The sequence below is a fragment of the Sphingomonas sp. BK580 genome, from assembly GCF_014194975.1.
Lineage (GTDB): Bacteria > Pseudomonadota > Alphaproteobacteria > Sphingomonadales > Sphingomonadaceae > Sphingomonas.
The window spans coordinates 57235-170111 of the sequence record NZ_JACIAY010000001.1; the positions used below are offsets into that span (position 1 = coordinate 57235).

The 112877-nt window shown below is 70.0% G+C and carries 114 protein-coding genes, 1 tRNA gene and 1 other annotated feature (2 of these 116 only partly in view); of the genes, 53 read left to right on the top strand and 62 right to left on the bottom strand.

Annotated elements, in window-relative coordinates:
- The 20 genes from FHY05_RS00270 to FHY05_RS00355 all read right to left on the bottom strand — a co-directional run.
- Positions 1–2447 carry the 5' portion of a D-Ala-D-Ala carboxypeptidase family metallohydrolase gene (locus FHY05_RS00270; protein ID WP_183942434.1) on the bottom strand. 19 nt of this gene lie to the left of the window's left edge, so the window shows 2447 of its 2466 coding nt (coding positions 1–2447); it begins with the start codon at positions 2445–2447; its stop codon lies off the left edge, out of view.
- The gene (locus FHY05_RS22345; protein WP_260181067.1) at positions 2440–2574 is read right to left on the bottom strand and encodes a hypothetical protein; all 135 of its coding nucleotides are present in this window, start codon (positions 2572–2574) and stop codon (positions 2440–2442) included. Before FHY05_RS22345 ends, FHY05_RS00270 begins: the two co-directional genes overlap by 8 nt.
- 68 nt (positions 2575–2642) lie before the next feature.
- Positions 2643–3245, bottom strand: a complete 603-nt coding sequence (locus FHY05_RS00275) for a hypothetical protein (protein ID WP_183942435.1) — start codon at positions 3243–3245, stop codon at positions 2643–2645.
- A complete protein-coding gene (locus FHY05_RS00280) occupies positions 3245–4231 on the bottom strand; it encodes a phage tail tube protein (RefSeq protein WP_183942436.1) in 987 nt (328 codons plus the stop codon). The genes FHY05_RS00275 and FHY05_RS00280 overlap by 1 nt, the downstream gene beginning before the upstream one ends.
- Positions 4232–4251: 20 nt before the next feature.
- Positions 4252–4674: a hypothetical protein gene (locus FHY05_RS00285; protein ID WP_183942437.1), complete on the bottom strand. Its 423-nt coding sequence runs from the start codon at positions 4672–4674 to the stop codon at positions 4252–4254.
- A complete protein-coding gene (locus tag FHY05_RS00290) occupies positions 4671–5363 on the bottom strand; it encodes a DUF6441 family protein (protein ID WP_183942438.1) in 693 nt (230 codons plus the stop codon). The genes FHY05_RS00285 and FHY05_RS00290 overlap by 4 nt, the downstream gene beginning before the upstream one ends.
- Positions 5363–5680: a hypothetical protein gene (locus FHY05_RS00295; RefSeq protein ID WP_183942439.1), complete on the bottom strand. Its 318-nt coding sequence runs from the start codon at positions 5678–5680 to the stop codon at positions 5363–5365. The genes FHY05_RS00290 and FHY05_RS00295 overlap by 1 nt, the downstream gene beginning before the upstream one ends.
- Positions 5680–5931 carry a hypothetical protein gene (locus tag FHY05_RS00300; RefSeq protein ID WP_183942440.1) on the bottom strand — a complete coding sequence of 84 codons (252 nt, stop codon included), beginning with the start codon at positions 5929–5931 and terminating at the stop codon, positions 5680–5682. Before FHY05_RS00300 ends, FHY05_RS00295 begins: the two co-directional genes overlap by 1 nt.
- Before the next feature lie 62 nt (positions 5932–5993).
- Positions 5994–6320, bottom strand: a complete 327-nt coding sequence (locus FHY05_RS00305; RefSeq protein WP_183942441.1) for a DUF2190 family protein — start codon at positions 6318–6320, stop codon at positions 5994–5996.
- A gap of 75 nt (positions 6321–6395) precedes the next feature.
- On the bottom strand, positions 6396–8423 hold the full coding sequence (locus FHY05_RS00310) for a ClpP-like prohead protease/major capsid protein fusion protein (RefSeq protein ID WP_183942442.1): 2028 nt from the start codon (positions 8421–8423) through the stop codon (positions 6396–6398).
- A gap of 4 nt (positions 8424–8427) precedes the next feature.
- The gene (locus FHY05_RS00315) at positions 8428–9927 is read right to left on the bottom strand and encodes a phage portal protein (protein ID WP_260181068.1); all 1500 of its coding nucleotides are present in this window, start codon (positions 9925–9927) and stop codon (positions 8428–8430) included.
- Complete coding sequence (locus tag FHY05_RS00320; RefSeq protein WP_183942443.1) at positions 9909–10118, bottom strand: phage head-tail joining protein; 210 nt, start codon at positions 10116–10118, stop codon at positions 9909–9911. The genes FHY05_RS00315 and FHY05_RS00320 overlap by 19 nt, the downstream gene beginning before the upstream one ends.
- Positions 10118–11932, bottom strand: coding sequence for a phage terminase large subunit family protein (locus tag FHY05_RS00325; RefSeq protein ID WP_311732329.1), 1815 nt, complete (start codon positions 11930–11932; stop codon positions 10118–10120). Before FHY05_RS00325 ends, FHY05_RS00320 begins: the two co-directional genes overlap by 1 nt.
- A 16-nt stretch (positions 11933–11948) precedes the next feature.
- Complete coding sequence (locus FHY05_RS22350; RefSeq protein WP_260181069.1) at positions 11949–12581, bottom strand: hypothetical protein; 633 nt, start codon at positions 12579–12581, stop codon at positions 11949–11951.
- 275 nt (positions 12582–12856) lie between these two features.
- Positions 12857–13087 carry a hypothetical protein gene (locus tag FHY05_RS00330; protein WP_183942445.1) on the bottom strand — a complete coding sequence of 77 codons (231 nt, stop codon included), beginning with the start codon at positions 13085–13087 and terminating at the stop codon, positions 12857–12859.
- Positions 13084–13608, bottom strand: coding sequence for a host-nuclease inhibitor Gam family protein (locus FHY05_RS00335; RefSeq protein WP_183942446.1), 525 nt, complete (start codon positions 13606–13608; stop codon positions 13084–13086). Before FHY05_RS00335 ends, FHY05_RS00330 begins: the two co-directional genes overlap by 4 nt.
- Complete coding sequence (locus FHY05_RS00340) at positions 13605–13781, bottom strand: hypothetical protein (protein ID WP_221190927.1); 177 nt, start codon at positions 13779–13781, stop codon at positions 13605–13607. Before FHY05_RS00340 ends, FHY05_RS00335 begins: the two co-directional genes overlap by 4 nt.
- Complete coding sequence (locus FHY05_RS00345) at positions 13778–14071, bottom strand: hypothetical protein (protein ID WP_183942448.1); 294 nt, start codon at positions 14069–14071, stop codon at positions 13778–13780. Before FHY05_RS00345 ends, FHY05_RS00340 begins: the two co-directional genes overlap by 4 nt.
- Before the next feature lie 144 nt (positions 14072–14215).
- Positions 14216–14830 (bottom strand): hypothetical protein, encoded by a 615-nt coding sequence (locus tag FHY05_RS00350; protein ID WP_183942449.1) that lies wholly within the window; start codon positions 14828–14830, stop codon positions 14216–14218.
- Positions 14790–15227 (bottom strand): hypothetical protein, encoded by a 438-nt coding sequence (locus FHY05_RS00355; protein ID WP_221190928.1) that lies wholly within the window; start codon positions 15225–15227, stop codon positions 14790–14792. The genes FHY05_RS00350 and FHY05_RS00355 overlap by 41 nt, the downstream gene beginning before the upstream one ends.
- Positions 15228–15336: 109 nt before the next feature.
- On the opposite strand from FHY05_RS00355, the gene FHY05_RS00360 reads away from it, so the two are divergent.
- A complete protein-coding gene (locus tag FHY05_RS00360; RefSeq protein ID WP_183942451.1) occupies positions 15337–15702 on the top strand; it encodes a nucleotidyltransferase domain-containing protein in 366 nt (121 codons plus the stop codon).
- Positions 15703–15717: 15 nt separating this feature from the next.
- On the opposite strand, the gene FHY05_RS00365 is transcribed toward FHY05_RS00360, so the two are convergent.
- The 4 genes from FHY05_RS00365 to FHY05_RS00380 form a co-directional block, all read right to left on the bottom strand.
- Entirely contained in the window at positions 15718–17952 is a 2235-nt protein-coding gene (locus FHY05_RS00365; protein WP_183942452.1) for a P-loop NTPase fold protein, read from the bottom strand.
- Positions 17953–18353: 401 nt separating this feature from the next.
- Entirely contained in the window at positions 18354–18758 is a 405-nt protein-coding gene (locus tag FHY05_RS00370) for a hypothetical protein (protein ID WP_183942453.1), read from the bottom strand.
- Positions 18751–19125, bottom strand: a complete 375-nt coding sequence (locus FHY05_RS00375; protein WP_183942454.1) for a hypothetical protein — start codon at positions 19123–19125, stop codon at positions 18751–18753. The genes FHY05_RS00370 and FHY05_RS00375 overlap by 8 nt, the downstream gene beginning before the upstream one ends.
- A 121-nt stretch (positions 19126–19246) precedes the next feature.
- The gene (locus tag FHY05_RS00380) at positions 19247–19639 is read right to left on the bottom strand and encodes a helix-turn-helix domain-containing protein (RefSeq protein WP_183942455.1); all 393 of its coding nucleotides are present in this window, start codon (positions 19637–19639) and stop codon (positions 19247–19249) included.
- 95 nt (positions 19640–19734) lie between these two features.
- Here FHY05_RS00380 and FHY05_RS00385 point away from each other — a divergent pair, with 95 nt between their 5' ends.
- Positions 19735–20016, top strand: a complete 282-nt coding sequence (locus tag FHY05_RS00385; protein WP_183942456.1) for a YdaS family helix-turn-helix protein — start codon at positions 19735–19737, stop codon at positions 20014–20016.
- A 117-nt stretch (positions 20017–20133) separates the two neighbouring features.
- On the opposite strand, the gene FHY05_RS00390 is transcribed toward FHY05_RS00385, so the two are convergent.
- Positions 20134–20403: a hypothetical protein gene (locus tag FHY05_RS00390; protein WP_183942457.1), complete on the bottom strand. Its 270-nt coding sequence runs from the start codon at positions 20401–20403 to the stop codon at positions 20134–20136.
- A 422-nt stretch (positions 20404–20825) separates the two neighbouring features.
- Between FHY05_RS00390 and FHY05_RS00395 the strand changes: the two genes are divergently transcribed.
- The 15 genes from FHY05_RS00395 (at position 20826) to FHY05_RS00465 (ending at position 28605) form a co-directional block, all read left to right on the top strand.
- The gene (locus FHY05_RS00395) at positions 20826–21317 is read left to right on the top strand and encodes a hypothetical protein (protein WP_183942458.1); all 492 of its coding nucleotides are present in this window, start codon (positions 20826–20828) and stop codon (positions 21315–21317) included.
- Between the two features lie 127 nt (positions 21318–21444).
- Entirely contained in the window at positions 21445–21819 is a 375-nt protein-coding gene (locus FHY05_RS00400; protein WP_183942459.1) for a hypothetical protein, read from the top strand.
- Entirely contained in the window at positions 21816–21995 is a 180-nt protein-coding gene (locus FHY05_RS00405) for a hypothetical protein (protein WP_183942460.1), read from the top strand. The genes FHY05_RS00400 and FHY05_RS00405 overlap by 4 nt, the downstream gene beginning before the upstream one ends.
- Entirely contained in the window at positions 21995–22237 is a 243-nt protein-coding gene (locus FHY05_RS00410) for a hypothetical protein (protein ID WP_183942461.1), read from the top strand. The genes FHY05_RS00405 and FHY05_RS00410 overlap by 1 nt, the downstream gene beginning before the upstream one ends.
- Positions 22238–22314: 77 nt before the next feature.
- Entirely contained in the window at positions 22315–22533 is a 219-nt protein-coding gene (locus FHY05_RS00415) for a hypothetical protein (RefSeq protein ID WP_183942462.1), read from the top strand.
- On the top strand, positions 22533–22841 hold the full coding sequence (locus tag FHY05_RS00420; protein ID WP_183942463.1) for a hypothetical protein: 309 nt from the start codon (positions 22533–22535) through the stop codon (positions 22839–22841). Before FHY05_RS00415 ends, FHY05_RS00420 begins: the two co-directional genes overlap by 1 nt.
- On the top strand, positions 22838–23107 hold the full coding sequence (locus FHY05_RS00425) for a DUF2312 domain-containing protein (RefSeq protein ID WP_183942464.1): 270 nt from the start codon (positions 22838–22840) through the stop codon (positions 23105–23107). Before FHY05_RS00420 ends, FHY05_RS00425 begins: the two co-directional genes overlap by 4 nt.
- 86 nt (positions 23108–23193) lie before the next feature.
- The gene (locus FHY05_RS00430; protein WP_183942465.1) at positions 23194–23382 is read left to right on the top strand and encodes a hypothetical protein; all 189 of its coding nucleotides are present in this window, start codon (positions 23194–23196) and stop codon (positions 23380–23382) included.
- On the top strand, positions 23382–23801 hold the full coding sequence (locus tag FHY05_RS00435) for an ASCH domain-containing protein (RefSeq protein WP_183942466.1): 420 nt from the start codon (positions 23382–23384) through the stop codon (positions 23799–23801). Before FHY05_RS00430 ends, FHY05_RS00435 begins: the two co-directional genes overlap by 1 nt.
- Positions 23801–24166, top strand: coding sequence for a GcrA family cell cycle regulator (locus FHY05_RS00440; RefSeq protein ID WP_260181119.1), 366 nt, complete (start codon positions 23801–23803; stop codon positions 24164–24166). The genes FHY05_RS00435 and FHY05_RS00440 overlap by 1 nt, the downstream gene beginning before the upstream one ends.
- 157 nt (positions 24167–24323) lie before the next feature.
- On the top strand, positions 24324–26096 hold the full coding sequence (locus FHY05_RS00445; RefSeq protein ID WP_183942468.1) for a ParB/RepB/Spo0J family partition protein: 1773 nt from the start codon (positions 24324–24326) through the stop codon (positions 26094–26096).
- 92 nt (positions 26097–26188) lie between these two features.
- Positions 26189–26320, top strand: coding sequence for a hypothetical protein (locus tag FHY05_RS22355; RefSeq protein ID WP_260181070.1), 132 nt, complete (start codon positions 26189–26191; stop codon positions 26318–26320).
- 50 nt (positions 26321–26370) lie between these two features.
- Positions 26371–26865, top strand: a complete 495-nt coding sequence (locus FHY05_RS00455; RefSeq protein ID WP_183942470.1) for a hypothetical protein — start codon at positions 26371–26373, stop codon at positions 26863–26865.
- Positions 26862–27104, top strand: coding sequence for a hypothetical protein (locus FHY05_RS00460; protein WP_183942471.1), 243 nt, complete (start codon positions 26862–26864; stop codon positions 27102–27104). Before FHY05_RS00455 ends, FHY05_RS00460 begins: the two co-directional genes overlap by 4 nt.
- A 163-nt stretch (positions 27105–27267) precedes the next feature.
- Entirely contained in the window at positions 27268–28605 is a 1338-nt protein-coding gene (locus FHY05_RS00465; RefSeq protein ID WP_183942472.1) for a hypothetical protein, read from the top strand.
- Positions 28606–28618: 13 nt separating this feature from the next.
- Here the strand turns inward: FHY05_RS00465 and FHY05_RS00470 are convergent.
- Positions 28619–28694, bottom strand: a tRNA-Thr gene (locus FHY05_RS00470).
- 156 nt (positions 28695–28850) lie between these two features.
- Here FHY05_RS00470 and FHY05_RS00475 point away from each other — a divergent pair.
- Positions 28851–30095: a hypothetical protein gene (locus tag FHY05_RS00475; protein WP_183942473.1), complete on the top strand. Its 1245-nt coding sequence runs from the start codon at positions 28851–28853 to the stop codon at positions 30093–30095.
- Positions 30096–30340: 245 nt separating this feature from the next.
- Positions 30341–34969: an NAD-glutamate dehydrogenase domain-containing protein gene (locus FHY05_RS00480; protein WP_183942474.1), complete on the top strand. Its 4629-nt coding sequence runs from the start codon at positions 30341–30343 to the stop codon at positions 34967–34969.
- A gap of 165 nt (positions 34970–35134) precedes the next feature.
- Here FHY05_RS00480 and FHY05_RS00485 read toward each other — a convergent pair whose 3' ends face one another.
- The 7 genes from FHY05_RS00485 to FHY05_RS00515 all read right to left on the bottom strand — a co-directional run bounded on the left by FHY05_RS00485 (position 35135) and on the right by FHY05_RS00515 (position 41409).
- Positions 35135–36625 (bottom strand): SulP family inorganic anion transporter, encoded by a 1491-nt coding sequence (locus FHY05_RS00485; protein ID WP_183942475.1) that lies wholly within the window; start codon positions 36623–36625, stop codon positions 35135–35137.
- A gap of 59 nt (positions 36626–36684) precedes the next feature.
- Positions 36685–36740: a sequence feature (sul1 is cis-regulatory element that is thought to sense ions involved in sulfur or methionine metabolism; They are found in Alphaproteobacteria), on the bottom strand.
- Positions 36741–36881: 141 nt separating this feature from the next.
- Complete coding sequence (locus FHY05_RS00490) at positions 36882–37148, bottom strand: ribbon-helix-helix domain-containing protein (protein ID WP_183942476.1); 267 nt, start codon at positions 37146–37148, stop codon at positions 36882–36884.
- A complete protein-coding gene (gene cobT, locus FHY05_RS00495) occupies positions 37145–38971 on the bottom strand; it encodes a cobaltochelatase subunit CobT (protein WP_183942477.1) in 1827 nt (608 codons plus the stop codon). The genes FHY05_RS00490 and cobT overlap by 4 nt, the downstream gene beginning before the upstream one ends.
- Complete coding sequence (locus FHY05_RS22755) at positions 38971–39363, bottom strand: HepT-like ribonuclease domain-containing protein (RefSeq protein WP_311732330.1); 393 nt, start codon at positions 39361–39363, stop codon at positions 38971–38973. Before FHY05_RS22755 ends, cobT begins: the two co-directional genes overlap by 1 nt.
- On the bottom strand, positions 39347–39649 hold the full coding sequence (locus FHY05_RS00505) for a nucleotidyltransferase family protein (protein ID WP_183942479.1): 303 nt from the start codon (positions 39647–39649) through the stop codon (positions 39347–39349). Before FHY05_RS00505 ends, FHY05_RS22755 begins: the two co-directional genes overlap by 17 nt.
- A gap of 1 nt (position 39650) precedes the next feature.
- Positions 39651–40655, bottom strand: coding sequence for a cobaltochelatase subunit CobS (gene cobS, locus FHY05_RS00510; protein WP_183929698.1), 1005 nt, complete (start codon positions 40653–40655; stop codon positions 39651–39653).
- A gap of 58 nt (positions 40656–40713) precedes the next feature.
- Positions 40714–41409: a helix-turn-helix domain-containing protein gene (locus FHY05_RS00515; RefSeq protein WP_183942480.1), complete on the bottom strand. Its 696-nt coding sequence runs from the start codon at positions 41407–41409 to the stop codon at positions 40714–40716.
- Between the two features lie 62 nt (positions 41410–41471).
- Between FHY05_RS00515 and FHY05_RS00520 the strand changes: the two genes are divergently transcribed.
- The 15 genes from FHY05_RS00520 to FHY05_RS00590 all read left to right on the top strand — a co-directional run bounded on the left by FHY05_RS00520 (position 41472) and on the right by FHY05_RS00590 (position 55402).
- Positions 41472–41903, top strand: a complete 432-nt coding sequence (locus FHY05_RS00520) for a VOC family protein (protein WP_183942481.1) — start codon at positions 41472–41474, stop codon at positions 41901–41903.
- Positions 41904–41922: 19 nt separating this feature from the next.
- Positions 41923–42087, top strand: a complete 165-nt coding sequence (locus FHY05_RS00525) for a hypothetical protein (protein WP_183942482.1) — start codon at positions 41923–41925, stop codon at positions 42085–42087.
- 76 nt (positions 42088–42163) lie between these two features.
- Positions 42164–42865, top strand: coding sequence for a glutathione S-transferase family protein (locus FHY05_RS00530; RefSeq protein WP_183942483.1), 702 nt, complete (start codon positions 42164–42166; stop codon positions 42863–42865).
- Between the two features lie 40 nt (positions 42866–42905).
- Positions 42906–43685, top strand: coding sequence for a VOC family protein (locus tag FHY05_RS00535; protein ID WP_183942484.1), 780 nt, complete (start codon positions 42906–42908; stop codon positions 43683–43685).
- Positions 43685–44155 carry a VOC family protein gene (locus FHY05_RS00540; RefSeq protein ID WP_183942485.1) on the top strand — a complete coding sequence of 157 codons (471 nt, stop codon included), beginning with the start codon at positions 43685–43687 and terminating at the stop codon, positions 44153–44155. The genes FHY05_RS00535 and FHY05_RS00540 overlap by 1 nt, the downstream gene beginning before the upstream one ends.
- A gap of 132 nt (positions 44156–44287) precedes the next feature.
- Positions 44288–45070, top strand: a complete 783-nt coding sequence (locus tag FHY05_RS00545) for a succinate dehydrogenase iron-sulfur subunit (RefSeq protein ID WP_311732331.1) — start codon at positions 44288–44290, stop codon at positions 45068–45070.
- 269 nt (positions 45071–45339) lie between these two features.
- Positions 45340–46434, top strand: coding sequence for a cell division protein ZapE (gene zapE, locus FHY05_RS00550; RefSeq protein WP_183942486.1), 1095 nt, complete (start codon positions 45340–45342; stop codon positions 46432–46434).
- 126 nt (positions 46435–46560) lie between these two features.
- Positions 46561–47526: a malate dehydrogenase gene (gene mdh / locus FHY05_RS00555; protein ID WP_183942487.1), complete on the top strand. Its 966-nt coding sequence runs from the start codon at positions 46561–46563 to the stop codon at positions 47524–47526.
- A 52-nt stretch (positions 47527–47578) separates the two neighbouring features.
- Positions 47579–47875, top strand: coding sequence for a GIY-YIG nuclease family protein (locus FHY05_RS00560; protein WP_183942488.1), 297 nt, complete (start codon positions 47579–47581; stop codon positions 47873–47875).
- Between the two features lie 66 nt (positions 47876–47941).
- A complete protein-coding gene (sucD, locus tag FHY05_RS00565; protein ID WP_183942489.1) occupies positions 47942–48832 on the top strand; it encodes a succinate--CoA ligase subunit alpha in 891 nt (296 codons plus the stop codon).
- Between the two features lie 84 nt (positions 48833–48916).
- A complete protein-coding gene (locus tag FHY05_RS00570) occupies positions 48917–51889 on the top strand; it encodes a 2-oxoglutarate dehydrogenase E1 component (RefSeq protein ID WP_183942490.1) in 2973 nt (990 codons plus the stop codon).
- A gap of 77 nt (positions 51890–51966) precedes the next feature.
- Positions 51967–53214, top strand: coding sequence for a 2-oxoglutarate dehydrogenase complex dihydrolipoyllysine-residue succinyltransferase (gene odhB, locus FHY05_RS00575; RefSeq protein ID WP_183942491.1), 1248 nt, complete (start codon positions 51967–51969; stop codon positions 53212–53214).
- A gap of 124 nt (positions 53215–53338) precedes the next feature.
- A complete protein-coding gene (locus FHY05_RS00580) occupies positions 53339–53602 on the top strand; it encodes a GIY-YIG nuclease family protein (RefSeq protein ID WP_183942492.1) in 264 nt (87 codons plus the stop codon).
- A gap of 95 nt (positions 53603–53697) precedes the next feature.
- On the top strand, positions 53698–55098 hold the full coding sequence (lpdA, locus tag FHY05_RS00585; RefSeq protein ID WP_183942493.1) for a dihydrolipoyl dehydrogenase: 1401 nt from the start codon (positions 53698–53700) through the stop codon (positions 55096–55098).
- 10 nt (positions 55099–55108) lie between these two features.
- Positions 55109–55402 carry a GCN5-related N-acetyltransferase gene (locus FHY05_RS00590; protein WP_183942494.1) on the top strand — a complete coding sequence of 98 codons (294 nt, stop codon included), beginning with the start codon at positions 55109–55111 and terminating at the stop codon, positions 55400–55402.
- A 316-nt stretch (positions 55403–55718) separates the two neighbouring features.
- On the opposite strand, the gene FHY05_RS00595 is transcribed toward FHY05_RS00590, so the two are convergent.
- Complete coding sequence (locus tag FHY05_RS00595; protein ID WP_183942495.1) at positions 55719–55997, bottom strand: hypothetical protein; 279 nt, start codon at positions 55995–55997, stop codon at positions 55719–55721.
- A complete protein-coding gene (locus tag FHY05_RS00600; RefSeq protein ID WP_260181122.1) occupies positions 55997–56962 on the bottom strand; it encodes a glycerophosphodiester phosphodiesterase in 966 nt (321 codons plus the stop codon). The genes FHY05_RS00595 and FHY05_RS00600 overlap by 1 nt, the downstream gene beginning before the upstream one ends.
- A 121-nt stretch (positions 56963–57083) precedes the next feature.
- On the opposite strand from FHY05_RS00600, the gene FHY05_RS00605 reads away from it, so the two are divergent.
- The 6 genes from FHY05_RS00605 (at position 57084) to FHY05_RS00630 (ending at position 65051) form a co-directional block, all read left to right on the top strand.
- Complete coding sequence (locus FHY05_RS00605; protein ID WP_183942496.1) at positions 57084–57593, top strand: 2Fe-2S iron-sulfur cluster-binding protein; 510 nt, start codon at positions 57084–57086, stop codon at positions 57591–57593.
- Positions 57590–58555, top strand: coding sequence for a xanthine dehydrogenase family protein subunit M (locus tag FHY05_RS00610; RefSeq protein WP_183942497.1), 966 nt, complete (start codon positions 57590–57592; stop codon positions 58553–58555). The genes FHY05_RS00605 and FHY05_RS00610 overlap by 4 nt, the downstream gene beginning before the upstream one ends.
- The gene (locus FHY05_RS00615) at positions 58552–60795 is read left to right on the top strand and encodes a xanthine dehydrogenase family protein molybdopterin-binding subunit (protein WP_183942498.1); all 2244 of its coding nucleotides are present in this window, start codon (positions 58552–58554) and stop codon (positions 60793–60795) included. Before FHY05_RS00610 ends, FHY05_RS00615 begins: the two co-directional genes overlap by 4 nt.
- 165 nt (positions 60796–60960) lie before the next feature.
- A complete protein-coding gene (locus FHY05_RS00620; protein ID WP_183942499.1) occupies positions 60961–63165 on the top strand; it encodes a xanthine dehydrogenase family protein molybdopterin-binding subunit in 2205 nt (734 codons plus the stop codon).
- Positions 63166–63466: 301 nt separating this feature from the next.
- Positions 63467–64390 (top strand): XdhC family protein, encoded by a 924-nt coding sequence (locus FHY05_RS00625; RefSeq protein WP_183942500.1) that lies wholly within the window; start codon positions 63467–63469, stop codon positions 64388–64390.
- A complete protein-coding gene (locus FHY05_RS00630) occupies positions 64377–65051 on the top strand; it encodes a nucleotidyltransferase family protein (RefSeq protein ID WP_183942501.1) in 675 nt (224 codons plus the stop codon). The genes FHY05_RS00625 and FHY05_RS00630 overlap by 14 nt, the downstream gene beginning before the upstream one ends.
- A gap of 123 nt (positions 65052–65174) precedes the next feature.
- Here FHY05_RS00630 and FHY05_RS00635 read toward each other — a convergent pair whose 3' ends face one another.
- The 13 genes from FHY05_RS00635 to FHY05_RS00695 form a co-directional block, all read right to left on the bottom strand.
- On the bottom strand, positions 65175–66383 hold the full coding sequence (locus FHY05_RS00635; protein ID WP_183942502.1) for an ABC transporter permease: 1209 nt from the start codon (positions 66381–66383) through the stop codon (positions 65175–65177).
- Positions 66383–67117, bottom strand: a complete 735-nt coding sequence (locus tag FHY05_RS00640; RefSeq protein WP_183942503.1) for an ABC transporter ATP-binding protein — start codon at positions 67115–67117, stop codon at positions 66383–66385. Before FHY05_RS00640 ends, FHY05_RS00635 begins: the two co-directional genes overlap by 1 nt.
- Positions 67107–68501, bottom strand: a complete 1395-nt coding sequence (locus FHY05_RS00645; RefSeq protein ID WP_183942504.1) for an efflux RND transporter periplasmic adaptor subunit — start codon at positions 68499–68501, stop codon at positions 67107–67109. The genes FHY05_RS00640 and FHY05_RS00645 overlap by 11 nt, the downstream gene beginning before the upstream one ends.
- Positions 68501–70006, bottom strand: coding sequence for an efflux transporter outer membrane subunit (locus FHY05_RS00650; protein ID WP_183942505.1), 1506 nt, complete (start codon positions 70004–70006; stop codon positions 68501–68503). Before FHY05_RS00650 ends, FHY05_RS00645 begins: the two co-directional genes overlap by 1 nt.
- A 297-nt stretch (positions 70007–70303) precedes the next feature.
- Positions 70304–72421 (bottom strand): acetyl/propionyl/methylcrotonyl-CoA carboxylase subunit alpha, encoded by a 2118-nt coding sequence (locus tag FHY05_RS00655; protein WP_183942506.1) that lies wholly within the window; start codon positions 72419–72421, stop codon positions 70304–70306.
- Positions 72422–72495: 74 nt separating this feature from the next.
- Positions 72496–73503 (bottom strand): biotin synthase BioB, encoded by a 1008-nt coding sequence (gene bioB, locus FHY05_RS00660; protein ID WP_183942507.1) that lies wholly within the window; start codon positions 73501–73503, stop codon positions 72496–72498.
- A complete protein-coding gene (locus tag FHY05_RS00665) occupies positions 73491–73844 on the bottom strand; it encodes a lysozyme inhibitor LprI family protein (RefSeq protein WP_409321552.1) in 354 nt (117 codons plus the stop codon). The genes bioB and FHY05_RS00665 overlap by 13 nt, the downstream gene beginning before the upstream one ends.
- A gap of 146 nt (positions 73845–73990) precedes the next feature.
- Complete coding sequence (scpA, locus tag FHY05_RS00670) at positions 73991–76198, bottom strand: methylmalonyl-CoA mutase (protein ID WP_221190929.1); 2208 nt, start codon at positions 76196–76198, stop codon at positions 73991–73993.
- 1 nt (position 76199) lies between these two features.
- A complete protein-coding gene (locus tag FHY05_RS00675) occupies positions 76200–76985 on the bottom strand; it encodes an enoyl-CoA hydratase-related protein (RefSeq protein ID WP_183942508.1) in 786 nt (261 codons plus the stop codon).
- Complete coding sequence (gene mce / locus FHY05_RS00680; protein ID WP_311732332.1) at positions 76978–77409, bottom strand: methylmalonyl-CoA epimerase; 432 nt, start codon at positions 77407–77409, stop codon at positions 76978–76980. Before mce ends, FHY05_RS00675 begins: the two co-directional genes overlap by 8 nt.
- A gap of 2 nt (positions 77410–77411) precedes the next feature.
- Positions 77412–77534, bottom strand: a complete 123-nt coding sequence (locus tag FHY05_RS22360) for a hypothetical protein (RefSeq protein WP_260181071.1) — start codon at positions 77532–77534, stop codon at positions 77412–77414.
- 86 nt (positions 77535–77620) lie between these two features.
- The gene (locus FHY05_RS00690) at positions 77621–77908 is read right to left on the bottom strand and encodes a hypothetical protein (RefSeq protein ID WP_183942511.1); all 288 of its coding nucleotides are present in this window, start codon (positions 77906–77908) and stop codon (positions 77621–77623) included.
- A 44-nt stretch (positions 77909–77952) separates the two neighbouring features.
- Positions 77953–79479 (bottom strand): acyl-CoA carboxylase subunit beta, encoded by a 1527-nt coding sequence (locus tag FHY05_RS00695; protein ID WP_183942512.1) that lies wholly within the window; start codon positions 79477–79479, stop codon positions 77953–77955.
- Between the two features lie 106 nt (positions 79480–79585).
- On the opposite strand from FHY05_RS00695, the gene FHY05_RS00700 reads away from it, so the two are divergent.
- From FHY05_RS00700 to FHY05_RS00710, 3 genes are all read left to right on the top strand, one after another.
- On the top strand, positions 79586–80962 hold the full coding sequence (locus FHY05_RS00700; protein ID WP_183942513.1) for a short-chain fatty acyl-CoA regulator family protein: 1377 nt from the start codon (positions 79586–79588) through the stop codon (positions 80960–80962).
- Between the two features lie 260 nt (positions 80963–81222).
- Positions 81223–82629, top strand: coding sequence for a Na+/H+ antiporter NhaA (nhaA, locus tag FHY05_RS00705; protein ID WP_183942514.1), 1407 nt, complete (start codon positions 81223–81225; stop codon positions 82627–82629).
- 75 nt (positions 82630–82704) lie between these two features.
- Positions 82705–82890: a hypothetical protein gene (locus FHY05_RS00710; RefSeq protein WP_183942515.1), complete on the top strand. Its 186-nt coding sequence runs from the start codon at positions 82705–82707 to the stop codon at positions 82888–82890.
- A 184-nt stretch (positions 82891–83074) separates the two neighbouring features.
- On the opposite strand, the gene FHY05_RS00715 is transcribed toward FHY05_RS00710, so the two are convergent.
- Positions 83075–85819 carry a [protein-PII] uridylyltransferase gene (locus tag FHY05_RS00715; RefSeq protein ID WP_183942516.1) on the bottom strand — a complete coding sequence of 915 codons (2745 nt, stop codon included), beginning with the start codon at positions 85817–85819 and terminating at the stop codon, positions 83075–83077.
- Positions 85820–85962: 143 nt separating this feature from the next.
- Here FHY05_RS00715 and FHY05_RS00720 point away from each other — a divergent pair, with 143 nt between their 5' ends.
- Together FHY05_RS00720 and FHY05_RS00725 are read left to right on the top strand one after the other, a co-directional pair.
- Entirely contained in the window at positions 85963–87090 is a 1128-nt protein-coding gene (locus tag FHY05_RS00720) for an aspartyl/asparaginyl beta-hydroxylase domain-containing protein (RefSeq protein WP_183942517.1), read from the top strand.
- A gap of 134 nt (positions 87091–87224) precedes the next feature.
- A complete protein-coding gene (locus FHY05_RS00725) occupies positions 87225–90032 on the top strand; it encodes a DUF3857 domain-containing protein (RefSeq protein WP_183942518.1) in 2808 nt (935 codons plus the stop codon).
- A gap of 30 nt (positions 90033–90062) precedes the next feature.
- Here FHY05_RS00725 and mutS read toward each other — a convergent pair whose 3' ends face one another.
- The 3 genes from mutS to FHY05_RS00740 all read right to left on the bottom strand — a co-directional run bounded on the left by mutS (position 90063) and on the right by FHY05_RS00740 (position 93285).
- Positions 90063–92639, bottom strand: coding sequence for a DNA mismatch repair protein MutS (mutS, locus tag FHY05_RS00730; protein ID WP_183942935.1), 2577 nt, complete (start codon positions 92637–92639; stop codon positions 90063–90065).
- A 123-nt stretch (positions 92640–92762) separates the two neighbouring features.
- Positions 92763–93080 carry a type II toxin-antitoxin system RelE/ParE family toxin gene (locus FHY05_RS00735; RefSeq protein WP_260181072.1) on the bottom strand — a complete coding sequence of 106 codons (318 nt, stop codon included), beginning with the start codon at positions 93078–93080 and terminating at the stop codon, positions 92763–92765.
- A 16-nt stretch (positions 93081–93096) separates the two neighbouring features.
- Positions 93097–93285 (bottom strand): antitoxin, encoded by a 189-nt coding sequence (locus FHY05_RS00740; protein ID WP_183942520.1) that lies wholly within the window; start codon positions 93283–93285, stop codon positions 93097–93099.
- Between the two features lie 97 nt (positions 93286–93382).
- Here FHY05_RS00740 and FHY05_RS00745 point away from each other — a divergent pair, with 97 nt between their 5' ends.
- Together FHY05_RS00745 and FHY05_RS00750 are read left to right on the top strand one after the other, a co-directional pair.
- Entirely contained in the window at positions 93383–93859 is a 477-nt protein-coding gene (locus tag FHY05_RS00745) for a methylated-DNA--[protein]-cysteine S-methyltransferase (RefSeq protein ID WP_183942521.1), read from the top strand.
- Positions 93860–93900: 41 nt separating this feature from the next.
- Complete coding sequence (locus FHY05_RS00750) at positions 93901–96177, top strand: NADP-dependent malic enzyme (protein ID WP_183942522.1); 2277 nt, start codon at positions 93901–93903, stop codon at positions 96175–96177.
- Between the two features lie 601 nt (positions 96178–96778).
- Here the strand turns inward: FHY05_RS00750 and FHY05_RS00755 are convergent.
- From FHY05_RS00755 to FHY05_RS00785, 7 genes are all read right to left on the bottom strand, one after another.
- Positions 96779–97207 (bottom strand): hypothetical protein, encoded by a 429-nt coding sequence (locus FHY05_RS00755; RefSeq protein ID WP_183942523.1) that lies wholly within the window; start codon positions 97205–97207, stop codon positions 96779–96781.
- A 125-nt stretch (positions 97208–97332) separates the two neighbouring features.
- Complete coding sequence (gene queA / locus FHY05_RS00760; RefSeq protein ID WP_183942524.1) at positions 97333–98358, bottom strand: tRNA preQ1(34) S-adenosylmethionine ribosyltransferase-isomerase QueA; 1026 nt, start codon at positions 98356–98358, stop codon at positions 97333–97335.
- 19 nt (positions 98359–98377) lie between these two features.
- The gene (locus FHY05_RS00765) at positions 98378–99079 is read right to left on the bottom strand and encodes a peptidylprolyl isomerase (protein ID WP_183942525.1); all 702 of its coding nucleotides are present in this window, start codon (positions 99077–99079) and stop codon (positions 98378–98380) included.
- Positions 99080–99214: 135 nt separating this feature from the next.
- Positions 99215–99721 carry a pantetheine-phosphate adenylyltransferase gene (coaD, locus tag FHY05_RS00770; RefSeq protein ID WP_132907715.1) on the bottom strand — a complete coding sequence of 169 codons (507 nt, stop codon included), beginning with the start codon at positions 99719–99721 and terminating at the stop codon, positions 99215–99217.
- 5 nt (positions 99722–99726) lie between these two features.
- Positions 99727–100635: a polyprenyl synthetase family protein gene (locus tag FHY05_RS00775; RefSeq protein WP_183942526.1), complete on the bottom strand. Its 909-nt coding sequence runs from the start codon at positions 100633–100635 to the stop codon at positions 99727–99729.
- Positions 100632–100871 carry an exodeoxyribonuclease VII small subunit gene (locus tag FHY05_RS00780; RefSeq protein ID WP_183942527.1) on the bottom strand — a complete coding sequence of 80 codons (240 nt, stop codon included), beginning with the start codon at positions 100869–100871 and terminating at the stop codon, positions 100632–100634. The genes FHY05_RS00775 and FHY05_RS00780 overlap by 4 nt, the downstream gene beginning before the upstream one ends.
- Before the next feature lie 452 nt (positions 100872–101323).
- Positions 101324–101872 carry a hypothetical protein gene (locus FHY05_RS00785; protein WP_183942528.1) on the bottom strand — a complete coding sequence of 183 codons (549 nt, stop codon included), beginning with the start codon at positions 101870–101872 and terminating at the stop codon, positions 101324–101326.
- A gap of 190 nt (positions 101873–102062) precedes the next feature.
- Between FHY05_RS00785 and acnA the strand changes: the two genes are divergently transcribed.
- The 3 genes from acnA (at position 102063) to FHY05_RS00800 (ending at position 106888) form a co-directional block, all read left to right on the top strand.
- Positions 102063–104750, top strand: coding sequence for an aconitate hydratase AcnA (gene acnA, locus FHY05_RS00790; RefSeq protein ID WP_183942529.1), 2688 nt, complete (start codon positions 102063–102065; stop codon positions 104748–104750).
- A gap of 242 nt (positions 104751–104992) precedes the next feature.
- On the top strand, positions 104993–106261 hold the full coding sequence (locus tag FHY05_RS00795) for an MFS transporter (protein ID WP_183942530.1): 1269 nt from the start codon (positions 104993–104995) through the stop codon (positions 106259–106261).
- A 78-nt stretch (positions 106262–106339) separates the two neighbouring features.
- Positions 106340–106888: a DUF4142 domain-containing protein gene (locus tag FHY05_RS00800; RefSeq protein WP_260181073.1), complete on the top strand. Its 549-nt coding sequence runs from the start codon at positions 106340–106342 to the stop codon at positions 106886–106888.
- A 197-nt stretch (positions 106889–107085) separates the two neighbouring features.
- Here the strand turns inward: FHY05_RS00800 and FHY05_RS00805 are convergent, their stop codons facing one another.
- The 3 genes from FHY05_RS00805 to FHY05_RS00815 form a co-directional block, all read right to left on the bottom strand.
- Positions 107086–108486, bottom strand: a complete 1401-nt coding sequence (locus FHY05_RS00805; protein ID WP_183942531.1) for an amino acid permease — start codon at positions 108484–108486, stop codon at positions 107086–107088.
- 283 nt (positions 108487–108769) lie between these two features.
- Positions 108770–109216, bottom strand: a complete 447-nt coding sequence (locus FHY05_RS00810) for a CoA-binding protein (protein WP_183942532.1) — start codon at positions 109214–109216, stop codon at positions 108770–108772.
- Between the two features lie 167 nt (positions 109217–109383).
- Positions 109384–110334 (bottom strand): Mrp/NBP35 family ATP-binding protein, encoded by a 951-nt coding sequence (locus FHY05_RS00815; protein ID WP_409321519.1) that lies wholly within the window; start codon positions 110332–110334, stop codon positions 109384–109386.
- Between the two features lie 66 nt (positions 110335–110400).
- Between FHY05_RS00815 and hflK the strand changes: the two genes are divergently transcribed.
- The 3 genes from hflK to FHY05_RS00830 all read left to right on the top strand — a co-directional run.
- Positions 110401–111504, top strand: a complete 1104-nt coding sequence (hflK, locus tag FHY05_RS00820) for a protease modulator HflK (RefSeq protein ID WP_183942534.1) — start codon at positions 110401–110403, stop codon at positions 111502–111504.
- Positions 111504–112379: a protease modulator HflC gene (gene hflC, locus FHY05_RS00825; RefSeq protein WP_183942535.1), complete on the top strand. Its 876-nt coding sequence runs from the start codon at positions 111504–111506 to the stop codon at positions 112377–112379. The genes hflK and hflC overlap by 1 nt, the downstream gene beginning before the upstream one ends.
- 102 nt (positions 112380–112481) lie before the next feature.
- On the top strand, positions 112482–112877 hold the 5' end (the start) of the coding sequence (locus tag FHY05_RS00830) for a Do family serine endopeptidase (RefSeq protein ID WP_221190930.1). The gene runs 1152 nt beyond the window's last position; the window shows 396 of its 1548 coding nt (coding positions 1–396); its start codon is at positions 112482–112484; its stop codon lies off the right edge, out of view.

Sequence of the window (112877 nt, forward strand, 5' to 3'; positions counted from 1 at the left end):
TTCTTCACGGCGCTGGCCTTGCCCTCGGCCTGGGCGATCGCCGCGCCGCCGCTCGCACCGCGCACCGCGCTCGCATCAGCCATCGCGTTCATCTGCGCGAGCAGGTCGGCGGTGACGACGGCGCCGCGCAGGTCGAAGTGGAAGGCCGCCGGCGCTCGGGCGTCGTCGTTCGCCGCGCGCCGCGTCTCGCCCGCCGGCGACACACGCGTGCCGCGCGGTAGCCAGGCGCGCTCGGGGCCGTGCTCGCCGAGCAGCGCCGCGCCGCCGGACCAGTATTCCGTCCCGGACGCCAACTTCGGGATCGGAGCGTAGACCGCGCCGAGGCTCGACTGCGTGCTCGCGGCTGTAATGCCGGGCGTCACGCCGCTGCCGCCACCCTTGCCGAACAGGCTGAGGACGCTCCCCAGCAGCCCGCCGGCGCCGCTCCCATCCTTGCCCACCGTCCACTTGGCGAGGAGATCGGACAGCGCGCGCATGCCCATCTGGCGGAACAGGTCCCAGATCGTGCCGGTGCCGTTCGTGAACACGTCCTGGTAGAAGCTGGCGAGCGATTGGATCCGCTCCTTGCCGAGATCGAGCCGCCGCTGCTCGACCTCGCGATCGGCGTTGTCATTGGCGACCAGCTCCTGGCCGGTCGCGATACGGAGCGCCTGCGGATCGCGGTCGAAGCCGAGAATCTGCGCGGCCTTGTTGTTGAAGTCGTCGGCACGCGCCTTCATCACGTCCAGCACGTCGACGTCGTGGGCGCCGGCCGAGATCTTGGTCAGCAGCTCGAGCTCCTCGCGCGTGCGCTTGGCCGCGTCGTTGAACTCGTCGAGCGACAGCTTGCCCTTGGTCCAGGCGACGTGGAAGTGGTCGCTGTGCCCCTTGTCGCCGGGCCCGAGCAGCTCGATCACGTCGATGCCGCGGCTCTCGAAGATGCGGCGCACATCGTCCTTCGTCATCGACGACATGCCGCCGGCCGGTACGAAGTCGATCGCGTTGCCGCGTACGTGGTTGGAGTTGGGCGCCCCACCGATTGCGCGATTGTGCTCGGCGGTGCGGGTGGTGCTCGTCACGTGGACGCCCGGGATGGCTTCGCGCAGCATCTTGGCGACAGCGTTGCTGGTCAGCGTCTCGGTGTCGGCGCGCGCCTTGCCGAGGGCGCGTTCGGCCGCTTCCGCCTTCCGGATCCGCTCGAGCTCGGCATCGCGCGTGGCGATGAGCTGGCGCTGGCGCGTCACCAGCGCGTCGCCGATCAGCGTTTCCATCGCCTTCTGCAGGTCGCGTTGGTAGGTGGCCTCGACCTTGCCCTGCGGCGTCGACGTGGCCTCGACCCGCATGCCGATGAGCCGGTTGAACCCGAGCTGGAAGCCCTTCTCGAGGCGCTCGACCTCCGAGGCGTTGACCTTCAGCGCCGCGGTGAGCTCGTCGATCTTGCCCTGCTGCATTGCGGCGTTGGCACCGGCGACCCCGCTCATCAGCCCGGGCGCGGTACCGCCGGCGTTCGCCTGAGTCGCCTGCGCGGCCACCAGGCGCGCGCGCGCGGCCTGCAGCTCCGCCTCGGTGCGCTTCCGAGTGGCGAGCGTCGCGTCCAGCTCAATCTTGATATTGGCGACATCGATCGCTTGCTTGCGCTCGGCCGTCTGCAGCGCCTTGCCCTGCGCGTCGGCGAGATCGAGAACCGCCTTGCGGTGCGCCTCGGCGGCCTCCTTGGCCTTCTTCGACGCCTCGCTCTCCTCCCACAGCTTCGACACGAGCGGGCCGAGCACCATCACCGCGACCTGGATGGCGACGCCCCATGGGCCCATCATGAAGCGGGCGAAGTTGCCGACCGCACCCTGAGCATACTGGAGCTGGCCGACCAACTGGCCGCCCTGCACCACGAAGGCGTTGATGGCGTTGCCGCCCATGCTGACCTGAGTGAAGAAGTCCTGGATCTGCGGCGCGGCCGCGGCGAACGACGAGCCGGACCGCTTGGCCGTCCGCTGCGCCGTACCGCCGGCCGCCTCGAGGTTCTCGTGAGCGCGCCAGGCCGCCTTGGAATAGTCGTCCAGCGACAGCACGCCGGCCGCCATGAGCGTGCGCGCCTCACCGATCTCGGCGTCGAAGCGCTGCTGCGCCATGTAGAGCGGGTCGATCGCGCGGCGCAGCGCCTCGGCGCGCTCCTCCATCTTCTCATAGGCGGCCGCGAACACCGCGGCGCTGCTCTCCGCGCTCTTGCCGACGTTCTCGCGCGTGCCGGCGTACATGTCGAGCTTGCCCGGGGTCAGCCCCGGCATCAGCGTCTCGAGCTTGCGCGCGTCGCGCTCCGCCTTGGCGATCGCGGCCTGCGCCTCCTCGCCCGACCGCACCGCGCGCTTGGCGATGCGATCGAAGGCGGCATCGCCGGTGGTGCCGATCTCGCGGAGATCCGCGACGACCTCGCCCTTGCCAACGGTACCGAGACGGATGCCGACGCTACGCATGATCGCCGCCCTCCGTTTCGGTGCCGGGATCCTCCCCGGCCAGGTTGTCGATGATGATCGGCTCGATGCGCGGCAGCACGTCGGCGAGCAGCTCGAGGTCAGCGCCGAGGTGGAGCCCGACCGTCATGATCGAGCCGAAGTCGAGCCCGATCGGCGCGCCGGTACCGGCGGTGCGGATCTGGCGGTCACACGAGGTCAGGACGCGCCAGACGTCCTCTTCGGCTTCGCTCTGCGGCTCCTCGACGACGTAGGCGCACGGCGCGCACCGCCGGCCCTGGCCGGCTTCGCAGGAGAGATGGCAAAAGCGCTGCCCCGCGTCGCCGCCTCCCCAATGCCACTCGGCGAGGCGGCAGAGCCGTTTCCCGGCTCGGCCCGCTGCCGCTCGCGCATCACGAACGGCGTGACATAGGCCTCCTCGAAGGCGTCGACCGCGAGCGGGTCGGAGAGCACCAGCGCCAGGTTCTCGGCCGAGAACGGCAGCAGGTCGAAGACGGGCTCGCCGGCGACGAGGAGCGGCGCGCCGTCCTCGCCGGTCGCGGTGACGAAGACGTCCCGCCAGTCCTTCGCGCCCTCCAGGATGAGCGCCCGGGTCATGGCGTCGCCCATCTCCTCGATCATGTCGATCGCGGACATGGGCTCTGCGCCGTCCACCATCTCGGCGAGCTCGGCCTGCGACGCCGCGCGCGCGGCGCGGCGCGCGCGGATCAGCATGGTGCGGGTGATCGGCGCGAAGAGGACCTCGGCGCCCATGACGGGCGTCCAGGCCGGCGCCGGCGCGGCTCGGTTGGCGATCAGCATCAGGCGTAGCTCGCCACGTCGTTCTTCAGCGTCACGACGACCGTGTTGCTCGCGCCGGGCTTGGAGCTCTGCCAGTTGTAGCTGGCCTGGATCGCGCCGGGGCCCTGGATCGGGTTCTTCGCTCGCGGCAGGAACACGCGGCCGACGGTGAAGAGCAGCTCGTGGTTGCCGACCTTCCAGCCGAACACGAGCTCGATCGGGGTTGGCGGGCTCGTCGTCGCCGCGTTGAGCAGCGTGCGATCCTTGAACTTGATCGTCACCGAGCCCGTCATCTGCGCCATCGCCGGATCGCTGTCCTCGATGCGGCCGTCCGGCTGGATGGTCTCGACCTTCTCGAGGTTGTTCGAGAAGGTGAAGTCGGCGCTGACGACCGATCCGAGGATCTGACCATCCTTGCGGATATAGCCGGTCGCCTGCGGGAAGCGGGTCGTCGCGAGCTCGACGGGGTTGGCGCTTCCGACCGTCGCGTCGACCGGGTCGCTCTCGCCGATGCAGACCAGGCTGCAGGTGGCGTTGAGCAGCCCACCGCGCGCCATCGAGATGCGCAGCTGGTTGCCGCGCGCGCCGCGGTGCACCGAGAAGCTCGGGACCTCGGGCATGCCGATCTCGATCGACATGGAGGGCAGCGTCTGCGCGCCCGAGCGGAAGACGTGCTGGAACACGTCCGCGCCGTTGACCTGGGTCGGCCCCGACGTGGTCGGGTCGCCGAAGAAGAGCTGCAGGAAGCGCGCGAAATTGCGCACGTCCACCGGCACGACGATATCGCCGTCGTTGGTCGCTACGTCCGGCGTCGGATCCTGCATCTCACGGCCCTGGCCGAGCAGATCGCTCTCGATCAGGCCGCGTTCCTCGCCGAGGCCGTGCGAGACGAACGGCACGCGGAACCACTTGGCGGCGGCACCGGGCACCGTGCCCGGGGTGGTTTCGAACGCGGCGACGGCGCGCGCGTTCGCCCCGCGTGCGCGGGTCGTGGGGGTAAGAGCCATGGCGGCATCTCCTCGGAGGGTCAGGTAAGGGGGGTGTCGGTGACGTAGCTGGCCACCAGGCTGAGCAGCGTGCCGCGCAACCCGGGCGCGTTGTCGGCGCGGACGTTCTGCGTCGACGGCGCTTCCGGCTCGATCCAGTCGCAAAGGCCGCCGAGCTGCCGGTCGGCCGCGATCGCGGCGTCCAGCGCCATCAGCGCGCCGTCGAGCGCATCCTCGTCGGCCATGGTGACCTCGAGCGGGATGCGGTGGGTCCAGTTGTAGGCGAGCGGGCTCAGGTCGATCTCGGGATCGCCCGGGTCGCCGGCGCGCACCACGATACGGCCGCCGGTGCGGACGCGAGTCGGCAGATCCTCGTGATCGTCGAGCCCCACCACTTCGGCCCCGGGCAGCGTCGCCTTTGCCAAGGCGAGGATGGCGCGCAGCACCTCGAGGCGGCGGCTCATGAGCGACCCAGACGGTTGTCGAAGGCCTGCTCGTAGCGCACCGCCCAGCGGCCAGCGCTGGCGTCCAGGTCGAAGAGCTTCGGCATGGTGACGCTCCGCGTGAGCACGAACATGAGAGTGAGCTTCGGCTCGCGCCCGGCTTCCACGCGGCGCCGGGTCGGCGCGCGCACATTGCTTCCGCCGCGGCGCGCGCGGCCGGCGACCAGGTCCATGAAGGCGAGCAGCCGGCCGGCGCGACCCTTGCGGATCACGAAGTCGGTGTTGAACCGGCTCTCGCACTCCTCGGGCGTGATCGCGCCGGCCTGCAGGCGGCTCGGCCGCTGGCCGTTGCCGCGCAGGCGCCCGCTCCTGGACCGGGCCCGAGGCACGTTGCTCGTCGGGATCCAGAGGAACTGCGAGCCGGCGACAGGCCGGATCGTCGCGCCGCGCGTGAACGCGTCCATGATCTCGGGCGCGCGCGAGTAGACGACGCCGGCGGGGTTGATGCTGTTCCTCTGACCGTCCGGGTACGAGCGCGCCGTCCAGGTGTTCGGCAGCCGATCGCCCAGCCCCAGCGATCGCGTCTGCTGGCGCAGCTCGTCGCGGGTGAGCGGGGCGGTGTCGCGCATCGCGTCGGTCGCGGCGCGCGCGATATCGCCCTCGATCTCGTTGGCCAGGTCCGAGAAGCCGAAGGTCGCCGCGGAGAGCATCAGACCTCCGCGGCGCCGATCTTCCAGGTCAGACCCTCGGCGTCGAGCATCGCGTCGCCGATCAGACGGAACGAGACGCCGGCGATCGTCAGCAGATCGCCGTCACGCGGTTCGTCGACGTCGCCGCGCTGGATCTCGAAGGCGTTCGTGCCCTGGACAATGACACCCTCTCCGAAGCGGACCTGCTCGTCGGGCCGGCTCCGGATGACGCGGATCGAGTCGGCCAGCGGCTCGCCACCGGCCGGGGTGAACCGAGCGTCGACCGCTCCCGGCCCCCGGAACAGCGCGCCCAGGGAGGCCGAGAACGGATCGAACATCAGCGGCGGCCGCCGCGCGCCGGCGCCGCGGGTGCGGCGGGCTCGCTCTCGCCCTCGCCCTCGCCCTCGGCGCCTTCCTCGGCACCGTCCTCGTCGTCGGCCAGCTCTTCGGCGAGCTTCGCCTTGACCATGTCCGCGGCACGGCCCTCGGTCATTTCGAGCTTTTCGTCGCCCACGGGCACCACGGTGTCCGCGGAAACGAAGGCGCCGCCATTCAGATACGCGGCGCTCAGGAGCAGGATCTTCTTCATCGTGGCAGGTTCCTCGCTGTCGGCCACCCAAGCGGCGCGCCGATGCAGGTGGTGGGGCCGGCTTAGAAGCTGGCGTTGAGGCGGACGTTGGCCGTGGTGGCGCCCGCGGCGCGCGCCGCGGTGAAGACGCCGATCGGCGTGTTCGCGCCGGCCGTGGCGGTCACGACCTTGGCCGTGTTGTCCCAATAAGCCTTGGCGCCCTCGGCGACGGCGTTGGCGTCCTTCGCCAGGTCGTAGCAGCCGACCAGCTCGAACACGCCGCGCGCGCCAACGGCGAGCGCCGACTTGGCGACGCCGAAGACGGCGCCGATGAGCGCGCCGGCGCCGGCAGCAACGGCATAGGGCGCGGTGAGGGTGAGCGAGTCACCCTTGGCGGTGAAATTACGCATCGTGGGGATCTCCCGAAACGGCACGGGCGGCTCGAGGCCGCCCGTGTCACGTCATGGCTGGTGGGGTGGAGCGGCTTAGTTGGCCGCGCCCGGATTCTTGAAGAGGCCACGGTGATCGATCGCCTTGGCGCCGAACACGAGCCGGCCCTTGATGTCGATGCCGTCGACCTCGAAGCCCTGGCGCTCCTCGGTCTGCAGGCCCTCGTAGCCGGCCAGGTACGCATACTCGATCGTGTCGATCGGCTGCGCGTTCGGGTCGGCGGCGAGGAAGAAGCTGTAGTCGAGGATCCGCGGCTCGACCTGCGGCTGCAGCGCCCGGTTGTAGTCCGGGTTGATGTCGCCGTTGATCGTCGCCTGGTAGTTGGCCGAGGTGAACTGGTTGGCCTGCTGCTCGCGCAGCGGACCCACCACCAGGTGCGCCGGGGTGGCCGAGGTGAAGCGACCCTTGGGCGCGCGCTGGGTGCGCATCGCGGTGCGGCCCGCCTGCAGCGAGTCGATCGAGATGGCCGAGCCGGCCGCGGCGAGGTTGCCATGGGTCGCGTGGAACAGCGGCACGCCGTCCGACATGAGCGGGTTGCTGAGCAGGATCGCATAGACGACGTCGCCTTCGACCTGCGCGGCCTCCTGGCCCATCGCCTGCGGGATGCGATCGAACGCGCCCAGGTCGTCGTTGATGATCGTCTCCCAAGTCAGCGAGATGATCTGGCCCCACTTGCCGACCGTGTACTGCTCGGCCGAGTCACCGACTGTCGCGTACTGATACTCGGCACCTTCGGCGACCTGCTGCATCGCCGAGATGTCGGACAGCGCGACGCGGCTCACCGGCCGGAAGTCGGGCACCGACGCCTGGCGGCAGAAGGCAGTGAACGTGCGCGGCGCGAGCTCGTAGCCGCGGCGCAGCGTGCGCGTCACGGTATTGGCGAGCACCGCCGGGAAGTCGCCGGTGGCATGCTGGCCGGCGTTGCGCGGCTGGCGGTAGCGGAACACCGCCTGGGCGACCTCGGGGTCGCTCATGTTGCGGGTGCTGACGCCGGTCGAGTCGAGGAAGTCGCGGGCGAGCACGATCAGGCGACGGCCCGCGAAGCCGCGCGCGTCGTCGTTGAGCTGGTTGCGCGGATTGGCACGGTGCGCGATCGCCAGGCTCATCGCGTCGGCGCGCGCCTGGAACTGCGCGGCGGGGATCAGCGCCGGCGAATAGTTGGTGATGGTCGGCGCGGCCGTGGCGATCTGGTCGATGATGCGCGTGCGCGCCGCCTCGATCGATACGCCCTCGTTGACCAGGGTGTCGGCGAAGGCGCCGTCCAGGCGAGCGCGGCTCACCTCGTTGCGGATGGTCGACGCGCGGGTGCGCTCGGCGACGATCGCCTGCTGTGCCGCAGCGCTCGCCGCGTCGGCGATGTTGGTCGGCTGAGCCGGGTTCTCGATCGTGATGGCAGGAGTGGTCGGGGTGGTCGAGGGCGTCGGGGTCGGCGCCGGCACGATATCGGACATCGAAGTCTCCGAAGTGGGAGGGGTGGCGGCTGGCGCCTGGTTACTCGTCGCCATGGCGATGAGGGGGTGGGCCGGCACGGCGCGGAAGCCGAACTTGCTCGGGTCGAGCATGTTGGTCGCGGTCGCGTTGCCGGAGATCTCGTCGATGAACTTCATGGCCAGCGCTTCCTGCGCGGTCATCCAGGTCTCGGCGTCGAGGAGCGGGCTCAGCTCCTCCTCGCTCATGCCGGTGCGCGCCGCGTAGATCCCGACGAGCTGGCGCTGCAGGAAGTCGAGGCGGTCGGCGACGCTGCGCAGATCGTCCGCGTCGCCGTATGTCCCGTCGGAAGGCTTGTGGATCATCATCACCGCGTTCTCGGCCATGATGATGCGATCGCCGGCCATGGCGATGACGCTAGCGATCGAGCCCGCGACGCCGTCGACGATCACGGTGACCTTGCGGGGCGACGACTTGAGCGCGTTGTAGATCGCGAAGCCGTCGAAGAGCAGGCCGCCGAGCGAGTTGATGCGGACCGTGATGTCGTCGGGCGCATGCTGGATGCGGTCGACCATCCACGAGGCCTCGAGACCGTCGCAGCTGTCGCCGACGATCCCGTAGAGAAGGATTTCCATGGGGTCAGTCCTTTCGGGGCGGGGTGCCGGCGGACGGCTGGAGGGCGTTGCCCACCTGCGTCACGCGGCGAGGGTCGCAGTCGAAGGTGAGGCTCGCGGCGTCGACCTTGTCGGCCCAGCGCTTCCACCGGGCGAGCAGCGCGTCGGGATCCTCGCCGCGCTCGCGGATTGCGGTCTCCGGATCCATGAGGCCGGCGCGCACCATGTCGCGGATCGCCATGCCCTCGCTGGCGACGTCGAGCATCGCGCGCGCCGGCGGGGTCCATGCGACCGTGCAGCCATCGGTGTTGTGGCCGGCGAGCTGGGCCGCGCGCAGGAACCACGCGCCAGCGGGCTCGCAGAATTGCGGGATCAGCATGTTCCAGGTCCAGCTGTCCAGCTGGCGATAATACTGGATCCGGCCGATGCGCCCCGACGAAAAGTTGACCGCCTCGAGATCGCCGAAGATGTCATAGGGCAGGTTCATGCCGGTGGCGAAGGTGCGCACCGAGATCTTCGTGAAGTCGACGTAGCCATCGACACCGGGCGGGTTGGCGAACTCGATCTGGGTGCCCGCGGGCACGTCCTCGATCAGGCCGGGCTCGATGACCTCGGCGAGGTCCTGCTCCTCGCCGTCGTCGTCGGTGGCACCGATGCGGAACACCGCCCAGCTCGCCGCGATCTTCTGGCGGAGCAGCTGCGCGTCCTGATAGTCGCGGAAGTCCTGCATGGGCAGGATGACCGGAGCGAACCAGCTGGCGCCGTGCTGCTGCCCGGGGCGATCCTGGCGGAAGACGTGTATCACGTCGCGCGCCGGTACCGGCGTCGCCGTCAGGCTGCGCATAGCGACCGATCCGGGGTGCTGCGGGAAGAGCCAATAGGCCTCTCGCGAGCCGAGCTGGTCGAGCTGGATGCCCGAGACGTAGGCACCGCGATCGAAGATGCCGTTGCGGGTGGCGTCGAGGTGATCGGGCTCGAGCAGCTGCAGCTGGAACGGTACCGGCAGGCCGTCGCGCGCGAAGCGCGCGCGGTACCGCGCCAGCACCGAGCCGCTCTCCACCACCGTGCGGGCCGCCTGGTGCTGCAGGCCGTAGAGGTTCTGCCGGCCGTCCGCGTCGCAGGCGGTGCTCTCGAAGTGCGCCTTGGCCAGCGCAGTCAGCGCCTCGTCCGGCCTGCCGCCGCGCATGACCTGAAAGGTGATGCCGGTGCCGACCAGGTCGGTCGCAATCGCGGACACGGCACGCTCCGCGTAGGGGTTGTTGCGCACCATGTCGCGCGCGGTCTGCGCGAGGATCTGCGCCGCGCCCTGCAGCTCGTAATTGGCGTCCTTGGCAGTGCGCCGCCAACCCTGCGTCCGGCGCGAGCTCGTCGCGCCGTCATACTGCGCGCGGATCCCGCGCAGCGAGGCGCTCTGGGTCTTCGCCCGCTCCAAGCGGACGCGAGCCTCGGCGCGAGCGGCCGCGAAGCCGGGCGCGATCGCGGCGATGGTGCGCTCGAGCATGCCCATCAGCAGCCATTCCGCCATGCGGCCGCGCGCCGGCGACGTCGCCCGCTGCCAGGTGCGAAGGCGAGCGAGTCCATGATGCGCTGCTCCGCCTTCAGCATCGCGTCGGCCGACTGGTAGGTGACCTCGCGGCCGTCGGCATAGCGCACGCGCATGATGCCGCTGGCGATCGCCGCGCGCAGGGTGTCGAGGTCGGTCTGCGAGAACGCCATCAGCGCCGCCCTCCTAGATGGCTGCCCCGGGGCTTTCCGGTCAGCGGGTTGATCTTGCGTGGCTTGGGCTTCGGCGCTGGTGGCGCGCGTGCCTGATGCGGCGTCGGCTTGGCCGTCGCCGCCACCTCGGCTTCTTCCTCGACCTCGTGGCGCACCGGCGTGCGCAGATCGGCGCCAACCGCCTTCGCCCATTTGGCGTCCGACCAGCGATCCAATCCCAGCGCGTAGGCTGCGGCGCGCGCATAGACGCGGCAGTCGATCGCCTCGTTGCGCTCGCGGGTCTTCTGCCACTCCTGCCTGGTGAAGCCGGTGCGCTTGTTCTTCGTCGTGATCAGCTGCTCGGCGACGAGCTGCTGCAGCCACTCCGCGTCAGTGCCCATCGGCAGGTGAATGTACCCGGGTGGGTAATCCTCGCCGTCGAGCGGCTGCTCGAGCCGCAGCCAGGCGTACGTCTCGGACTTGAAGAGCGAGACCGCGATCGTCCAGAGTTGGACGCCGCGGGCGACCTTCGCACCGCGCACCGTTACGTCGACCCAGGTCGGTCCCATAACCGGCATGGAGGCGTTGAAGCTGCCGGTGCCCTTGATGGCCATCACCTCGCGCGGGTGGCGCCGCGCCCAGGCGTAGACGTGGGTGGTGGAATGACCGTCGCCGGTGTCGATCGCGAGCTTCGACATGCGGATCCGACGACCGGACGGCGTTTCCCACTCCTCGCCGAGGAAGGCGTCCATCTCCTTCCACACGTCCGGCCTTGAGGGATCGCCGTAAAAAACCCGGTGCTCGATGAGGACGCTTCGCATCCCCTTGCCCCAACCCCACACGCTCGCCTCGATGCGATCGCGCTGGACGTCGGAGCCAACGGTGATGCGGGCGACCCAATCCGGAGCTTCGCCCAAGGTCAGCTCCTGCGATCTACGCTCGTAGAGCCGCTGCCAATCGGGCGCCTCGCCCTTCTCGACCCAGGTCAGTCCCAGCGCGGTGTTGGTCCAGACCTTGTAGGTGTCCGGCGTCTTGCGCGCCTCAAGGAAGGCGGTGACGGTCGCCGACAGCTTCACCCAGGAGGAGTAAGCCTCCCAGATGTGGAAGCCGGCGATTCCGGTGAACGGCGCGGTCGCGCGCCACTCGCCCTTCAGCACGACGCCCCAGCGGTCCGCGTCGTCCCAGATGCAGCCGTGGTGCTCGCAGACGTAATGGGCGGTGTCGGGCCGGTGCGCGCCGGCCTTGGTCTTGTCCCATCGCACCTGCTCCCACTTGAGGACCTGGTGCTCGCCGCACTGGTGGCACGGCACGAAGAAGTAGCGCTTGTCCGACTCCTCGAACTTGGCCTCGATCCGGCACGCGCCCGCGATCGTCGGCGTAGATCCCGCCAGCTTGCGCCGGTTCCAGAAGTTGTTGGTCCGCTTGTACGCCAGGGTGAGCGGGTCACCCTCGACGCCGGCCGAGGCCGGATAGCGGCTCACCTCGTCAGCAAGGATGACGCGCATCGGCCGGGACGCCAGCGACGACGGACTGTTCGCTCCGACGACCACGAGCTGCCCGCCCGGGAAGCGCTTCTGCAGCAGCTTGTTGCCGCTGTCCCGGCTCTTCGCCTCCGAGATCTTCACACGCAGCCGGGGCGAGTCGCGCACCATCGGCGTGAGCCGGTCGGTCGACCAAGCCTCCGCCATCTCGAGCGTCGGCTGCATCACCATGATCGGTGATGGATCCTGGTCGATGAAGTAGCCGACGATGTTGTTGATGATCTCGGTCCACCCGACCTGGGCGGACTTCATCACCACGACCTCTTCGATCAGCGGGTCGCTGACCGCGTCCATGATGCCGCGCTGGAACTCAGCTCGGCTCGTGTCCCACTGCCCGGGCTCCGCGCTTGCCTCGGGGCTTAGCTTGCGGTGCTTGTCCGCCCACTGGCTCACCGTCAGCCGGGGCGGCGGCGCGAACACCGGCCACCAGGCCGACGCCGCCTCCGCGATCTCCGCCGTCGCCACCAGGTGGTTGGCGATCGGGCTCGACCGGCTGGGCACCGACCGTCGTGCCGGCGAGCTCGGCGAGCGCTTCATGCACGAGCTCCGTCAGCTTCTCCTGGATCGCGATCGGCGACTTCATCGCCGAGATCGCAGGGGCGCATTTGCTCGGCAGCGCGAGCAGCTTGGCGCGCACGCGGGCGAAGGCACCCTGCACCGCGAGGTTGACCTCGGCCCGGGGCAGCAGCTCGCGCCGCCGCTCCGCGTTCTTCATCGCCGCCTCGTCGGCCTTCTCGGCCGCGAGGCGGGCCTTGTGCTGGTCGAGCGTCTTACCCTTGCCGGCGACCGCGTTAGCGCTGGTCCAGGCGGCGACGAACTCGCCGAGGGTGGCGCCGTCACCAGGCAGCTCGCCCTTTGCGCGCAGGTCCGAGATCCAGCGGCTGGACTTGCCGAACAGGGCCGCCACTTCACTGAGCGTCGGCCTGTAACCCGCCAAATCCATGGGTTTTCGCCCCCCATGATGATGAAGTGACGAAATCGGCTGTACCTAGCGCGATGGCGCGCCATTGCCCCCCGCATAGCGGCCGCGCCGGGGAGGACCCGAAGGGTGGGGGGGGTGGCTCGCCACATTCGTTCGTCGGCGCGCAACTTTCGTGCGCGGCGCCGCCTCGGCCGCCCTCGGCCGGGAGGATCACGGCCGACCGGCGCCCGGTCGGGCTCCAGCCGACGGTCTGGGGACCGGGGGGCGCCTGTCAGGGCGCCGCCCGGTCGGCCCGCTCAGTCAATCGTGACGCCGAGCCCATCGAGCTCGTGTTCGATCCCGTCGATGCGACGCTGCAGCTCCGCGGCGACCCAGGGGCGAACCGCGTTGAGCATGTCCTTGTCCTGGTACTCGCCGCTGAGCGTCACGCCGAGGATGTTGCCGCGCTCGACGTCGTCGCGGCGTGTGGCCAGCGTCAGGCGCTCGTCGATCAGGCGCTTGGCCCGGCTCACGTCGGCGATCTTCATGCGGCCTTGCCCATCGTGCCGTCCTGGGCGGCACGCTCGAGCACGAACTCCTCGCCCGGGCTGGTCACGCCGAAGCCCAGGCCGCGCAGCTTGTCGCCGTGCGGGCCCTTGAGCGCGGCGCGCACCGCGGTCTTGTCGACCGCCTCGGTGACGCGGACATAGTCCTTCGCCCAGCGGTGCTGCTTGAGCGCAGCCACCGCCTCGTCCTCGGTGCCAGGCACGACGACGGCGCTTCGGCCGGCCTTGCTGCCGACGATACAGCCGAGCAGCTCCATCGTCTTCCGCTTGGCGGGCAGCAGGCCGAAGCCGGTCCGCCGCCACCACGGTTCGAGCTGCTCGCGCAGCTGATCCCGCTCGGCGATCATCGGTGCGATGATGGCATCGGCGACGGCGTTGGTGTCGGCGATCGCCTTGTCCCGGGCGACCTCGGCCGACTGGATCTCGTAGCCGAGCCGGGCGAAGCGCTCGAAGAGGGGGCTGGCCTGCTCGAGCGAGCCGTTGATGCGCAGCTTCACGGTCATGCTGCTGGCGCCGGCGTGATGGCGGCGACGATCGGGGCGACGGCGAAGCCCGCGGCCGCTGCCGGGTTGGCGAGCAGCGCGCGGATCGTGCCGAGCGTCAAGCCGACGATCGCGGTCTCAGGGTGACCGGCGTTGAGGAGGTCGGACAGGGTCCGGGTTTCGAGCTGCATCACCAGATCGCGCCTTCCTTGGTGACGCGCAACGGCGGCCGCTGCGGCGTCGGCGAACGGAGAACGGCGCGCATGTCGCGGCAGAGGCGATCCAGCGCCTCCTCTACCTCGAGGACGTCGCCGGTGGATTGGGCCAGCCCCGCTCGGTGGACCAGCTCGTCGAAGCGCGGTGTGAAGCGTTCGAGCTGGTGCACGTTCAAGCGGGGCTGGGACACCGCGCGGTCGGCGCGGTGCAGCTGCTGATCCGCCTGAGTCGGGGCGGACGAGAGGAGGACGGGAAGCGATCGGGTCACGTGACGGCCTCCCCTCAGCCGGCGCAGGCCGCACGCCCTGGGAGGGAAGGCGAACGGGCTGCTGCGGGCGCAGCTATGGCGGGGTCGTTTGTGCCGAGCTCGTGACCGCTTTTCGCCGTGCCCTTGGGGGCACTGCCCCTAAGGTCACCCCCTGCCCCACTGGTCGAGGCCGGCGACGAGCACGGCGCGCGCGCGGCGATTGGACATGCGCCAGCGCCGCGCTGCGGCGGTGAGCGGCACGCGATCGACGATGACGGCGAGCAGCATGGCGGTGTGCGGCGCCACCGCGGCGCGCCAGGCGGTATATCGCTGCTCGAGGATCACAGCGCCGAGGCGCTCGGCCGATGCGGCGTTGGGCCCGCCTCCAGAGCCGCGCTGCTCCCACTTGGCCGTGCGGACGGCGACCTCGGCCGAGATCTGCTCGTGCGCCGCGACGATGCGCTCGGCCGCGGCGAGCTGGTGATGGTCGATGGCACCAGTGCGGTGCAGCCGCGCGAGCGCGCCCTCCTGCGCTGCAGCCAGCTCGAAAAAGTGGTGGGTCTCAGGCGTGCCCTGCCTATGGCCGTAGCGCTCGCGCAGCTGCACGCGCTCTTCGATCCCGGGCGCGAGCTCGATGATTGGCGCCTTCGCCTTCTTCCGCTTGCTGGTCTTCGGTCGCCGGGGCCGCGGTGCGCCGAGCACCAGGTGCTCGATGCGCTGCTGCTCGCGCTCGGCAGAATCAGCCGCCGCTGGACGCGCGGCGCTCGGAAGGCTGTGCATGAAGATCCCCCACTTCGACGGCGGGGATATGCTCCAACATGGCGATCAGCGGCAGGTGACCTTGGGGACACGGCACACCGGCGAGGATATCCTTGTCGACGACATAGCCTTCGCGGCGCAGCTCCTCGAGCACGAGCTCGCGGAAAAGCCCAGGGATGCTGATGCCGCGCTGCGCGCCGGGCACGCGCTCGATCATGTTGGCGACGGCGAGCTGGTGCACCAACGCCTTCGCGCGCGTCTTGCTCACCCCAAGGGCCGCCATGATGTTGTTGATCGAAGGGCTCTGCCCGGTGCGCGTGATGTACGCGCGGATGAAGTTGTAGGCTTCGTCCCGCCGGCTGATTGGCTTGGAGCCGTCGGTGATCACCGCGATTGAAACACCCATCTGGCCCCTCATCCCCGACGAAAGAACATAGCGCGATCATCGGTGAATAGCCAGTTACGCACGATGAACTGACGCGGATGACCTGCTGTTCGCAGCGGAGCGTCGCTGGTAAGCAACACCTATGACGCCAGGCATTATTCCGCACTGGAGCGAGGCTATACGACGCTGGGCTACCAGCGCCGACCAGGTTGAAGCCGTGTGGGCGTTCGGCTCTCGCGTTAAGGGACGCTACCGTCCGGATAGCGACCTCGACCTAGCGTTGATCGTTGCTGGCGAAGATGACCAGGAACGCATGGGCAATGCAATCTGCATGGCTCCGCGGTGGGAAGCGGAGCTGCAGGCGCTACTTCCGGTTAAGCTGCACCTGCACTGCATGGAGCCAGACGACGTCATCGTCACTCCCGCCGTGCGGGAGCATGGCACCCTGCTCTACAGCTCGCTGAAACTTTCGATTAGGAGCGCGCAGGCGGCAGCGCGCGTAAGCTGAAGGACAGCCCTTTTTTCACGCGACAGACTTGTTTGCTGCACGCCGCTCACGTTCTAGCGTTATCCAACCGTCGATTGTACCACCATAAAATGAGAGAGCTGAGTTGACCGCTGATAGTACCTCGATCGCGTTCTGATCTCCTGCCGAAGCCGCTTCACCGAAGCTTTCTAACACGGAAGGCACATCGTCGAAGATCGCCTCCAGTCCCTTCGGGTCGATCGAAGCCTCTTCCCCATTGCTGTCTCTTGACCGACCTATCAGTGAACGGCCGACGTATGCTAATCTTCCAACGTCGTCTCCTGCGAATTTCAGCACGGCAGCGACGACCTCGTCCCTGTACCCTGCTTGAGACCATGCAAATAGCATGGACGCTGAGCGACGCTGCAGCACAATCCCGTCAATACCTAAATTCCGCAACCTTGGTATAAACGAGTCGCGCATGGCGCCATACTCGTCAATCGAGGTGATCAAGTTGTACGAGCGTGCTTGCTCGCCGCTTAGACCATGATCTTGCGTCTCAACACGCAGTAAGTACACGAGGAAGTCTAAGTATGGAGCACGGCTAAAAAGCTCTACAAGCAAGTTTTTCCACTCAGCCCCGGCCGGTGCCCTCAATGCGCCTATCGCATTTCTCGCCAGCGCCCAAGAACGGGGATGACCCCATTCCTCTATGTGCTCGCTTCCAAGCTTGGCGGCAACGCTAGCGATGGCAGACGCGAGATTACGCAGATCCGAATTCAGTAGTCGGTCGGGGGAGGTATACCGCAAATGGTCCAGCATACGCTCGGCCTTGGTCGCGCCGGAGCTACTGGACTCTTCCGCCATGCTTTCGAGAAGCTCACTCGCCGCCGAAGCCGACTCTCGGCTCGAGGAAAGTAACGCTTCAATGTCGGCAACGTCAACCGAGCCCTTAGACTTCGCAAGAGCGAAATAGATGCGGCTATGATCCGGACTTCCTAAACGTCGATCTTGAGACGCTCGCTCCCTGTGGCTACGATCCATAGCAAAAACACGTTCGTCTCCCTGTTTGATGTCCCCTTTTCCGTAGCCAAGCCTAGGAATCACTAAGTCTAATTCAGCAACCATCCTATCCCACTCGGTGCCATCAGCTTCGAGAGCTTCGTCAAGGCGTTTGCCCACCTGCGTTCTTTCACTTGGATCGATCGACCCACGCCCAGAGGCTAATACCGCAAGCGCATCAAGATATTCTTCAGTCCAACGATAGAGATGCGGATTTGCTACTGCAATGATCCGGAGCCAGACAAGATCAGCTAGATCAACCCGACCTTCAAGAGACGGCCAAATCAACCGAAGACTATCAAGGATTCTTGTAACCGTTCGGGGCGTGTCAAAGCAGCGACCACCAGTCGTATCAATCACCTGCATCAAACGTTGACCAACGCTCGCGCCGCACTCCGTGAAGAGAGCCAATTCGGTGGAAAAAAGTCGCCTCAACGCAAAAGACTCTGGTCTCGGCACGCCGATCTCAGTCTGTATAATTTTTTCCAGGAATGCACGGCCATCTCGCACGCCTATGGCCGTTTCAATAGAACGTGCGAGCGTCGTTCCATCGTAGCACAGCAGGTATGCAACGTTCGGAAAATCAGCGACCGATCGGACGAGGCGCAACAACTCGCGGACCTCAGCGGGCTCCAATCTGTCGACATCATCAACGGCTACAATAATTCGATGGTTCAACCCTTTAAGCGCCGCGGCAAGCTCATCTTTTCTGACCGAAAGAGGAGGACCTTTCGGCTCGCTGCTGGAAACCTCGCCCACCTTCTCTAAGATCGGACCCAAGACACTAAGACCTGGGACAACAGCGCCTGCTAGCCCAGTTAGCTTGCCAACTGGCCCGAGATGCTTAGCGTAGCTTCTAAGCTTCTCAGCAACATCTTGAGCCGCAATCTTTGTCTTTCGGGTGGCGTCCCCGCCACGATACTCGATGTTGGCGACTGCGGTAGCAAGCGAGTCGAAAAGCTCAGCTAGAAGCTGATCACGATCTCCTACAAGCCACGGACGAAATTCTACGACCGACGCCTTCTCAGCGTTAGATCGCAATTGCTGTAGCGTGATTGCCATGAGGCTTGACTTCCCCGAGCCCCAAGCCCCTTCAATTCCCAGAACAAGGCCTTTGGCGCCCGCCTGTGAGCTGAGGGATGACGCGATCCTCACCGCTATGGGCGCGATGCCAAAGCGATCTTCTGCTGCGGACGTGATCGGCCTATCGCCGTGAAATTCGGTTGTCATACCGCAGGCTATGCCACTCACGCGGCGCAGCCAATGCGCATGCACGCTCTCGGCGTTGAGATTTATGGAAGCCGAGCTGGTTGCCTCTCATCGCAGCGAACCAATAAGCGGTGGATGGCCCTGAGACCAAGACGAACGAGGCGGAGATGACCTCCGCCGCGGTCCCAACGACTCGGCAGAAAAGCTAGGGTTGGGACATGCCAGGAGCTTGCGATACCCGCGCGATACCCGCGCCGCCGGTCGCGGCATGGCACTCAATCGCTCCACCATAGCACTGCGGGCGAGATCCTACGCCCGGTGCGCTCTGCATCAATCCCCGCGTCGGGACGTATGACCTTCCTTGTGACGGCGCTCACAACGTTGCCGGCGCTTGTTCAACGCATTGTCGATCCGAACTAAGCCTACTTGCTCGCCTTCGGTGCCGTTCGTTCAAGCAGCAGCTTCAGATCGCCGCGTGTCTCCGCCTGCTGCACTGCCACCGCGTTGATCTTCGACTCTACCCCAACGATCCGCGCCTCAACCTTCTCAAAGCCGCTGTTCACCGTGTCGAACTTGGAGCCGTTATAGACGTACAGACCAATGATCGCGAGGAAGGGCGCGATCGCGCCCGCGATGATAAAGCCGGTGAGCCGCCGCACGTCGTCGTGCAGCTGCTTCAACTCGCGTTCTACGTTGGCCTTCCAGTCGTCAGTCATTCCGCCTGATGTGCCCCCGCCGTCATTCGGCGGCAAGGGGCCGCCGCCACGAGCGCCGCGGAAAAGATCGTAGACCTGCCCGCGAATGCCTTCGTCCCGGTTATCAGTCATCAGATCGGCTCGCTTCCGTTTGCAAGCGTCGTAGCTCCTGATAACTAGCGACCAAAGCTATGGTGAGGCGCATCGCATTTTGCGCTTCAATGAGGGAGGTCGCCGTTTTAGCGATCCGCGACATCGTCACCTCAAGCTCCCGGGACGCAAAGCTATCAGACACACCCATTAGATGAACGCCTGCTTCGCACAGGCGATCAATCGAGTTGGTAAGGCTTTTCACCGCCTGTACCGGCCACACGACCTCTGCCTTAGGATCCAAATCGGACCACATCTTAGCGATGTCATCGGGTATCCTGTAGGTTTCCGGCAGCCCTCGCATGGCGGCCTCTTGGACGCGTTTCCACTCTTCATCCTGCTCACTCACAGGGTCGCCCCCACTTGCATGGTCGGCGCCGGAGCACCTGGCGGCAGCGGTGATGGAGGTGGCTCAACGATGCCGCGCAGAAGCGTCCAGGCGGCGCTACGATGTACCAGATGGGCCATGGCTACGTAGTTTCCTTGCGCATGGCGAAGGACCCTTGCTTATGCATCGTTGGGTGCGGTGCAGGTGATGGATCGACGAGTGGTCGCAAAAGGGTCAGCGCGGCGGCGCGCTGGCCATCATCCATGCGTCGAAACAGCTCGACCCACTCCATCTCTTCGCAAGAGAGCACGGGTGGTGCTGGCGCGTCCTCAAACGGGTCGTCCGTTTCCCCCGATAGGTAGGCAGGCGTGGTGCCCAGCTCGCGTGCGATCTTGTGGAGATGGGTAGAGCCCTTCTTACTCGTGCGAAGGAGCTTGTAGATCGTGGGCTGCTTAACGCCGACGCGACGCGCGAGCTCAGACTGGGTCATACCCAAGTCCAGCATGCGCTCGCTAACTCGTTCGCTCACGATCATGGCCCAATAGGTATAGCTATGGGTATTGACCGCTACGAAGATATAGGTCTAGACCGAACTCGACCCAAAGCTATAGGGCGTGATTCGGCGTGGATGTGGACCCAACCAGCAGCAAGGCGGCCGGAGAGCTGGCGAGAGCAGTCGAGCTTCTCGGCGGGCAGGCAGCCGTCGCGCGCTTGGTCGGGGTAGCGCAACCTTCCGTTTGGAAGTGGCTGAGGCGAGGCAAGCACCTTCCGGGCGAGCACGTCCTCAAGCTCGAGAAGGCGCTCCAGGAGATCGGCTCGCCGATCAACCGCCACGATCTGCGACCGGACCTCTATCCACGCGAGGATCACGCCGTCAGTCACGACACCGCTACCATGGAGCCGGCGCGATGACGCGCGAGCGCCAGAAGCTGAAAGCGGCAGCGGCGAAGGTGTCTGCAGATGCTTGCTTCACGGAGGAGCAAGAGCAGCGGATCCACGTGATCGCTGCTCACGTTGCTCTGCAGTTGATCAGTCGCTCTTCGCCCAGCGTGCGTGGTCAGGATCGGAGGCTCGGTCGATGATCGCGTCCCAATCGATCTGCTCAGCAATTGCACGCCCGAGGATCCGCCCCTCCACTTGCTCCTCTGTCTGCTCTGACGCCGACAGAACCTCTTGGACGCGCTGCAAGGAAGTACGGAAGTCATGCACGACGCTCGATCCGTGGCGCCGCGCCACGACGTCGAGGAGGGCGAAGACGCAACGAAGTGCCACCACCGCGTCTTCGACCGGGCGATACACGTTCGCAGCCTCCTCTTGTGCGATCTGTTCCTCGCTGAGCCCAAGATTAACCAGTGACTTTCGATACTCGGCGCTAAGCGGTCGCCAGCCAAACGGCCTTTCCGACATGAGGACACCTCTTCGTGGTGTTGTAGGGACATCCACGATAGCCGGACGGGGCGGTGCGTCCAGCACCGCCCCCGAAGGCTCAAAGCTCCGCGTCGACTCACCAAGCTCGCGCGCGACAGCCGGAGGGGGACAGACCGCGTCGGCCGAACCGAATTGCCGATCGGCGCGCCTGTCCCCCGAAGGTCTCTCAACAGCTTTCCCCATCGACCGCTCGCAGGCCGGTCGATCCGTGTCCCATGTCTGCGGATCCCCCGACTGCTCAGGCGCCGGCGGCCCCCCCCGCCGGCGCCCATCAACCAGGAACAGCTTCTCTGATGCGCGTCGTTCGATCAGCGACCCTCACCCCGGTCATCTCCCGCAACGACGTTCACGCCGCAGTGCGACAGGCGCTTCGGCGCTACCTCGGCCACGGCAAGCCCCTGACGGTCAAGCAGCTCTCGAACCAGAGCGGCGTCGCCGATCGGCTAATCGAGTGCGCCTGCAACGAGGTCGGCACCGGCGACTGGCGACCTCTCCCGGTCGAGAAGCTGCTGTCCCTGGCGATGGTGCTGGGCCCCGACTTCACGAACACCTGGCTGAGCTTGGCTCGTCAGGGCTCGTTCGCAATGGCCACGACGATCGAGCAGACGCCAAGCCAGGCTGTTGCGCTGATGGCCGGCGACGTCGCCGAGTTCGCCTCCTACGCCGCCGATCAGACGATCTCGCGCGCAGAGGCGCCCAAGCTGCTCGCGATCGCGAGCCGCCAGCAGGAGCATTCCGCCCGCCTCGCGGCGCTGGCCGCTGCTGCCCAGAGCGAGCCGCGGTGAACGCGCCGGCTCGCCCTACCCCGGACACTAGCTGAGCTTCGGCTCGGTCAAATCCCGATCAACTACCATCCGCCGGGCCTGCAAGCGTCGAGCTTCCGGGAACGGCTTTCTGCTGCCGAAAGCTGCCATGTCCTACGGTGCCGCCCTCATCACGCCGCTTACCCCCGGAGGCTATTTCGCCGCCCGGCGAGCAGCACGGCAGCTCAGCGCTGTGGAGCTGGCGGAGCGGATCGACTGCCTGCCGCATATCGGCGTGCACGATCGCGCGGCGTGGTTGCGGCTGATCGAGGCTGACGTGATGCCGGCGAGCTGGTCGACGATCGCCGCGCTTTCCGAGCACCTCGCGCTCGACCTGGATCTTCTCGCTGCACTCGACGCGGCGCGTCTCGGCTCAGACGCCGCAGCGCCTGCCCACTGCCACACCTGCGGCATCACCCCGCGTCAACTACAGGAGGCGCCCGCGTGGCCGTCCGAGATCCTCTGTCCGGGGTGCAAGGCGTGAAGCCCTATTCTTCTCGCGACCATGCGCTCGGGCGCATGATCGGCTGCGCACTGCTCGGCTTCGGCATCATCCTGGAGCTCTCCGATCATCCTCGTCTCGCCTACGCCGCCCTCATCCTCGTGTTCGCGATCGTGCTTTCGATGCTGCGCGACCTGACCCTCAAGGGAGACCGCTAGTGCACCACGTCGCCTTTCCGCCGCGTCGCCAAGCTCGTGCGCGTGCGATCTCCCGACCACTGCCGCCGATCGCCGCGCCGATGCCGATCGTTGAAGGAGCGCCGCAGGCGCGCGGCCTCAGCTCGTTGGACACCATCGCGCTCCAGATCGTCGCCGGCTTCGTGTTCCCCCTCCCGGTGATCCAGGTTGGTCACTGGCTGTTCGGCTGGACCAGCGTTACCGTCATGTTCGGTGGCCAGTGATGGCGTCGCGAACCCGCACAGTTGGGCCGGTGGTTGAGATGGCCGCTCACGGCGGCACCGTGCGCACCTGCCGAGTCATGACCGAGATCTCGATCGACACGGTAGAGTTGCCGGAGGGGCACTTCGCCACGATCGTGCTCTCGCTACCGGGCAACCGCTTCGCAACGCTCGCCATCCTCGATCACGATGACGTCGAGGCGACCTGCGAGCTCCTGCGCAACGCCTCGGCCGACGCGCAGCGCGCCGATCGAGGCGGAGCGATGTTAGCGGGTGTCGCCTCTGAGGAGCGGCACTGATGCCGGCCGACGTCGCCGCGGCCGTTCAGGCTGGCAACGCCGTGCTGCTCGGCCAGGGTGACGGCACCTATGACGAGGCGCTCGACGCGATCCGGCTTCTCGTCGCCGCGGCTTCTCCGCCGGCGGTACCGCTGCAGGACGATCGATGGCGCTGGAAGCGCTTGCTTGAGAGCACGGAGGCTTTGGTCAAGCGGACGGAGACGGAGTCCGGCTTCTTTCGCGAGTGGTCGGCAGCTGAGCGCGCCGCGAAAGACGTTCGCGCCATCTTCACCAGCGTAAGCACCGGCGCGAAGGCGACTGCACAATGAGCGGCGACGATCGCGGCGAGGGCATAGGCGGCGGGGCGGTCGCGGCCGATGAGCTGCGCCTCCTGATCGAGCGCGCCGAGCGCCTCGAGGAAGAGAAGAAGGGCATCGCCGACGACATCAAGGATGTCTTCGCCGAGGCGAAGAGTCGGGGCTACGACGCCAAGGCTATCCGGCAGATCATGCGGATCCGCAAGCAGAAGCGCGAGGAGTACCAGGAAGAGCAGTCGATCCTCGAGGTCTACATGCAAGCGCTGGGCATGATCTAGTGGCGTGCCACAGCGTCCCTTTGCCGGGCGGCGGATCCGCCATCGTCTGCACCACCAGCCGGCGTCAGCGCTGCCGGTGCGGTCGCGTGGCGACGCTAGCGTGCGACTGGAAGGTGCCGACGCGCCGCAGCGGGACGTGCGACGCGCCGATCTGCACCCGCTGCACGACGTCGCCGGCGCCCGAGAAGGATCTCTGCGCGGCGCACGCGGCCGCCTTCGAGACGTGGCGCGCGGCTCGCGCCGCGGCCGCCCCCGTCGAGGGGGTGCTGCTCTGATGCGCGCGATTTCACTTTGGCAGCCATGGGCCTCCGCTATGGCTTTCGGTCACAAGACAATCGAAACCCGCAGCTGGTCGACGGATTATCGGGGACCTCTCGCGATTCACGCTGCAAAGCGGTGGACCGGCGAAGAGCGGCGGTTGAGCGCCTGTTTCGCGGAGTGGTTCGGCGCGCCCGAGCTGCTGACGCCCCCTCGCGGGTGCATCGTCGCCGTGCTCGAGCTGTACGGCTGCGAGAGCACCGAGTCTCTCGAGACGATCGCCACCAAGGAGCAGCTGCTAGGAGATTACGGCGAAGGCCGGTTCGCCTGGCGCACTCGCAACCTGCTCAAGCTCCCAGATCCGATCGCGTACCGCGGCGCGCAGGGTTTCTTCCGCGTGCCTGACAGCCTCCTCAACGAGGCGATTGGGCGGTGATGAAGCGCGCCGGCTATACCTGGACCCAGGACGCTGACGCCCAGCTGGTCGCGCTCAAGGCGCGCGGCTTGAGCGCCGGCGCGATGTCCGAGCAGCTCGGCGCCAGCCGCAACGCCGTCCTCGGCCGCCTCCATCGCCTGCGCGCCGCTGGTGACCCGCGCGTGCCCGCGGCCGAGCCGAGCCCGATCGGCGGGAAGCTTCCGAGCGCCAGCGCGCCGGCGACGCTCGGCGATCGCTTGGCCGACCTGGTGGCGGACGAAGATCTCTCGATCGAGGACGCGGCGGCGCGGCTCGGCATCAGCAAGCGTGAGGCGCTCGCGCTCTGGCAGACGATCGTCGACCGACGCGGCGAGCAAGCCGCGTGAGCCGGCGCTGCCCGCCCCTGTTCGAGCGCCTGGTCGCGCTCCCCGCCCGAGCCGGTTCGGGGAGCCGGCCGGATGCGTCGACTCCCCTCCCCATTTCCAGCACGCCGGCGGTTGGCCCCGCCGGTGCGCTCTCACGCAAGCCGGAGACCCACCAGCCATGAAGCAGAGCCGCTCCCCCGCCAAGCCCCGCGTGTCGAATAAGGCCGCGCCCAGCGCCGCCGTCGTCGCGGCGATCGCTCCGTCGACGCCGTCGCTGATCGAGCTCGATCGACTTCGCCGCGCGCCCGAGAACGTCCGGCACATCCGTGTCGACGAGGATGTTGAGAGCCTGGCCGAGGACATCACGGTCCATGGCCTGCTGACCTCGCTGATCGGTTACGAGGCGAGCTGGCCCGAGGACGCCGATCGCGTCTTCATCGTGGGCGGCGGCCGGCGCCTGCAGGCGCTCGAGCTGCTGCGCGAGCGCGGCGCGATCGCCGGCGACTTCACCGTGCCGGTCCTCATCCGCAACGTCGAGCTGGCTGTTGAGCTGTCGCTGGCGGAGAACCTGCAGCAGCGCACCATGTCGCCCGTCGACGAGTTCCACGCCTTCAAGGCGCTGATGGACACGGGGCGCCACTCGCCGGCCGAGCTGGCGAAACGGTTCGGCTTCACTGAGCGCCTGGTCAAACAGCGGCTCCGCCTGGCCGAGCTGGCTGAGCCGATCCTCGACGCGCTGGCGAACCGGCAGATCACGCTCGACACCGCCCAGGCCTATGCGACCGTCCAGGACAAGGCGCGCCAGGAGAAGGTCTTCAAGAGCCACTCGAGGATCGCGAACCCCGCGTGGAGCCACCACCCGCACAATGTCCGCCGCGACCTCCAGAACAACGCGACCACGACCGCGACGCAGCTCTTCAAGTTCGTCGGTGCCGAGAGCTACGAGATGCGCGGCGGCGACTATGAGGACGACCTCTTCTCGGAGGCGGGCCCCGATCGTGTGCTGCGCGATCCTTCGATCCTTGAAGCGGCCGCGAAGGAAATGATCGCGTTTCAGGCCGACCGGCTGCTCGCCGAGCTGCGCGAGTCGGACGCGTGGGCCCCGACGATCTCCGGCTATGTCGTCACGGCCGACCTGCAGTTGGGCACCTACGGGGTCGCGTACACCGCGAAGCCGACCGCGCCGGCAGGCTACAGGACGGTTGATCGCTACGACGACGCCCCGGTCTGGCGGACGATCCGTAACAACGGCATCGACGTGCGGGTGGTCGTCGGGATCGACCCGGAGGGCAAGCTCGCCGCTTGGCCGAAACTGCTCTTCGTCGAGGAAGATCAGGCCGACGCGGTAGATCCTCGCCACGCCGCGGCCGCGCGTCCGGCCGAGACGCCCGAGCAGGTCGCCGCGCGCCAGCGCGCCGAGGGTGTCAAGAAGTTCGCCTATCGTCGCGCGGTCGGCCCGTTTGCAGGCACCCGCTTCGAGGGACGGGCCTACTGGCCTGACGGATGGCGGGCGGAGCCGGAGAAGACGGCAGTCGACGGCGTGCCCGGCTGGCTCGTTCCCGTCCGCATCTTCGTCACCGATGCCGAGGTAGTGGCCGCGCGCAGCGGCGCCGAGCAGGACTATGACGACGATCTCGCCGCCCAGGCCCGCGCGAAGGAAGCGCAGGCGGAGCGTGAACGCGAAGCTGACGAGGCGGCGAGGCGGCGATCGGCCGAGCTGACCGCCATGGATCCGCCCGCGGTGGCAGTGATCGATGGTGAGGCGTGGTTTCGCGCAGAGGACGAGAGCTACGCGCCGGCCTACAACGAGGACGCTACCGTGGGCAGCTGGGCAGAGCTGCTCGAGCACTACGACGCGGACGATATCGCCAGCACCTTCGAGACGCGCACTGCCTTCGACCAGGCGATGGCGGACGCTGGCGCCGCGCCGATCGCGGAGGCGGCTGAGTGACGCGAGCTACCTTCATCAGCCGCGACGTGCGCGCCGGCTGCCTCGTGTGCGGCGGCTCCGACCCAAGATGGCTCGGACCGAACGCGCAAGGGGTGGCAGCGCGTCACCACGACGCGACCGGCCACGCCACCTGGTGCGACGTCGACATGAGCATCCGGTACGGTCGCGAGGAGACGGACGCGGCGCAAACCGACATCGAGGACGCGATCGGAGCTGCGGCATGAGCCGGCGCGCTTCGCCTCGCCAGGTTCGCGTCGACAACGACGGCGTGACCATGACCGTCACGCGCGAGATGCGGCTGCGGCACGTCAGCGACATCGCTCGCGGCGACGGCGTCGTGTTCGGCGGCGACAGTATGGGGCACTGGAATGTCGACCGGATCAACCGGATCCTCGACGCCATGGAGGCGCCAACTCGGCAGCTGAGCCTCCCTCCAGCCGCAATGCACGGCATGGCGATGGTCGGAGCTCCCGACCCGGTCAAGGTCGAGGCCTACGTCCGCATGGGCCTAAGCCACATGCCACCGCTGACCTTCGTCTCCCTCGACGAGCCAGAGAAGCAGGCAGGATCGATCATCCGCACGATGCTGGTCGATGGCCATCACCGCATGGCCGCGCTCTTCGTCATGGGCGTGGGATCCGTGCCAGCGCGGGTGCTCCCTCGTGAGCTCGAACGCGACGTCCGCGTCGTCGAGCTCAGCGAGGTGGCGATCTTTCCCGAGCCGCAGGTCCTCAACAACGAGATCGAGTTGGGGAGATGGCGAGCGTGAGCATGGACCTGACACACGCCATGGCCGGCTCAGCTCTGAGGCGGGCATCTGCGATCGACGACACGGTTCGTGTTGCGACTGCCGGCCTGGGTGACGATGCGCGCCGGATCGCGCGGCTCGCTGCCACCATCGCCTTCGATGCCGGCTTCGCCATGCGCGAGCTGCTGCACGCGGACCTCGCTGACGTAGCGACCGCACCATCAACCACTAGTCCAGCGATGGAGGACGAAGAGCCGTGAACGCCCCCAGCAGCATCGCCCAACTCGACCGCCGCTTCTGCAAGGCGGTTGAGGACGGCAAGGGCCTCCGCCTTGAGGCCTCCGACATTGATCTGCTCGTGACGCATGGCGTCCTGCCGGTCATTCACAATGCAAGCCAAGAATATCTTAGGGAACAAGCCAAGTGTCGGGACATGAGGCGCCGCTCTATCGCCGCGGCAAATACTGGCTCGGATGGGACCGAAAGCGCGACGGGTCGCTCCGTTCGCCTTATCTCACCGTCTTCTGGTACGACGTCGACGCAAAGCGTGTCCGCAGCTCATCAACGGGCACGACGGCCGAGGGCGAGGCAGCCCTGATCCTTGATCGTCGCTACCTCTCCGACTCGACGGAGGCCGCGGCTTTCTGCCCGACGTGCGGTCAGCCGGTCGCCCAGGCGAGCGCCTACCTGCTCACCGACGCGATCGCCGACTATCGGCTCGAGTGGGGCGACAAGCGCGCGTCAGCCGAGGCGATCGAGACGCGGCTCAATCACGTGCTCGACTTCCTGGGGGCGCAGGACAAGGCCGGCGGCCGCTTTGGCCTGGCGACGAGCTGCGCGATCGCGTGCTCGAGCGCCTTCGTCACCGACTTTCGGGCTTGGTCGCGGGCAACGCCCGCGCGCTGGCGCAACAAGGCCGGCGAGATCACGGTCGAGCGCCCGCGCGCGCCGTCGTCGACCGAGGCGTCGGTGGCGCAGCTGATCGCCGCGCTCAATCATGCCGCCAACGCTGACCCGGCGCGCTCGGACAAGCGGCCAGCGTATCGCCCGCTCCCCCCTAGCCAGGTGCAACGCGCTCGCCGGCACCGGATCGGCGTGGACCAGCTCGCGGCGATGCTGAGCTACGCGGCGGAGCCGAGCAGGCGCCGTGGCTCACTCCACCGCTTCCTGGTCGCCTCAATCTGCACGATCGCACGGCCGAGCGCTGTCTGCGACATATCGGTCGCGCCCGATCGTCACCAGTGGAGCCCCGGCGCCGACACGATCGATCTCAATCCGCAGGGCCGGATTCAGAACAAGAAGCGCCGCCCCCTCCTCCCGGTGCTGCCGCTTCTCGCCGAATGGCTCGAGGCCGAGCTGGCGGAATACCTAGCGCTGGCCGAGGAGGCTCGAGCGGGGCGCGGCTGGCTCGTGAACTACTACGGCCGGCCGGTGAAAGACGTTGATCGCGCCTGGGCGACAATGCTCGCCGAGCTGAAGATGCCGACCGGCCGCGAGTGGCGTCCGTACCTGCTGCGCCACAGCCTGGCGACGCTCGTCCGCAATCGCGGGGCGGCACGCTGGGACCTCGAAGGCTTCATGGGCCATCGCGCGCCCAGCCAAACCGAAACCTACGCGATCGGTGAGTTTCCAACGGTGGTGACCGCCCTGGGCAGCATCATCGCAGAGTTAGAGCGACTGGCTCCGGGAGCCCTGCACCGGACCAACACCGGAGCCAGTCGACCCACACCCAACCTCAGGGAGGTCAAGATGCCCGGATAACCGCGAAAAATGCTGGTGCCGCTTACAGGACTCGAACCTGTGACCCCATCATTACGAATGATGTGCTCTACCAACTGAGCTAAAGCGGCCCGATCGCGCCCCGGGGGGCACCGCATCGTGGAGCGCGCGCTTAGCAGCGGGTCCCGGACGTGGCAAGCGCTTCCGGACTTTACGCGGAGTTTACCATCCATGGTGCAGATCGGGCGTGACAGGCCGACTCCGCAGGCCTCACTGGGACGATGAGCATGGACACGCCGCGCGGCCACGACGACCTCCGCCATGATCTCGACCCGACCGAGGGCGGCGTCGGCGAGGCGGTGCTCGCGATCGGCGGCGACGAGCGGCGCATGCACGTGCGCGCCTACAATCACTGGGTCTCGCTGCTCGGGAACCGGCCTTATCCCGCGATCGCCGACCTCGAGCCCGCCAGCATCGCCGACTTCGGCGCCAACAGCGTACTGCTCGACTTCTCCGCCGGGGTGGACGACCCGTCGGTCCAGTTCATCGGCCGCGCGCTGCGCGATGAGTGCGGCGTCGACCAGACGATCGCTCGGATCAGCGACGTGCCCGCGCGCTCGCTGCTGTCGCGGCTCACCGATCATTACCTGCAGATTATCGCCAACCAGGCACCGATCGGCTTCGAGGCGGAGTTCGTCGGCACGCGCGGGCACGCCACATTGTACCGCGGCATCCTGATGCCCTTCTCGTCGGACGGCGCCTCGATCGACTTCATCTACGGCGTGATCAACTGGAAGGAGCTGGTCACCGCCGACCATCAGGCCGCGCTTGACCGCGAGCTGTCGGTGGCGCGCGCGCCGCGCCACGATCCCGTGCCCGCCGCCACCTGGGCCGACGGGCCGCACGCCGACGTCGAGCTCGAGGCTATGCCCTGGCCCGAGGCCGCGGCCGCCGCGTCGCTCGACGACCGGCTCGCCGCGGCGCGCGAGAGCGCGGCCTCGGCACGTGCCGCCGCGACCCGCAGCCACGCCGCGCTGTATCGAGCGCTCGGCCGCGCGCACGACTTCGCGCTCGCCGCCGCCGAGGCGCCCGAGCGGCTCGCCGCGATCCTCGATGCGGCCGCGATCAGGGTCCAGGCGCGCGCGCCGATGACCGCGATCGCCAAGCTGATCTTCGGCACCGATCACGACAAGACGCGGCTGACCGAGCTGGCCACCGTGCTCGCCTGGGCGGCACGCACCGGCGTCGCCGAGGGTGACCTCGCGCGCGTGCTCGACACGACCGAGGGCGGGATCAAGCGGGTGGTCACCGAGGAGCGCGCGGCGCGCCGGCCGGTGCCGCGGGTCGCGCCGCGGCTGGCGCCCGCGCTCGCCGCTCGCGCAGCACTGGCGGAGGTCGCGCTCGACAGTGGCTTGGCCGAGGGCGAGCCGGTGGTGCTGCTCGGCCGCGCGGTGGCCGGCGGCATCATGGTGATCGGCACCGTCGGCGACGATGCCCGATTGGCGGAGCAGGTGCTGCGGCGGCTCGGTTGAGGCCGGCGCTTACCGGCCTGCGAGGTCGCCACTTCGCCGGCTGGAACGCGATCGCTGTCGTAACTCGTTTCGGGATCCACGCCGCCGCGCGCCCGTCCCGCGGACGACGAGGCGGACGAGTGGATCCTGCGACAAGCTCAGGATGACGGCGAGAACGGGCGCCGGTCCCGATGCGCCGTCACGACTGTTCCTCTCCCCCTCACACGGGGTTGAGCCGCGTCGCCGCGCGGCGCATAGCGCGGCTCATGGTCGAGAAGTCTCTGCAGAAACTGTCTGCCGCGCTCGCGGCGCGGCTCACCCATCGCGCCCTTCCCGGGGAGATCGCCGGCTTCGGCGAGGACAAGCAGGCGGAGGCTGCCGCCTTCCTGGCCGAGACCGCGGCGCAGCGCGCTCCCGGCACCGCCGCGCTCGCGCTGGAGCAGTTGCCCGGCGACGGCGCGCGGCGTCGCATGCGGCTCGCCATCGTCAACGACGACATGCCCTTCCTGGTCGACTCGGTCGCCGCCGCGATCGGTGACCGCGACATCGCGGTCGACCGCGTGATCCACCCCGTGATCCGCGTCTCGCGCGACGCCGACGGCACGCTGACCGCGATCGAGGAGGCGGGCGGCAGCGCCGAGTCGATGATCTACGTCGAGCTCGAACGCGTCGACGCCAAGGACCGCCGCGCGCTGACGGACGAGATCGAGCGGCTGCTGCGCGACGTGCGCGTCGCGGTGAGCGACTGGCGCCAGATGCAGGCCGCCCTCGCCGCCGACGCGGGCATGCTCGACGACACCGGGCACGATCCCGAGGGCGCCAACCTGCTGCGCTGGTTCCTCGACCGCCACTTCACGCTGCTCGGCCACGAACGCTGGCACGTCGACGGCCACGCCGACGCTGCGCCGCCACTCGGCATCGTACGCAACGAGCATGAGGTGCCGCTGCTGGCCGAGCGCTCGCGCCACCTGGCGATCGACTATTTCGCGGCCGGCAACGCCGCGCCGCTGCTGCTCAAGTCGAGCCTGATCTCGCCGGTGCACCGCCGCGTCCCGCTGGACCTGCTGGTGGTGCCGCTCGCCACCGGCGGCACGGTGACGGGTCTCTCGATCCATGCCGGGCTGTGGACCTCGGCCGCGCTCAACGCGCCGCCGCGCAGCGTGCCGGTGCTGCGTCAGCGGCTTGCCGCGAGCGAGGCCAAGTTCGGCTTCGATCCCGCGGGCCACACCGGCAAGGCGCTGACCCACGCCATCGCCACGCTGCCGCACGACCTGATGATCGCGGTCGACGCCGCCGGCATGGAGGAGCTGGCGCTCACCGCGATGAGCCTCGCCGACCGGCCGCGGCCGAAGCTGGTGCTGGTGCCCTCGCCGCTCGGCCGCCACCTCTACGCCTTCGTCTGGCTCCCGCGCGACGAGATGACCACCGCGCGCCGCGTCGCGATCGGCGCCATGCTGGCGGAGGAGGCGAACGGCCAGATCCTCAACTGGAACACCAGCGTCGAGGACAGTCGCACCGCGCTGCTGCGCTACACCATCGACCTGCGCGGCGCCGGCCGCCTGCCCGACGCCGCGCTGCTCGACGCGCGGCTGGAGAAGATGGTGCGCGGCTGGGCGCCCTCGATCGAGGCGGCGCTCGCCGACGAGGTCGGGCCGGCGCGGGCGGCGCGGCTGGCGCTGCGCCACGCCGCCGCCTTCCCGCCGCGCTACCGCACCGGCGCGACGCCCGACGAGGCGGCGCGCGACATCGTCGCCATCGCCAACCTGGTCGACGACGCCGATCGCGAGGTGCGTTTCACCGCCGGCGGCGACGGCATGCTCCACCTCAAGGTCTACCGCCAGGGCGGGCCGCTGGCGCTGTCCGACGCGGTGCCCGCGCTGGAGCATTTCGGCTTCCGCGTGATCGAGGAGATGCCGACCGGGCTGACCGACGAGGAGCGCTCCTCGATCCACGACTTCACGCTGGAGACCGCCGCGGACGTGCCCGCGGTGCTCGCCGCGACCGACACGCTGCAAGAGGCCATCGCGCAGGTGCTCGAGGGCCGCGCCGAGGACGACGGCTTCAACCGACTGATGCTGGAGGCCGGCCTGTCGCCCTCCGCCGTGGTGCTGTTCCGGGCCTGGTTCCGCTACCTGCGCCAGGCGGGGATGAGCTACGGCATGGCCACCGTGGTGGAGACGCTGACGCGCGCGCGCGACGTGACGAAGGCGCTGGTCGAGCTGTTCGCCGCGCGCCATGATCCGGCGCGCCAAGGCGACGCCGCGGCCGCCGCCGCCGCGATCGACGCCGGGCTCGACGCGGTCACCGGCATCGACGACGACCGCATCCTGCGCGCCTTCCGCGCAGTGATCGACGCGACGCTGCGCACCAACGCCTACACCGAGGCGGCGAAGGAGGCGCTGGCGTTCAAGCTCGACAGCTCCAAGATCCCCGGCCTGCCCGCGCCGCTGCCGTGGCGCGAGGTCTGGGTCTACTCGCCGCGGGTCGAGGGCATCCACCTGCGCGCCGGCCCGGTCGCGCGCGGCGGGCTGCGCTGGTCCGACCGGCGCGACGATTTCCGCACCGAGATCCTGGGGCTGATGAAGGCGCAGCGCGTCAAGAACGCGGTGATCGTGCCGACCGGCGCGAAGGGCGGCTTCTACGCCAAGCAGCTCCCCGCCCCCGGCAATCGCGACGCGTGGCTGGCGGAGGGCACCGAGGCCTATCGCATCTTCATCCGCACCCTGCTGTCGATCACCGACAACATCGTCGGCGGCGAGGTCGTGCATCCCGACGGCGTGGTCGTCCATGACGGCGAGGATCCGTATTTCGTCGTCGCTGCCGACAAGGGCACCGCGACCTTCAGCGACGTCGCCAACGCGATCGCGCTGGAGCGCGGCTTCTGGCTCGGCGACGCCTTCGCCAGCGGCGGCAGCCAGGGCTACGACCACAAGGCGATGGGCATCACCGCCAAGGGCGCGTGGGTCTCGGTGCAGCGCCACTTCGCCGAACGCGGCGTCGACGTGCAGACGCAGCCGATCCGCGTCGTCGGCTGCGGCGACATGTCGGGCGACGTGTTCGGCAACGGCATGCTGCTGTCCCGGGCGATCCGCCTGGTCGCCGCCTTCGACCACCGCCACATCTTCCTCGATCCCGATCCCGACGCGGCGGCGAGCTGGGCCGAGCGCGACCGGCTGTTCGCGCTGCCGCGGTCGAGCTGGGCCGACTATGACACCGCGTTGATCTCGCCCGGCGGCGGCGTGTTCGCGCGCGACATGAAGTCCATCCCGCTCTCGCCCGAGGTGCGCGCCGCGCTCGGCATCGACGCCGAGCGGCTCGAGCCCACCGCGCTGATCTCGGCGATCCTCAGGAGCCCGGTCGACCTGATCTGGTTCGGCGGCATCGGCACCTATGTGAAGGCCGCGTCCGAGAACAACGCCACCGTCGGCGATCCCGCCAATGACCGGCTGCGCGTCGACGCCGAGGAGCTGCGCGCCATCGCGATCGGCGAGGGCGCCAATCTGGGTGTCACCCAGGCCGCGCGCATCGCCTTCGCGGCGAGAGGGGGCCGGATCAACACCGACTTCATCGACAATTCCGCCGGCGTCGACTGTTCGGACAATGAGGTCAACATCAAGATCGCGCTCAACCGCGAGATGACCGAGGGACGGCTCGCGTTCGACGACCGCAACGCGCTGCTCGGCGCGATGACCGACGACGTCGCGCGGCTGGTGCTGGAGGACAACCGCCTCCAGACGCTCGCGCTGTCGATCGCCGAGGGCGGCGGGGTGCAGGCGCTGCCCAGCTACGTCCGGCTGATCGAGGTGTTCGAGGAGAGCGGCCGGCTCGACCGCCGCGTCGAGGGGCTCGGCAGCAACACCGACCTGCTCCGCCGGAGCAGCGACGCGCGCGGACTCACCCGCCCCGAGCTGGCGGTGCTGCTCGCCACCGCCAAGCTGGCGCTGCAGGACGCGATCGAGCATTCCGCGCTCGGCGACGACCCCGCGCTGACGGAGGATCTTCACGCCGCCTTCCCGTCGGCGATGCGCGAGCGCCTCGCCGCCGCGATCGACTCGCACCGGCTGCGCCCGCAGATCGTCGCCACCAAGCTGGCCAATCGCATCGTCAACCGGATCGGCGTCCTCCATGCCTTCGAGCTGGCGGAGGAGGAGGGAGCGACGCTCGCCGACATCGCCGCGATGTTCGTGGTGGTGGAGCGCCAGTTCGGCCTCGCCGCCTTGTGGCACGCGATCGAGACCGCGGTGATGCCCGAGAGCGGGCGGATCGCGCTGTTCGACGAGACCGCGGTGGCGGTCCGCTCGCACGTCGCTGACCTGCTGCGCACCACCGCCCCGGCCACGCCGCCCTCCGCGGTGATGACCCGGCTGTCGGCCGGGATCGACCGCCTCGACGCCGCGACGGGCGAGCTGTTGCTCGACGAGGCGCGGGCTCACTCGCGCCGCATCGCCGATACGCTCGAGCAGGCAGGCGCACCGCATGATCTCGCCACGCGCGTGGTACGGCTGTTCGAGCTGGACGGCGCGGTCGGGCTCGCCGACCTGGGCGAGCGTGCCGGCATCGAGGAGACGCGACTGGCGCGTGCCTTCACGCGGCTCGGGCAGGCGCTGGGGCTCGACTGGGCGCAGTCGACCGCGACTCGCATCTCGCCGAGCGACCCGTGGGAGCGGCTGCTGATCGCCGGGCTGGCGCGCGACTTCCAGCAGCTGCGGCTCGATTTCCTCGGCCGCGGCGGTGCGGGCGATCCGGAGGCGCTGGTGGCCGACTGGCTAGCGCGCAACGGGGCTCGCGTGACGCAGTTCCGCGCGGTGATCGACCGCGCGCGCAACGCGCAGGCGCCGAACGCGGCGATGCTGGCGCAGATCGCGAGCCAGGCGCGCGTGCTGCTGGGGCGGTAGGGGCGCGGACCTCTGAGCCCCCTGCAAGGAGAAGTGGCACGCGTAGCGCGGCGGGAGGGGTGTCACGGCTGGTGAGTCGACCGATCCTCGCCAGCCGCGTCATCCCTCTGTCAGGTCTGCGGCCTGCCACCCTCCCTCGCAGAGGAGGATGGTTCCGGGTGCCGCTCAGTGCGGCGCCGCGCCCAGCTCCACCCCCGTCTTGTCGTGCAGCGCGAAGCGGTCGACGAGGTCGGCGCTGGCTCGGTTGTAACCGATGACCTCGACGACGCGCCCGTCGCGCCGCAGCCGCACCACCACTTTGTCGAGCGCCGCCACCCCCGAGATGTCCCAGAAATGCGCGCCGCCCACGTCGATCGTGACGTGCCGCGCGCGATCCTCCGCCTGGAAGGCGCGGGTGAAGCGCTCGACCGAGGCGAAGAAGATCTCTCCCGTCACGCGGTAGGTCGCCCGTTCGCCCGCCCCGAGGCGCTCGACCGCGAACAGCCGCTGCACCTTTCCCGCGAAGAAGATGCCCGAGAGCAGCACGCCGGCGAGCACGCCCAGCGAGAGGTCGCGCGTCGCCACCACCACCGCGACGGTCACCAGCATCACCGCCGACGAGGTCGGCGGGTGGCGGCGCAGGTTGGGGATCGAGTTCCAGCTGAACGTCCCGATCGACACCATGATCATCACAGCGACCAGCGCCGGCATCGGCACGCGCCCGACCCAGGGCCCCAGCACCGCGAGCAGGAACAGCAGGAACGCGCCCGCGACGAAGGTCGACAAGCGCCCGCGTCCGCCCGAGCTGACGTTGATCACCGATTGACCGATCATCGCGCAGCCGCCCATCCCGCCGAGCAGCGCGGCGACGATGTTGGCGCCGCCCTGCCCCGCGCACTCGCGGCGCTTGTCGCTGTCGGTGTCGGTGATGTCGTCGACGATCTGCGCGGTGAGCAGCGACTCGAGCAGCCCGACCGCGGCCATCGTCAGCGAGTAGGGCAGGATGATCCGCAGCGTGTCCAGCGTGAGCGGCACGTGCGGCAGCGCCACGCTGGGTAGACCCGCGGGCAGCCGACCCATGTCGCCGACCGTGTTGACACGGAGGCCGAGCGCGACGCTGATCGCGCTGAGCACGAGGATCGCCACCAGCGGCGACGGCACGGCGCGAGTCAGCCGCGGCAGACCGTAGATGATCGCGAGGCCGGCCGCGACCAAGGCGTAGCTCACCCAGCTCACCCCGGTGAGCTGCGGCAGCTGCGCGAGAAAGATCAGGATGGCGAGCGCGTTGACGAAGCCGGTGATGACCGATCGCGAGACGAACTGCATGACGAGATCGAGCCGGAGCAGGCCGGCGGCGACCTGGATCAGCCCCATCAGGATCGTCGCGGCGAACAGATAATCGACGCCGTGCGTGCGGACGAGCGGCCCGACCACCACCGCCACCGCGGCGGTGGCGGCGGAGACCATGCCCGGTCGGCCGCCGATCAGCGCGATCGTGATCGCGATCGCGACCGAGGCGTAGAGCCCGACGCGCGGGTCGACCCCGGCGATGATCGAGAAGCCGATCGCCTCGGGGATGAGCGCGAGCGCGACGACGATGCCCGCGAGCACGTCGCGGCGGGCGGCGGCGCCGTCAGCGAACCACTGGCGGCGATAGGTGAGGAGTGCAGCAGTCATCGACGTTTCCACAACAGGGCCCATCGCGCCAGCGCGGGCGCGGTAGGTTCGGTGCGTTGTGTTGTCCGGCGGATCGGCGGCCGGAAGAGCCACCCGGGATCTCACCGGGTCCTTGCGAATGCGCGCGCCTTAGGCGGTGGCGGCGGCGCTGGCAAGCCGCGGGCGACCCGCTCGCACGCCCGAGGATCGGCCTGCATCCTCGATCCATGACCGCCGACACGGCCGCCCGTGCGACCGACGTCGCCGCCCCGCCGGCTCAAGAGGGCGCGGTCGACCCGCCCCCGATCGCCTCGACCATGAGCCACGTCCGCAGCGCGCTCGCGAGGTTCGCCGGCTCCGGCCCCCGCACCCGCAGCGCGTCCACCTGCGCCACCAGCGCGGAGAGCGGCAGCCCGCGCGCCGCCGCCGCCCGCTCCAACGCCGACCAGAACACCGGCTCCAGGCTGATCGAGGTCTGATGCCCGGCGATCGTCACCGACCGCTTGACCGGGCCGACGAACCCGCCCGGCGGGGACGCGATCACTCGGCGTCGAACAGCGCGGCGAGCTGCTCGATGATCGTGCCGCCGAGCTGCTCCGCGTCCATGATCGTCACCGCGCGGCTGTAATAGCGTGTGACGTCGTGGCCGATGCCGATCGCGACCAGCTCCACCGACGACTTCTTCTCGATCCAGCCGATCACCTGGCGCAGATGCCGTTCCAGGTACGAGCCGGTGTTGACGCTCAGCGTCGAGTCGTCGACCGGCGCGCCGTCCGAGATCACCATCAGGATACGACGCTCCTCGGGGCGGGCGAGCATGCGCGCGTGCGCCCAGAGCAGCGCCTCGCCGTCGATATTCTCCTTGAGCAGCCCCTCGCGCATCATCAGCCCGAGCGCGTTGCGCGCGCGCCGCCACGGCTCGTCGGCCTTCTTGTAGACGATGTGGCGCACGTCGTTGAGGCGGCCGGGCTGCGGCGGGCGGCCCGCGGCGAGCCAGGTCTCGCGGCTCTGCCCGCCCTTCCACGCGCGTGTGGTGAAGCCGAGGATCTCGGTCTTGACGCCGCAGCGCTCGAGCGTGCGCGCCAGGATGTCGGCGCTGATCGCCGCGATCGAGATCGGACGGCCGCGCATCGAGCCGGAATTGTCGATCAGCAGCGTCACGACGGTGTCGCGGAACTCGGTGTCACGCTCCACCTTGTAGCTCAGCGACTGGGTCGGATTGACCACCACGCGCGCCAGTCGCGCGGCGTCGAGCAGCCCCTCGTCCTGGTCGAAGTCCCACGAGCGCGACTGCTGCGCCATCAGCCGGCGCTGCAGGCGGTTGGCGAGCCGCGACACCGCCGACTGCAGGTGCACCAGCTGCTGATCGAGGTAGCCGCGCAGCCGCGCCAGCTCGTCGCTGTCGCACAGGTCGGTCGCGGCGATCACCTCGTCGAACTGAGTCGTCCACACGCGATAGTCGAAGTCCGGGCCGAGATCGGTGGTGGGGCGGTTGGGGCGAACCGGTTGCATCCCCTCCTCGCCGTCGTCGCCCGGCTCGCCCTCGGCGTCGTCGTCGAGATCGTCGCCCTCGAGCTGCTCGCTCTCGCCCTCGCTCGACTCATCGTCGCGCTGCTGGCCGCGCGCCTCCACCTCGGACTCGCCCTCGCTGCCCTCGGCGTCGCCCTCGTCGGGCTGGTCGGTGTCCTGCCCCTCCTCGCCCTCTTCCTCCTCGCCGCCCTCGTCGCTCTCCTCCGGCGTACGCTCACTCTCGACCAGCTCGAGATCCTCGAGCAGCTTGCGCGCGAGCCCCTGGAAGGCGCGCTGGTCGTCGAGCGCGAGCGCCAGTGCGGCGAGGTCGGCACGCTCCTCCACCCACTCGCGCACCAGCGCCAGCCCGGGCTCGGTCGCGACCGGCGGACGCTCGCCGGTGAGCGCCTCGCGCACCATCAGCCCCAGCGCGGTGGCGAGCGGCACCTCGCTGCGATTGCGCGCGCGCAGGATCGGGTCGGCGCGCAGCCGCACGTCGAGCGCGGTGGCGAGGTTGGCGGAGATCCCCTGATAGCCGCGGCTGCCGAGCGCCTCGACGCGCGCGTCCTCGATCGCGTCATAGACGCCGCGCGCGGTGGCATCGTCGGGCGCGCCGCGCGCGTGGAGCGCGGTGTCGTGGTGGCGCAGCCGCAGTGCGAACGAGTCAGCGAAGCCGCGCGCCTCGGCGACCTGGTCGGCGGGCAAGGTGCGCGCCGGCATCGGCACGCGCAGGTGCTTGCCCGACTGCGCCGGCGCGTCGGCGGTGAAGGCGAGCTCCACCTCGGCCTCGTCGGACAGCGCGCGGGCTGTACCGCCGAGCACAGATTTGAAGCGGTCGAGCGGGGTATCGGTGGCCATCAGCCCTCCAACGCGCGGAGCGCCGCCTGGCGCAACGCGGGCACGTCATTGCGGACCAACCCGAACAGGATGGTCAGGTCGATGTCATCATAGGCGTGGCGCAGCACGTTGCCGAGCCCGCGCACACGCTCGAACGGCACGTCCGGGGCAATCGCTGCAAACTGCTCGGGACCGAGCTTCACCACTGCCTCGGCGTTCCGCTCTCTCGTCTGCGCCGCCCCAGCTGAGCCGTGCTCCTGCGTACGCAGGAGCCTAGGGCCACGAACGTCGTGCCTGTGACTCTGGGCTCCTGCGTGCGCAGGAGCGCGCTCATCGGCGTAAGCGTCGATGCGTTCGGCATTGTCGACGATCTCACGTAAACACCGCGACGCGTCCTTAGTAGACACGGACACGATCCCGGTCGATCTCGGCCTGGAGCGCCCCTTTGCGCGCCGGCTCTGTCACGAGGTCGACTCGCCGACCGATCATCCCGGCAATGGCGTCGCTCAGTCCGAAGAACGCGAACGGGCCGGCGGCACGTACCGCGTCATAGTCGAGCGCAGCGGCGAGATCGATGTTCGACTCCGCGCCCGCCTCGTCGCGCGCGGTCGAGCCGAAGAGCGAGAGCGCGCGGACGCCGAGCGCGCGCAGCTCCGGCTCGCGCGCACGAAGCAGGTCGATCGCCTCGCTACGCCTCACCTCACGCCTTCGCCGCGACGCTCTCCGGCAGGTCCTTGCCGAACACGCGCTGGTAATATTCGGCGACCAGGGCACGCTCGGCCTCGTCGCACTTGTTGAGGAACGACAGCCGGAAGGCGAAGCCGACGTCGCCGAAGATCAGCGCGTTCTGCGCCCAGCTGATCACCGTGCGCGGGCTCATCACCGTCGAGATGTCGCCGTTGACGAAGCCGCGGCGGGTCAGGTCGGCGACGCGCACCATGTTCTCGACCAGCTTCTTGCCCTCGGGCTTGTCATATTCGCCCGACTTGGCGAGCACGATATTGGCCTCGGTCGCGGCCGGCAGGTAGTTGAGCGTGATCACCACGTTCCAGCGGTCCATCTGGCCCTGGTTGATCTGCTGCGTGCCGTGATAGAGGCCGCTGGTGTCGCCCAGGCCGACCGTGTTGGCGGTCGCGAACAGGCGGAACCACGGGTTCGGCCGGATCACGCGATTCTGGTCGAGCAGCGTCAGCTTGCCCTCGGTCTCGAGCACGCGCTGGATCACGAACATCACGTCGGGTCGGCCGGCGTCATATTCGTCGAACACCAGCGCGGTCGGCGTCTGCAGCGCCCAGGGCAGCAGCCCCTCGCGGAACTCGGTGACCTGCTGGCCGTCGCGCAGCACGATCGCGTCGCGCCCGACCAGGTCGATGCGGCTGATGTGCGCGTCAAGGTTGATGCGGATGCACGGCCATTTCAGCCGCGCCGCGACCTGCTCGATATGGCTCGACTTGCCGGTGCCGTGATAGCCCTGCACCATCACGCGGCGGTTGTGCGCGAAGCCCGCCGCGATCGCGAGCGTGGTGTCGGGGTCGAACACATAAGCGGGGTCGAGGTCGGGGACGCGCTCGTCCGCCTCGCTGAACGCGGGCACCTGCATGTCGCTGTCGATGCCGAACAGGTCGCGCACGCTGACCATCTTGTCGGGTGCGTCGAGGATCGTCGTGTCGCGGCTGTCGGGCTGGGTATTGGGCAGATCGGTCATTCGCGGGCAGGCCGTTCGCTGGAGGATGCCGTTCCAGTGGGAACGGAACGCGCCCGCGTCAACCCGCGGCGGGCGCCGCGGTTGCCTTCGCCGGCAGGTGGAACAGGTCGATGAACGCCTCCGCCGCGGCGCGATCGCCGCCGAAGCGCAGGCTGCCCGCCGCCTCGGCCGCGGCGATCGGCCGCTTGCCGTAGACGATCGCTGCCATGGTCTGAGGGTCGGTGTCGAACACCGCGTCGCCGAAGGCGGGCGCGCGCTCGATCGGCAGCGCGCCGTGGGCGAGTCGCGCCACGAACGAGTCGCGTCCGAACAGGAAGCCGATCGCCATCGGTCCCGGCGCGCGCGCGAGATCGACCATCGTGCGCAGCGACATCATCATCGAGGCGGCGGACAGCGGCAGCGTCGGATCGTGATCGGGCGAGCGCGCCGCCCAGCGCCCCAGCGTCATGATCGCGGGCTCGGCCTCATAGCCCCATTCGGTGAGCGCGTAGCCGGTGGCGCGACCGGGCAGCTCCACCTTCTCCACCACCGCCGTCGCCGCGAGCCGCTCGAGCCGCTGCGTCAGCACGTTGGCGCTGATCCCGGGCAGGCCAGCGCGCAGCTCGGTGAAGCGGCGCGGGCCGAACATCAGCTCGCGCACGATGAGCAGCGCCCAGCGCTCGCCGAGCAGCTCCATCGCCAGCGCGGTGCCGCAGGCGTCGTCGTACCAGCGCTCGCGCGCCGCCGGCCTTTTTGTTACATTTTCTAACTTCATGGTTGCTTTAACTAACCACGCGACGCAGGATCGCACAAGGGACGAGCGAGGGAGATCGCACCATGGAGAGGACGATTTTCGTGAACCTGCCGGTCGCCGACGTGGCGGCCTCGACCCGCTTCTACGAGGCGCTGGGCTTCGTGCGGAACCCGGACTTCTCGAACGACCAGGCGTCCGGGATGGTCTGGTCGGATTCGATCTGGGTGATGCTGCTCGGGCACGATTTCTACCGCACCTTCACGCCGAAGACGATCGCGGACACGCGCACCACCAGCGCGGCGCTGCTGTGCCTGTCCTGCGCCTCGCGCGACGAGGTCGACAAGCTCGGCGCGGCGGCGCTGGCGGCGGGTGGGCGCGAGCTGCACGGCGCCGACGACAGGGGCTTCATGTACGGCCGCGCCTTCGACGACCTCGACGGCCATGGCTGGGAAGTGATGCACATGGATCCGAACGCCGCGCCGGCCGAGCAGCATGATGCCACGGTGCCGGCCTAGCCGCGACGCCGCGCGGCGCGTGCTCGACCGGCCGCTGCCGCTCGGGCTGGCCGCGTTCGCGCTGACCGCCGCGCTGCTATGGCAGGCGGCGGCGCCCCTGTCGTCGCCTGATGCGACCGGTGTGTTCCCGCACGCGCGGCAAACGAGCGCCACGTCGAGCAACGGTGCGCATCTCACCGAATAGCGGGGCTCGCGCGTGCGCGGGAGAACAAGCTGACATCGCGACCGGTTCGCGAGAGAAATCGCAAGGAGAGGCGTCCATGCAGCCCGTGATCACCGCGTTTGACTGGGTACCCGATTTCGCGCGCGGCCAGGTGCGCGACCTGCGCGTGCGTTGGGCGTTGGAGGAGGTCGGTCAGCCCTATCGCGTGCGTTATCTCGCGCAGGGCGAGCAGAAGGCGGCGCCGCACCGGGTGCGCCAGCCGTTCGGCCAGGTGCCGACCTATGAGGAGGGCGCGCTCGTCCTCTACGAGTCGGGCGCCATCGTGCTGCATCTCGCCGAGGGGCGCGACGGGCTGCTGCCGGACGACCGCGTCGGTCGCGCGCGCGCTATCGAATGGGTCTTCGCCGCGCTGAACACGGTGGAGCCGCCGATCATGGACCGCGCCGTGGCGACGCTGTTCGAGGCCGATCAGCCCTGGTCGCAGCCGCGCCTGCCCGCGGTTGACGCTCGGATCGCCGAGCGGCTCGGCGAGGTCGCGGCGCGACTGGGCGAGCGCGAATGGTATGACGGCGCCTTCTCCGCGGGCGACCTGCTGATGGTGGCGGTGCTGCGGATCCTGCGCGATCACCCGCTGCTCGCCGCGCAGCCGACGCTCGCCGCGTACGTCGCGCGCGGTGAGGCGCGCCCCGCCTTCCGCCGCGCGCTCGCCGACCAGCTCGCCGGCTTCACCGGCAGCCCGCCGCCGGGCTTCGCCGAGTGGCTCGCGAAGCGCACGGCGCGTGCCGGGCAGCTGGCATGAGCCCGTCTCACCGCTTCACCCCCGCGGAAGGAGGAAGAGGATGACCGACCGAGAAGGTCTGCCGATCTGGTACGAGCTGCTCGCGCGCGACCCGGACGCGGCCGAGCGCTTCTACACGCACGTGCTCGGCTGGTCGGTGGGGCGGCCGCAGCTCACCGCCGCGCCCGACTATCGCGTGCTCGTCGCGCCCGACGGGGACGCGGTCGGCGGGCTGATGGCGGTGCCGCCGGGCGCGCCGATGGTGCCGCGCTGGCTCTTCTATCTCGCCGTCGACGACGTCGACGCCACCGTCCAGCGAGTCACCGCGACGGGCGGTACGGTGACGATGCCGGCGATGGACCTGCCCGAGGTCGGCCGCCTCGCGCTGGTGGCCGACCCGCAGGGCGCGCCCTTCTACGTCATGCGCGCGAGCGGTGACGATGAGTCGCGCGCCTTCCGGGGCGCCGACACCGCTACCCCCGGCCACGCGGTGTGGAACGAGCTGACCGCGCCCGACCAGGACGCCGCGCTCGCCTTCTACGCCGCGCTGTTCGGCTGGCGGCACGAGGGCGCCATGCCGATGGGCCCGCTCGGCGACTATAAGTTCGTCCACTCGGGCACGACCTGTCTCGGCGCGACGATGAACAGCTTCGCCGGCAAGGCGGCGGGCTGGCAGTTCTACTTCATGGTCGACGACGTTGACGCCGCGGTGGAGCGGCTGACCGGCGCGGGCGGTCGCGTCGTGCAGGGACCGGACGAGATCCCCGGCGGCAGCTTCTCGGTGGTCGCGGTCGATCCGGAGGGCGCCGCGTTCGGCTTCGTCGGCGAGCGAGGCGCGTGATGGACAAAGTGTCGGTATGGCTGTGGTGCGACGGCACCGCGGAGGAGCAGGCGAGCTTCTACACCGGCCTGATCGCCGGCAGCGCCATCACGTCGGTGTCACGCGCGCCGGCGGACTACCCGGCGGGCAAGGCGGGCGACGTGCTCACCGTCACCTTCACGCTCGCGGGACGGTCGTTCGCGATGCTCAACGGCGGCGCCGGTCCGGCGCACAGCGAGGCCATGTCGCTCCAGGTCGACTGCGTCGACCAGGCCGAGGTCGACCGCTGCTGGGACGCGATCCTGGCGAACGGCGGCACCGAGGTGGCGTGCGGCTGGATCAGGGATCGCTGGGGCGTGGCGTGGCAGATCGTGCCGCGACGCCTCACCGAGCTGATGCAGGATCCGGTGCACGGCGCCAGGGCGATGCAGGCGATGATGGGGATGGTGCGGATCGATGTCGCGGCGCTGGAGCGCGCGATCGCCTCTTGAGCGCGCGGCCATAATCTCTAGGTAGGCGGCATTGGTCACGTTTGCGGCCAGCCCCGCGATCGTGTACCCGCCCCCTTGAACGGCGCCGGTGCGCCTCCTGCGCGCCGACGGCCCAACGAAGTAGAGACCCGCATGGCCGAGTTCACGCTCCCCAAGAACAGCAAGATCAAGGGTGGCCGCAAGGTCGCCTCGCCGCAGCCGGGCGGGACGATGCGCAACTTCAGGGTCTATCGCTACGATCCCGACTCGGGCGAGAATCCGCGCTACGACACGTTCGAGGTCAACCTCGACGAATGCGGCCCGATGGTGCTCGACGCGCTGATCAAGATCAAGTCGGAGCAGGACAGCTCGCTGACCTTCCGCCGCTCGTGTCGCGAGGGCATCTGCGGCTCGTGCTCGATGAACATCGACGGGCGCAACGGCCTGGCCTGCACCACCGCGATCGAGGACGTGAAGGGCGAGATCAAGATCACGCCGCTGCCCGCGATGGACGTGATCAAGGACCTCGTCCCCGATTTCACGCGCTTCTACGCGCAATATGCCTCGATCACGCCGTGGCTGCAGACCGTGACGCCGCCGCCCGCGGGCAAGGAGCGGCTCCAGTCGCCGGAGGAGCGCGCCAAGCTCGACGGTCTGTACGAGTGCATCCTGTGCGCCTGCTGCTCGACCTCGTGCCCGAGCTACTGGTGGAACTCGGACAAGTTCCTCGGCCCGGCGATCCTGCTTCAGGCGTACCGCTGGCTCGCGGACAGCCGCGACGAGATGACCGGCGAGCGGCTCGACGCGCTCGAGGATCCGTTCCGCCTGTATCGCTGCCACACGATCATGAACTGCGCCAACGTCTGCCCCAAGGGCCTGTCGCCGGCCAAGGCGATCGCCGAGATCAAGAAGATGGAAGTCGAGCGGATCGTCTGATCGGAGGGGACGGTCGCTAGCCTTCACGCCGCTTCCCATTGTGCCCCGGCGAAGGCCGGGGCCGAGTTGGGTGGCGGTGGCGAGTTTCACGACGGCTATCCCACCTGGTCCCCGGCCTTCGAGGCACGACGACAGAGGCGCGCGCACCTCCACATCAGGTCACTGCCTCCACCCCCGTCACACAACGTCACCGTCGCGAGGCTTGATCCCCTCACCCGCTGTCCCCACAGACGTCCCCATGCTGCGGTGCAGCGTCGCGAAGGGTGACGATGGGAAAAGTAAGTGACGCATACCGGCGCCTGATCGCCGACGACGAACTCCGCCCCGATCCCGAGCAGGAAGCCGCCGCGCTGCGGCTCGACGCGCTCGCGCAGGAGCTGGAGAAGCCGCGCACGATCGGCCTGTTCCGCCGCCGCCGCGTGCCCGCCAGGGGCGTCTACCTCTGGGGCGACGTCGGACGCGGCAAGTCGATGCTGATGGACCTGTTCTTCGCTAACGTCGCGGTGGCGAAGAAGCGCCGCGTCCACTTCGCCGAGTTCATGCTCGAGGTCCACGCGCGCATCGCGGTGGAGCGACGCAAGGAGGAAGGAGACCCGATCCTTCCCGTGGCGGAGGCGCTCGCCGACGAGGCGCAGTTGCTTGCCTTCGATGAGATGATGGTGACCAACTCGCCCGACGCGATGATCCTGTCGCGGCTGTTCACCGCACTCATCGAGGCCGGCGTGACCGTCGTCACCACCTCCAACCGCGCCCCCGCCGACCTCTACAAGAACGGGCTCAACCGCGAGCATTTCCTCGGTTTCATCGCGCTGATCGAGGAACGGCTCGACGTGCTCGCGCTCAACGGGCCGGTCGATTATCGCCGCGACCGGCTGGGCGCGCACAAGACCTGGCTCGTCCCCAACGGCGAGCAGGCCACCGCCGAGCTCTCCGCGGCGTTCTATCGCCTCACCGACTATCCGCCCGAGGACCGCGACCATGTCCCCAGCGAGGAGCTGGTGGTGCAGGGCCGCGCGCTGCGCGTCCCCAAGACGCTCAAGGGCGTGGCGGTGTTCGCGTTCAAGAAGCTGTGCGGCGAGGCGCGCGGCGCGGCCGACTATCTCGCGATCGCGCGGCGCTATCACACCGTCATCCTCGTCGGCATCCCGATCCTGGGCCCGGACAACCGCAACGAGGCGGCGCGCTTCGTCGCGCTGATCGACGCGTTGTACGAGCACAAGGTCAAGCTGCTCGCCGCCGCCGACGCCGAGCCGGACCAGCTCTACCCGCGCGGCGACGGCGCCTTCGAGTTCCGCCGCACCGCCAGCCGCCTGGAAGAGATGCGCTCCGAGAGTTACTTGAGCGAAGGTCACGGCACCGGCTAACCTTTATTGCTCCTGCGAACGATGTGCAACTTAACTTTGGCATGGCCGGTTTTAGCGGGTTGCCGGATGCGCCCGAAGGGCGTAGGCGGCTGTTCCATTCACGGCTCGGCATCAGAGAGGGATGGGATGGCCCGGAAGAAGATCGCGCTGATCGGCGCCGGTAATATCGGCGGCACGCTCGCGCACCTCGCAGCGCTCAAGGGTCTGGGCGACATCGTCCTGTTCGACGTGGTCGAGGGCGTACCCCAGGGCAAGGCGCTCGACCTCAGCCAGTGCGGTCCGGTCGAGGGCTTCGACGCCTCGATCAAGGGGTCGAACGACTACGCCGACATCGCCGGCGCCGACGTGATCATCGTCACCGCCGGTGTCGCGCGCAAGCCCGGCATGAGCCGTGACGACCTGCTCGGCATCAACCTCAAGGTGATGAAGGCGGTCGGCGAGGGCATCCGCGACAACGCGCCCGACGCCTTCGTGATCTGCATCACCAACCCGCTCGACGCGATGGTGTGGGCGCTGCGCGAGTTCTCCGGCCTGCCGCACCAGAAGGTGGTCGGCATGGCGGGCGTGCTCGACTCCGCGCGCTTCAGCCACTTCCTCGCCGAGGAGTTCGGCGTGTCGGTCAAGGACGTGAACACCTTCGTGCTCGGCGGCCACGGCGACACGATGGTACCGGTGCTCGAGTACTCGACCGTCAGCGGCATCCCGGTCAGCGACCTGATCGCGATGGGCTTCTCCACCAAGGAGAAGGTCGACGAGATCATCAAGCGCACGCGCGGCGGCGGCGGCGAGATCGTGGCGCTGCTGAAGACCGGCTCGGCCTATTACGCGCCGGCGACCAGCGGCATCGCGATGGCCGAGGCGTATCTCTACGACCAGAAGCGCATCCTGCCCGCGGCGGCGCATCTCTCCGGCCAATACGGCATCGACGACCTGTACGTCGGCGTGCCGGTGGTGATCGGCGCGGGCGGCGTCGAGAAGATCGTCGAGGTCTCGCTCTCGGAAGAGGCCAAGGCCAACCTCCAGGTCTCGGTCGACGCGGTCAAGGAACTGCTCGTGGCGTGCAAGGGCATCGACGGCTCGCTGGGGGCGTAAGGAATAGCTGTGCCCCGGCGAAAGCCGGGGCCCAGTTGGGAGAAGTCCCGCGGTGGAGAAGGCCGGCTTCGTCTACATCATGGCGAGCGGACGAAACGGCACGATCTACATCGGCGTCACCAGCGATTTGCCCAAACGTATCGGGGAGCATCGCAGTGGCGTCATCGGCGGCTTCACCAAGAAGCATCACTGTCATCGTCTCGTCTGGTATGAGGCGCATGAGAGCATAGAGGCAGCCCGGCATCGCGAGCTGCAGATGAAGGAGTGGAAGCGGGCGTGGAAGCTGCGCGAGATCGAAGGGCTCAACCCGGAGTGGGACGACCTGTACGATCGCATCGCGTCGCCATGACCGCCGCCGTAACTGGGCCCCGGCCTTCGCCGGGGCACGCACATCGCCCGATCTAGGGAGACGGACTTGAGCATCCTCGTCGACAAGAACACCAAGGTCATCACCCAGGGGATGACCGGCAAGACCGGCACCTTCCACACCAGGGCGGCGCTGGACTATGGCACGCAGATGGTCGGCGGCGTGACGCCCGGCAAGGGCGGCACCACGCACGAGGAGCTCGGCCTGCCGAACTTCGACACCGTCGCCGAGGCGGTCGCCAAGACCGGCGCCACCGCGTCGGTGATCTACGTGCCGCCGCCCTTCGCCGCGGACTCGATCCTCGAGGCGATCGACGCCGAGGTGCCGCTGATCGTCGCGATCACCGAGGGCATCCCCGTGCTCGACATGGTCCGCGTCAAGCGCGCGCTGTCGGGCAGCAAGTCGCGACTGATCGGCCCGAACTGCCCGGGTGTGCTGACGCCGGGCGAGTGCAAGATCGGCATCATGCCGGGCAACATCTTCAAGAAGGGCTCGGTCGGCGTCGTGTCGCGCTCGGGCACGCTGACCTATGAGGCGGTGTTCCAGACCTCGAACGCCGGGCTCGGCCAGACCACCGCAGTCGGCATCGGCGGCGACCCGGTGAACGGCACCAACTTCATCGACGTGCTCGAGCTGTTCCTCGCGGACGACGAGACGCAGTCGATCATCATGATCGGCGAGATCGGCGGCTCGGCCGAGGAAGAGGCGGCGCAGTTCCTCCGCGACGAGGCGAAGCGCGGCCGCAGCAAGCCGATGGCGGGCTTCATCGCGGGCCGCACCGCCCCTCCGGGGCGCCGCATGGGCCACGCCGGCGCGATCGTCTCGGGCGGCCAGGGCGGCGCCGAGGACAAGATCGCGGCGATGGAAGCGGCCGGCATCAAGGTCGCGGCGAGCCCCAGCGAGCTGGGCTCGACGCTGCTGAGCGTGCTGAACAAGTAAGCGACCCGGCCGTTGCCCCGGTATCCACCGGGGCAGCGCACGGCATGATCCCGGCGCGGCCGGAGCGACGAAGGTAGAGGCGTCATGGGCTACGAAGGCCAGGATTTCAGCGACATCGCGGGTAACGTCAGCCCGGCGTTCATCGACGCGCTCTACGCCCGCTTCAAAGAATCGCCCGACTCGGTCGAGACCGGCTGGCGCAGCTTCTTCGAGGGGCTGGAAGGGTCGATGAGCGCGCCGTCGTGGCAGAGCAAGCGCTGGCCGCTCACCACCACCGACGACCTCACCGCCGGGCTCGACCCGACGCAGATGGAGCCCGCGCCCAAGCCGGCCAAGGGCGGCAAGCCCGCGCCCGCGGCGCCGGCGGCCCCTGCCCCGTCGCAGGACGCGATCGTCAAGGCCGCGGCGGACTCGATCCGCGCGCAGCTGCTGATCCGCACCTATCGCGTGCGCGGCCATCTCGCCGCCAACCTCGACCCGCTCGGCCTGTCCTCGGCGCGCGAGCTGCCCGCCGACCTCAAGACCGACTATCACGGCTTCTCCGACGCCGACATCGACCGGCCGGTCTATCTCGGCGGCTCGCTCGGGCTGCAATGGGCGACGATCCGCGAGGTGGTCGACACGCTGCGCGCCAATTACTGCGGCAGCGTCGGCCTCGAGTATATGCACATCGCCGACGTCGAGGAGCGCAAGTTCCTCCAGGAGCGGATGGAGGGCAAGGACAAGGGCGTCGAGTTCACCACCGCCGGCAAGAAGGCCATCCTCACCAAGGTGATCGAGGCCGAGCAGTGGGAGAAGTTCCTCGGCCGCAAGTACGTCGGCACGAAGCGCTTCGGGCTCGACGGCGGCGAGAGCATGATCCCCGCGCTCGAGAGCGTGATCAAGTACGGCGGCGCCGCGGGCGTCAACGAGATCGTGTTCGGCATGGCGCACCGCGGCCGGCTCAACGTGCTCGCCAACGTCATGGCCAAGCCGCTGCGCGTGATCTTCCACGAGTTCGCGGGCGGCTCGGCGCACCCCGACGACATCGGCGGCTCGGGTGACGTGAAGTACCATCTCGGCACCTCGACCGACCGCGAGTTTGACGGGCACCACGTCCATATGTCGCTGGTCGCCAACCCGTCGCACCTCGAGGCGGCGGACCCGGTGGTGCTCGGCAAGATCCGCGCGATCCAGACGATCGCCAAGGACCTCGACACGCACGCGCGCTCGCTGCCGGTGCTGATCCACGGCGACGCCGCCTTCGCTGGCCAGGGCATCGTCTGGGAGTGCTTCGGCTTCTCGGGCATCCGCGGCTACAACACGGGCGGCTGCGTCCACTTCGTCATCAACAACCAGATCGGCTTCACCACCAGCCCGCAGTTCGCCCGCTCGTCGCCTTACCCGTCGGACGTCGCCAAGGGCGTCCAGGCGCCGATCTTCCACGTCAACGGCGACGATCCCGAGGCGGTCACCTTCGCGACCAAGATCGCGATCGAGTATCGCCAGAAGTTCCACCGCGACGTCGTGATCGACATGTGGTGCTATCGCCGCTTCGGCCACAACGAGGGCGACGAGCCCGGCTTCACCCAGCCGCTGATGTACAAGGCGATCCGCAGCCACCCGCCGGTCAGCGAGATCTACGGCAAGCGGCTGATCGCCGAGGGCGTGGTCGACCAGGCCTTCATCGACGACAATGTCGGCCAGTTCACCACCCTGCTCGAGGGCGAGTTCGAGGCGGGCGCGAGCTACAAGCCCAACAAGGCGGACTGGTTCGCGGGCCGCTGGTCGGGGCTGCACGCGCCGGCCGACGCGGAGAGCGCGCGCCGCAGCGTCGATACTGGCATCGAGCAGAAATTGTTCGACTCGATCGGCCGCACGCTGACGACCGTCCCCGACAGCATCACGATCCACAAAACGCTCGCACGCGTGCTCGACGCCAAGCGCCAGATGTTCGCCACGGGCGAGAACTTCGACTGGGCGACCGGCGAGGCGCTGGCGTTCGGCTCGCTGCTCCACGAGGGCTATGGCGTGCGCCTGTCCGGCCAGGACTCGGGCCGCGGCACCTTCTCGCAGCGCCACGCGGTGTGGGTCGACCAGAACGACGAGCACAAGTACGTGCCGCTCTGGACGGTGCCGCACGGCAGCTTCGAGGTGCTCGACAGTCCCTTGTCCGAGTACGGCGTGCTCGGCTTCGAGTACGGCTACGCGCTCGCCGATCCGAAGACGCTGGTGCTGTGGGAGGCGCAGTTCGGCGACTTCGTCAACGGCGCGCAGATCATGATCGACCAGTTCATCGCGGCGGGCGAGGCCAAGTGGCTGCGCGCCAACGGCCTGGTGATGCTGCTGCCGCACGGTTACGAGGGGCAGGGCCCCGAGCACAGCTCGGCGCGCCCGGAGCGCTTCCTCCAGCTGTGCGCGGGCGACAACATCCAGGTCGCCAACTGCACCACGCCGGCGAACTATTACCACCTGCTGCGCCGGCAGATGCACCGCAACTTCCGCAAGCCGCTGATCGTGTTCACGCCCAAATCGCTGCTGCGGCACAAGCTGGCGGTCAGCAGCGCGGCGGACTTCGTCGGCGACACGCACTTCCGCCGCATCCTGTCGGACACCAACGGCGCGCCCGACGCGCAGACCAAGCGGCTGGTGCTGTGCACCGGCAAGGTGGCCTACGACCTGATCGAGGCGCGCGACGCGGCGGGCGACACCGAGACGCAGATCGTCCGCATCGAGCAGCTCTACCCCTTCCCCACCGACGCGCTGGCCGAGCGGCTGTCGCGCCTGACCGCGCTGGAGGAAGTGATCTGGGCGCAGGAGGAGCCGCGCAACAACGGTTACTGGTTCTTCGTCGAGCCGCTGATCGAGGAGGCGCTCGGGCTGGCCAGGTCGCGTGTGGCGCGCCCGCGCTACGCCGGCCGTGCCGCCGCGGCCTCGCCCGCGACCGGCCTGATGAAGCGCCACCAGGCCGAGCAGGGCGCGCTGATCGCCGACGCGCTCGGGCACAACGTGCGCGACGAGATCCGCCGCACGCGCGAGCTCGACACCACCAAGAAGGCGGCGCAGCCCTCCTCCTGACCTGATCCCGCGCCCCGGCAGCACGCCGGGGCGCCCCGTTTGATGCTAGACCCCGCGCTGGGATGACGAGGTACACAATGGCAACCGAAGTTCTGGTCCCTACGCTGGGCGAGTCGATCACCGAGGCCACCGTCGGCGAGTGGCTGAAGCAGCCGGGCGAGGCGGTCGCCGCCGACGAGCCCATCGCCAGCCTCGAGACCGACAAGGTCTCGGTCGAGGTCCCCTCCCCCGTCGCGGGCGTGATGGGCCAGCACGCGGTGAAGGTCGGTGACACGGTCGAGGTCGGCGCGCTGATCGCGACGATCGAGAGCGGCGACGGCGCCGCCGCCGCGCCGGCCAGCCCCACTCCGGCCCCGGCGGCGAGCGCCCCCCAGGCGGCGGCGCCGGTCGCGGGCGGCTACGGGAATCACGGCGAGACGCCGGTGACCACCAACGCCCCGGCCGCGCTGTCGCCGTCGGTGCGCCGCGCGGTGCTCGAGCACGGCGTCGATCCCTCCACCGTGAAGGGCACGGGCAAGGACGGCCGCCTCACCAAGGAGGACGTCGCCGCCGCCGCCTCGACCAAGCCCGCCGAGGCGACCGCCGCGCCGGCGCCGCAGACCCCGTCGGTGGCCGCCGCGAGCGGTCGCAAGGAAGAGCGCGTCAAGATGACGCGCCTGCGCCAGACGATCGCCAAGCGCCTCAAGGAAGCGCAGAACAGCGCCGCGATGCTGACGACGTTCAACGACGTCGACATGACCGCGGTGATCGAGGCGCGCGCCAAGTACAAGGACCTGTTCGAGAAGAAGCACGGCGTCCGGCTCGGCTTCATGGGCTTCTTCGTGAAGGCCGCGACCATGGCGCTGAAGGACATCCCGTCGGTCAACGCCTCGATCGAGGGCGACGAGATCGTCTACCACGACTACGCCGACATCTCGGTCGCGGTCTCGGCGCCCAACGGGCTGGTCGTGCCGGTGATCCGCGACGCGCAGGCGCTGTCGGTCGCGGGGATCGAGAAGACGATCGGTGACTTCGGCAAGCGCGCCAAGGACGGCACGCTCAAGATGGACGAGATGAAGGGCGGCACCTTCACCATCTCTAACGGCGGCGTGTTCGGCTCGCTGATGTCGACCCCGATCATCAACCCGCCGCAATCGGCCGTGCTCGGCCTGCACCGCATCGAGGAGCGCCCGGTGGTCCGCGACGGCCAGGTGGTGGTGCGCCCGATGATGTACCTCGCGCTCAGCTATGACCACCGCCTGATCGACGGGCGCGAGGCGGTGACCTTCCTCGTCGCGCTGAAGAACGCGATCGAGGACCCGACGCGGATCCTGATCGACCTGTAAGTTCTGCGTGCTCCTGCGCACGCAGGAGCCCAGGGTCACAAGCGTAACGTTCGTTGCCCTGGGTTCCTGCATGCGCATGAACACGGTCTAGGATGAAGGGGTGAAGCCCGGTTACGTCTCCCTGATGGCAAGCCAACGTAATGGCACGCTGTACCTGGGAGTGACGAGCAACCTGCCGGCTCGAGCGAGTCAACATCGCACCGGCAGCATCGACGGCTTCACCAAACGATATGCCTGCACGCTGCTTGTCTGGTACGAGGCGCACGACGACATACAGGATGCTCGCCAGCGCGAGCTGCAGCTGAAGAAGTGGAAGCGGGCCTGGAAGCTCGACCTGATCGAGCGATCCAATCCAGGTTGGAAGGATCTGTACGAGACGCTGTTCTGATCCTGTTCCTGCCACAGCAGGAACCCAGAGCAACAGAGGGCGCCTCGCGATAACCCTGGGCTCCTGCGTTCGCAGGAGCACGATGGAGCAGAGTGATGGCTGACGAACAGCAGTACGACTATGACGTCCTCGTGATCGGCGCCGGGCCGGGCGGCTATGTCGCCGCGATCCGCGCCGCGCAGCTCGGGCTCCGCACCGCCTGCGCCGAGAGCCGCGAGACGCTGGGCGGCACCTGCCTCAACGTCGGCTGCATCCCCTCCAAGGCGATGCTCCACGCCTCCGAGCTGTACGACCATGCCGCCAACGGTGCGATGACCAAGCTGGGGATCAAGACCCAGGTAGAGCTCGACCTGGAGACGATGCACGGTCAGCGCCGCGACGCGGTAAAGCAGCTCACCGGCGGCATCGAGTATCTCTTCAAGAAGAACAAGGTGACCTGGCTCAAGGGCCGCGCCGCGTTCCAGGACGCGCATAGCGTCACGGTGGGCGACCAGCGCGTCACCGCCAGGAACATCGTGATCGCGACCGGCTCGTCGGTGACCGCGCTGCCCGGCGTGACGATCGACCAGCAGGTGGTGGTCGACTCCACCGGCGCGCTCGAGCTGCCGCGCGTGCCCGATCACATGGTGGTGATCGGCGGCGGGGTGATCGGGCTCGAGCTCGGCTCGGTGTGGCGCCGGCTCGGCGCCAAGGTGACCTGCGTCGAGTTCCTCGACCAGATCCTGCCCGGCTTCGACGGCGACATCCGCAAGGAATCGAACAAGATCTTCAAGAAGCAGGGGATCGAGTTCAAGCTCTCGACCAAGGTGACGAACGTCGCGGTCGAGGGCGGCAAGGCGGTGCTGACGCTCGAGCCCGCGCAGGGCGGCGAGGCGAGCACGCTCGAGGCCGACTGCGTGCTGGTGTCGATCGGGCGCCGGCCCAATACCGACGGGCTCAACCTCGAGGCCGCCGGGCTCGCCATCAACCAGCGCGGCCAGGTCGAGATCGATCACGACTTCCGCACCAAGGTCGACGGGATCTGGGCGATCGGCGACGTCGTCCCCGGCCCGATGCTGGCGCACAAGGCCGAGGACGAGGGCATCGCCGTGGCCGAGAACATCGCCGGGCAGCACGGCATCGTGAACCACGACGTGATCCCCTCGGTGGTCTACACCTGGCCCGAGATCGCGGGCGTCGGCCTCACCGAGGAGGTCGCGCGCGAGCGCGGCGAGGTGAAGGTCGGCAAGTTCCCGATGATGGCCAACAGCCGCGCCAAGACCAACCACGAGCCCGACGGCTTCGTGAAGGTGATCGCCGACGCCCAGACCGACCGCGTGCTCGGCGTGTGGTGCATCGCCACGGTCGGCGGCACGATGATCGCGCAGGCGGCGCAGGCGATGGAGTTCGGCGCCACCAGCGAGGACATCGCCTACACCTGCCACGCGCACCCGACGCACTCGGAAGCGATCAAGGAGGCCGCGATGGCGGTCACCGGCAAGCCGATCCATATCTGAGACGGCTGCTATGACGCGGGACGAGCGCGAGCGCCGCTGGCTCGCGCTCACCCGCGAGGTGATGCCGGGGCTGGCACGCGCGCGCGACTGGCCGGTGCGCGCTGACCATTGCTTCCAGCGCATCCTGCTCGACCACGCCTGTGGCGGGCGCTGGTATGACGCGATCGCGGGACGGCCCGCCTACCGCCACGCGACGGATGAGCAGCTGGACGCCGCCGTCGCGTTAGGTGAGGCGGTTATAGCGGGGCAGGCGGACCTCGCTGCGTTGAATGGGCAGTCGCTGGCGTGGCGCGGCAAGTTGTAGCGGTTCGCGCGCAGGCGGCCGCGGAATCGTACACGTAATCGGATAATCGATCGCGCCACATCCGGCCGTCACCCCGGCGGAGGCCGGGGTGCAGGTAGGGGACGGCGGTGGATCTCACATCGGCCTTCCCAGCTGGCCCCCGCCTTCGCTGGGCGACGCAAGATGCTGAGGCCTCGCGCTAATCAGCTGCGGTGCTCCTGCGCCCGCAGGAGCCCAGAGGTACTCGGCGCATCGCCCGTGACCTTGGGTTCCTCGCCGACGCAGGAGTACGGGGGACGAGGTGCGCCCTCACCTCACTCCGTGCCGGGCGAGCGCCTCAGCGTCCCGCTCCCGCATAGCCCGGGTCGGCCTGACACTGATCCGGATGCTTGCGGCAGGCCTTCTCGCGCTCCCGCCGCTCCTTCTCGTCGCGCTCGGCCTGCTTGCGCTGCTGGCGGACATACTTCTCGTCGCGCTCCTTGGGGCTCGTGGTCATCAGATCGGCGCCCTTGCCCACCGCCTTGACCGGCAAGGTCGCGACGTTCCAGGCGGTCCGGACGCACCCGCCGGTCGCCAGCAGCGGCACCGCCGCGATCATCACCACGATCCTACGCATCACTTCGTCTCCCGCCCCCGTGCCTCCGCTCCGATAGCAGGAAAATCGGTGAAGAACCCGTCGATCCCCTGCCCCAGCGCCGCGCGAATCTCGGCGACCAGGTCGCCGTGCGCGGCGGGCTGGTCGCCGCGACGGAAGCGCGGATCGAGGAAGACGTTCTCGGCGCGATAGGTCCACGGGTGCACCTTGAGCCCCGCGGCATGCGAGTCGCGCACGAGCGGCGTCGCGGTGGCGCCCGACCATAGCATCGCCTTCTCCGGCCCGAGACCGTAGGCGTAGCGCGCCACCGCGCGCAGCCCCTCGGGCGTCACCATCGCCGCGTAGCTCGGCGCGGCGCCGTCGGCCGGCGCGCCCTTGGCGGCGACGAGCTGGATCAGCCGGATCTTGGTCATCGTCGCCAGCCGCTTGAGATTGTCGACCTCGAACGACTGGATGAACACCGGCGCCGCGCGCGAGTCCCAGCCGGCGGTGCGCAGCTGCGCGACCAGCAGTGCGTCCGTCGGGTGACCGATCGAGCGGAAGTAGGTCGGGTGCTTGGTCTCGGGATAGATGCCGACGTGATGCCGCTTCGCCAGCGCGATCACCTCGGCGAAGGTCGGGATCGCCTCCTTGCCGTCCCACGCGGTGTTGGCGGGGCGCAGCTGCGGCAGCCGCTCCTTCGCGCGCAGCGTCTTGAGCTCGGCCAAGGTGAAATCCTCGACGAACCAGCCGGTCAGCGACTGACCGTCGATCGTCTTGGTGGTGCGGCGACCGGCGAACTCCGGGTGCTGCGCGACATCGGTGGTCTCCGAGATCTCGTTCTCGTGGCGCGCGACCAGCACGTCGTCCTTGGTGGGCACCAGGTCGGGCTCGATCACGTCGGCGCCCTGCTCGATCGCGCGCGTGTAGCTGGCGATCGTGTGCTCGGGGCGCTCGCCGCTCGCGCCGCGATGCGCGATGATGAGCGGGCGGGCGGGTCCTGTCATGCCCGCTTTCTGCGCCAGCGCCGCGCCCGGCGCCAGCACGACGAACAGCCCCATGAGAATCGTTCGCACGGACCCGCCGAGCGGCCGCGACGTTTCGCACACGTTAGTCAGGGGCCGGTCCATGCACTTCACCATCAATGGGAAATCCTACGAGACCGAGGTCGATATCCGCACCTCGCTGCTCGACCTGTGCCGTGAGCATCTCGGGCTCACCGGCAGCAAGAAGGGCTGCGACCACGGCCAGTGCGGCGCCTGCACCATGTTGGTGAACGGCCGCCGCATCAACGCCTGTCTCACGCTCGCCGTGATGCACCAGGATGACGAGATCATGACGATCGAGGGTCTGGGCACGGTCGAGAACCTCCACCCGCTCCAGGCCGCCTTCGTGAAGCACGACGGCTATCAGTGCGGCTATTGCACGCCGGGGCAGATCTGCTCGGCGATCGGCATGCTCGACGAGGTGAAGAAAGGTTGGCCCAGCCATGCCTCCGCCGACCTGACGGACGTCACCTTCGACGAGAGTGAGATCAGCGAGCGGATGAGCGGCAACATCTGCCGCTGCGCCGCCTACCCCAATATCGTCGAGGCGATCCGCGAGGTCGCCGCCGAGCAGCGCGAGGTGACGGCATGAAGACCTTCGACTATGCCCGCGCCGGCAGCGTGACCGAGGCGGTGCAGGCGGGCGGCCGTTTCATCGCCGGCGGCACCAACCTGCTCGACCTGATGAAGCTCCAGGTCGAGACGCCCGAGAAGCTCGTCGACATCAGCCGCCTCGACCTCGCCCAGATCGAGGAGCGCGAGGACGGCGGGCTCACCGTCGGCGCGCTGGTGCCAAACAGCGACCTCGCCGCCGACCCGCGCGTGATCGAGAAGTACGAGGTGCTCAGCCGCGCGCTGCTCGCCGGCGCGAGCGGTCAGCTGCGCAACAAGGCGACCACGGGCGGCAACCTGCTCCAGCGCACGCGCTGCTACTATTTCTACGACACCGCGGCCGGCTGCAACAAGCGCGAACCCGGCAGCGGCTGCGAGGCGATCGGCGGCTTCAACCGCATCCACGCGATCCTCGGCACCAGCGACCAGTGCATTGCCACCCACCCGGGCGACATGCCAGTGGCGATGCGCGCGCTCGACGCGGTGATCGTCACCCAGCGCGGCGACGGCGACAAGCGCCGCATCCCCATCGCCGACTTCTACCGCCTGCCCGGCGACACACCGCACATCGAGAATGTGCTCGAGCCGGGCGAGCTGATCACCCATGTCGAGCTGCCCGCCCCGCCGAAGGGCAGGCAGACGTACCGCAAGGTGCGCGACCGCGCCTCCTACGCCTTCGCGCTCGTCTCGGTCGCCGCGGTGATCGCGGTCGAGGAGGGCAGGATCGAATCCGCCGCGCTCGCTTTCGGCGGCCTCGCGCACATGCCGTGGCGCGACCCGGCCGTGGAGGCCGCGCTGGTCGGCCAGGCGCCGGGTACCGCCGCCTTCGAGGCAGCCGCCGACGCGCTGCTCGACGGCGCCAAGGGCTTCGGCAGCAACGACTTCAAGCTGCCGCTCGCGCGGCGCGTCCTCATCGCCACGCTCCGGGATCTCACGCAATGACGCTGATCGACAAGGTCCTGGGCCGCGACGAGCACCGCTCGCTTCGGATGGACAAGCCCCTCCCCGACAGCCTGCTCGACCGCGGCGCGCAGGGCGTGATCGGCCAGCCGATCGACCGGGTCGAGGGCCCGCTCAAGGTATCCGGCCGCGCCACCTACGCGGCGGAGTACCCGGCGGAGCGGCTCAGCTACGGGGTGCTGGTGCGCGCCCCGTTCGGCTCGGGCACGATCACCGACGTCGTCGCCGACGCGGCCAAGGCGCTGCCGGGCGTGATCGACGTGATCACCGATTACCCCAGCTTCATCCGCAACCCGCAGCAGGGCGGCGAGAAGAAAGCGCCGACGCAGGGCGTGGAGAAGGTCGACTATCACGGCGAAATCGTCGCGATCGTCGTCGCCGAGACGTTCGAGACGGCGCGCGACGCCGCCGCGCGGGTCAAGGTCGCCTATGAGCCGGCGGAAGGCGCCTTCGTCTTCGAGGAGCACCGCGACGAGGCCGATCGCCCCCCACCCGACCAGATCCCGCCCAAGTCGAGCCAGGGCGACGTCGACGCCGCGATGGCGTCCGCGGCTTATACCGTCGACCAGACCTATACCACGCCGAGCCAGAACTCCGCCGCGATGGAGCCGCACGCCTCGATCGCCGAGTGGAAGGACGGCAAGCTGACGCTGCACGGCTCTTATCAGATGGTCGCGTCGGACCAGATGCAGCTCGCGCAGGCGCTCGGCGTGGCCAACGATCAGGTGCGGATCATCTCGCGCTACGTCGGCGGCGGGTTCGGCTCCAAACTCGGCATCGCGCCCGAGAGCGTCGCCGCCGCGATCGCGGCCAAGCGGCTCGACCGGCCCGTGAAGGTAGCCATGGCGCGCCAGCAGGTGTTCGACGCCACGGTGCGTCGCTCGAACACCGAGCAGCGGATCCGCCTCGCCGCCGACCATGACGGCAAGCTCACCGCGATCGCGCACGAGACGCTGGCGAGCAACCTGCCGGGCGAGGACTTCTTCGAGCCTGCCGGCATCGGCACGCACTTCGCCTATGCCGCGGAGAACCGGCTGACCGACCACAAGCTGGTACGGCTCAATTGGCTGCTCTCCGGCTCGATGCGCGCGCCGGGCGAGGCGGTCGGCATGCTCGCGCTCGAGGCGGCGATGGACGAGCTGGCCGAGGTGATCGGGATCGACCCGATCGAGCTGCGCCGCCGCAACGAGCCCGAGCAGGATCCAGAGAAGAAGGTCCCCTTCTCCAGCCGCCAGCTGGTACCGTGCCTCGACCGCGGGGCGGAGGCGTTCGGCTGGTCGGCGCGCAAGAAGACCGCGGGCGACCGCCGCGGCGAATGGCTCCACGGCATGGGCGTGGCCGCCGCGGTGCGCTCGAACATGCTGCAGAAGTCGTCCGCCTCGGTCGAGCTGACGAAGGACGGTCGCGCGATCGTGTCGACCGACATGACCGACATCGGCACCGGCACCTACACGATCCTGGCGCAGATCGCCGCCGAGACCCTCGGCCTGCCGCTCGAGCGCGTGATCGTGCATCTCGGCGACGGCGAGGCACCGCCCGCGGCGGGCTCGGGCGGCTCCTGGGGCGCGGGCTCGTCGGGCTCGTCGGTCTATGTCGCGTGCGAGGCGCTGCGCGAGAAGCTGGCCAAGGCGATGGGCGTCGACGCCGAGGAGCTGACGCTCAAGGACGGCCGCGCCATCGCCGAGAACCGCGCCGTGGAGATCAGCGAGCTGGTCGGCGACGGCATGAAGGTCGTCGGCACGATCCAGCCCGGGCACCAGGAGAAGCTGGTGCGCCAGGCGAGCTACGGCGCCCATTTCGCCGAGGTGAAGGTGAACGCGGTCACGGGCGAGGTGCGCGTCGTACGCATGCTCGGCGTGTTCGAGGCGGGGCGCATCCTCAATCGCAAGACCGCGCGCTCGCAATGCCTCGGCGGCATGACCTTCGGGATCGGCGCCGCGCTGAGCGAGGAGCTGGTCCACGACCGCCGCAACGGCAAGGTGGTGAACCGCGACCTCGCCGAGTATCACGTGCCGGTCAACGCCGACATACCGCAGCTGGAGGTCGAGTTCCTCGACGGGCGCGACCACCATGCCAACCCGATCCACGCCAAGGGCATCGGCGAGCTCGGCATCTCGGGCGCGGGCGCGGCGATCGCCAACGCGATCTACAATGCCACCGGCGTGCGCGTGCGCGACTATCCGATCACGCTCGACAAGCTGCTGCCCGGCCTGCCAGACTGAAGCTTGATCCGCCTTGTCCCAAGCACGACCGTGCTTCTGCGCACGCAGGAGCCCAGAGCCACGATCGCCGCTCCCGCGACCCTGGGCTCCGGCGTCCGCCGGAGCATGCTTCCGCTGCGATGGATCCGGTTCTAAGGATCAGGCAGGACAATTCGGCCAGGCAGGATGATCGAACAGGCGATCGACACGGCGGAGCGGCCGGGCGGGCTGGCGCGCGCAGTGCAGGGCGTGCTCGGCGTCGCCGTGGCGCGCGTGGAGGGACCGCTCAAGGTCACCGGCGCCGCCTCCTACGCTTATGAGCGCGCGCCCGAGGGCGTCGTGTACGCTGCGGTCGTCGGCGCGCCCGTCGGTGCCGGCCGGATCGCCCGCATCGACGCCGCGGCGGCGCGCACGCTGCCCGGCGTGCTGGCGGTGATCGACGACGACCCGCGGCTCCCCGCGGGCGGGGCCAACTCGCGCGCCATGCCGAGCCAGGGCACCGACCGCGTGTTCCACTACGGCCAGCCCGTCGCGGTGGTCGTCGCCGAGACGCAGGCGATCGCGCGCGAGGCGGCGGCGCTGGTTCGCGTCGAGGCGGAGGCGAGCCGGGGCCGCTACGACGCCGCCGACCTGCCGATCGAGCGCCAGCCCAGATCCGCCTTCCTCGCCCCCGTCGACACCGGCGACCTCGACGCCGCGCTCCGCGACGCCGAGGTGGTGTTCGACCGCACCTATACGACCCCCGCGCACTTCCCCGCCGCGCTCGAGCCGCACGCCTCGACGATCTGGTGGGAGGGCGACGTCCTGACCGTCCGATCGAGCAACCAGATCGTCGGCGCCGCGCGAAACACGATCGCCACCGCGCTCGGCATGTCGCCCGACAAGGTGCGCGTGCTCGCGCCCTATGTCGGCGGCGGCTTCGGCGGCAAGACCGGGGTCGGCCCCGAGGTGATCCTCGCGGCGATCGCCGCCGAGCGGTTGCGCCGACCCGTCAAGGTGGCGCTGCCGCGGCGCGATACCGCCTATCTGGTCCACCATCGCAGTCCCACCACCCAGCGCGTCCGCATCGCCTGCGACCGCGACGGTCACATCGCCGCGATCGCGCACGAGAGCGTCGCGCAGCAGAACGACGATGCCGGCTTCGTCGAGCCGGTGCCGTTCGGCACGATCCCGCTCTACGCCGGCGCGGCCCGGCGGATGACGACCGATCTCGTCCGCGTGAACCTGCCGCCGACCGGCCCGGTGCGTGCGCCGGGCGAGGCGGTGGGCACCTTCGCCACCGAGTGCGCGATGGACGAGCTCGCCGAGGAACTCGGGCTCGATCCGATCGAGCTGCGCCGCCGCAACGAGCCGGCCTATGATCCGACGACGTCGCGCCCGTTCTCCACCCGCCGCCTGCTCGACTGCTATGACGAGGGCGCGCGACGCTTCGGCTGGCCCGCGCGTGTGCCCGATCCCGCCACCACGCTCAACGGCGAGTGGCTGATCGGCATCGGCATGGCGACCGCGCTGCGCGGCAACTTCACGGTGGCGGCCGAGGCGGAGGTGCGGCTCGACGCCGGCGGCGCGGCGACCGTCTCCTGCGATATGACCGACATCGGCACCGGCACCTACACGATCCTGGCACAGACCGTGGGCGAGATCCTCGGCCTCGCGCCGGCCGCGGTGACGGTCCGGCTCGGCGACACCGATCTGCCGCCCACCGCCGGCTCGGGCGGCTCGTTCGGCGCGGGCAGCGCCACCTCCGCCGCGGCGCTCGCATGCGAGGAGGTGCTCGCCGAGCTGGCGCGCCGAATGAACGCCGCGCCGGAGGAACTGGTGCTGCGCGACGGAGTCGTGAGCGCCGGGTCGCGGTCCGTGCCGCTGACCGACCTCGTCCGCGACGCCCCGATCGTCGCGCGGGGGCGCAGCACGCCGGGGCAGCAGGCCAAGCGCACCAGCCAGGCCAGCCACGGCGCGCATTTCGCCGAGGTGGCGGTCAACGCGGTCACCGGCGAGGTGCGCGTGCGGCGGATGGTGGGCGTGTTCGATGTCGGGCGCGTGCTCAACCGCGCCACCGCGGCCAACCAGCTGGTCGGCGGCATGATCTGGGGGATCAGCTACGCGCTCGGCGAGGCCGCGGTGATCGACCCGCGCTCGGGCCGCTTCGTCAACCCGGACTTCGGCGAGTATCACGTCGCGGTGAACGCCGACGTGCCGCGGATCGAGTGCCACTTCGTCGAGGAGATCGACGACGCCGCCAACCAGACCGGCGCCAAGGCCGTGGGCGAGCTCGGCATCTCGGGCGCGGGGGCGGCGGTGATCAACGCGATCCACAACGCCACCGGCGTGCGCGTGCGCGACGTCCCCGCGACGCTCGACACGCTGCTCGCCGCGTTGCCGCCGGTGTGAGCGGACGATTGCGCGCCGACATCCGCCCACTCGCGTCGTCATCCCGGCCTCGAGCCGGGATCCATGGTGCCGCGATCGCAACCAGGCGATGCGTGATCGAAGGCTTGGATGCCGGGTCAAGTCCGGCATGACGGTGAGAAACGGTGCGGCGTGGCCAATGTTCGCGGAGGGCACTGGCTTTGCCCGACCGCAAGCCCCCGTGTCCCTGCGCACGCAGGAACCCAGGGCCGCGAGCGCCGCACTTGACGCCCTAGGCTCCTGCGTGCGCAGGAGCACTTCGCCCGCTAGGATCACCTGACCCATGGCCGATAACGACACCGTCCTCGCCGCCGCGCAGAACTGGAAGGGCGCCCCGCTCGCGCTCGCCACCGTGGTCTCCACCTGGGGCTCGGCGCCGCGACCGCGCGGCAGCCACATGCTCGTCCACGCGGACGGCCGCTTCGAGGGCTCGGTCTCGGGCGGCTGCGTCGAGGGCGACATCCTCGACACCGCGGCGCAGGTGATCGCGGGCGCGCCGTTCCAGCTCAAGCGCTACGGCGTCGCCGACGACAGTGCCTGGGAGGTGGGACTGCCGTGCGGCGGCGAGATCAGCGTGATGGTGCAGCCGGTCTCGGCCGAAGGCTTCGACCCCGAGCTGTTCGACCGCATCGCCGCGGCGCGCGCCGAGGGCCGCTCGCTCACCGTCACCACCGATCTCGCCACCGGCCACTCCGACCTGCGCCCGCTCGAGACCGGCGAGCTGTTTGCCAACCGCTACGACCCGCCGCGGCGGCTGCTGATCGTCGGCGCGGTGCAGATCGCGCAGAGCCTCGCCGCGCTCACCCAGGCGCTCGGCATCGAGACGGTGGTGATCGATCCGCGCGGACGCTTCCTCACCGAAGAGCGCTTCCCCGGGGTCACGCTCGACGATCGCTGGCCCGACGAGGCCGTGGCGGCGTGGAAGCCTGGGCCCGCGACAGCGGTGGTGACGCTCAGCCACGACACCAAGATCGACGACCCCGCGCTGATCGCCGCGCTCGCCGCCGATACCGGCTATGTCGGCGCGCTCGGCAGCCGGCGCAGCCACGCGGCGCGGCGGGAGCGGCTCGCCGCCTCGGGCGTTGATGCGGATCAACTCGACCGGATAGACGGTCCCGTCGGGATCGATATCGGCGCGATCGGCCCGTCCGAGATCGCGCTGTCGATCGCGGCGGCGATGGTGGGGGCCTTCAATGATCGCCGTTGAGGATACCGTGCTGGTGCTGCTCGCCGCCGGCCGCTCGGAGCGGTTCGGTGACATCGGCAGCAAGCTCGACCAGCCCTTCCTCGCGCGTCCGCTCGGGTTGCACGTCGCGGTGGCCTTGGAGGATATGCCGTTCCGCCAGCGCGTCGCGGTGGTGGACGGGTGCAAGATCGACTTCGCGCAGTTCGGCTTCTTCGTCACGCACAACGACGATCCCGAGCGCGACATGGCGTCCTCGGTGCGGATCGGGGTCGACTGCGCGCGGGCGCATGATGCCAAGGCCGTGCTGATCGCGCTCGCGGACATGCCGCGCGTCACCGCGGCGCATATCTACCGGCTCTTCGACGCGAGCGAGATGGGGGAGCAGGCGGTGGTGGCCTCGAGCGACGGCCACTCGCCCAAGCCGCCCGCGCTGTTCGGCCGAGCGCGCTTCGACGAGCTGCTCGCGATCGGCGGTGACCAGGGCGCGCGCGACCTGATCCAGTCGGGGCGGCACGTCGTCACCAACGGTGCCGAGCTGATCGACGTCGACACGCCGGAGGAGCTCGAGGCGCTGCGCGAGTTGGTCCACGCGCCCGAGGCGCTGTCGCGGCCCGACTCGCACGTGCTGCGCGGCGGCGACGCCGCGGCGTTGGCGGCGCTGCGTGGCCAGCTGGAGGAGTGATACCGGGCTGCCAGCCCGGCGCACGCCGGGGTCGGGTTGGGGGACGCGGCTGACACTCACTGACGCCTTCCCCACCTGGACGCCTGCGTTCGCCGGGGTGGTCAGCTTAGGAGATGGGCCCGATCACTCGTGCCGCAGCGCGTCGATCGGGTTGAGCGCCGCCGCGCGCCGCGCCGGAAAATAGCCGAACACCACCCCGATCACCGCCGAGATCGCGAAGGCGACCAGGTTGATCCGCGGATCGAACGTCCACGGCACCTGGAGCAGTGGCGTCAGACCGGCGATCACCGCCTGCGCCAGTACCAGCCCGATCAGGCCGCCGAGGCACGACAGCGCCACCGCCTCGACCAGGAACTGGAGCAGCACCTCGCGCGCCACCGCGCCGATCGCGAGCCGTATGCCGATCTCGCGCGTGCGCTCGGTCACCGACACCAGCATGATGTTCATGATGCCGATCCCGCCGACCACGAGGCTGATCGCGGCCACCGCGGCGACGATACGGGTCAGCGCGGTGGTGGTGCCGGTCAGCGTGTCGCTGATCTGCTTGGTGTCGAAGATGTTGAAATCGTCTTCGCGCCCGTCGGTGATGGTGCGGCGCTCGCGCAGCAGCTGGGTGATCGAGGCCTGGACGGTGCTGGTGGCATAGGCCTGGTCGACCCCGACCAGCATCAGCCGCACGTCGCGGTTGCCGGTGAAGCGGCGCTGCACCGTCTTGATCGGCATGATCACGATATCGTCCTGATCCCCGCCGAACCCGGCCTGGCCCTTGGTCGACAGCACGCCGATCACGTCGCAGCTCACGTCGCCGAGCCGGAAGCGCTCGCCCACCGCCTCGCCGCCGCGGAAGAGGTTCTGCCGCACGGTGTTGCCGATGATGCAGACCGCCTTGCCCGCCTGCTCCTCCTGCGGCGTCCACTGCCGACCGCTCACCAGCGGCCAGGGCTGGACCTGGAAATAGGCCGCGGTGGTGCCGTTGATCGTGGTCGACCAGTTGGCGCCCTCGTAGATCGCGGTGGCGCTCGCCTGCGCCTGCGGCGCCACCGCGGTGACGCCCGCGATCTGCGCGGCGATCGCGGTGACGTCCTCGGGCTTGAAGTCGGGCGGGCGCGGTCCGCCGCCGCCGCGGCCGAAGCCCTGGCCGGGACGGATCTGGAGGATGTTGGTGCCGAGCGCCGCGATCTGCGACTGCACCGCGGCGGTGGTCGCTTTGCCCAGCGTGACCATCGTCACCACCGCGCCGACGCCGATGACGATGCCCAGGATCGTGAGGAACGAGCGCAGGATGTGGCGCCGGATCGAGCGCAGCGCGAGCAGGAAGGTGGTGCCCAGCATCAGTTCGCCTCGACCCGCTCGGGCGTCTCGCCGGGGCGGTGGTGCGCCTCGATGCGCTCGACCAGCCCGTCCTTGAAGTGGATCACGGTGCGCGCGAAGGCGGCCATATCGGGCTCGTGAGTCACCATCAGCACCGTGATGTTGCTGTCGCGGTTGAGCCCGGTGAGCAGCTCCATGATCTCGACCGAGCGCTCCGAATCGAGGTTGCCGGTCGGCTCGTCGGCGAGCAGCACGTCGGGCGAAGTGACGATCGCGCGCGCGATCGCGACGCGCTGCTGCTGGCCGCCCGACAGCTCGGCGGGGGTATGGTCCCACCACTGGTCGAGCCCCACCTTCTCCAGCGCCGCCATCGCCGCCTGGCGCCGCGCGCGCTTCTCGTCGCCGCGGTAGAGCAGCGGCAGCTCGACGTTCTCGAGCGCGGTGGTGCGGCTGAGCAGGTTGAAGCCCTGGAACACGAAGCCGAGGTGGCGCCGGCGCAGCAGCGCGCGCTGGTCGCGATCCAGCGTCTCGACGTGGTGTCCCTGGAACAGGAAGGTGCCCCCACTCGGCACGTCGAGGCAGCCGAGGATGTTCATCGTCGTCGACTTGCCCGAGCCCGACGGCCCCATGACCGCGACGAAGTCGCCCGCGGCGATGTCGAGGTCGACGCCCTTGAGCGCCTGGAACTGCGTCGCACCCTCGCCATAGACCTTGGTGACGCCGCGCAGGCTGATCAGGGGCGTGTCACTGGCCACCCGCCGCGCCCCCTCCCCCGCCGCGACGACCACGCCCGCTCGCGCTGGCGGCGCCGGCCTGGTCCGTGCCTGCCGCGAGCTGGCCCGTGATCACCTCCATGCCCGGTTTGAGCCCGCCCGACAGCACCTCGGTCTGGGTGCCGTCGGTGTCGCCCGTGGTGACCTGGATCGGCTGGGGCGTGCCGTCCTCGCCCTTGACGTAGACGGTCTGCGACGCACCGCGGCCGACGGTGGCGCTGCGCTCGGCGCGCGCGCGGCGCGGTGGGCCCGCCAGGATCGTACCGGTGATGCCGCCGCGCCCGCTACCGCCCGCGCTGGGCTTGAAGCGGAAGGCGGCGTTCGGGACGAGCAGCACGTTGCGCTTGTCCGCGGTGACGATGTCGGCGGTGGCCGTCATGCCGGGGCGCAGCTGGAGCGTCGGGTTCGCCACCGTCAGGTCTGCGGCGTAGGATACCACCTGCCCGCTCGTGCTCGACGTCGCGCTGGTCGACGAGGAGGAGGAAGCGGTGGCGCTGCTCACCGTCAGGTTCGAGCCGAGGTCGACGCGCGTGATCGTCGCGGGGAAGCTGCGGCCGGGGAAGGCATCGACCGTGAAGTTGGCTTTCTGCCCGACCTGCACCTCGCCGACGTCGGCCTCGTCGATCGCTACCTCCAGCTTCATCTTGGAGAGGTCCTCCGCGATCACGAAGAGCGTCGGCGTGTTGAACGAGGCCGCGACGGTCTGGCCGGGATCGACCTGGCGCGCGAGCACCACGCCGTTGACGGGCGAGCGGATGATCGCGCGCGCGCGCTGCGTCTGCGACTGCGACAGCGTCGCGCGCGCGGCCGCCACGTTCGCCTCGGCTACCCGCAACGCCGCGGTGGCGCGCTGCGCGTCGGCCTGGCCGGTCTGCAGCTCGGTGCGTGACGGGACGCGTCCCTTGGAGAGCTTGAACACCTCGTTGAGCCGGGCGAGCTGCGCCTGCGACTCCGCCACCGTCGCGCGCGCCTGCGCCACCTGCGCCTCGTTGGCGGCGAGCTGCGCCTGCCCGGCGCGGATCTGGTCCTCGATCTGCTCGGGATCGATCAGCGCGAGCGGCTGGCCGGCGGTGACTCGGTCGTTGACGTCGACCACCACCTTGGTGACGAGGCCCGAGAGCTGCGAGCCGACCGTCACCTGGTTGGTGGGTGCCAGCTTGCCCGTCGCCGAGACGGTGACGGTGAGGTCGCCGCGCTTCGCAGGGGCACTGGCGTAGCGCACCGGCTCGGTGCCGCCGAAGACGCAGCGCGACAGCAGCAGCAGCACCACGATCAGGCCGGCGAGCACCAGCACCCACTTGGCCCAGCGCCGCCACGCCGGCTGCGGCTGGACGCCCAGGAAGTCGTCGAGCTGTGTCTCGGGCATCAGGGCTGTCCGTCGCTGGGCGTGGTGGTGGGGGCGGGCTGCACGAGCGTCGGCGCCGATCCGGCGCGCGGCGGCGCCTCGGGTACGCCGGCGGCGTCCCACCCGCCGCCGAGCGCGCCGAAGAGCTGCACCAGCGCCGTCGCCGCGTCGGCCTGCGCCTGCGCCGCGCTGTTGCGCGTGCTCAGCAGCGTTGCCTCCTGCTGGCTGAGCGTGGTGAAGTCGGTCAACCCGGAGCGATACTGGCTGCGCGACAGGATCGCGGCGTTGTTGGCCGCCTCATAGGCGATCGTCAGCTGCTCCTCGCGCCGCCGCGCGGTGTCCAGCGCGACCGCCGCATTCTCGACGTCCTCCAGCGCGGTCAGCACGGTCGACTTGTAGGCGGCGAGCGCGGCATCGGCCGCGGCTTGCTGCCCGCGCACCTGGCTGCGCAGCCGCCCGCCATTGAAGATCGCCTGGGTCACGCCGGCGAACAGCCCGCCCGTGACCGTGTCGAGCAGGCCGCCGACGCCGCCCGCCCGCGTGTTGATGTTCCCGGTGATCGCGAGGTTGGGGTAGAGTGCCGCCTCGGCGACGCCGATCTCCGCCGTGGCGGCGGCGAGCGCGCGCTCGGCCGCGCGCACGTCGGGTCGCTGGCGCAGCACGTCGGCGGGGATGCCGATGCCCGAGGGCGACGCGCCGACGGGGATCGGCCGCGCCGCCGCCAGCCGCGGCTTGAGCGCACCCGGCGCCTGCGCGGTGAGCACGCCGATGCGCGACACCGCGGCGTTATACTGCTGCTCGAGCGAGGGGATCGTCGCGGCGGTCTGCGCGCGCTGCTGGCGCGCCTGCTCCTGGTCGAGCGACGACACCAGACCGGCCTGGACGCGGAAGCCCGCGATCTCGAGATTGTCGTCCTGCAGCGCGAGGCTCGCGCGCGCGTTGGCGAGCTGCGCCTGGTAGAGCCGCGCGAGCACGTAGTTGCGCGCCACCTCCTGCTGAACCGACAGCAGCGTGGTCGCATAGTCGAAGCCCGACGCCTGATATTGCGCGCGGCTGGCCTCGATCGTGCGGCGCACCTCGCCGAACAGGCCGAGCTGATAGGAGGCGCTCAGCCCGATCGAGTAATTGTCCGCGCCGCCGCCGCCGACGTTCTGCACCGTGCCGTCGGGCAAGGTGATCGTCTGCCCGCCGCCGCGCAGCGTCTCGGAGCGGCTGTAGCCGGTGTTGCCGCTGAGCGAGGGCAGCAGGTCGGCGCGGCTCTGCACCAGGGACTCGCGGGCCTGGCGCAGCCGCGCGATCGCCTGCGCGACGTCGAGGTTGGCGGTCGCGGCCTGCTCGACCAGCTCGCCCAGGACGGGGTCGTCGAAGCGCTGCCACCAGCGCGTGAGGTCGTCGCGCGTCGGCGGCGCAGGAACGGAGTAAGCGACCGGCACGCCCAGCTCGGTCGCGGATCGCGGCTGGTAATCGGGGCCGACGGTGCAGCCCGCCAGCGCGAGCAGGGTCGTCGCAAGGGTCGCACGCCTCATGCTGCGATGCATGAACATGCCCGCCGGGCACGTCCAGCGTTAATATGTCGCAAGTTGTCGTGGCGGGCTGCGGCTGGAGGGCAGCCGAGGTGGCGGGCAACCTAGTGTCCGCTCTGACCTAGCGTGGACCGGCACCTTCGATGCTGATGGCGTTCATCCTGAACTTGTTTCAAGATCCACGGCGGCGCGCACGGGGAGCGTGCGGCGCTCGCACGACAGTGAATCCTGCGACGAGTTCAGGGTGAGGGCGGAGAGATGACCCATCTCGCACGCGAGATCGACCGCCACCCGCGCGCCTCACTCCAGCTCGAGGATCACCTGGTCCACCGCCAGGCTGTCGCCCGCGGCCGCGTTGACGGTCTTCACCGTCGCGCTCTTCTCGGCGCGCAGGATGTTCTCCATCTTCATCGCCTCGACCACGGCGAGCGGCTGCCCCGCCTCGACCTTGTCGCCCGCCGCGACATCGAGTCGGACCAGCAGTCCGGGCATCGGCGCGATCAGGAACTTGGACAGGTCGGGCGGCACCTTCTCGAGCAGATGCTGCGCATAGGGCGCGACGCGGGCGGGCAGCACGCGGGCGACATGGCTGGCGCCACGCGTGGTCATCCTGAAGCCGGTACGCGTCGGCGCGATCCGCACCGACAATCGCGCCTCGTCTGCCAGCTCCGCCTCGATCAGCCGGTCGCCGGGCGTGTACTCGATGCCGATCTCCAGCGGTTCGCCGTCCACGCCGATCGCGTCGGGCGAGACGTGGACGGCGTGATCGACACCGCCGATCCGCACCACCCAGTCGGCGGGCGGCTGGAGACGATGCCCGAGCTGGCCCTCGATCCGGCGCGCGCGATCCGCCTGCGCGGTCGCGGCGAAGGCGGCGATCGCGGCGAGCGCGCGCAAAAGCCCGGCGGAGGCGGGCGCGCCGTGGAAGCCGTCGGGATATTCCTCGGCGATGAAGCCGGTGGTCAGCCGACCCTCGCGGAAGCGCGGGTGCTGCATGAGCGCCGAGAGGAAGTCGATGTTGGTGCCCGGCCCCTCGATCTCGAACGAGTCGAGCGCCGCGATCTGCGCGTCGATCGCCGCCTCGCGCGTCGGCGCCCAGGTGATCAGCTTGGCGATCATCGGATCGTAGAACATGCTGACCTCGCCGCCCTCGGCGACACCGTCGTCGACGCGGACGATGGCCTTGGTGTCGCCCTCGCCCCCTTCGTCATCCCCGCGCAGGCGGGAATCCAGAGACGCAGCGTCCGCGGCTACATCGACGGCATGGGTTATGGATCCCCGCCTGCGCGGGGATGACGCCGGGTGGGGAGCGTCGGTCGCCGCCGGCGGATTGTAGCGTACCAGTCGCCCGATGCTCGGCAGGAAGCCGCGGTACGGGTCCTCGGCATAGACACGATTTTCGATCGACCAGCCGCTGATCCCGACGTCGCTCTGACCGAACGTCAGCGGCTCCCCGGCCGCGACGCGGATCATCTGCTCGACCAGGTCGAGCCCGGTGATCTCCTCGGTCACCGGATGCTCGACCTGCAGCCGCGTGTTCATCTCGAGGAAGTAGAAGCTCTCCCCCGTCGTATCCGCACCGGAGACGATCAGCTCGACCGTGCCCGCGCTGAAATAGCCCACGGCCCGTGCCAGCGCGACCGCCTGCTCGCCCATCGCCTTGCGCATCGCCGGGCTGACGAACGGTGACGGCGCCTCCTCGACCACCTTCTGGTGGCGGCGCTGAACCGAGCACTCGCGCTCGTTGAGGTAGACGATGTTGCCGTGCCGGTCGCCGAGCACCTGGATCTCGATGTGGCGCGGGCTCTCGATGAACTTCTCGATGAAGACGCGGTCGTCGCCGAAGCTGGCCAGCCCCTCGCGCTTGGTCGCCTCGAAGCCCTCGCGCACGTCCTGCTCGCTCCACGCCAGCCGCATGCCCTTGCCGCCGCCGCCGGCGGAGGCCTTCATCATGACGGGATAGCCGATCTCCCCCGCGATCCGCACCGCCTCGTCGGTGTCGGCGATCTCGCCGAGGTAGCCGGGCACGACGTTGACGCCGGCCTGCTTCGCCAGCTTCTTCGACTCGATCTTGTCGCCCATCGCCGCGATCGCGCCGGGCGGCGGGCCGACGAAGGCGATCCCCGCCTCCGTGCAGGCCCGCGCGAAGCTCTCGCGCTCCGACAGGAAGCCGTAGCCGGGATGGATGCAGTCCGCCCCCGTCTCTTTGGCGGCGAGCAGGATCAGCTCGGCCTTGAGATAGCTCTCCGCCGCCGGCGCCGGCCCGAGCCTGACCGCCTCGTCGGCCATCAGCACGTGCGGCGCGCGCGCGTCGGCATCGGAATAGACCGCGACGGTCTGCAGCCCCATCCGCTTGGCGGTACGGAACACGCGACAGGCGATCTCGCCGCGATTGGCGACCAGGATCTTCTTGAACACTGACCTCTCCTGCTGCCCCGCCGCCGCGGACGGGCGACGACGAGCGCTTGTCTCATCCGGCCGACCGCCGCCGCTTATTCCGCCGCCTGTGCCAGCCGGCACTCCGCGGCCATCGGCGTCACGCCCAGCTTGGCGAACAGCGCCGCGTCCTTGTCGTCACCGGCGTTGCCCGCGGTGAGCAGCTTGTCGCCGGTGAAGATCGAGTTGGCGCCCGCCATGAAACACAGGGCCTGGGTCGAGTCCGACATGCTCTCGCGCCCGGCCGACAGCCGCACCATGCTCGCCGGCATCGTGATCCGCGCCACCGCCACGGTGCGAACGAACTCGATCTCGTCGATCTTGGCGAGGGGCGTGTCGGCGAGCATGTCGCCGAGCACCGTGCCCTTGACCGGCACCAGCGCGTTGACCGGCACGCTGCCGGGATGCTCGGGCAGCGTCGCCAGCGCGAGGACGAAGCCGACGCGATCGTCGCGCGTCTCGCCCATGCCGACGATGCCGCCGCAGCAGACGTTGATCCCGGCTGAGCGCACCGCGTCGAGCGTGTCGAGCCGCTCCTGGAAGGTCCGCGTCGTGATCACGTCGCCGTACCGCTCGGGTGAGGTGTCGATGTTGTGATTGTAATAGTCGAGCCCCGCCGCGGCGAGCCGGTCGGCCTGGTGCGGCTCGAGCATGCCGAGCGTCATGCACGTCTCCATGCCCATCGCGCGGACGCCCTCGACCATCGCGACGATCGAGTCCATGTCGCGGTCCTTGGGATTGCGCCACGCCGCGCCCATGCAGAAGCGGGTCGAGCCATTGTCCTTCGCCTGCGCCGCTTTCTGGAGCACGGCGCGCACGTCCATCAGCTTGGTCGCCTTGACCCCGCTGTCGGCGCTGACCGACTGCGAGCAGTAGCCGCAATCCTCCGGGCAGCCACCGGTCTTGATCGACAGCAGGGTGGAGAGCTGCACCTGTCCGGACGCGTGATGCGCGCGATGGACGGTCTGCGCGCGCCACATCAGCTCGTCGAACGGCAGGTCGAAGAGCGCCGCGATCTCCTCGCGTGTCCAGTCGTTGCGTACCGCGCCCGTCACTTCGTCCACTGCATTCCCTTCAACTGCTGCGTCCGCGCGCGGGTCACCTTGGTGAGGCACTGTAGCTGCGCCATCGACTGGAGCGAGCCACCCGCGAACTCGGCCCCCTCTAGCACGCATTGCTTGTCACGGAACGGGAGCCACGCGCGCTGGCTGGCGAGCGCCGCAGCAGCATAGCCGAAGCCACCACCGCGCGACGTGTCGGCGGCGTCGCGCTTCTTCATGCCGGCGTAAAGCGCCCGCCACGCCTGCGTCATCTGCGCGTCGGCCTGTTTGTACGCGGCGCCCGCCTGCTGGTTCATCTGCGCCTGGGTCTGCGCCGCGGCGGGTGTGCAGACGAGGGCGAGCAGGGATAATGCGACGGCCCTCCCCGCCTTCCCGGGCCTAACCCGCGAGCGCGACGACCGTCGCGTGCGAGCCCCGGTCGCTTCCGGACCACGATGCCGGTCGCAGATGACCCGGCCTGCCGCGTCACCGGTGGGATGGACAGAGAACATCACGCGGCCTCCTCGCCGGGCGGCATGTTGTGGCCGAGCAGGCGAAGCACCTCCTCCGCCGCCTGGATCAGGTTCGTGCCGGGGCCGAAGATCGCCTGCACCCCGGCCTCGCGCAACACGTCATAATCCTGCGCGGGAATGACGCCGCCGGCGATCACCTTGATGTCGGCGCGTCCGGCGTCGCGCAGGTGGCCGATCAGCTCCGGGATCAGCGTCTTGTGCCCGGCGGCGAGGCTGGAAGCGCCGACCACATCGACGTCCTGCTCCAGCGCGAGTTCGCTCGCCTCCTTGGGCGTCTGGAACAGCGGACCAGGCACGACCTCGAAGCCGAGATCACCGAACATGCTGCTGACGAGATTGGCGCCGCGGTCGTGGCCGTCCTGCCCCATCTTCGCGACGAGCATGCGGGGCTTACGGCCGAGCCGCCGCTCGGTCGCCGCGACGCCACGCACCAGCCGCGCCCAGCGCTCGTCGTCGGTATAGGCGCCGCCGTAGACGCCCTGCACCGGCTTGGGGTGGGTGCCGAAGCGACCGAACACGTCCTCCATCGCGGCGGAGATCTCGCCCAGCGTGGCTCGCGCGCGAGCGGCGTCGACCGCGAGGGCAAGCAGGTTGGCGTCGCCGCGCGCCCCCTCCCGCAGCGCGTCGAGCGCGCGCTGGCACGCCGCCTCGTCGCGCGACGCCTTCACCGCGGCGATGCGCCGCACCTGCGCCTCGCGCACCGCGACATTGTCGACGTCGAGGATGTCGATCGGCGCCTCGTCCGCGAGCCGATATTTGTTGACGCCGACGATCACGTCCTCGCCGCGATCGACCCGCGCCGCGCGCGCCGCCGCGGCCTCCTCGATCATCGCCTTGGGCCAGCCCGCCGCGACCGCCGTTGCCATGCCGCCCTCGCGCTCGACGCGCTCGATGATCGCCCAGGCGCCGTCGACCAGGCTCTTGGTGAGGCTCTCGACGTAATAGCTGCCGCCGAGCGGATCGACGACCTTGGTCATCCCCGTCTCTTCCTGCAGCACGATCTGCGTGTTGCGCGCGATCCGCGCGGAGAAGTCGGTGGGCAGCGCGATCGCCTCGTCGAGCGCGTTGGTGTGGAGCGACTGGGTACCGCCCAGCATCGCCGCCATCGCCTCGATCGTGGTGCGCATCACGTTGTTGTACGGGTCCTGCTCGGTCAGCGACACGCCGCTGGTCTGGCAGTGGGTGCGCAGCATCTTGGAGCGCTCGTCCTTCGCGCCGAGCTGCGTCATCGCGCGATGCCACAGCACCCGCGCGGCGCGCAGCTTCGCCACCTCCATGAAGAAGTTCATGCCGATCGCGAAGAAGAAGCTCAACCGGCCAGCGAACTTGTCGATGTCGAGCCCGCTGGCGACACCGTACTTCACATAGTCCATGCCGTCGGCGATGGTGAAGGCGAGTTCGTGGAGCTGCGTCGCCCCCGCCTCCTGCATGTGATAGCCGCTGATCGAGATGCTGTTGAACTTGGGCATCTCACGGCTGGTATAGGCGAAGATGTCCGAGATGATCCGCATGCTCGGTTCGGGCGGGTAGATGTAGGTGTTGCGGACCATGAACTCCTTGAGGATGTCGTTCTGGATGGTCCCGTCGAGCTTGGCGCGATCGACGCCCTGCTCCTCGCCGGCGACGATGAAGAAGGCGAGGATCGGGATCACCGCGCCGTTCATCGTCATGCTGACCGACATCTGGTCGAGCGGGATGCCGTCGAACAGGATCGTCATGTCCTCGACGGTATCGATCGCGACCCCCGCCTTGCCGACGTCGCCGGTGACGCGCGGGTGGTCGCTGTCGTAGCCGCGGTGGGTGGCGAGATCGAAGGCGACGCTCAGGCCCTTCTGTCCGGCGGCGAGATTGCGCCGATAGAAAGCGTTCGACTCCTCCGCCGTGGAGAAGCCGGCATATTGGCGGATCGTCCACGGGCGCCCCGCGTACATCGACGCGCGCACGCCGCGGGTGAACGGCGCGAAGCCGGGCAGACCCGGGTCCCAGCCTTCGACATCCTCCGCGGTGTAGAGCGGCTTGACGTCGATCCCCTCGGGCGTGTGCCAGGTCAGGTCCCTGCCCTTCGCCTCTCTGGCGGCGGCAGCCTGCCAGTCGGCGTGGCGCGGACGCGGGGTCGGTTCCGGCACCCCATCGGGAGCGCGCGTGCTGCCGGCGTCCTCGCCGATGTTGCGCTCGATCTCGGCCATGTCAGACGCCCCTGAACGCGGGTGCGCGCTTCTGGAGGAAGGCCATGCCACCCTCGATCGCGTCGGCGGTGCCGCGCATCGCGCGCTGGTCGTCCGCCTCGCGCGCGAGCGCGCTCGCCAGATCGCTCTCCATCGCGGCGTGCAGGCCGCGCCGGATCGTGCCGAGCGCGACGGTCGGCCCGGCGGCGAGCCGCTCGGCCAGCGCGAACGCCGCGGCGTCGAGGTCGACGTCCGCCACCAACTTGTGGATCATGCCCCAGTCGAGCGCCTTCGCGGCGAGCACCCGCTCGCCCAGCAGCATCATCTCCGCGGCGCGCGCGCGTCCGATCAAGCGCGGCAGCAGCCAGCTCGCGCCGCCGTCGGGCACGAGCCCGATGTTGACGAAGGCCTGGAGGAAATAGGCGGTGTCGCCGGCGACGCACAGGTCGGCGGCGAGCGCGAGGCTGCACCCGATCCCCGCCGCCGGTCCGCGCACCGCGCTCACCACCGGTACGCGCGCCCCCGCGACAGCGAGGATCGCGGGATTGTAGGAGTCGGTCAGCGCCGCGTGAGTCGCTGCGCCGGGATCGTCGCTGGTCAGCGCCCCCGCACCGACGTCGGCGCCCGAGCAGAAGGCCCGACCCGCCCCCCGCAGGAGGACCGCGCGTGCGTCGCCGAGATCGGCGAACGCGGCGGTGATCGCCTCGAACATCGCGGGCGGCGCGGCATTGAGCCGGTCGGGCCGGTTGAGCGTGAGGACGAGCACGTCGCCGCGCCGCTCGGTCAGGATCATCGCCGGCTCAGTCATGCGGGTCTCCACGTGGCGTCTCCATCAGCTCGACGAGCACGCCGCCCATATCGCGCGGGTGGACGAACACGATCGGCGTGCCGTGCGCGCCGATCCGCGGCACGCCCAGCACCGTCGCCCCCTGCGCGGTGAGATGCGCCACCGCGGCGTGGATATCGGCCACCTCGAAGCAGACGTGGTGCTGCCCGCCCGCCGGGTTCTTCCGCAGGAAGCCGGCGATCGGCGAGCTCTCGTCATAGGGCTGGATCAGCTCGACCTGCGTGTTGGGCGCATCGATGAAACAGACGCGTACGCCCTGCGCGGGCAGGTCGAACGGCTCAGCGATCGCCGCGGCGCCGAGCAGCGCACGGTATATCTCGACCGAGCGCTCGATCGAGGGTGTCGCGATGCCGACATGGTTGAGGCGGCCGAGGGTCGACGTCACCGTCATTCCTCGATCCGGCGACGCGCATTCGCCATCGCCGCGCCCTCGATCACGCCTTCGAGCCTGCTGACTCGATCGCGGACGACAGCCAGCGCCTCCGTCATGCCGGCGAGATCGCTCGCCATGCGACTCATCCGGCCGTCAAGTTGGTCAAGCCGCGACTGGATCAGAATAACCTGCCGCAGCGCGTTGAACGCGTCCCCTAACGAACTCATCGACGCACACCCATCTCGCGCAGGAAGGCATCCACCGTGGCGTGGCTCTCATCGAGCGTGGCGATCATATGATCGATCGATTCTGACATCTTCGGAATGGCTCGGTTCACTTCCGCCACCAGCGCGGCGAGTTCGGCGCTCTCCTCGGCGCTGGGGCCGCCGATATATTGTGACGTCGCCTCCCGCACCACTTGGCCGACTGACATGCCGCTCGCGCGCGCGAACGTGTCGAGCGCCGCTTTGTGATCGGGGGTGGTCAGAAACGTCACACGCTCTGTCTGCATCGCCTGACTCCTTCACATACGCTTGTAATGTGCCGAGGCGCTGCTCACAAAGGAATGTTGTCGTGCTTCTTCCACGGGTTCTCGAGGCTCTTGCCGCGCAGCTTGCGCAGCCCCAACGCGATGCGGCGACGGGTCGAGTGCGGCTGGATCACCTCGTCGACGAAACCCTTGCTCGCCGCCACGAAGGGGTTGGCGAAGCGCGCCTCATACTCCGCGGTCCGCTCGGCGATCTCCTCGGGCGTGCGGCCGCGGAAGATGATCTCGACCGCGCCTTTCGCCCCCATGACCGCGATCTCGGCGGTGGGCCAGGCATAGTTGAGGTCGCCGCGCAGATGCTTGGACGCCATCACGTCATAGGCGCCGCCATAGGCCTTGCGCGTGATCACGGTGATCTTGGGCACGGTCGCCTCGGCATAAGCGAACAGCAGCTTCGCGCCGTGCTTGATGATACCGTTGTGCTCCTGCGCCGTCCCGGGCAGGAAGCCGGGGACATCGACGAAGGTCACGATCGGGATCTCGAAGGCGTCGCAGAAGCGCACGAAGCGAGCCGCCTTCTTCGAGCTGTTGATGTCGAGCACGCCCGCCAGCACCATCGGTTGGTTGGCGACCACGCCGACGGTGCGCCCCTCGATCCGGCCGAAGCCGCAGAGAATGTTGGCCGCATGCGCTGGCTGCACCTCGAAGAAGTCGCCCTCGTCGATCACTTTGCGGATCAGCTCGTGCATGTCGTACGGCTGGTTGGCGTTGGCGGGGACGAGGGTATCGAGGCTCGGCTCGATCCGGTCCCAGGCGTCGGCGGTCGGTCGCTCGGGCGCCGGCTCGCGGTTGGACGCCGGGAGGAAGTCGATGAAGTCGCGCGCCGCGAGCAGCGTCTCGATGTCGTCCTCGAAGGCGACGTCGGCGACGCTGGTCTTGGTGGTGTGGGTGACCGCGCCGCCCAGCGCCTCCTGCGTCACCACCTCGTTGGTCACCGTCTTGACCACGTCGGGGCCGGTGACGAACATGTAGCTCGAATCCTTCACCATGAAGATGAAGTCGGTCATCGCCGGCGAGTAGACCGCACCGCCCGCGCAGGGGCCCATGATCAGGCTGAGCTGCGGCACGACGCCCGAAGCGAGCACGTTGCGCTGGAACACCTCGGCATAGCCGCCGAGGCTGGCGACCCCCTCCTGGATGCGCGCGCCGCCGCTGTCGTTCAATCCGATCACCGGCGCGCCGACCTTCATCGCCATGTCCATGATCTTGCAGATCTTCTGCGCGTGCCGCTCGGATAGCGAGCCGCCGAACACGGTGAAGTCTTGGCTGAACACGAACACCAGCCGCCCGTTGATCGTGCCCGATCCGGTGACGACGCCGTCGCCCGGGATCACCTGGCCCGCCATGCCGAAGTCGACGCAATTGTGCTCGACGAACATGTCGACCTCTTCGAAGCTGCCCTCGTCCAGCAGCACGTCGAGCCGCTCGCGCGCGGTCAGCTTGCCCTTGGCGTGCTGCGCGGCGACGCGCTTCTCGCCGCCCCCGGCGCGGGCGGCGGCGCGGCGGCGTTCCAGCTCGGCGATGGTCGAGGACATGCAGCTCTCCCGTGACGTGCCGCGTCGTCCTGCCCGCCGCCGCACGCCCGCGCAAATGCGAAGTTGCGAACTTGCGAAGCATTGTCTTGCGAACTACGCCGGCGCGATGAGGCAGCGGCTCTACGCCGGCGCCGCGTTGCGCGACCTGCGCCGCGCCGCCGGACTCACCCAGCGCGCGATGGCGCAGCGGTTGACGTTGTCGGTGAGCTATCTGTCGCAGCTGGAGAGCGACGAGCGCCCGCTCACCGGCGCGGTGCTCGCCGCGCTCGCGCGTCACTTCCCCGCCGCGCTGGCGCAGATCGAGGGCGAGGTGCCCGCGCGCCGGCTCACCGCGCTGGCGCAGGCGCTGGCCGATCCCGCCGTCGCATCGATGCCGCCCGACGAGGTGGCGCGGCTTGCCGAGCAGAGCCCCGACCTCGCCGACCGACTGATCGCGCTCCACGCCGCCAAGCGCGCCGCCGACGCGCGCGCCGCGCTCGCCGAGGAGGCGATGACCGCGGGGGCCGGCGCGCGGCTGCCATGGGAGGCCGTGCGCGACTGGTTCCACGAGGCAGGGAACTACATCGACCCGCTCGACCGCGCCGCGGAGGTGCTCGCCGGCGCTCAGGGCGGCACGGGTGACGTCGAGTGGGTCGAGGCGGCGTTGGCCGACCGCGGCGTGACGATCGCGACCGACCAGCATGACGATGCCCCGCTCGCGCGCTTCGACGGCGCGCGGCTGAGGCTCGCCGCCGCGCTGCCCGCCGAGAGCCGGCGCTTCCTGATCGCGCACCGGCTCGCCGCGCTCGCCTTCGCCGCGCCGATCGCCGCCATCGTCGCCGCCGCGCCGCTCGCGCAGGAGGAGGCGCGGCGGCTGCTCGCCACCGGGCTGGCCAATTACGCCGCGGGCGCGCTGCTGATGCCGTACCGGGCCTTCCGCGCCGAGGCCCGCCGCGTCCGGCACGACATCGATCGGCTCGCGCGCCGCTTCGCCACCAGCTTCGAGCAGACCTGCCACCGCCTCTCCACGCTGCAACGACCCGGTGAGGAGGGCATCCCCTTCTACTTCTGCCGCGTCGACATGGCGGGCAACATCACCAAACGCCACTCGGCGACGCCGCTCCAGTTCGCGCGGTTCGGCGGTGCCTGCCCGCTGTGGCATGTCCACGAGGCGGCCGCGATCCCCGATCGCATCCTGGTCCAGCTCGCCGAGACCCCCGACGGCGCGCGCTACGTCTCGCTCGCCAAGGGGCTGGTCAAGCCGTCGGGCCAGTTCGCGCGCAGCCCACGGCGCTACGCCGTGCTGCTCGGCTGCGAGGCGCGCCACGCCGCCGATTTCATCTACGCCGACGCGGTCGATCGCGGCGGTGCGGCGACACCGATCGGCATCAGCTGCCGCCTGTGCCCGCGCGCGGATTGCGACCAGCGGGCTTTTCCGCCGACCGATCGGGCAATCCTGGTCGATACGGCGGAGCGGCGGGCCGTGCCGTATCGCGTGGTATAAGCGGAAGGGGACGAGCGACGCCGGGCTCGACGCGGCTCCTCCTGCCGTTACCCCGGTCTCGGTCCGGGATCGACCTGCCCGTCGGAGCAACGATCGCCGACTAAGCGGCACGGTGGATCCGGACGGAGTCCGGGATGACGTGACCGGAACGCGCATCGACGCTTAGTCATTGATCCGCGTCAGTCGGCCGCCCTGGCAGGGAACGCCCCGCCCCGCTCGCCCGTATCCCTTCCACCAGTCACCCGCGGGAGAACGCATCCATGGCGCTCAGCCCGCGCCTGTCCGGCCAGGTCGCGGCGCGCGCGCATCACTCGCCAGCCGCCAGGGTATTACGCAAGATCGAGCCCTTCTTCGCGATCGGCCAGGTCTCGGGCGGGCCGCTGCTGCTCGCATCCTTGGTCGCGCTGATCGCGATCAACTCGCCGTGGAGCGCCGATTACGCCCGGCTGTGGGACCGGCCGCTGCGGGTGAGCTACGGCAGTTGGGCGATCGAGCGCTCGGTCGCGGAATGGGTGAATGACGCGCTGATGCCGCTGTTCTTCCTGATCATCGGCACCGAGGTGAAGCGCGAGTTCGTCAAGGGTTCGCTGAGTTCCTGGCAGACCGCGATCTTCCCGGTCGCGGGTGCGATCGGCGGGCTGGTGGTACCGGTCGGGCTCTACCTCGCCTTCAACTACGACACGCCGACGCAGCACGGCTGGGGCGTGGTCGCCGCGATGGACACGGCCTTCAGCCTCGCGATCGTCGCGATGTTCACCACCCGGCTGCCGCCGGCGGTGCGCGCGGTGCTGCTCGCCTTCGCCGCGATCGACGACGTCTTCGGGCTGCTCGTGATCGCGGTGGCTTATACCAGCGCGCTCCACATACACTTCCTGCTGCTCGCCGCGGCGGGGTACGGCGCGATGATGGTGCTGCTGCGGCTTCGCTGGGTGGCACCGATCCTCTACATCGCCTGCGGACTGGTGGTGTGGGTCGGCGTGCTCGGCTCGGGTGTCCACCCGACGATCGCGGGTGTGGCCATTGGGCTGCTGCTGCCGACCAGCTCGCGTCTCTCCGAGAGACGTTTCGTCGAGCGCGTGCAGAAGCCGGTCGATCAGCTCAAGGCGGCGCAGGCGGCCGCCGATCGCGCGCGAGACGAGGAAGAAGCCGAGCAATACCGCGAGAAAGCGCAGCAGCGCCTGGGCTATCTGCACGAGATGGCGGCGGCGACCGACGAGGCGGCGGAGCGGCTGGTGCGCATCCTCACACCCTGGGTGTCGTATATCGTGCTGCCGCTGTTCGCGCTGTCGAACGTGCGGATCCACTTCTCGCCGACGCTGGTCGGCGACGCGATGCGATCGCCGCTCGCACTCGGGATCGTGGTCGGGCTGGCGCTGGGCAAGCCCGTGGGCTTCCTCTCGGCGACGTGGCTGGCGACGCGGCTCGGCCAGGCGCGGCTGCCCGACGGCGTGACGTGGCGGATGGTGCTCGGCATCGGCGCGGTGGCGGGGATCGGCTTCACCATCTCGCTGTTCATCGCCGAGCTCGCCTTCGCCGAGGCTGAGCTGACCGAGATGGCCGCGCTCGCGGTGCTGGCGGCGTCGCTGGTGTCCGGCCTGTTCGGTTACGGCGTGCTGTGGCACGCGGCCTCTACGGCGAAGGCGGATGCAGGGGAGGCCGCGCACTAACCCAGGGCAGCGTGTCCGTGCGCGCCCGTTCGTGCACCCGGCGGGTTAGGACAGCGAACAGCAGGAGTGTCCCCTATGTCCGACGATCGCGCCAACGCCGGCGAGGGCGCCGACCCAGCCGCCGACATCGACCAGCAGAACGACGGCACCACGACGGAGGATCTCGCCGAGCGCGGCACCGGCCAGGGCCCCGCAGGTGCGGGCGAAGGACCTGACGCGGGCGCGAACGGCGAGGCGGTCGACGAGGACGAACGCGACTGAGGGTTCACGCGACGACGTGACGACGCGAGACGGAAGACGAATGATGGTGGCGCGGAGACGCGCAGGCGCGGCGATGTCTCGTCGTCCCCGAGACCGCCACCGCGACCGCTCCTCGCGGAGGTGAGAGCCGCGAGGGTTTGCCGGCGCGCCATCTCCGCGCCACCGCGCCCTAGCGTGAACCAGCCTACGCCGCCTCCTCATACGGCACGCCCGCCGCCGCGGCGAGCAGCCGCTTCTCCAGCGCGCGTTGCCGCGCCCCCGTCGCGAGCTTGTCGCCGGTGAGGTCGGTCAGGTAGAAGACGTCGACCGCGCGCTCGCCATAGGTGGCGACATGCGCCGAGTGGATCGTCACCTTCGACAGGAACAGCGCGTGCGCCAGCTGGTTGAGCAGCGCCGGCCGGTCGCGCGCCGCCACCTCCACCACGGTGAAGCGGTTGGACGCCTTGTTGTCGACCAGCACGTTGGGCTCGATGCGGAAAGCGTCGGCGCGCGCGCGCGGCAGCGGCTTGGCGCGCAGGCGGTCGGTCAGCTTGCCGCGCCCCGCCAGCGCGTCCTCGATCGCGGTCTTGAGCCGCTCGAGCTGCCCGGCCTCGTCGAAGGGGCGGCCGAGCGGGTCCTGCACGAGGAAATTGTCGAGCGCCATGCCGTCGCGGGTGGTGTGGATGCGCGCGTCGATGATGTTGCCGCCGGCGACGTGGATCGCGCCGGCGATGCGGCTGAACAGCCCGGGATGATCGGCGGCATAGACCGTCACCAGCGTCGCGCCGCGCTCTGGATAGACCTGCGCGTCGATCGACAGCAGCGCGTCGCCCGCGCGCGCGACGAACGCGGCGTTGTGCGCGAGCACGTCGCCCGGCTCGGCGATCCAATAGGCCTCGGGCAGGCGGTGCGCGTAGGCGGCGAGCTCGGCCTCGCTCCACCCCATCGCGGCGCGCAACCCGTCCTGCTTGGCGAGCAGCCGCTCGCCGCGTCCCTTCTGCTTGTGGCCGAGCCGCAGCACCTCCTCGGCGCGGTCGTAGAGGTCGCCGAGCAGCTGGCCCTTCCAGCCGTTCCAGGTCGCCGGCCCCACCGCCTTGATGTCGACCACGGTGAGCACCAGCAGCAGCCGCAGCCGCTCGGGGCTCTGCACCACCTCGGCGAAGTCGAGGATTGTCTTGAAGTCGGTGAGGTCGCGGCGGAAGGCGGTGGCACTCATCAGCAGATGGTGGCGCACCAGCCAGGCGACCGTCTCGGTCTCTGCCGGGGTGAGCCCGAAGCGCGGCCCGAGCCGCTCCGCCACCTCGGCGCCCAGGATCGAGTGGTCGCCGCCGCGCCCCTTGGCGATGTCGTGGAGGAACACCGCGACGTACAGCACGCGGCGCGACACGATCTGCTCGATGACCGCGCTGGGCAGCGGGTGCTCCGCGGCGAGCTGCCCGTGCTCCAGCCGGCTGAGCAGGCCGAGCGCGCGGATGGTGTGCTCGTCGACGGTGTAATGATGGTACATGTCGAACTGCATCTGCGCGACGACACGGGCGAAGTCGGGCACGAACTGGCCCAGCACGCCGGCCTCGTTCATCCAGCGCAACGCCAGCTCGGGATCGGCGTCGCCGGCGAGCAGCTCGAGGAACGAGGCGTTGGCGCGCGCGTCACGCCGCACCGCCGCGGCCAGCTTGGCGTCGCGCGTGGCAGCGCGCATCGCGAGCGGGTGGATCTCCTTCGCCTCGCGCGCGGCGAGCGCGAACAGCTCGACCAGCCGCACCGGATCGGCGCGGAGGAAGGCGTCGTCGGGCAGCGCGATCCGGCCGCCGTCGACGGTGAAGCCGTGGAGCTTGCGCGGCGCGCGGCGCAGCCGCGGCAGGCCGTAGCGCCGCTTCGGCGCGAACCGCTCCTCGAGATGCGCCAGGAACAGCCCGGTGAGCGAGCCCACCGCCTTGGCCTGGAGGAAGTAGAATTGCATGAAGCGCTCGACCGCCGGCTTCCCCGGCCGCGCGGCGTAGCGCATCCGCTCCGCGATCTCGCGCTGATAGTCGAAGGTCAGCCGGTCCTCGGCGCGCCCGGCGATCAGGTGGAGGTGGCAGCGCACCGCCCAGAGGAAATTGTCCGCGCGGTGGAAGGCGCGATACTCGGCGCGGGTGAACAGGCCGATGTCGACCAGGTCGGCGGCGCGCTGCACGTCATAGACATATTTGCCGATCCAGAAGAGTGCGTGCAGGTCGCGCAGCCCGCCCTTCCCCTCCTTGATGTTGGGCTCGACGACGTAGCGCGTGTCGCCCATGCGGACGTGGCGCGCGTTGCGCTCGGCCAGCTTGTCGGCGATGAACTGGCGCTCGGTGCCGTGCCGCACGTCGTCGCGGAAGCGCCGCGCCGCCTCGGCGTAGAGGTCCTCGTCGCCCCAGACATAGCGCCCCTCCAGCAGCGCGGTACGCACCGTCACGTCGGCTTTGGCCTGGCGCACCATCTCGTCGAGCGAGCGGCTGGAGTGGCCGATCTTCAACCCGAGGTCCCAGAGCGTGTAGAGCATCGACTCGATCACCTGCTCGGCCCAGGGCGTCTGCTTCCCCGGCGTCAGGAAGCCGATGTCGACGTCGGAGAAGGGCGCCATCTCGCCGCGGCCGTAGCCGCCCACCGCGATCAGCAGCAGCCGCTCACCCGCGGTGGGATTGTGGACCGGGTAGAGCCGCTGAGTCGTCACCTCGGCGAGCACGATCAGCAGCTGATCCACCAGATAGGCCTGGGCGTTGGCGGCCTCGAGTCCGCGCGACGGCGTCGCGGCGAGCCGGCGGGCGATCTCGGCGCGGCCGGCATCGAGCGCCTCGCGGAGCAGCTGGCTCAGCCCGCGGCGCAGCGTGGCGGGGTCGTTGCCCGGCAGCGCCGCGGCGGCCTCGGCGAGCGCGCGACGGCTGACGATCGCACGGCGGTGGGGGAGATGGTCAAAGCGCCCGGTCATGCGCGCTCTCATAGGGTGCGAGCGTCAGCGAGTCGCCCCCCGTCGCTCACGCCGCACGGGGCGTTGCCACGATACGCGGCGCCCGCCCTCGCTCGCCCACAAGCGCCTTCAATCGCGCCTTCTCCCGCTCTACCATCGGCCGCATGAGAGCACACAGCGAGCACGCGCGAACGGCGCAGGCGGGATATGCGGCGTGGCAGCGCGGCGACGCGGTCGCGGCGCGGCAGGCGTTCGAGACCGTCGCCGCGGCCGGCGTGGCGACGCCGCAGCTCTGGCTGCTGCTCGCCCAGGCGCGCGCCGCCACCGGCACCGAGCGCCGCGCGGTGGCCGAGGCGCTCGATCGCGTGCTCGCCGCCGAGCCGCGCGACCGCCAGGCGCTGGTGCTGCGCGGCGACTATGCCGAGGACGACCGCGCCGCCTGCTCGTTCTACGGATTGGCGCTGGCGAGCGCGTCCGAGGCCGAGCGGGCACAGCCGCCGCTCCGTGCCGCACAGGAACGGCTCGCGGCGGCGTCGCGGCGCTTCGCCGACCATCTGCGCGCCCAGGTGGCGGCCGCCGACGCGGGGCCGCGCTTCGCCGAGGCGGTAGCGCTGGTGACGGGCGAGAAGCAGCTGTACCTGCAGCAGCCGACCAGCTTCTTCTTCCCCGGCCTGCCGCACCGACAATTCTTCGACGCGGCGGAGTTCGACTGGGCGCCGGCACTCGTCGCCGCCGCACCGGCGATCCGGGCCGAGCTGGAGGCACTGATCGCGAGCGGCAGCGGCTCCGCGCCCTACGTCCAGGCCGACCCGACCCGCGCCAGCCGCGGTCACACGTTGCTCGACGACCCGCGCTGGAGCGCCTTCCACCTGCTAGAGAACGGCGCGCCTCACCCCGGGAACGCGCCGCGCTGCGCGGCGACGCTCGCGGCGCTGCCCGCCGCGCCGCTGCCGCACATCGCGGGCCGCTCGCCGATGGCGCTGTTCTCGGTGCTGCGACCGCACACGCATATCCCGGCGCATCACGGCATGCTCAACACGCGGTTGATCGTCCATCTGCCGCTGATCGTGCCCGAGCGCTGTCGCCTGCGCGTCGGCAACGAGGAGCGAGCGGTGCGCGCGGGCGAGCTGATGATCTTCGACGATTCGATCGAGCACGAGGCCTGGAACGACAGCGACGAGGCCCGCGTGGTGTTGTTGTTCGAGGTATGGCGTCCCGAGCTCACCGCGGCGGAGCGCGCCGGGCTGACGACGCTGTTCGGCGCCGTGGGGCTGTACCAGGGCGGGCAATAACGACGACGCCGCGTCGCACGAGCCGCCGCGAGCGACTGGCCCGAAAGGAGAACAACCGGATCGGCGCGACCGCTTCCCCTTCCCGCGCGCGCCCGATAAGCCTTGCCGCGGGGAAAAGTTCGGGGGATGGCGGGATGCGACGCGGGGCGTTCGTGGCAGCATTGTTGGTGGGCGTCGCGGTCGGGACGGCGGCGCACGCGGGCGACCGGCCGATCTATCAGAGCCCGCCCGCCTGGGTGGTACCCGCCCCCGCGATCGACACCAACAAGCTGACCGAGAGCTCGCCGATCCTCCTCCGGCTCGACAACCAGCAGCGGCTGGAGGGCGGGCGTGTCTGGAGCTATGTCGACTCCGCCACCCGGGCGGCGTCGTCGCAGCAGCTCGCCGAGATCGGCAACATCAAGCTGCCGTGGCAACCGTCACAGGGTGATCTGGTCATCCACGCGGTGGAAATAATACGCGGGTCGCAGCGGATCGATCTGGTCAAGGGCAGATCTCCCTTCACCGTCCTGCGACGCGAGACCGAGCTCGATCAGCGCATGATGGACGGCATGCTGACCGCGACGCTCGCCGCCGAGGGGCTGGCGGTCGGCGACGTGCTCCGCGTCGCCTTCTCGGTGACCCGCTCCGACCCGACGCTGGCCGGCAACGTGCAGTCGGCGGCGCCGCTGCTCGCCCAGCCCGCGCCGATCGGTTTCGGGCGGGTTCGGCTGAGCTGGCCGGAGACCAGCGACATCCGCTGGAAGGCCTATGCCGATGGCGTAAACGCCAAGCCGGTGAGCGCCGGCGGCTACCGCACGCTCGACGTCGCGCTGCCGCTCGCCAAGCAGCCCGAGCTGCCCGACGACGCGCCCGCGCGCTTCCGCAAGCTGCCGCTGCTCGAGGCGACGTCATTCGCCGACTGGTCGGCGGTGTCGAAGGCGATGGCGCCTCTCTATGCCACCGACGGGTCGATCGCCGCGGGCTCGCCGCTCGCCGCCGAGGTACGCCGGATCGAGCGCGCGAAGAGCACCCCGCTCGAACGCGCGGCGCTGGCCGTGCAGCTGGTCCAGGAGAAGATCAGCTACCTGATGCTGGGCATGGACACCGGCAATTACGTGCCGCAGACGCCGGCGCAGACCTGGGAGCGGCGCTACGGCGACTGCAAGGCCAAGACGCTGCTGCTGCTCGCCGTCCTGCGTGCGCTGCAGATCGAGGCCGAGCCCGTCGCGGCGAACCTCCAGATGGGCGATATGGCGGCCGAGCGGCTGCCGAGCCTCAGCGCCTTCAATCACGTGCTGGTGCGCGCGACGATCGACGGCAAGAGCTACTGGCTGGATGGCACCGGCGCGGGAACGCGGCTCGCCGACCTCGGCGATACCCCCCGGCTCGGGTCGGTGCTCCCGCTGCGGCCCGCGGGGGCGGCGCTGATGCCGGTGTTGCTCCACGCCGACGCGCGCCCGGACCTGACGATCGCGGTCGACCTGGACGATCGCGGCGCGCTCGACACGCCCTCCATCGTGAAGGCGGCGATCACGCTGCGCGGCGGGCTGGCCGAACAGATCGGTACCGCCGCCGCGCAGGCGAGCCAGGCACAGCGCGCCGAGATGGTGAGGCGGCTGCTGGGGCAGCAGGTCGGCAACGGCAACTACATCGACCCGGTGATCCGCTACGATCCGGCGGAGGGCGTGGCCGTGGTGAGCGCCACGGGGCTCGCGTCGACGCGATGGGCGCGGCGTGACGGTCGCTACCGGTTGGTGCTGGACGCCGCGGTGGGCAAGCTGGATTTCGCCCCCGACCGCGCGCGTGCCGCGTGGAAGTCGATCCCCGTGGCGTTGCCGGGCCCCGCCAGCATCGTCTACCGCACCACGCTACACCTCCCCGACGGCGGCAGAGGCTTCACGCTCGACGGCGATCGCGCGCTGCCCGAGGCGTTGGCGGGCACGCGGCTGAAGCGCTCCCTGGTGATGAACGGCGACACGGTGACGATCGAGGACCGGATCGATCAGGTCGGCGGCGAGATCGAGGTCGCGTCCATCCCCTCGCTCCGCGCCGCAGTATCGCAGGCGCGCGGCCGCTTGCTCACGGTGCTCGCGCCGACCGGTCCGGTGGGCACGCGGGCCTATTACGACGGCGCCCGCAAGGCGGGGGCGCTCGCGCCGACCGACGCCATGTTCGCGCGCGTCGTCGCGGACGATCCCAAGGACGCGGACGCGCTCACCTGGCGTGCGCGCTACCGTGCGGCGACGGGTGACCGCGCCGGCGGGATCGCCGACTATGGCGGCGCCATCACGATCGAGCCCAGCACCGACCGTTACCTCGCCCGTGCCGCCCTCTACGCCGCGCTCGGTGACGAGACCCGCCAGCACGCCGACCTGGAGGCCGCCTACACGCTCGATCCCGAGGCGGACGAGGTGCTCGGGGCCCTGGCGAACTACCGGGCCAATCACGGCGACGGCGACGGCGCCATCGCGCTGCTCGATCGGCGGATCGAGCGCGCCGGCAGCAAGGATCGCTACGACTGGATCGTCACCAAGGCCGGCGTCATGGCCGACGCCGGTCAGCGCGACGCCGCGCTGGCGATGCTGGACACGGTGATCACGGAACGACCCGGCAATGCCGGTCTGCTCAACATGCGCTGCTGGCTTCGTGGTACCGGCAACGTCGCGCTGGAGGCGGGGCTCAAGGACTGCACCAAGGCGATCGAACTGGCCGACGACCCCGACGCCGCGCTCGATAGCCGCGCCATGATCTACTATCGGATGAACCGCTTCGAGGACGCGCTCGCCGACGTCGGCGCGGCGCTGACCGACTCGCCGGACCTGGCGGCGAGCCTGTACATGCGCGGCGTGCTGCTCGGCCGGCTGGGCCGCAGGGGCGAGAGCGAGGCCGAGCTGGCCAAGGCGCGGCTGGTCTATCCGCAGATCGATCGCGATTATCGACGCTACGGTATCGCCCCGTGACGTGAGCGAGCGCTGCGCGGTGCGGGCGCCTCAGCCCTCGCGCGCCAGCGCTCTCAGCCGGTACAAGGTATCGAGCGCCTCGCGCGGTGTCAGCGCGTCGACGTCGAGCGCCTCCACCTCGGCGCGGATGGCGTCGCACTGTGCTTCCTCCGCCTGCGCCGCGGCGGCGAACAGCGGCAGGTCGTCGAGCCCCGCCGCCAGGCCGCCGGTCCTGGCGCGTCCCGCCTCCAGCTTGGCGAGCACGGCCTTGGCGCGCTGCACCGTCGCCGGCGGCATGCCCGCGAGCCGCGCCACCGCGAGCCCATAGCTGCGGTCCGCCGGGCCGTCGGCGACCTCGTGGAGCAGCACCAGCTCGCCCTTCCACTCGCGCGCGCGGACGTGGTGGAGCGACAGCGACTCGCACCGTTCGGCCAGCCGCGTCAGCTCGTGATAGTGCGTCGCGAACAGGCAGCGGCAGCGGTTGTCCTCGTGGATCGCCTCCACCACCGCCCAGGCGATCGCCAACCCGTCATAGGTGCTCGTCCCGCGCCCGACCTCGTCGAGGATCACGAAGCTTCGCTCGGTCGCCTGCGCCAGGATCGCCGCGGTCTCGACCATCTCGACCATGAAGGTGGAGCGCCCGCGCGCGAGATTGTCCGACGCGCCGACGCGACTGAACAGTCGGTCGACCAGCCCCAGCCGTGCCGCCGCGGCAGGCACATAGGCGCCCGCCTGCGCCAGCACCGCGATCAGCGCGTTCTGGCGCAGGAAGGTCGACTTGCCGCCCATGTTCGGCCCGGTGACGAGCCACAGCCGCGCCGCGTCGCCGCCGAGTGCGCAGTCGTTGGCGACGAAGCGGTCGCCGCCCTTCGCCAGCGCGGCCTCGACCACGGGGTGCCGGCCCTCGCGCACGTCGAAACAGGCGTCCGCGGTGAAGCTCGGTCGCGTCCACGCGCCCTCCGCGGCACGCTCGGCCAGGCCGGCGGCGACGTCGAGGCGCGCTAACGCGTCGGCGGTCGCCGCGATCGCCTCGCGTTTGGCGAGCGCGGTGGCGGTGAGCTCTTCCAGATGCGCGGCCTCCGCCGCGAGCGCGTGCGCGCCCGCCTGGGTGACGCTGGCGGCCACCTCGTGCAGCTCGGGCGCGTTGAAGCGCACCACGCCGGCCAAGGTCTGGCGATGGGTGAAGCCCGAGTCGGCGCGCATCAGCGGGTCGGCGGCGCGCGCGGGCACCTCGATGTGATAACCGAGCACGCCGTTGTGGCGGATCTTGAGCGCCGCGATCTTGGTGCGCTCCCGGAAACTCGCCTCCAGCGCGGCGATCGCGCGACGGCCGCCGCTACCGGTCTCGCGCAGGGCGTCCAGCGCGGCGTCATAGCCCGCGGCGATATAGCCGCCGTCGCTCGCCTCGATCGGCGGCGCCGGCACGAGCGCGCGCTTGAGCAGGTCGATCAGCGCGCCGTGGCCACGCAGCAGCGGCGCCAGCGCGCGCAGCAGCGCGGGCGCCGGCTCCACCGCGCCGAGCCGCTCGCCGATCGTCCAGGCGCCGTCGAGCCCGTCGCGGAGCTGGCCGAGGTCGCGCGGGCTGCCCCGCCCCGCCGCGAGCCGCCCCAGCGCGCGACCGATATCGGGCAGCGCGCGCAGCGCGGCGCGCACGCGCTCGCGTAGCGCGGGATCGTCGTGGAGGAGCTGGACGAGGTCGAGCCGCGCCTCGATCGCCTCGCGCGCCATCAGCGGCGCGCCCAGATCGGCGGCGAGCAGCCGCGCCCCCGCGCCGGTGACGGTGCGGTCGACCGCGTCGAGCAGGCTCCCCTTGCGCTGCCCCGCGGCGGTGCAGGTCAGCTCCAGGCTCTCGCGCGTGGCGGCGTCGATCGCCATCGCGTCGCGCGCGGCGGCGAGTACCGGCGGGCGCAGGAAGGGCAGCTGCCCCTTGGCGGTATGGTCGAGATAGGCGACCAGCCCGCCCGCCGCGGCGAGTGCGGCGCGGCCGAACTGGCCGAAGCCGTCGAGCGTCGCCACGCCGAACAATCGCTTCAGCCGCGCCTCGCCCGCGCCGCTGTCGAACTCGCCACGCGGGCGCCGCACCGTCGCGGGAGCGTCACTCTCCTCCACGGCGATCACCTCGGCGGCACCGAGCCGCGCGAGCTCGGCGGCGAGACCGGCGCGATCGCAGGCGATCACCTCGAAACGGCCGGTGGAGACGTCCGCCGCGGCGAGCGCTACCTCGCCCGCCGCCTCGCCCACCGCGACGCACCAGTTGGCGGCGCGCGAGTCGAGCAGCGTCTCCTCGGTCAGCGTGCCGGCGGTGACGACGCGGACGATCGCGCGCTCGACCAGCGCCTTGGAGCCGCGCGCCTTGCGCGCCGCCTCGGGCGTCTCGGTCTGCTCGGCGATGGCGACGCGGTGGCCGGCCCTGATGAGACGCTGGAGATAGGCGGTCGCCGCGTGGACCGGCACGCCGCACATCGGGATCTTCTCGCCCGCGTGCTCGCCGCGCGAGGTGAGCGCGATGTCGAGCACCTGGGCCGCGATCCGCGCGTCGTCGAAGAACAGTTCGAAGAAGTCGCCCATGCGGTAGAACAGCAGGCAGTCCGCCGCCTCCGCCTTGAGCGCGAGATATTGCGCCATCATCGGCGTGGGGGCGGTCATAAGATCTGGTCCGGGGCAAGGTTCGGGGAAAGCGGGCCGCGCCGCGTCATGCATCAGGCGCGGTCGGTGCTCCGGAAACGGTCGAGCGGGCGATCATGAGACTCGTCATCGCGACGAACATAGCCGCGCGGCAGCCGATCTGCCAATCAACCGACGGAACGAGCGCGTCAGTCTGGTCGCCGTGCGCCGTGCGCCGTGCCGGACGGAGAGGACATAGACCATGTCCCCGACAACGTCATAGCGCAGGAGATAGGGTGGCACCGTCGCCAACTCTCGGGAGCCATCGCGCATGAGCCGGCCTCGTTGCGGGAAGTCGGTCAGGCTGTCGGCCAGGCGATAGAGGCGATGCTTGAGGCGCTCAGCGGCCCTGCGATCGAACATCTCGACATAGGCGACGATCCGCTCGACTTCGGTCAGCGCCATCGCCGACCAAACGGCCTCAGCCATGCCGCGAGGCGAGCCACTCCTTGAACGTGGCGCGCCCAGGCTTGTCCCAGGTCTCGATCCACTCGGCGACGACCGCATGCGGGTAGACCCGACCGGCAGCGATGTCGGCGCGCGCACGAGCGATCGACTCCGCCTCTGCCGCGTCGTCCTCTTGATCGGAGATGCCGTGCCAGTGCGCCATGCACCTTCCTTAAACTCTTCCCACCGACACGACCCCACATGCTTTGACCGCAATCGGCGGGATGCACGCTCCCGCCGCGCCCGCTACAGCTGCCGCCATGCTCTACCGCACCACCATAGACTCGCCCGTCGGCACGCTCACCCTGGTCGCCAGCGACGACGGACTCGTCGCCGTCCTGTGGCCCGACGACGCGCCCGGCCGCGTCCGCCTCGCCGCCGCCGAGGAGCGTGCCGACCATCCCGTGCTCGCCAGCGCAGTGACCCAGATCGGCGAGTATTTCGCCGGCCAGCGCCGCGACTTCGACCTGCCGCTCGCCCCCGTCGGCAGCCCCTTCCAGCGCGCGGTGTGGGCCGCGCTCGCCGCCATCCCGCACGGCGAGACGCGCAGCTACGCCGACATCGCGCGCGCCATCGGACGGCCCACCGCCAGCCGCGCGGTCGGCGCCGCCAACGGGCGCAACCCGCTGTCGATCGTGGTGCCCTGCCACCGCGTGATCGGCGCCTCGGGCCAGCTCACCGGCTTCGCCGGCGGGCTCGCCGCCAAGCAACACTTGCTCGCGCACGAGCGACGTTAGCGACGGTTTTCAAACGCGCACGCCTTCCCTAGAGGAAGGTCATGACCGACGATCGCACCGCCACCGAGACGCGCCACGACCAGTTCTCCGAGCGCGAGGCCCTGCTGTTCCACTCGGAAGGACGCCCGGGCAAGATCGAGATCATCGCCTCCAAGCCGATGGCGACGCAGCGCGACCTGGCGCTGGCCTATTCGCCCGGCGTCGCCGTGCCGGTGAAGGCGATCGCGGAGGATCCGGCCACTGCCTACGATTATACCGCCAAGGGGAACCTGGTCGCGGTGATCTCGAATGGCACCGCGATCCTCGGCCTCGGCAACCTCGGCGCGCTCGCCTCCAAGCCGGTGATGGAGGGCAAGGCGGTGCTGTTCAAGCGCTTCGCCGACGTCGACTCGATCGACCTCGAGCTCAAGACCGAGGACGTCAACCGCTTCATCGACGCGGTCGAGCTGATGGAGCCGAGCTTCGGCGGCATCAACCTGGAGGACATCAAGGCGCCCGAGTGCTTCATCATCGAGCAGGCCCTGCGCGAGCGGATGAACATTCCCGTCTTCCACGACGACCAGCACGGCACCGCGATCATCTGCGCCGCCGGCCTGATTAACGCCTGTCTGCTCACCGGCCGCCAGCTCTCCTCGGTCAAGGTCGTCGTCAACGGCGCCGGCGCGGCCGCGATCGCCTGCACCGAGCTGATCAAGGCCATGGGCGTGCGCGCCGACAACGTGCTGATCTGCGACCGCACCGGCGTGATCTACCAGGGCCGCGACGACGTGAACCAGTGGCAGTCGGCGCACGCCGCCAACACCGACCGCCGCACGCTGACCGAGGCGCTGCACGGCGCCGACGTGTTCCTCGGCCTCTCCGCCGCGGGCGCGCTCAAGCCCGAGATGGTCAAGGACATGGCGCCCGCGCCGATCATCTTCGCGATGGCCAACCCCGAGCCGGAGATCCGCCCCGAGCTCGCCAAGGCGGCGCGGCCCGACGCCATCGTCGCCACCGGTCGGTCGGACTATCCGAACCAGGTCAACAACGTGCTGGGCTTCCCCTTCATCTTCCGCGGCGCGCTCGACGTGCGCGCCACCGGCATCAACGACGAGATGAAGATCGCCGCCGCCAACGCCATCGCCGAGCTGGCGCGCGACCGCGTGCCCGAGGAGGTCGCCGCCGCCTATGGCACGCGCCACACCTTCGGGCCGGACTATATCATCCCCGCGCCGTTCGACCCGCGGCTGATGGAGATGGTGTCGGTCGCGGTCGCGCAGGCGGCGATGGACTCGGGCGTCGCCACCAAGCCGATCACCGACATGAACGGCTATCGCGAGTCGCTGCGCGCGCGGCTCAACCCCACCACCGCGGTGCTGAGCCTCGCCTACGAGGGCGCCAAGGCCAACCCCAAGCGCGTGCTCTTCGCCGAGGGCGAGGAAGAGGTGGTGCTGCGCGCCGCCATCGCCTTCAAGGAGGGTGGCTACGGCACCCCGGTGCTGGTCGGGCGCGAGGACGTGTACGACAATCTCCGCGCGCTCGGGATCGAGAACCCCGAGGAGTACGAGCTGCACAACAGCCGCGTCTCGCCGCTGGTGCCGAAGATGGTCGACTTCCTCTACCAGCGGCTCCAGCGCCGCGGCTTCCTGCGCCGCGAGGTCGAGCGGATGATCAACCAGGACCGCAACATCTTCGGCGCGGTGCTGCTCCAGCTCGGCGAGGCCGACGCGATGATCACCGGCGTCACCCGCCCCTGGGCGCAGTCGATGCGCGAGATCAAGCGCGTGATCGATCCGGCGCCGGGCCGCACCGCCTTCGGCATCCACGTGCTGGTGGGGCAGTCGCACACCGTCTTCATCGCCGACACGACGGTGAACGAGCGCCCCAACGCGGAGGAACTCGCCGACATCGCCGAGCAGACCGCGACCGTCGCGCGCCAGATGGGGCACGAGCCGCGCGTCGCCTTCCTCAGCTATTCCACCTTCGGCAACCCGACCGGCCAGTGGCTCGATAATATCCGCGAGGCGGTCAACGTGCTCGACCAGCGCCAGGTGGGCTTCGAATATGAGGGCGAGATGGCGCCCGACGTCGCGCTCAACCCCAAGCAGCTGGCGAACTACCCGTTCGCGCGGCTGTCGGGGCCGGCCAACATCCTCGTCATGCCCGGCCTGCAATCGGCCAATATCTCGGCGAAGCTGCTGCGCGAGCTGGGCGGCGACGACATGATCGGGCCGATGCTGGTGGGCATGGAGAAGCCCGTGCAGATCGCGCCGATGACCTCCACCGCGAGCGAGCTGGTGACGCTGGCGGTGCTCGCCGCGGGCGGCATCGCGCGCTGAGGCGCGGCGCCGGCGCGCGGCGCGCGCCGGCGGTGGCGTGAGCGACCGGGGCGCGCGGCCAGCGGGTCGCGGGTCGCCGGTGGTGGCGCGACCGGACGTCGATCCGTTGGATCGCCGAGGGGCGCCGTACGGTCCGACACGACTCGACGTTGGTGTCGGCTCGCTCGCGCGGCTCCAACATGACTCAACATTGGCGTGCTGTCGGCAGGCGCCGCTCCATCATGACTCAACAGTCGCCGCGTCCGGTCGTCGCGCCGCACGAGCGTCAAGCGATCGTCGTCGCGTCCTTTCGCCCGCGAAGCCCTCTGGCGGCCGAGCGCGAACGTTGCGAATGTTGAGTCGCTGACGCGTCTGCGGCGACGCGCGCGCGACCGTGATGCTACCGGGCGCCGGCGCACGCGACGGCGATGAGACAGAGCGTCGACACGCCTGCCATACGGCCACCCGCGTAGGACAGCCCGCCGCCGTTGATACGATCGCGTGCCACTTCTCCCCCAAGCTGCATGCTCCTACGCGCGGGAGCCCAGGACCTCGCACGTCGCGCGCACGGCCCTGGCTCCGTCATTCGCCGGAGCACGGATCTCCCGAGGTATAGACCTCGCTAGCGCTCGGTCCCGAACCAGGCGGCGGCGTCCTCGCCGTAGAGCAGCACGATCGCGAGCGCCTCCACGCCGAGCTGGAGCGCGGAGGTGCCGACGAGGAGCGCGTCCTGCTCGGGCAGCGGCGCGACCAGCCCCGCCCCGCGCAGGAACGCCAGGCTGGTCGCCACGCTCAGCAGCCAGCGCCACGCCAGCGCGCCGCGCGCGCTGCGACTGGCACCGAACACCACCAGCACCATCAGGAGCAACGCCAGCCCCAGGCCGGCGACGCGGATCAGCTGGATGCGCGTCATCAGCATCGCCGCGGCCTCGGGCGGCAGCTCGAAGGCAAAGTGCGTCGCGGCGGTGAGCTGACAGACCATCGCCGCCGAGAGCAGCAGGCTGAGCGCGAACAGCCCCGCGAACAGCCGGATCGATAGATGATGCGCCATGACGATCCCCAGCGTCGATGCGCGGACGGGCTAACGTCAGGGCACTACCGCACGCTTAACGCTCATGCGGCGCGCCCCATTCTCTGCTCCGGGACGAGGTGCTTAGCCGGAGGCGATCGGCAGCGTCACGGCAGCAGCAGCGACGCGTCCCCATAGGAGTAGAAGCGATACTCCCGCGCGATCGCGTGCGCGTAGGCCGCCTGCATCCGCTCCAGCCCCATCAGCGCCGAGACCAGCATGAACAGGGTCGAGCGCGGCAGGTGGAAGTTGGTCATCAGCCCGTCGACGCCGCGGAAGCGGTAGCCCGGCGTGATGAAGATCGCGGTGTCGCCCTCGAACGGGCGGACGATGCCGTCCTCCCCCGCGGCGCTCTCGATCAGCCGCAGCGAGGTGGTGCCCACCGCGATCACGCGCCCGCCGCGCGCGCGCACCGCGTTGAGCCGGTCGGCGGTGGCCTGGTCGATGCGGCCCCACTCGGCGTGCATCTTGTGGTCGGCGGTGTCCTCCGCCTTGACCGGCAGGAAGGTGCCCGCGCCGACGTGGAGCGTCAGCGTCGTGTGCTCCACGCCCGCCGCGGCGAGCCGATCGAGCAGCGCGGGCGTGAAGTGCAGCGCGGCGGTCGGCGCCGCGACCGCACCGGGCGCGGCGGCGAACATCGTCTGGTAATCGTCCGCGTCGCGCGCGTCGGCGGCGCGCTTGCCCGCGATATAGGGCGGCAGCGGCATCCGCCCGGCGAGCTCGAGCAGCAGCTCGACCGGCTCGTCGCCGGCGAAGTCGAGTGCCCAGCTGCCGTCCTCCGCGCGGTCGCGCGCGGTGGCGCTCACGCCCGCGCCGAAGTCGACCGTGTCGCCGTCGCGCAGCCGTTTGGCGTTGCGCACGAAGGCGCGCCAGCGACGCGGCCCCTCGCGCTTGTGCAGCGTCGCGCCGATCCGCGCCGCGCCGCGCGTGCCCTCGAGCTGTGCGGGGATCACGCGCGTGTCGTTGAAGACGAGCAGGTCGCCCGCGCGCAGCGCCTCGGGCAGGTCGGCGACGATGCGGTCGTCGAGCCCGTCGCCGCGCACCACGAGCAGGCGCGCGGCGTCGCGCGGGCTCGCCGGGCGCAGCGCGATCCGCTCCGGCGGCAGCTCGAAGTCGAAGAGGTCGACGTTCATCGGCGTCGCGCGCGCCGGCTCAGCGGCGGCGCGGCGCCGGCTTGGCGCGCGGCGCCGGGCGGGTCGTCGCCGCCGGCGTCGCGCCCGGCAGCGTCGGCGTGGTACCCGGCAGCGTCGGCAGCGCGGCCGGCGCGGCTGCGGGCAGCGGCTGGTACGCCGGCGGATTGTCCGAGGCGATATAGGCGTGGACGATCCGCGACGGGTTCGTCGGCGGCTCGCCGCGCTCGATCGCGTCGACGTAGTTCATCCCCGACGTGACGCGGCCGAACACGGTGTACTTCTTGTCGAGCGAGAAGCGCGGCTGGAAGACGATGTAGAACTGGCTGTTCGCGCTGTCCTCCTTCTCGGCGCGCGCGGCGGCGACCGAGCCGCGCACGTGCGGCAGATAGTTGAACTCGGCGGGCAGGTCCGGCAGCGAGCTGCCGCCGGTGCCGTCGCCCTTGGGGTCGCCGCCCTGCGCCATGAAGCCGTCGATCACGCGGTGGAACACCAGTCCGTCGTAGAAGTGCTGGCGGGTGAGCTGCTTGATCCGCTCGACCATCTTCGGCGCGACGTCGGGGCGCAGCGCGATCTCCACGCGACCGCCGGTGGAGAGGTCGAGCAGCCAGATGTTGGTCTTGTCGCCCAGCGGCGGCGGCGCGAGCCGCTCCTGCGCCGCGACGGGGGCGGCGGTGAGCACGGCGGCGGCGAAGAGGGCGGACAGGAGGGCGGACGGGCGCATCGGTGCTTTCGGGTCTGTCGGGAGAGTGTCAGCGGCGGCGTCTAGACCAGATTCACGCTTGCGCCAAACTGAATGGGGGTGGTCTCCGTCGCGGCGCAGATGAGCGGGCGGTTGCTTCCTCAACCGCCCCTCCCCTCACCCGCCGCGCCGCCCCACCAGCGCGACCCGCTCGACCACCTCCTGGCATACCGCGGCGGTGACGAACTTGCGGATGTCACCGCCGAACAGCGCGATCTCCTTGACCAGCTTGGAGGCGATCGGCTGCAGCCCGACGTCGGCCATCAGGAAGACGGTCTCGATCCGGTCGTTGAGCTGCTGGTTCATTCCCGCCATCTGATATTCGTACTCGAAGTCGGCGACGGCGCGCAGCCCGCGCACGATCATCGTCGCGCCCTCGCGCTCGGCGAAGTCCATCAGCAGCGAGTCGAACTCCACCACGTGGATCTCGCCGCCGATCGCGGCGACCTCGCGCTGCACCATCGCCATCCGCTCGGCCACGCTGAACATCGGCGACTTGCTGGGATTGGTGGTGACGCCGATCACCAGCCGGTCGACCAGCTTGGCGCCGCGACGGATGATGTCCATGTGCCCGAGCGTGATCGGGTCGAACGTGCCCGGATAGACGCCGACGCGCGCGCCCACGCCGGTCACCCGCGCCGCTCGGTGACGAAGCGCGCGATCGCGCGCAGCAGCTCGGCCTCGTCGCCGTAGCTGCGCAGGTGGTCGATCGCCTGCTCGACCAGCATCTGCGACTGCTGCTTGGCGCGCTCGACGCCGAGCAGCGAGACGAAGGTCTCCTTGCCCGCCTCGCCGTCCTTGCGCAGCTTCTTGCCGGCGAGCTGCTCGTCGCCCTCGACGTCGAGCAGGTCGTCGACGATCTGGAAGGCGAGGCCGAGGTCGTGCGCGTAGCCGCGCAGGTGCCGGCGGCCGTCGGGCGCGACGCGGCCGAGGATCGCGCCCGCCTCCACCGCCGCGCCGATCAGCGCGCCGGTCTTCATCTGCTGGAGCCGCGTGACCGTGCCGAGGTCGAAGGCGGCGCCGTCGGCCTTGAGGTCCATCGCCTGACCGCCCGCCATGCCGCTCGGGCCGGAGGCGCGCGCGAGGTCGGCGACCAGCTCGGCGCGGACGAACGGGTCGGCGTGGGTGGCGGGATCGGCGAGCACCTCGAAGGCGAGCGCGTGGAGGCAGTCGCCCGCCAGGATCGCGGTGGCCTCGTCGAACGCCTTGTGGACGGTGGCCTTGCCGTGGCGCAGGTCGTCGTCGTCCATCGCGGGCAGGTCGTCGTGGATCAGCGAGTAAGCGTGGATCGCCTCGAGCGCGACCGCGGCGCGCGCCGCGCTGTCGCGCGCCACGTCGAACAGCCGCGCGGTGGCGAACACCAGCAGCGGGCGGAGCCGCTTGCCCCCGCCGATCGTGGCGTGGCGCATCGCGCGGTACAGGTCGGCGCGGGGATCGTCGGGCACCGGGAGCAGCGCGTCGAAGCGGCGGTCCATCTCGGCCGCGACTTCCTTGAGCGCGGCCTGCAACCGGGGCGACGCGGTGGCGGTGATGGTCATCCCGCGGCGAAGGGCTCGGTGGCGGCGGGGCGGCCGTCGGCGCCGAGCCGGATCGCCTCGATCCGCGCCTGCGCGGCGTCGAGCCGGTCGGCGCAGCGCTGCCGCAGCGCGCTGCCGCGCTCGTAGAGCCGGATCGCCTCCTCCAGCGGGGTATCGCCCGACTCGAGCCGGGCGACGATCGCCTCCAGCTCGCGTAGGCCGGCCTCGAACGACAGCGTCTCGATGTCCTGCTCCATCAGCCGGCTATGCGATGGGGGGTGCTCTGGGTCAAGGAGATGGGGATCGCGGTGGGGTGGGTGCGGCTACATCCTCGTCCCCCGTCCGTTCGGCTCGACTGGGTATCGAGCTCGTCGAGAGCGCGTATCGATAGCGCGCCACCTGCGGCACCTTCTCGATACGCCGTCTCGGCAAGCTCGACGGCTACTCGAAGCGAACGGAGTGGGTAGCGATTTAATGAACGGGATAGGCAGCGGGTCGACGACGCGTGGAGGGGCCCGACTTCTGCGAGGCGCTCAGGTCGGCTCCCGGCGCCATCTGCCTCACTCCCCACACCCGTTCGGCTCGAGTAGCGATCGAGCTTGTCGAGAGCGCGTATCGAGAGCGTGCCACTAGCGGCACCTCCTCGATACGCCGCCTTGGCAGGCTCGACGGCTACTCGAAGCCAACGGAATGAGGTGGGCCAACTGCCCTACCGCCGCCACTTCTCCACCGCGGCCGCATACGCCTCCGCTGCCAGCTGTCGGGCCGCCTCTAGCTTCGCTCGTTCCCGCTCATGCCGCCGTCCCGCCTCGCGGCGCTCGCGGTCGAGCGCGGCTTGGCGCTCGGCGAACGCCTTCTCCTCGTCGCGTCGGCGTGCGTCCTCCTGCTCCAGCGCCGCCTCGGCCGCCTCCAGCTCGGCGCGGCTCGGGCGTGGGGCGGGCGGCTTCGTCGCAGCCTTGGATCGCGCCGTCCTCGACCGCGGCACCTCCTCCTCTGCCTTGCGCGCGCGCTTCGGCCGGTCCGGCGGCAGCGCCGCGAGCTGCTCCGCCGCGCTGCCGCGCGAGCGCCGCACCACCTCGCCGGGACGCGCCAGCGGCTCCTCCATCAGCGCCGCGTCGGTCACCTCCTCGGCCACGCCGCGCGCGAACAGATCGGCGTCGGCGCCCCAGGCGGCCAGCGCCGCCTTGCGACTCGGCGCCGCGACATAGGCGTCGTGGAACCCGGCCGGGGTGCGGAACACCTTGAGCTTGCGCGCCATCCCTCGCCCCTCCGGGCGGCCGCGCGCCCTCGGCCACAATCGCTTACGCCAGCGCGCCGTTCCACCCTTCCCCGCCCGCGCCCCCGCTGCTATCGCCCGCGGCGATCGAGAGTTTCGCCCGCACCCGCGCGCACGCGGCCGTGCCGCATCGCCGCGGGCGCGAGGCTCCCACGAGGAAGGACAGCTGCCCATGACGGCCATCGGCCACGACACGCTCAACGCCCGCACCACGCTGACGGCCGGGGGCAAGACCTACGACTATTTCGCGCTCAAGGCGGCGGAAGCGAAGTTCGGCGACATCTCGCGCCTGCCCTTCTCGATGAAGGTGCTGCTGGAGAACATGCTGCGCTTCGAGGACGGCGTGACCGTGACCGAGGCGGACGTGAAGGCGATCGTCGACTGGCAGCAGGAGCGCCGCAGCGACCGCGAGATCCAGTATCGCCCCGCGCGCGTGCTGATGCAGGACTTCACCGGCGTGCCCTGCGTCGTCGACCTCGCCGCGATGCGCGACGCGATCACCAAGCTCGGCGGCGACGCCGCCAAGATCAACCCGCAGGTGCCCGTCCACCTCGTCATCGACCACTCGGTGATGGTCGACGAGTTCGGCACGCCCAAGGCGTTCGAGGACAATGTCGACCTCGAATACGCCCGCAACGCGGAGCGCTACGAGTTCCTCAAGTGGGGCTCCAAGGCGCTCGACAATTTCAAGGTCGTGCCGCCGGGCACCGGCATCTGCCACCAGGTCAACCTGGAATATATCGGCAACGCGGTGTGGGCGTCGGAGGAGACGGGTGACCACGCCAAGCGCGGCGCGACGATCGCCTATCCCGACACGCTGGTCGGTACCGACAGCCACACCACGATGATCAACGGCCTGGGCGTGCTCGGCTGGGGCGTCGGCGGGATCGAGGCCGAGGCGGCGATGCTCGGCCAGCCCGTCTCGATGCTGATCCCCGAGGTGGTCGGCTTCAAGCTGACCGGCTCCCTGCGCGAGGGCATCACCGCCACCGACCTGGTGCTGACCGTGACGCAGATGCTGCGCGCCAAGGGCGTGGTCGGCCGCTTCGTCGAGTTCTACGGCCCCGGGCTCGACCAGATGACGCTCGCCGACCGCGCGACGATCGCCAACATGGCGCCGGAGTATGGCGCGACCTGCGGCTTCTTCCCGGTCGACGACAAGACGATGGATTACATGCGCCTGACCGGCCGCCCGGACGAGGTGATCGCGCTGGTCGAGGCCTATGCCAAGGCGCAGGGCATGTGGCGCCACGCCGACAGCCCCGATCCCGTCTTCACCGACACGCTCGAGCTCGACATGGGCACGGTGGTGCCGTCGCTCGCCGGGCCGAAGCGCCCGCAGGACAAGGTCAGCCTCGACACCGTCGACGAGGTGTTCAACGGCGACCTGTTCAAGATCTACCACAAGGAGCGCCCCGCGCGCGTCGCGGTCGACGAGCGCGGCCATGACATCGGCGACGGCGACGTGGTGATCGCGGCGATCACCAGTTGCACCAACACCTCCAACCCCTCGGTGCTGGTCGCCGCCGGGCTGGTGGCGCGCAAGGCGCGCGAGAAGGGCCTGGCGCCCAAGCCCTGGGTCAAGACCAGCCTCGCGCCGGGCTCGCAGGTGGTCACCGACTATCTCGACAAGGCCGGGCTGTCCGAGGACCTCGACGCGATCGGCTTCAACCTGGTCGGCTACGGCTGCACCACCTGCATCGGCAACTCGGGCCCGCTCGCCGCGCCGATCAGCAAGGCGATCAACGAGAACGACCTGGTCGCCGCCTCGGTGCTGTCGGGCAACCGCAACTTCGAGGGCCGCGTCTCGCCCGACGTGCGCGCCAACTTCCTCGCCTCGCCGCCGCTGGTGGTCGCCTATGCGCTCAAGGGCACGGTGACGACCGACATGAACGAGACGCCGATCGGCCAGGGCAAGGACGGGGGCGACGTCTACCTGCGCGACATCTGGCCGACGAACCAGGAGGTCGCCGACCTGATGGCGGCCAACATCGACGACGGCATGTTCCGCGCGCGCTACGGCAACGTCTACGCCGGCGACAGCAAGTGGCAGGCGATCGACGTCACCGGCTCGGACACGTACAGCTGGCGCGCCGGCTCGACCTATGTCGCCAACCCGCCCTATTTCGAGGGCATGGAGATGACGCCCAAGCCGACGACCGACATCGTGGACGCCAAGCCGCTGGCGATCCTGGGCGACTCGATCACCACCGACCACATCTCGCCGGCCGGCTCGATCAAGGCCGACAGCCCGGCGGGGACGTGGCTGCAGGAGCACCAGGTCTCGCGCCAGGACTTCAACAGCTACGGCGCGCGCCGCGGCCATCACGAGGTGATGATGCGCGGCACCTTCGCCAACATCCGCATCAAGAACGAGATGGTGCCGGGCGTCGAGGGCGGGATGAGCCGCTATGACGGCGAGGTCATGCCGATCTACGACGCGGCGATGCGCCACAAGGCCGACGGCACGCCGTTGGTGGTGGTCGCGGGCAAGGAATATGGCACCGGCTCGTCGCGCGACTGGGCGGCGAAGGGCACCAACCTGCTCGGCGTCCGCGCGGTGATCGCGGAGAGCTTCGAGCGCATCCACCGCTCCAACCTGGTCGGCATGGGCGTGCTGCCGCTGCAGTTCGCCGAGGGCGTGTCGCGCCAGTCGCTCGGGCTGACCGGCGACGAGACCTTCACGATCGAGAACGTGGCGGCGCTGCGCCCGCGCCAGAACGTGACCGTGACGCTGAAGCGCGCTGACGGCTCGACCGAGACGTTCGAGACGCGCTGCCGCATCGATACCGTCAACGAGCTGGAATATTTCCTCAACGGCGGCATCCTCCAGTACGTGCTGCGCAAGCTCGCCGCCTGAGGCGGAGCGTCGGCGACGGGATGAGAGAGGGAGGGTTCCGCGAGGGACCCTCCCTTTTCTATAGATCAGCCAGCTTCGGCGAGGGTCCTCCCCGTTGCGCGGGAAGGATCTGCGCTCGAAAAAATACTTGCTCCAAGACTTCAACCACTTCGCTGTCCTAACCTAGCGCAAGCCCGACTGTCTCCGGATCGCGCTGCGTGACAGAACGTTGCCCGCGAACCCTCCCGCGGAGCATCCGTCGCATGGCCACGCTCGCCCCCGTTCGCCCGGCGCCCCCGGAGGCGGCGCCGCACCCGCCCGGGCACGCGCTCGACGCGCTCAACTTCTTCCTCGCCGACGTGCGCGACGGGCTCGGGCCGTATCTCGCTATCTACCTCGTCGCGGTGCGCGGGCCGACTCACGGCTGGAATGAGGCCACCGCCGGGCTGGTGCTCACGGTCGCCGGGATCGTCGGCCTGTTGTCGCAGACGCCGGCGGGCTGGCTGATCGACCGCTCGACGCGCAAGCCGACCCTCGTCATCGCCGCCGCGCTGGTCGTCACGCTCAGCAGTGTGTCACTGCCGTTCGTCCACGGCTTCGCGCCGGTGGTCGTGACCCAGTCGCTCGCCGCCGCGGCGGGCGCGCTGTTCGCGCCGGCGATCGCGGCGATCACCTTGGGACTGTTCGGCGCGCGCGCCTTCTCCGCGCGGGTCGGGCGCAACGAGGCGTTCAACCATGCCGGCAACGCGGTGTCGGCCGCGCTGGCGGGCGTGCTGGCGTGGCGGTTCGGGCCGGTGGTGGTCTTCTACCTGATGGCGGGGCTGACCGTCGCGAGCGTCGTCGCCGCGCTGCGGATCGACTCGCGCCAGATCGACGACGAGGTCGCGCGCGGGCTCGACTGTGCGCCGGACGACGCCTCCCCTGCGTGCGACCCCGCCCCGGGCTGGCGCGTGCTGCTCGAGCAGAAGGCGCTGCTGCTGTTCGCCGCGCTCGCTTTCCTGTTCCATCTCGCCAATGCCGCGATGCTGACCTCGGTGAGCCAGCTGCTCGCGCGCACCGTGGGCAAGGACCAGGCGACCTCGCTCACCGCGGCCTGCATCGTCGCGGCGCAGCTGGTGATGGTGCCGATGGCGCTGCTGGTCGGGCGCAAGGCCGATGACTGGGGACGCAAGCCGCTGTTCCTCGGCGCGTTCGCGGTGCTGGCCGCGCGCGGCGCACTATACACGGTGTCGCGCGACCCGTGGTGGCTGGTGGCGATACAGGCGCTCGACGGGGTCGGCGCGGGAATCTTCGGCGCTCTGTTCCCGATCGTGGTCGCCGACCTGACGCGCGGCAGCGGCCGCTTCAACGTCGCGCAGGGCGCGGTGGCGACCGCGCAGGGGCTCGGCGCGGCGCTGAGCGCGACGCTCGCCGGCACGATCATCGTCGGCGCGGGCTATTCACCGGCCTTCCTCACCCTCGCGGCGATCGCCGCGGGCGGGTTGGCGCTCTACGCTTTGGCCATGCCCGAGACTCGCGAACGAACTGGCTGATCGAAAGCAAGTGCCTGCTTCATAACGGAACTTTGCTTGGCCCTCGCCGCTCTCGTGGGGATCGATGAGGGAGAGTCCATGATGAAGGCCGTCACTCGCCTGCTGTTCGGCGCCGCGCTGTTCGTCGCGCCGGTGGTCGCCGCCGCGCAGACCCCGCCGCCCCCGCCGCCGGCGGAGGCCAAGACCAACGCCGACGCCTATGTCACCGCCGCGGGGCAGAGCGACCTGTTCGAGATCAACTCGAGCCAGATCGCGTTGCAGAAGTCGCAGAACCCGGCGGTGAAGAAGTTCGCGCAGATGCTGATCGAGCATCACCAGAAGACCACCGCGGCGACGGTGAAAGCGGCGAAGAAGGCTGGGCTCAACCCGCCGCCGCCCGCGCTCGACCCGGGCGCGACCGCGTCGATCAACGAACTCCAGACCGCTTCGGCGGCGGACTTCGACCGCATCTACCTGGCGCAGCAGGTCCCGGCGCATCAGGCCGCGCTCGACCTGCACCAGAGCTATGCGTCCGGCGGCGACAAGGCGCCGCTGAAGACCTCGGCGAAGGCCGCGGTGCCGATCGTGAAGCGTCACATCGCCGAGGCGACCAAGCTGCAGGGCAGCTCGGGCACCGCGGGGATGTGAGGAGAAGGCGCACCAGGGAGCGACAACACCAGGGCGTGAGGTCAGGCGGCGGCGCGGAGGGCGTCCGATCGGCGCGCAGCGCCGCCGCACCGAGCCGTCTCGGGCCGCCGACGGGTTCAGGAGCGCGACGCCTCCGCCGCTCCGCGCCCTCGCGCGAACCTCCTCGGCCGCGTCGTGGCACCTTCGCGTGAACCCACCTAGGCCGCCGCCGCGATCGCCGCGCGGTGGCGGCCCCACAGCAGGTAGACCGCGAGCCCCAGCACGTTCCACAGCAGGAAGTAGAGCTGGGTGCGCTGCGGCAGGCTGAAGAACAGATAGGCACAGCCCAGCACCCCGATCGCGCCGACCAGCGGCGCGGCCGGCGTGCGGAAGCGCCGCTCGGCGTCGGGCGCACGGCGCCGCATCACCAGCATGCACACGCACACCGCGACGAACGCGGCCAGCGTCCCGGCGTTGGCGAGCGCGGCGATGGCATCGATCGGCATCACCCCCGCGATCACCGCGACCAGCACCGCCGTGAGCACGGTGATCCGCACCGGGGTGCCGCGTCGCGACACCTTGGCGAGCGCCTGCGGCAGCAGCCCGTCGCGCGCCATTACGAAGAAGATGCGGCTCTGCCCGAACAGGAAGCCGAGCAGTACCGTCGGCAGCGCCACCACCGCGCTGGCGGCGAGGAAGGTGGCGAAGCCGGGTCGTCCGATCCCGCGCAGGATCAGCGCGAGCGGCTCGGGCGAGTCGGCGAAGCGCGTGAAATGCAGCGCGCCCACCGCCGCGACCGCTACCCCCATGTAGATCACCACGCACGCCACCATCGAGCCGACGATGCCGATCGCGAGGTCGCGGCCGGGATCCTTGGTCTCCTCGGCCGCGGTGGAGATGGCGTCGAAGCCGTAGAAGGCGAAGAAGATGATCGCCGCCGCCGCCATCACGCCACGCTCGCCGCCGTCCGCGCTCACCGACTTGACGAAACCGTAGGGCATGAACGGTTCGAGGTTGGCGCCGTCGAAGTGCGGCAGCGCCACCGCGACGAACACCGCCAGCGCGACCAGCTTGATCCCGACCAGCACCGCGTTGAGCGTCGCGCTCTCCTTGGTGCCGAGCGAGAGCAGTGCGGCGACGACCGCGATGATGAACACCGCGGGCAGGTTGACGACGCCGCCCAGCGCCGGCCCTTGGGTCAGCGCGGTGGGGAAGCCGAGCGGGGTGAGCAGCGCCGAGGCGTAGCCCGACCAGCCCACCGCGACGGTCGACACCACCAGCGAATATTCGAGGATCAGCGACCAGCCGATCACCCAGGCGATCACCTCCCCCAGCACGACGTAGCTGTAGGTGTAAGCGCTGCCCGAGGCGGGGATCATCGTCGCCATCTCGGCATAGGCCAGCGCGGCGCAGGCGCAGATCGCACCGGCGATGACGAAGGAGAGGATCACCGCCGGTCCCGCGCGCTCGGCGCCGACGCCGATCAGCGTGAGGATACCGGTGCCGACGATCGCGCCGACGCCCAGCGCGACCAGATGCGGCCAGGACAAAGTGCGCGCGAGCACGGTGCCGCCGCGGTGATCGATCGCGACCGGCTTGCGCCGGAACAATGTGGACATGGACCCTCCCTCTCGTGCACGGGTCGTAACAGACGTGACGACGAGCTGGAAAGGGTCGAGCGTCGGGGGCGATGGCGCCAGCGACGGGATGACCCGGAGCGGTGATCCACTGTCCCGCCGACCCTCGAGTCGGATGCGCCGACGGACAGTGGAGAGAGGCGCGCCGCGACCGCCGCCGCGGCCGCGTCGGCCGCGCGCGCAGGGTCCAGCGACACCCGCGGCGCCCCGTTCGCCTGGCTCAATCCGACGCTAAGCGCTACGCACACGCGGGGGCGGGCGTCAGCTACGCCTCCGTCTCATCCCCGGCCAGCCGCGCGACGCCCAGCCGGGGCAGTTCGATCGCGGGGCAACGGTCCATCACCACCTTGAGCCCGGCCGCCTCGGCACGCGCCGCCGCGGCCTGGTCGATCACGCCGAGCTGCAGCCACACCGACCTGGCGCCGATCGCGATCGCCTGATCGACGATCTCGCCCGCGGCGGACGAGCGGCGGAAGATGTCGACCATGTCGATCGGGTCGCCGAGCTGCGCGAGCTCGCGGAAGACGAACTCGCCGTGGATATGCGCGCCGGTGAGCTGCGGGTTGACCGGAATGACGCGATAGCCGTGCGCCTGAAGCGTCTTCATGACGCCGTTGGAGGGGCGGTCGGGGCGATCCGAGGCACCGACCAGCGCGATCGTGCGGGTCTCCTCCAGCAATGTACGGATGTCGTCGTCGGCGGTCAGCGGCATCGGCGCTCTCCTTCGTCGCGGTGCTCGTCGCACCTGCCAGAGCGAACGAAGCGGCAAAGCGTCGGTTGCCTTTGTCACCACCGTGTTCCTGCGTACGCAGGAACCCAGGGCAACGGGCGCCGCGCTACCAGGCCCTGGGCTCCCGCGTGCGCAGGAGCATACCCCCCTCAGTGCGCGCCCAGCCACTCCGCCACCTGCGTCGCGATCGGCGCGAACACGCGGTCGTCGTCGCGCGCCGCCGGGGGCTCGCCCGCGTCGGAGGCGACCCGGATCGCCAGGTCGAGCGGCACGCGCCCGAGGAACGCGATCCCCGCCTCGCGCGCCGCCGCCTCCGCGCCGCCGCGGCCGAACGGGTCGGACACCTCGCCGCAATGCGGGCAGGCATAGCCCGCCATGTTCTCGACCAGCCCGATGATCGGCACGCCCGCCTTCTGGAACAGGTCGATCGCGCGGCGAGCGTCGATCAGCGCGAGGTCCTGCGGGGTGGAGACGATCACCGCGCCGGCCGGGCGATGCTTCTGCACCATGGTGAGCTGGACGTCGCCCGTGCCCGGCGGCAGGTCGACCACGAGCGTGTCGGCGAGGCCCCAGTCGGCGTCGACCAGCTGCCCGAGCGCGCCCGCGGTCATCGGCCCGCGCCACGCGATCGCGCGGCCGGGCTCGACGAGCTGCCCCATCGACAGCAGCGGCACGCCGTACGGCGTCGCCACCGGCAGCAGCACCTTGTCGCGCGCCTCCGGCCGGGTGCCCTCCACCGCCATCAGCCGCGGCTGCGACGGGCCGTAGATGTCGGCGTCGACGAGCCCCGTGCGCCGCCCGGCACGCGCCAGCGCGATCGCGAGATTGGCCGAGAGCGTCGACTTGCCGACGCCCCCCTTGCCGCTCGCCACCGCCACCAGCCGGCGCTGCGCGCGCTCGGCGGTGACGACGGTGCGCACCTCATGGCCCGGCCGCGCCGCCGCCATGCGCACCGCCGCCTCCAGCGCGTCGCGCGCGGGCGCGTCGAGCCCGCTGGCGTCGATCACCACGCCGATCCGCTGCCCCTCGACCCGCACCGTCGCGCGCTCGCCCGCGACCGCTCGGACCGCCTGCCTCACGTCATTCTCGTCCATGGACATGATCCGTTACGCGCCGCGTCGCGGCTTGCCACTGTTTTTCGGCCGATGCGCACTTATAAAGGCGGGATGATCATCTCGCGACGCTGGCTCCGGCGCCCCATCCCCCTCGCCGCACAGAGTAACGGACCCTGGGGCAACGACGACAATGTCGGCCCCCGCAATCCCTGGTCGGTGCCCCCGGGCGCCAAGCGCGCCGGCGCCAAGCCGACCGCGCTCGACGAGTTCATCCGCCGCGCGCGCGGCGGCGGCGGCGGCGGCGGCGAGGGTGGCGGCGGTCCGCAACTCCCACTCGGCGCCAACGCGCGGATGCTGTGGCTGCTCGGCGTCGCCGTGCTGGTGGCGATCTGGCTGGTGCTCACCTCGATCCACCAGATCGGGCCGCAGCAGCGCGGCGTGGTCACCTATTTCGGGCGCTACTCGGGGATGCTCGAGCCGGGCATCCGCGTCACCCTGCCCGCGCCGATCGTCAACGTCACCAAGGTGGACGTCGAGCAGGTCCGCACCGACGAGTTCCCGCGCGACGGCGGCGAGACCGTGCTGACCGGTGACCAGAACATCATCGATCTCGCCTATACGGTGCGCTGGCGCGTCTCGGACGCGCGCAACTACGTGTTCGAGATCAAGGACCCGCAGGAGACGGTGCGCGCCACCGCGGAGAGCGCGATGCGCTCGGTGCTGGCCACCACCACGCTCAACCAGGCGATCGGCGCGGGGCGGACCGAGATCGAGGCGCGTGTCGCCCAGACGATGCAGCAGATCCTGACCAGCTATCAGGCGGGCGTGCAGGTCCAGGGCGTCTCGATCAAGCAGGCGGCGCCGCCGTCGCAGCTCGCCGACGACTTCAACGCGGTCACCGCGGCGCAGCAGGAAGCCGTGGGCAATCTCAACAACGCCCGCTCCTACTCGCAACAGGTGATCGCGCGCGCGCAGGGCGAGGCGTCGGCGTTCGACCAGGTGTACGAGCAATATCGCCTCGCCCCCGAGGTGACCCGCCGCCGCATGTATTACGAGACCATGGAGGCCGTGCTGGCCAAGACCGACAAGACGATCGTCGAGACTCCCGGCGTGACGCCGTATCTGCCGCTCGACCGCGCTCGGCGCTTGCAGGAGCCGAACGCGACCGCGGCCGGCACTGCGTCGGCGCAGTCGGGCAGCGGGGGGGCGCGCTGATGCCCCTCTGGCTCCGCAACCCCGTCGCCGCCGGCCTGCTCGCGCTCGCGCTGGTGATCGTCGCCGCGGCGACCTTCGCGATCGTTCCCGAGACGCAGCAGGCGGTGGTGCTCCGCCTCAACAATCCGGTGCGCCTGATCAACCAGTGGCAGCCGGGCCAGTCGATCGGCCGCACCGGCGCCGGCGTGATCGCGCGCATCCCGTTCGTCGACAAGATCGTCTGGGTCGACAAGCGCGTGCTCGACGCCGATCTCGACAACACGTTGGTGCTCTCGACCGACCAGCTCCGGCTCAACGTGGACGCCTTCGCGCGCTTCCGCATCGTCGACCCGCTGCGCGCGGTCACCTCGACCGGCAGCACCTCGAACACCGAGGAGCGAGTGGCCGATCAGCTCCGCCCGCTGCTCGGCACCGCGCTGCGCAACGAGCTCGGCAAGGTGCCGTTCGCGACCCTGCTCAGCCCCGAGCGCGGGCGCGTGATGGACGAGATCCAGGAATCGCTCGGCCGCTCGGCCAAGCAGTATGGCGCCGAGATCGTCGACGTGCGGATCAAGCACGCCGACCTGCCCGACGGCAGCCCGCTCGAGAGCGCGCTCCAGCGGATGCGCACCGCGCGCCAGCAGGAGGCGAACACGATCCGCGCGCAGGGGCAGAAGCAGGCGCAGATCGTCCGCGCCGAGGCCGACGCCCAGGCCGCGCGGATCTACGCCGACGCCTTCAGCAAGGACGCCGACTTCTACGATTTCTACCGCGCGATGCAGAGCTACCGCCACACCTTCGGTGCGGACGGCGGCCCCCAGCCCGAGGGCAGCACCAACATCATCATGAGCCCGAACAACGGCTATCTGCGCGAGTTCGAGGGCGGGCGGCGATAGAACCCGCGGCGATGTCGCGCGTTGATATTCAAACGACGTTCATCGCTTGTTCGGCACAGGACGTAGCGTTCCCGCTTTATTCGACAGGGTGATTCAGAGGACATGAAGAAAGTGCGTTACGCCTACGCCCTCACCGGCGCCCTTCTCCTCGGCGGCACCGCGGCGTCGCTGACGCTGCAGAACCCCGCCACCGCCCAGGTCGCGCAGAACGAGCCGGGCGCGATCAGCGCCTCGGCGCCGCGTGCCGGCGCGCCGATGAGCTTCGCCGATCTGGTGGCGAAGCTGCAGCCCGCGGTGGTCAACATCTCCACCACGCAGAAGGTGACCGTCCAGCAGTCGGCCAACCCGTTCGCGGGCACGCCGTTCGGCGACCTGTTCGGCCAGTTCGGCGGCGGCGGCGGCGGTGCGCCGGTGACGCGCGAGGGTACCTCGCTCGGCTCGGGCTTCCTGATCTCGGCCGACGGCTATGTCGTCACCAACAACCACGTGATCGCCCCG

Coding starts and splice junctions, on each gene's coding strand:
- FHY05_RS00710 (WP_183942515.1), top strand. CDS start 82,705: ATGTCCGACGATCGCGCCAACGCCGGCGAGGGCGCCGACCCAGCCGCC.
- FHY05_RS00485 (WP_183942475.1), bottom strand. CDS start 36,625: ATGACTGCTGCACTCCTCACCTATCGCCGCCAGTGGTTCGCTGACGGC.
- FHY05_RS00275 (WP_183942435.1), bottom strand. CDS start 3,245: ATGCTGATCGCCAACCGAGCCGCGCCGGCGCCGGCCTGGACGCCCGTC.
- FHY05_RS00780 (WP_183942527.1), bottom strand. CDS start 100,871: ATGGAGCAGGACATCGAGACGCTGTCGTTCGAGGCCGGCCTACGCGAG.
- FHY05_RS00445 (WP_183942468.1), top strand. CDS start 24,324: ATGAAGCAGAGCCGCTCCCCCGCCAAGCCCCGCGTGTCGAATAAGGCC.
- FHY05_RS00435 (WP_183942466.1), top strand. CDS start 23,382: ATGCGCGCGATTTCACTTTGGCAGCCATGGGCCTCCGCTATGGCTTTC.
- nhaA (WP_183942514.1), top strand. CDS start 81,223: ATGGCGCTCAGCCCGCGCCTGTCCGGCCAGGTCGCGGCGCGCGCGCAT.
- FHY05_RS00360 (WP_183942451.1), top strand. CDS start 15,337: ATGACGCCAGGCATTATTCCGCACTGGAGCGAGGCTATACGACGCTGG.
- FHY05_RS00300 (WP_183942440.1), bottom strand. CDS start 5,931: ATGAAGAAGATCCTGCTCCTGAGCGCCGCGTATCTGAATGGCGGCGCC.
- scpA (WP_221190929.1), bottom strand. CDS start 76,198: ATGGCCGAGATCGAGCGCAACATCGGCGAGGACGCCGGCAGCACGCGC.
- FHY05_RS00545 (WP_311732331.1), top strand. CDS start 44,288: ATGGCCGAGTTCACGCTCCCCAAGAACAGCAAGATCAAGGGTGGCCGC.
- hflK (WP_183942534.1), top strand. CDS start 110,401: ATGATCATCTCGCGACGCTGGCTCCGGCGCCCCATCCCCCTCGCCGCA.
- FHY05_RS00540 (WP_183942485.1), top strand. CDS start 43,685: ATGGACAAAGTGTCGGTATGGCTGTGGTGCGACGGCACCGCGGAGGAG.
- FHY05_RS00720 (WP_183942517.1), top strand. CDS start 85,963: ATGAGAGCACACAGCGAGCACGCGCGAACGGCGCAGGCGGGATATGCG.
- FHY05_RS00290 (WP_183942438.1), bottom strand. CDS start 5,363: ATGCTCTCCGCGGCGACCTTCGGCTTCTCGGACCTGGCCAACGAGATC.
- FHY05_RS00695 (WP_183942512.1), bottom strand. CDS start 79,479: ATGTCCTCGACCATCGCCGAGCTGGAACGCCGCCGCGCCGCCGCCCGC.
- FHY05_RS00535 (WP_183942484.1), top strand. CDS start 42,906: ATGACCGACCGAGAAGGTCTGCCGATCTGGTACGAGCTGCTCGCGCGC.
- mdh (WP_183942487.1), top strand. CDS start 46,561: ATGGCCCGGAAGAAGATCGCGCTGATCGGCGCCGGTAATATCGGCGGC.
- FHY05_RS00620 (WP_183942499.1), top strand. CDS start 60,961: ATGATCGAACAGGCGATCGACACGGCGGAGCGGCCGGGCGGGCTGGCG.
- FHY05_RS00480 (WP_183942474.1), top strand. CDS start 30,341: ATGGTCGAGAAGTCTCTGCAGAAACTGTCTGCCGCGCTCGCGGCGCGG.
- FHY05_RS00415 (WP_183942462.1), top strand. CDS start 22,315: ATGACCGAGATCTCGATCGACACGGTAGAGTTGCCGGAGGGGCACTTC.
- FHY05_RS00305 (WP_183942441.1), bottom strand. CDS start 6,320: ATGCGTAATTTCACCGCCAAGGGTGACTCGCTCACCCTCACCGCGCCC.
- FHY05_RS00630 (WP_183942501.1), top strand. CDS start 64,377: ATGATCGCCGTTGAGGATACCGTGCTGGTGCTGCTCGCCGCCGGCCGC.
- FHY05_RS00700 (WP_183942513.1), top strand. CDS start 79,586: ATGAGGCAGCGGCTCTACGCCGGCGCCGCGTTGCGCGACCTGCGCCGC.
- FHY05_RS00740 (WP_183942520.1), bottom strand. CDS start 93,285: ATGGCGCACTGGCACGGCATCTCCGATCAAGAGGACGACGCGGCAGAG.
- FHY05_RS00810 (WP_183942532.1), bottom strand. CDS start 109,216: ATGCCGCTGACCGCCGACGACGACATCCGTACATTGCTGGAGGAGACC.
- FHY05_RS00530 (WP_183942483.1), top strand. CDS start 42,164: ATGCAGCCCGTGATCACCGCGTTTGACTGGGTACCCGATTTCGCGCGC.
- FHY05_RS00805 (WP_183942531.1), bottom strand. CDS start 108,486: ATGTCCACATTGTTCCGGCGCAAGCCGGTCGCGATCGATCACCGCGGC.
- FHY05_RS00285 (WP_183942437.1), bottom strand. CDS start 4,674: ATGAGCCGCCGCCTCGAGGTGCTGCGCGCCATCCTCGCCTTGGCAAAG.
- FHY05_RS00475 (WP_183942473.1), top strand. CDS start 28,851: ATGGACACGCCGCGCGGCCACGACGACCTCCGCCATGATCTCGACCCG.
- hflC (WP_183942535.1), top strand. CDS start 111,504: ATGCCCCTCTGGCTCCGCAACCCCGTCGCCGCCGGCCTGCTCGCGCTC.
- FHY05_RS00395 (WP_183942458.1), top strand. CDS start 20,826: ATGCGCGTCGTTCGATCAGCGACCCTCACCCCGGTCATCTCCCGCAAC.
- cobT (WP_183942477.1), bottom strand. CDS start 38,971: ATGGCCACCGATACCCCGCTCGACCGCTTCAAATCTGTGCTCGGCGGT.
- FHY05_RS00380 (WP_183942455.1), bottom strand. CDS start 19,639: ATGATCGTGAGCGAACGAGTTAGCGAGCGCATGCTGGACTTGGGTATG.
- FHY05_RS00590 (WP_183942494.1), top strand. CDS start 55,109: ATGACGCGGGACGAGCGCGAGCGCCGCTGGCTCGCGCTCACCCGCGAG.
- FHY05_RS00745 (WP_183942521.1), top strand. CDS start 93,383: ATGCTCTACCGCACCACCATAGACTCGCCCGTCGGCACGCTCACCCTG.
- FHY05_RS00455 (WP_183942470.1), top strand. CDS start 26,371: ATGACCGTCACGCGCGAGATGCGGCTGCGGCACGTCAGCGACATCGCT.
- FHY05_RS00320 (WP_183942443.1), bottom strand. CDS start 10,118: ATGGCGTTCTCGCAGACCGACCTCGACACCCTGCGCGCGGCGATCGCC.
- FHY05_RS00635 (WP_183942502.1), bottom strand. CDS start 66,383: ATGCTGGGCACCACCTTCCTGCTCGCGCTGCGCTCGATCCGGCGCCAC.
- FHY05_RS00750 (WP_183942522.1), top strand. CDS start 93,901: ATGACCGACGATCGCACCGCCACCGAGACGCGCCACGACCAGTTCTCC.
- FHY05_RS00370 (WP_183942453.1), bottom strand. CDS start 18,758: ATGACTGATAACCGGGACGAAGGCATTCGCGGGCAGGTCTACGATCTT.
- FHY05_RS00765 (WP_183942525.1), bottom strand. CDS start 99,079: ATGCGCCCGTCCGCCCTCCTGTCCGCCCTCTTCGCCGCCGCCGTGCTC.
- FHY05_RS00725 (WP_183942518.1), top strand. CDS start 87,225: ATGCGACGCGGGGCGTTCGTGGCAGCATTGTTGGTGGGCGTCGCGGTC.
- FHY05_RS00675 (WP_183942508.1), bottom strand. CDS start 76,985: ATGACTGAGCCGGCGATGATCCTGACCGAGCGGCGCGGCGACGTGCTC.
- FHY05_RS00775 (WP_183942526.1), bottom strand. CDS start 100,635: ATGACCATCACCGCCACCGCGTCGCCCCGGTTGCAGGCCGCGCTCAAG.
- odhB (WP_183942491.1), top strand. CDS start 51,967: ATGGCAACCGAAGTTCTGGTCCCTACGCTGGGCGAGTCGATCACCGAG.
- FHY05_RS00310 (WP_183942442.1), bottom strand. CDS start 8,423: ATGGAAATCCTTCTCTACGGGATCGTCGGCGACAGCTGCGACGGTCTC.
- FHY05_RS00650 (WP_183942505.1), bottom strand. CDS start 70,006: ATGAGGCGTGCGACCCTTGCGACGACCCTGCTCGCGCTGGCGGGCTGC.
- FHY05_RS00280 (WP_183942436.1), bottom strand. CDS start 4,231: ATGGCTCTTACCCCCACGACCCGCGCACGCGGGGCGAACGCGCGCGCC.
- FHY05_RS00335 (WP_183942446.1), bottom strand. CDS start 13,608: ATGACCGTGAAGCTGCGCATCAACGGCTCGCTCGAGCAGGCCAGCCCC.
- FHY05_RS00400 (WP_183942459.1), top strand. CDS start 21,445: ATGTCCTACGGTGCCGCCCTCATCACGCCGCTTACCCCCGGAGGCTAT.
- FHY05_RS00515 (WP_183942480.1), bottom strand. CDS start 41,409: ATGAAGTTAGAAAATGTAACAAAAAGGCCGGCGGCGCGCGAGCGCTGG.
- FHY05_RS00645 (WP_183942504.1), bottom strand. CDS start 68,501: ATGCCCGAGACACAGCTCGACGACTTCCTGGGCGTCCAGCCGCAGCCG.
- FHY05_RS22350 (WP_260181069.1), bottom strand. CDS start 12,581: ATGGATTTGGCGGGTTACAGGCCGACGCTCAGTGAAGTGGCGGCCCTG.
- FHY05_RS00440 (WP_260181119.1), top strand. CDS start 23,801: ATGAAGCGCGCCGGCTATACCTGGACCCAGGACGCTGACGCCCAGCTG.
- cobS (WP_183929698.1), bottom strand. CDS start 40,655: ATGACCGATCTGCCCAATACCCAGCCCGACAGCCGCGACACGACGATC.
- FHY05_RS00580 (WP_183942492.1), top strand. CDS start 53,339: ATGGCAAGCCAACGTAATGGCACGCTGTACCTGGGAGTGACGAGCAAC.
- FHY05_RS22360 (WP_260181071.1), bottom strand. CDS start 77,534: ATGGCGAGCGATCTCGCCGGCATGACGGAGGCGCTGGCTGTCGTCCGC.
- FHY05_RS00520 (WP_183942481.1), top strand. CDS start 41,472: ATGGAGAGGACGATTTTCGTGAACCTGCCGGTCGCCGACGTGGCGGCC.
- FHY05_RS00425 (WP_183942464.1), top strand. CDS start 22,838: ATGAGCGGCGACGATCGCGGCGAGGGCATAGGCGGCGGGGCGGTCGCG.
- FHY05_RS00815 (WP_409321519.1), bottom strand. CDS start 110,334: ATGTCCATGGACGAGAATGACGTGAGGCAGGCGGTCCGAGCGGTCGCG.
- FHY05_RS00595 (WP_183942495.1), bottom strand. CDS start 55,997: ATGCGTAGGATCGTGGTGATGATCGCGGCGGTGCCGCTGCTGGCGACC.
- FHY05_RS00690 (WP_183942511.1), bottom strand. CDS start 77,908: ATGCAGACAGAGCGTGTGACGTTTCTGACCACCCCCGATCACAAAGCG.
- FHY05_RS00605 (WP_183942496.1), top strand. CDS start 57,084: ATGCACTTCACCATCAATGGGAAATCCTACGAGACCGAGGTCGATATC.
- FHY05_RS00625 (WP_183942500.1), top strand. CDS start 63,467: ATGGCCGATAACGACACCGTCCTCGCCGCCGCGCAGAACTGGAAGGGC.
- mutS (WP_183942935.1), bottom strand. CDS start 92,639: ATGATGGCGCAATATCTCGCGCTCAAGGCGGAGGCGGCGGACTGCCTG.
- FHY05_RS00800 (WP_260181073.1), top strand. CDS start 106,340: ATGATGAAGGCCGTCACTCGCCTGCTGTTCGGCGCCGCGCTGTTCGTC.
- FHY05_RS00570 (WP_183942490.1), top strand. CDS start 48,917: ATGGGCTACGAAGGCCAGGATTTCAGCGACATCGCGGGTAACGTCAGC.
- queA (WP_183942524.1), bottom strand. CDS start 98,358: ATGAACGTCGACCTCTTCGACTTCGAGCTGCCGCCGGAGCGGATCGCG.
- FHY05_RS00600 (WP_260181122.1), bottom strand. CDS start 56,962: ATGACAGGACCCGCCCGCCCGCTCATCATCGCGCATCGCGGCGCGAGC.
- FHY05_RS00315 (WP_260181068.1), bottom strand. CDS start 9,927: ATGGCGGAATGGCTGCTGATGGGCATGCTCGAGCGCACCATCGCCGCG.
- FHY05_RS00330 (WP_183942445.1), bottom strand. CDS start 13,087: ATGAAGATCGCCGACGTGAGCCGGGCCAAGCGCCTGATCGACGAGCGC.
- FHY05_RS00795 (WP_183942530.1), top strand. CDS start 104,993: ATGGCCACGCTCGCCCCCGTTCGCCCGGCGCCCCCGGAGGCGGCGCCG.
- FHY05_RS00420 (WP_183942463.1), top strand. CDS start 22,533: ATGCCGGCCGACGTCGCCGCGGCCGTTCAGGCTGGCAACGCCGTGCTG.
- FHY05_RS00325 (WP_311732329.1), bottom strand. CDS start 11,932: ATGGACGCGGTCAGCGACCCGCTGATCGAAGAGGTCGTGGTGATGAAG.
- zapE (WP_183942486.1), top strand. CDS start 45,340: ATGGGAAAAGTAAGTGACGCATACCGGCGCCTGATCGCCGACGACGAA.
- FHY05_RS00735 (WP_260181072.1), bottom strand. CDS start 93,080: ATGGCGCTGACCGAAGTCGAGCGGATCGTCGCCTATGTCGAGATGTTC.
- acnA (WP_183942529.1), top strand. CDS start 102,063: ATGACGGCCATCGGCCACGACACGCTCAACGCCCGCACCACGCTGACG.
- FHY05_RS00755 (WP_183942523.1), bottom strand. CDS start 97,207: ATGGCGCATCATCTATCGATCCGGCTGTTCGCGGGGCTGTTCGCGCTC.
- FHY05_RS00295 (WP_183942439.1), bottom strand. CDS start 5,680: ATGTTCGATCCGTTCTCGGCCTCCCTGGGCGCGCTGTTCCGGGGGCCG.
- lpdA (WP_183942493.1), top strand. CDS start 53,698: ATGGCTGACGAACAGCAGTACGACTATGACGTCCTCGTGATCGGCGCC.
- FHY05_RS00355 (WP_221190928.1), bottom strand. CDS start 15,227: ATGAGGGGCCAGATGGGTGTTTCAATCGCGGTGATCACCGACGGCTCC.
- FHY05_RS00365 (WP_183942452.1), bottom strand. CDS start 17,952: ATGACAACCGAATTTCACGGCGATAGGCCGATCACGTCCGCAGCAGAA.
- FHY05_RS00785 (WP_183942528.1), bottom strand. CDS start 101,872: ATGGCGCGCAAGCTCAAGGTGTTCCGCACCCCGGCCGGGTTCCACGAC.
- FHY05_RS00350 (WP_183942449.1), bottom strand. CDS start 14,830: ATGCACAGCCTTCCGAGCGCCGCGCGTCCAGCGGCGGCTGATTCTGCC.
- FHY05_RS00615 (WP_183942498.1), top strand. CDS start 58,552: ATGACGCTGATCGACAAGGTCCTGGGCCGCGACGAGCACCGCTCGCTT.
- FHY05_RS22345 (WP_260181067.1), bottom strand. CDS start 2,574: ATGACGGTCGGGCTCCACCTCGGCGCTGACCTCGAGCTGCTCGCCGAC.
- FHY05_RS00610 (WP_183942497.1), top strand. CDS start 57,590: ATGAAGACCTTCGACTATGCCCGCGCCGGCAGCGTGACCGAGGCGGTG.
- FHY05_RS00715 (WP_183942516.1), bottom strand. CDS start 85,819: ATGACCGGGCGCTTTGACCATCTCCCCCACCGCCGTGCGATCGTCAGC.